The 95,459-nt window shown below is 66.6% G+C and carries 93 protein-coding genes; 29 read left to right on the top strand and 64 right to left on the bottom strand.

Annotated elements, in window-relative coordinates; genetic code table 11:
• Positions 1–313, bottom strand: a 313-nt coding sequence (locus tag QOJ24_RS18610) for a YchJ family metal-binding protein (protein ID WP_526263846.1), incomplete at its 3' end; no start/stop codon positions are given.
• A gap of 52 nt (positions 314–365) precedes the next feature.
• Between QOJ24_RS18610 and QOJ24_RS18615 the strand changes: the two genes are divergently transcribed.
• Positions 366–920 (top strand): DUF4334 domain-containing protein, encoded by a 555-nt coding sequence (locus tag QOJ24_RS18615; RefSeq protein WP_526263848.1) that lies wholly within the window; start codon positions 366–368, stop codon positions 918–920.
• 1 nt (position 921) lies between these two features.
• Here QOJ24_RS18615 and QOJ24_RS18620 read toward each other — a convergent pair whose 3' ends face one another.
• From QOJ24_RS18620 to QOJ24_RS18650, 7 genes are all read right to left on the bottom strand, one after another.
• A complete protein-coding gene (locus tag QOJ24_RS18620; protein WP_526263850.1) occupies positions 922–1,749 on the bottom strand; it encodes a rhomboid family intramembrane serine protease in 828 nt (275 codons plus the stop codon).
• 4 nt (positions 1,750–1,753) lie between these two features.
• Positions 1,754–2,662 carry a class A beta-lactamase gene (gene bla / locus QOJ24_RS18625; protein WP_526263852.1) on the bottom strand — a complete coding sequence of 303 codons (909 nt, stop codon included), beginning with the start codon at positions 2,660–2,662 and terminating at the stop codon, positions 1,754–1,756.
• An 18-nt stretch (positions 2,663–2,680) separates the two neighbouring features.
• A complete protein-coding gene (locus QOJ24_RS18630) occupies positions 2,681–4,033 on the bottom strand; it encodes a M16 family metallopeptidase (protein WP_526263854.1) in 1,353 nt (450 codons plus the stop codon).
• Positions 4,014–6,272 (bottom strand): polyribonucleotide nucleotidyltransferase, encoded by a 2,259-nt coding sequence (locus QOJ24_RS18635; RefSeq protein WP_526263856.1) that lies wholly within the window; start codon positions 6,270–6,272, stop codon positions 4,014–4,016. Before QOJ24_RS18635 ends, QOJ24_RS18630 begins: the two co-directional genes overlap by 20 nt.
• A gap of 267 nt (positions 6,273–6,539) precedes the next feature.
• Entirely contained in the window at positions 6,540–7,361 is an 822-nt protein-coding gene (locus QOJ24_RS18640; RefSeq protein WP_526263858.1) for a class I SAM-dependent methyltransferase, read from the bottom strand.
• A 13-nt stretch (positions 7,362–7,374) separates the two neighbouring features.
• Complete coding sequence (rpsO, locus tag QOJ24_RS18645) at positions 7,375–7,644, bottom strand: 30S ribosomal protein S15 (protein WP_526263860.1); 270 nt, start codon at positions 7,642–7,644, stop codon at positions 7,375–7,377.
• A gap of 166 nt (positions 7,645–7,810) precedes the next feature.
• Positions 7,811–8,785, bottom strand: a complete 975-nt coding sequence (locus QOJ24_RS18650) for a bifunctional riboflavin kinase/FAD synthetase (protein ID WP_526263862.1) — start codon at positions 8,783–8,785, stop codon at positions 7,811–7,813.
• A gap of 81 nt (positions 8,786–8,866) precedes the next feature.
• Here QOJ24_RS18650 and mntR point away from each other — a divergent pair, with 81 nt between their 5' ends.
• The gene (gene mntR, locus QOJ24_RS18655) at positions 8,867–9,571 is read left to right on the top strand and encodes a manganese-binding transcriptional regulator MntR (RefSeq protein ID WP_526263864.1); all 705 of its coding nucleotides are present in this window, start codon (positions 8,867–8,869) and stop codon (positions 9,569–9,571) included.
• Between the two features lie 21 nt (positions 9,572–9,592).
• Here the strand turns inward: mntR and truB are convergent, their stop codons facing one another.
• From truB to pptH, 3 genes are read right to left on the bottom strand one after another with little or no spacing between them, the layout of a single operon-like run.
• The gene (gene truB, locus QOJ24_RS18660) at positions 9,593–10,516 is read right to left on the bottom strand and encodes a tRNA pseudouridine(55) synthase TruB (protein WP_526263865.1); all 924 of its coding nucleotides are present in this window, start codon (positions 10,514–10,516) and stop codon (positions 9,593–9,595) included.
• Positions 10,471–11,139 (bottom strand): 4'-phosphopantetheinyl transferase PptT, encoded by a 669-nt coding sequence (pptT, locus tag QOJ24_RS18665; RefSeq protein ID WP_526263867.1) that lies wholly within the window; start codon positions 11,137–11,139, stop codon positions 10,471–10,473. The genes truB and pptT overlap by 46 nt, the downstream gene beginning before the upstream one ends.
• Positions 11,136–12,080, bottom strand: coding sequence for an ACP phosphodiesterase PptH (gene pptH / locus QOJ24_RS18670; protein WP_526263869.1), 945 nt, complete (start codon positions 12,078–12,080; stop codon positions 11,136–11,138). Before pptH ends, pptT begins: the two co-directional genes overlap by 4 nt.
• A gap of 131 nt (positions 12,081–12,211) precedes the next feature.
• Here pptH and QOJ24_RS18675 point away from each other — a divergent pair, with 131 nt between their 5' ends.
• Together QOJ24_RS18675 and QOJ24_RS18680 are read left to right on the top strand one after the other, a co-directional pair.
• Positions 12,212–12,817 (top strand): DUF3558 domain-containing protein, encoded by a 606-nt coding sequence (locus QOJ24_RS18675; RefSeq protein WP_526263871.1) that lies wholly within the window; start codon positions 12,212–12,214, stop codon positions 12,815–12,817.
• A gap of 37 nt (positions 12,818–12,854) precedes the next feature.
• Positions 12,855–14,492: a CocE/NonD family hydrolase gene (locus QOJ24_RS18680; protein ID WP_526263873.1), complete on the top strand. Its 1,638-nt coding sequence runs from the start codon at positions 12,855–12,857 to the stop codon at positions 14,490–14,492.
• Here QOJ24_RS18680 and QOJ24_RS18685 read toward each other — a convergent pair.
• Entirely contained in the window at positions 14,481–15,044 is a 564-nt protein-coding gene (locus QOJ24_RS18685; protein ID WP_526263875.1) for a DUF1802 family protein, read from the bottom strand. The genes QOJ24_RS18680 and QOJ24_RS18685 overlap by 12 nt on opposite strands.
• On the bottom strand, positions 15,041–15,322 hold the full coding sequence (locus QOJ24_RS18690; RefSeq protein WP_526263877.1) for a DUF2277 domain-containing protein: 282 nt from the start codon (positions 15,320–15,322) through the stop codon (positions 15,041–15,043). The genes QOJ24_RS18685 and QOJ24_RS18690 overlap by 4 nt, the downstream gene beginning before the upstream one ends.
• 22 nt (positions 15,323–15,344) lie before the next feature.
• On the opposite strand from QOJ24_RS18690, the gene QOJ24_RS18695 reads away from it, so the two are divergent.
• Both QOJ24_RS18695 and QOJ24_RS18700 read left to right on the top strand, forming a co-directional pair.
• A complete protein-coding gene (locus tag QOJ24_RS18695) occupies positions 15,345–16,103 on the top strand; it encodes an enoyl-CoA hydratase (RefSeq protein ID WP_526263879.1) in 759 nt (252 codons plus the stop codon).
• A 20-nt stretch (positions 16,104–16,123) separates the two neighbouring features.
• A complete protein-coding gene (locus tag QOJ24_RS18700; protein ID WP_526263881.1) occupies positions 16,124–16,690 on the top strand; it encodes a class I SAM-dependent methyltransferase in 567 nt (188 codons plus the stop codon).
• Here the strand turns inward: QOJ24_RS18700 and QOJ24_RS18705 are convergent.
• Positions 16,687–17,157, bottom strand: a complete 471-nt coding sequence (locus QOJ24_RS18705) for a hypothetical protein (RefSeq protein WP_526263883.1) — start codon at positions 17,155–17,157, stop codon at positions 16,687–16,689. The two genes, QOJ24_RS18700 and QOJ24_RS18705, sit on opposite strands and share 4 nt — an antisense overlap.
• Before the next feature lie 238 nt (positions 17,158–17,395).
• Here QOJ24_RS18705 and QOJ24_RS18710 point away from each other — a divergent pair, with 238 nt between their 5' ends.
• On the top strand, positions 17,396–19,651 hold the full coding sequence (locus QOJ24_RS18710) for an MMPL family transporter (protein WP_526263885.1): 2,256 nt from the start codon (positions 17,396–17,398) through the stop codon (positions 19,649–19,651).
• Here the strand turns inward: QOJ24_RS18710 and QOJ24_RS18715 are convergent.
• The 7 genes from QOJ24_RS18715 to rimP form a co-directional block, all read right to left on the bottom strand.
• Positions 19,648–20,988 (bottom strand): MATE family efflux transporter, encoded by a 1,341-nt coding sequence (locus tag QOJ24_RS18715; RefSeq protein ID WP_526263887.1) that lies wholly within the window; start codon positions 20,986–20,988, stop codon positions 19,648–19,650. The two genes, QOJ24_RS18710 and QOJ24_RS18715, sit on opposite strands and share 4 nt — an antisense overlap.
• A gap of 17 nt (positions 20,989–21,005) precedes the next feature.
• A complete protein-coding gene (locus tag QOJ24_RS18720; RefSeq protein WP_526264010.1) occupies positions 21,006–22,004 on the bottom strand; it encodes a DHH family phosphoesterase in 999 nt (332 codons plus the stop codon).
• Positions 21,991–22,485: a 30S ribosome-binding factor RbfA gene (rbfA, locus tag QOJ24_RS18725; RefSeq protein WP_526263889.1), complete on the bottom strand. Its 495-nt coding sequence runs from the start codon at positions 22,483–22,485 to the stop codon at positions 21,991–21,993. The genes QOJ24_RS18720 and rbfA overlap by 14 nt, the downstream gene beginning before the upstream one ends.
• Positions 22,485–25,205, bottom strand: a complete 2,721-nt coding sequence (gene infB, locus QOJ24_RS18730) for a translation initiation factor IF-2 (protein ID WP_526263891.1) — start codon at positions 25,203–25,205, stop codon at positions 22,485–22,487. The genes rbfA and infB overlap by 1 nt, the downstream gene beginning before the upstream one ends.
• Positions 25,206–25,285: 80 nt before the next feature.
• Positions 25,286–25,645, bottom strand: coding sequence for a DUF448 domain-containing protein (locus QOJ24_RS18735; RefSeq protein WP_526263893.1), 360 nt, complete (start codon positions 25,643–25,645; stop codon positions 25,286–25,288).
• Between the two features lie 49 nt (positions 25,646–25,694).
• Entirely contained in the window at positions 25,695–26,738 is a 1,044-nt protein-coding gene (gene nusA, locus QOJ24_RS18740) for a transcription termination factor NusA (protein WP_526263895.1), read from the bottom strand.
• A complete protein-coding gene (gene rimP, locus QOJ24_RS18745) occupies positions 26,735–27,292 on the bottom strand; it encodes a ribosome maturation factor RimP (protein WP_526263897.1) in 558 nt (185 codons plus the stop codon). Before rimP ends, nusA begins: the two co-directional genes overlap by 4 nt.
• A gap of 164 nt (positions 27,293–27,456) precedes the next feature.
• Here rimP and QOJ24_RS18750 point away from each other — a divergent pair, with 164 nt between their 5' ends.
• Positions 27,457–27,906: a hypothetical protein gene (locus QOJ24_RS18750; RefSeq protein WP_526264012.1), complete on the top strand. Its 450-nt coding sequence runs from the start codon at positions 27,457–27,459 to the stop codon at positions 27,904–27,906.
• Positions 27,903–28,373, top strand: coding sequence for a ferritin-like domain-containing protein (locus QOJ24_RS18755; RefSeq protein WP_526263899.1), 471 nt, complete (start codon positions 27,903–27,905; stop codon positions 28,371–28,373). The genes QOJ24_RS18750 and QOJ24_RS18755 overlap by 4 nt, the downstream gene beginning before the upstream one ends.
• Before the next feature lie 2 nt (positions 28,374–28,375).
• On the opposite strand, the gene QOJ24_RS18760 is transcribed toward QOJ24_RS18755, so the two are convergent.
• The 9 genes from QOJ24_RS18760 to QOJ24_RS18800 form a co-directional block, all read right to left on the bottom strand.
• On the bottom strand, positions 28,376–30,121 hold the full coding sequence (locus tag QOJ24_RS18760; protein WP_526263901.1) for a proline--tRNA ligase: 1,746 nt from the start codon (positions 30,119–30,121) through the stop codon (positions 28,376–28,378).
• A 38-nt stretch (positions 30,122–30,159) separates the two neighbouring features.
• Positions 30,160–31,494 carry an adenylate/guanylate cyclase domain-containing protein gene (locus QOJ24_RS18765; RefSeq protein WP_526263903.1) on the bottom strand — a complete coding sequence of 445 codons (1,335 nt, stop codon included), beginning with the start codon at positions 31,492–31,494 and terminating at the stop codon, positions 30,160–30,162.
• A 45-nt stretch (positions 31,495–31,539) separates the two neighbouring features.
• Positions 31,540–32,979 carry an MFS transporter gene (locus QOJ24_RS18770; protein ID WP_526264014.1) on the bottom strand — a complete coding sequence of 480 codons (1,440 nt, stop codon included), beginning with the start codon at positions 32,977–32,979 and terminating at the stop codon, positions 31,540–31,542.
• Positions 32,980–33,151: 172 nt separating this feature from the next.
• Positions 33,152–34,732 carry an MFS transporter gene (locus QOJ24_RS18775; protein WP_526263905.1) on the bottom strand — a complete coding sequence of 527 codons (1,581 nt, stop codon included), beginning with the start codon at positions 34,730–34,732 and terminating at the stop codon, positions 33,152–33,154.
• Between the two features lie 33 nt (positions 34,733–34,765).
• The gene (cobA, locus tag QOJ24_RS18780) at positions 34,766–35,962 is read right to left on the bottom strand and encodes a uroporphyrinogen-III C-methyltransferase (RefSeq protein WP_526263907.1); all 1,197 of its coding nucleotides are present in this window, start codon (positions 35,960–35,962) and stop codon (positions 34,766–34,768) included.
• Positions 35,959–37,329: a cobyrinic acid a,c-diamide synthase CobB gene (locus QOJ24_RS18785; protein WP_526263909.1), complete on the bottom strand. Its 1,371-nt coding sequence runs from the start codon at positions 37,327–37,329 to the stop codon at positions 35,959–35,961. The genes cobA and QOJ24_RS18785 overlap by 4 nt, the downstream gene beginning before the upstream one ends.
• Positions 37,323–37,937 (bottom strand): cob(I)yrinic acid a,c-diamide adenosyltransferase, encoded by a 615-nt coding sequence (cobO, locus tag QOJ24_RS18790; protein WP_526263911.1) that lies wholly within the window; start codon positions 37,935–37,937, stop codon positions 37,323–37,325. Before cobO ends, QOJ24_RS18785 begins: the two co-directional genes overlap by 7 nt.
• Positions 37,938–37,952: 15 nt before the next feature.
• Positions 37,953–39,788, bottom strand: coding sequence for a magnesium chelatase subunit D family protein (locus tag QOJ24_RS18795; RefSeq protein ID WP_526264016.1), 1,836 nt, complete (start codon positions 39,786–39,788; stop codon positions 37,953–37,955).
• A gap of 5 nt (positions 39,789–39,793) precedes the next feature.
• Complete coding sequence (locus QOJ24_RS18800; RefSeq protein ID WP_526263913.1) at positions 39,794–40,261, bottom strand: GNAT family N-acetyltransferase; 468 nt, start codon at positions 40,259–40,261, stop codon at positions 39,794–39,796.
• A 101-nt stretch (positions 40,262–40,362) separates the two neighbouring features.
• On the opposite strand from QOJ24_RS18800, the gene QOJ24_RS18805 reads away from it, so the two are divergent.
• Positions 40,363–41,379, top strand: a complete 1,017-nt coding sequence (locus QOJ24_RS18805) for an alpha/beta hydrolase (RefSeq protein ID WP_526263915.1) — start codon at positions 40,363–40,365, stop codon at positions 41,377–41,379.
• A gap of 5 nt (positions 41,380–41,384) precedes the next feature.
• Entirely contained in the window at positions 41,385–42,797 is a 1,413-nt protein-coding gene (gene mtr / locus QOJ24_RS18810; protein ID WP_526263917.1) for a mycothione reductase, read from the top strand.
• A 3-nt stretch (positions 42,798–42,800) separates the two neighbouring features.
• Here mtr and nicT read toward each other — a convergent pair whose 3' ends face one another.
• Genes nicT through QOJ24_RS18825 form a run of 3 tightly spaced genes read right to left on the bottom strand, consistent with a single transcriptional unit; the run spans position 42,801 to position 45,192 of the window.
• Entirely contained in the window at positions 42,801–43,898 is a 1,098-nt protein-coding gene (nicT, locus tag QOJ24_RS18815; RefSeq protein ID WP_526263919.1) for a Nickel transporter NicT, read from the bottom strand.
• Between the two features lie 56 nt (positions 43,899–43,954).
• On the bottom strand, positions 43,955–44,305 hold the full coding sequence (locus QOJ24_RS18820; RefSeq protein WP_526263921.1) for an ArsR/SmtB family transcription factor: 351 nt from the start codon (positions 44,303–44,305) through the stop codon (positions 43,955–43,957).
• Between the two features lie 50 nt (positions 44,306–44,355).
• Complete coding sequence (locus QOJ24_RS18825; RefSeq protein WP_526263923.1) at positions 44,356–45,192, bottom strand: methyltransferase domain-containing protein; 837 nt, start codon at positions 45,190–45,192, stop codon at positions 44,356–44,358.
• A 191-nt stretch (positions 45,193–45,383) separates the two neighbouring features.
• Between QOJ24_RS18825 and QOJ24_RS18830 the strand changes: the two genes are divergently transcribed.
• Positions 45,384–45,950 (top strand): rhodanese-like domain-containing protein, encoded by a 567-nt coding sequence (locus QOJ24_RS18830; RefSeq protein WP_526263925.1) that lies wholly within the window; start codon positions 45,384–45,386, stop codon positions 45,948–45,950.
• Here QOJ24_RS18830 and QOJ24_RS18835 read toward each other — a convergent pair.
• From QOJ24_RS18835 to QOJ24_RS18885, 11 genes are all read right to left on the bottom strand, one after another.
• A complete protein-coding gene (locus tag QOJ24_RS18835; RefSeq protein WP_526263927.1) occupies positions 45,947–46,480 on the bottom strand; it encodes a hypothetical protein in 534 nt (177 codons plus the stop codon). The genes QOJ24_RS18830 and QOJ24_RS18835 overlap by 4 nt on opposite strands.
• A gap of 34 nt (positions 46,481–46,514) precedes the next feature.
• Positions 46,515–47,237 carry a FadR/GntR family transcriptional regulator gene (locus QOJ24_RS18840; RefSeq protein WP_526263929.1) on the bottom strand — a complete coding sequence of 241 codons (723 nt, stop codon included), beginning with the start codon at positions 47,235–47,237 and terminating at the stop codon, positions 46,515–46,517.
• Positions 47,238–47,239: 2 nt separating this feature from the next.
• On the bottom strand, positions 47,240–48,016 hold the full coding sequence (locus QOJ24_RS18845; RefSeq protein ID WP_526264018.1) for a 3-oxoacyl-ACP reductase: 777 nt from the start codon (positions 48,014–48,016) through the stop codon (positions 47,240–47,242).
• Positions 48,013–49,377, bottom strand: a complete 1,365-nt coding sequence (locus tag QOJ24_RS18850) for an aldehyde dehydrogenase family protein (protein ID WP_526263931.1) — start codon at positions 49,375–49,377, stop codon at positions 48,013–48,015. Before QOJ24_RS18850 ends, QOJ24_RS18845 begins: the two co-directional genes overlap by 4 nt.
• On the bottom strand, positions 49,374–50,114 hold the full coding sequence (locus QOJ24_RS18855) for a gamma-glutamyl-gamma-aminobutyrate hydrolase family protein (RefSeq protein ID WP_526263933.1): 741 nt from the start codon (positions 50,112–50,114) through the stop codon (positions 49,374–49,376). The genes QOJ24_RS18850 and QOJ24_RS18855 overlap by 4 nt, the downstream gene beginning before the upstream one ends.
• The gene (locus QOJ24_RS18860; RefSeq protein ID WP_526264020.1) at positions 50,101–51,450 is read right to left on the bottom strand and encodes a glutamine synthetase family protein; all 1,350 of its coding nucleotides are present in this window, start codon (positions 51,448–51,450) and stop codon (positions 50,101–50,103) included. Before QOJ24_RS18860 ends, QOJ24_RS18855 begins: the two co-directional genes overlap by 14 nt.
• 42 nt (positions 51,451–51,492) lie before the next feature.
• Complete coding sequence (locus tag QOJ24_RS18865; protein WP_526263935.1) at positions 51,493–52,233, bottom strand: GntR family transcriptional regulator; 741 nt, start codon at positions 52,231–52,233, stop codon at positions 51,493–51,495.
• A 9-nt stretch (positions 52,234–52,242) separates the two neighbouring features.
• Positions 52,243–52,938 (bottom strand): 1-(5-phosphoribosyl)-5-((5-phosphoribosylamino)methylideneamino)imidazole-4-carboxamide isomerase, encoded by a 696-nt coding sequence (locus tag QOJ24_RS18870; protein ID WP_526263936.1) that lies wholly within the window; start codon positions 52,936–52,938, stop codon positions 52,243–52,245.
• Between the two features lie 10 nt (positions 52,939–52,948).
• Positions 52,949–54,292: an iron-containing alcohol dehydrogenase gene (locus tag QOJ24_RS18875; protein WP_526263938.1), complete on the bottom strand. Its 1,344-nt coding sequence runs from the start codon at positions 54,290–54,292 to the stop codon at positions 52,949–52,951.
• A complete protein-coding gene (locus tag QOJ24_RS18880) occupies positions 54,289–55,758 on the bottom strand; it encodes a xylulokinase (protein WP_526263940.1) in 1,470 nt (489 codons plus the stop codon). The genes QOJ24_RS18875 and QOJ24_RS18880 overlap by 4 nt, the downstream gene beginning before the upstream one ends.
• A 99-nt stretch (positions 55,759–55,857) precedes the next feature.
• Positions 55,858–57,432 (bottom strand): amino acid permease, encoded by a 1,575-nt coding sequence (locus QOJ24_RS18885; protein WP_526263942.1) that lies wholly within the window; start codon positions 57,430–57,432, stop codon positions 55,858–55,860.
• Positions 57,433–57,629: 197 nt separating this feature from the next.
• On the opposite strand from QOJ24_RS18885, the gene QOJ24_RS18890 reads away from it, so the two are divergent.
• The 3 genes from QOJ24_RS18890 (at position 57,630) to ngg (ending at position 62,824) form a co-directional block, all read left to right on the top strand.
• Positions 57,630–59,201, top strand: a complete 1,572-nt coding sequence (locus QOJ24_RS18890) for an amino acid permease (protein ID WP_526263944.1) — start codon at positions 57,630–57,632, stop codon at positions 59,199–59,201.
• A gap of 51 nt (positions 59,202–59,252) precedes the next feature.
• A complete protein-coding gene (locus tag QOJ24_RS18895) occupies positions 59,253–61,058 on the top strand; it encodes an N-acetylglutaminylglutamine amidotransferase (RefSeq protein WP_526263946.1) in 1,806 nt (601 codons plus the stop codon).
• Positions 61,059–61,129: 71 nt separating this feature from the next.
• A complete protein-coding gene (gene ngg / locus QOJ24_RS18900; RefSeq protein ID WP_526264022.1) occupies positions 61,130–62,824 on the top strand; it encodes an N-acetylglutaminylglutamine synthetase in 1,695 nt (564 codons plus the stop codon).
• Between the two features lie 6 nt (positions 62,825–62,830).
• On the opposite strand, the gene QOJ24_RS18905 is transcribed toward ngg, so the two are convergent.
• The 11 genes from QOJ24_RS18905 to dxr form a co-directional block, all read right to left on the bottom strand.
• The gene (locus QOJ24_RS18905; protein WP_526263948.1) at positions 62,831–63,394 is read right to left on the bottom strand and encodes an alpha/beta fold hydrolase; all 564 of its coding nucleotides are present in this window, start codon (positions 63,392–63,394) and stop codon (positions 62,831–62,833) included.
• Between the two features lie 63 nt (positions 63,395–63,457).
• Positions 63,458–64,129, bottom strand: a complete 672-nt coding sequence (locus QOJ24_RS18910) for a hypothetical protein (protein WP_526263949.1) — start codon at positions 64,127–64,129, stop codon at positions 63,458–63,460.
• A gap of 9 nt (positions 64,130–64,138) precedes the next feature.
• Positions 64,139–65,626, bottom strand: a complete 1,488-nt coding sequence (locus QOJ24_RS18915; protein ID WP_526263951.1) for a cobyric acid synthase — start codon at positions 65,624–65,626, stop codon at positions 64,139–64,141.
• 4 nt (positions 65,627–65,630) lie between these two features.
• Positions 65,631–66,488 (bottom strand): type I methionyl aminopeptidase, encoded by an 858-nt coding sequence (gene map / locus QOJ24_RS18920; protein WP_526263953.1) that lies wholly within the window; start codon positions 66,486–66,488, stop codon positions 65,631–65,633.
• Between the two features lie 16 nt (positions 66,489–66,504).
• Complete coding sequence (locus QOJ24_RS18925) at positions 66,505–67,089, bottom strand: DUF1707 domain-containing protein (RefSeq protein WP_526263955.1); 585 nt, start codon at positions 67,087–67,089, stop codon at positions 66,505–66,507.
• Between the two features lie 275 nt (positions 67,090–67,364).
• Positions 67,365–69,182 carry a penicillin-binding transpeptidase domain-containing protein gene (locus QOJ24_RS18930; protein ID WP_526263957.1) on the bottom strand — a complete coding sequence of 606 codons (1,818 nt, stop codon included), beginning with the start codon at positions 69,180–69,182 and terminating at the stop codon, positions 67,365–67,367.
• 182 nt (positions 69,183–69,364) lie between these two features.
• Positions 69,365–70,024: a GNAT family N-acetyltransferase gene (locus QOJ24_RS18935; protein WP_526263959.1), complete on the bottom strand. Its 660-nt coding sequence runs from the start codon at positions 70,022–70,024 to the stop codon at positions 69,365–69,367.
• A gap of 36 nt (positions 70,025–70,060) precedes the next feature.
• Complete coding sequence (locus QOJ24_RS18940) at positions 70,061–70,915, bottom strand: GNAT family N-acetyltransferase (RefSeq protein WP_526263961.1); 855 nt, start codon at positions 70,913–70,915, stop codon at positions 70,061–70,063.
• A 54-nt stretch (positions 70,916–70,969) separates the two neighbouring features.
• Positions 70,970–72,145, bottom strand: coding sequence for a flavodoxin-dependent (E)-4-hydroxy-3-methylbut-2-enyl-diphosphate synthase (gene ispG / locus QOJ24_RS18945; RefSeq protein WP_526263963.1), 1,176 nt, complete (start codon positions 72,143–72,145; stop codon positions 70,970–70,972).
• A 10-nt stretch (positions 72,146–72,155) separates the two neighbouring features.
• Positions 72,156–73,382, bottom strand: coding sequence for a M50 family metallopeptidase (locus QOJ24_RS18950; RefSeq protein ID WP_526263964.1), 1,227 nt, complete (start codon positions 73,380–73,382; stop codon positions 72,156–72,158).
• Positions 73,379–74,542, bottom strand: coding sequence for a 1-deoxy-D-xylulose-5-phosphate reductoisomerase (dxr, locus tag QOJ24_RS18955; RefSeq protein ID WP_526264024.1), 1,164 nt, complete (start codon positions 74,540–74,542; stop codon positions 73,379–73,381). Before dxr ends, QOJ24_RS18950 begins: the two co-directional genes overlap by 4 nt.
• Positions 74,543–74,704: 162 nt before the next feature.
• Between dxr and QOJ24_RS18960 the strand changes: the two genes are divergently transcribed.
• The 3 genes from QOJ24_RS18960 (at position 74,705) to QOJ24_RS18970 (ending at position 77,949) form a co-directional block, all read left to right on the top strand.
• Positions 74,705–75,379, top strand: a complete 675-nt coding sequence (locus QOJ24_RS18960; protein WP_526263966.1) for a fasciclin domain-containing protein — start codon at positions 74,705–74,707, stop codon at positions 75,377–75,379.
• Positions 75,380–75,500: 121 nt separating this feature from the next.
• Entirely contained in the window at positions 75,501–77,252 is a 1,752-nt protein-coding gene (locus QOJ24_RS18965) for a cytochrome c biogenesis protein DipZ (protein WP_526263968.1), read from the top strand.
• A 112-nt stretch (positions 77,253–77,364) separates the two neighbouring features.
• Positions 77,365–77,949, top strand: coding sequence for a fasciclin domain-containing protein (locus tag QOJ24_RS18970; protein WP_526263970.1), 585 nt, complete (start codon positions 77,365–77,367; stop codon positions 77,947–77,949).
• Between the two features lie 39 nt (positions 77,950–77,988).
• On the opposite strand, the gene sigI is transcribed toward QOJ24_RS18970, so the two are convergent.
• Positions 77,989–78,846 carry an RNA polymerase sigma factor SigI gene (gene sigI, locus QOJ24_RS18975; RefSeq protein WP_526263972.1) on the bottom strand — a complete coding sequence of 286 codons (858 nt, stop codon included), beginning with the start codon at positions 78,844–78,846 and terminating at the stop codon, positions 77,989–77,991.
• A gap of 81 nt (positions 78,847–78,927) precedes the next feature.
• On the opposite strand from sigI, the gene QOJ24_RS18980 reads away from it, so the two are divergent.
• Positions 78,928–79,770, top strand: coding sequence for an NmrA family NAD(P)-binding protein (locus tag QOJ24_RS18980; protein WP_526263974.1), 843 nt, complete (start codon positions 78,928–78,930; stop codon positions 79,768–79,770).
• Positions 79,771–79,782: 12 nt separating this feature from the next.
• On the top strand, positions 79,783–80,226 hold the full coding sequence (locus tag QOJ24_RS18985; RefSeq protein WP_526263976.1) for a nitroreductase family deazaflavin-dependent oxidoreductase: 444 nt from the start codon (positions 79,783–79,785) through the stop codon (positions 80,224–80,226).
• Here the strand turns inward: QOJ24_RS18985 and QOJ24_RS18990 are convergent.
• Genes QOJ24_RS18990 through QOJ24_RS19000 form a run of 3 tightly spaced genes read right to left on the bottom strand, consistent with a single transcriptional unit; the run spans position 80,223 to position 82,452 of the window.
• Positions 80,223–81,029: a DUF4097 family beta strand repeat-containing protein gene (locus tag QOJ24_RS18990; RefSeq protein WP_526263978.1), complete on the bottom strand. Its 807-nt coding sequence runs from the start codon at positions 81,027–81,029 to the stop codon at positions 80,223–80,225. The two genes, QOJ24_RS18985 and QOJ24_RS18990, sit on opposite strands and share 4 nt — an antisense overlap.
• 24 nt (positions 81,030–81,053) lie before the next feature.
• Positions 81,054–81,527, bottom strand: a complete 474-nt coding sequence (locus QOJ24_RS18995) for a histidine kinase (RefSeq protein ID WP_526263980.1) — start codon at positions 81,525–81,527, stop codon at positions 81,054–81,056.
• A 58-nt stretch (positions 81,528–81,585) separates the two neighbouring features.
• Positions 81,586–82,452 carry a TIGR03619 family F420-dependent LLM class oxidoreductase gene (locus QOJ24_RS19000; RefSeq protein WP_526263982.1) on the bottom strand — a complete coding sequence of 289 codons (867 nt, stop codon included), beginning with the start codon at positions 82,450–82,452 and terminating at the stop codon, positions 81,586–81,588.
• 65 nt (positions 82,453–82,517) lie between these two features.
• On the opposite strand from QOJ24_RS19000, the gene QOJ24_RS19005 reads away from it, so the two are divergent.
• Entirely contained in the window at positions 82,518–83,810 is a 1,293-nt protein-coding gene (locus tag QOJ24_RS19005) for a cryptochrome/photolyase family protein (protein WP_526263984.1), read from the top strand.
• On the opposite strand, the gene QOJ24_RS19010 is transcribed toward QOJ24_RS19005, so the two are convergent.
• The gene (locus QOJ24_RS19010; RefSeq protein WP_526263985.1) at positions 83,803–84,636 is read right to left on the bottom strand and encodes a mycofactocin-coupled SDR family oxidoreductase; all 834 of its coding nucleotides are present in this window, start codon (positions 84,634–84,636) and stop codon (positions 83,803–83,805) included. The genes QOJ24_RS19005 and QOJ24_RS19010 overlap by 8 nt on opposite strands.
• Before the next feature lie 80 nt (positions 84,637–84,716).
• Here QOJ24_RS19010 and QOJ24_RS19015 point away from each other — a divergent pair, with 80 nt between their 5' ends.
• Positions 84,717–84,971, top strand: coding sequence for a DUF2631 domain-containing protein (locus QOJ24_RS19015; protein ID WP_526263987.1), 255 nt, complete (start codon positions 84,717–84,719; stop codon positions 84,969–84,971).
• Position 84,972: 1 nt separating this feature from the next.
• Here QOJ24_RS19015 and QOJ24_RS19020 read toward each other — a convergent pair whose 3' ends face one another.
• Entirely contained in the window at positions 84,973–86,403 is a 1,431-nt protein-coding gene (locus tag QOJ24_RS19020) for a WS/DGAT/MGAT family O-acyltransferase (protein ID WP_526263989.1), read from the bottom strand.
• 132 nt (positions 86,404–86,535) lie between these two features.
• Between QOJ24_RS19020 and QOJ24_RS19025 the strand changes: the two genes are divergently transcribed.
• A complete protein-coding gene (locus tag QOJ24_RS19025) occupies positions 86,536–87,213 on the top strand; it encodes a DUF427 domain-containing protein (RefSeq protein WP_526263991.1) in 678 nt (225 codons plus the stop codon).
• Positions 87,214–87,229: 16 nt separating this feature from the next.
• Here QOJ24_RS19025 and QOJ24_RS19030 read toward each other — a convergent pair whose 3' ends face one another.
• Positions 87,230–88,015 carry a glycoside hydrolase family 16 protein gene (locus tag QOJ24_RS19030; RefSeq protein ID WP_526263993.1) on the bottom strand — a complete coding sequence of 262 codons (786 nt, stop codon included), beginning with the start codon at positions 88,013–88,015 and terminating at the stop codon, positions 87,230–87,232.
• A gap of 57 nt (positions 88,016–88,072) precedes the next feature.
• On the bottom strand, positions 88,073–88,735 hold the full coding sequence (locus QOJ24_RS19035; RefSeq protein ID WP_526263995.1) for a TetR/AcrR family transcriptional regulator: 663 nt from the start codon (positions 88,733–88,735) through the stop codon (positions 88,073–88,075).
• Positions 88,736–88,838: 103 nt separating this feature from the next.
• On the opposite strand from QOJ24_RS19035, the gene QOJ24_RS19040 reads away from it, so the two are divergent.
• From QOJ24_RS19040 to QOJ24_RS19065, 6 genes are read left to right on the top strand one after another with little or no spacing between them, the layout of a single operon-like run.
• Complete coding sequence (locus QOJ24_RS19040; protein ID WP_526263996.1) at positions 88,839–89,969, top strand: VOC family protein; 1,131 nt, start codon at positions 88,839–88,841, stop codon at positions 89,967–89,969.
• Positions 89,966–90,904 carry a fumarylacetoacetate hydrolase family protein gene (locus QOJ24_RS19045; RefSeq protein WP_526263998.1) on the top strand — a complete coding sequence of 313 codons (939 nt, stop codon included), beginning with the start codon at positions 89,966–89,968 and terminating at the stop codon, positions 90,902–90,904. The genes QOJ24_RS19040 and QOJ24_RS19045 overlap by 4 nt, the downstream gene beginning before the upstream one ends.
• The gene (locus QOJ24_RS19050) at positions 90,901–92,436 is read left to right on the top strand and encodes an FAD-dependent oxidoreductase (RefSeq protein WP_526264000.1); all 1,536 of its coding nucleotides are present in this window, start codon (positions 90,901–90,903) and stop codon (positions 92,434–92,436) included. Before QOJ24_RS19045 ends, QOJ24_RS19050 begins: the two co-directional genes overlap by 4 nt.
• Entirely contained in the window at positions 92,436–93,626 is a 1,191-nt protein-coding gene (locus tag QOJ24_RS19055) for a cytochrome P450 (RefSeq protein WP_526264002.1), read from the top strand. The genes QOJ24_RS19050 and QOJ24_RS19055 overlap by 1 nt, the downstream gene beginning before the upstream one ends.
• A gap of 41 nt (positions 93,627–93,667) precedes the next feature.
• The gene (locus QOJ24_RS19060; RefSeq protein WP_526264004.1) at positions 93,668–94,159 is read left to right on the top strand and encodes a nuclear transport factor 2 family protein; all 492 of its coding nucleotides are present in this window, start codon (positions 93,668–93,670) and stop codon (positions 94,157–94,159) included.
• The gene (locus tag QOJ24_RS19065; protein ID WP_526264006.1) at positions 94,156–94,965 is read left to right on the top strand and encodes a PaaI family thioesterase; all 810 of its coding nucleotides are present in this window, start codon (positions 94,156–94,158) and stop codon (positions 94,963–94,965) included. The genes QOJ24_RS19060 and QOJ24_RS19065 overlap by 4 nt, the downstream gene beginning before the upstream one ends.
• 2 nt (positions 94,966–94,967) lie before the next feature.
• Here QOJ24_RS19065 and QOJ24_RS19070 read toward each other — a convergent pair.
• Positions 94,968–95,459, bottom strand: a 492-nt coding sequence (locus QOJ24_RS19070; RefSeq protein WP_526264008.1) for an LLM class flavin-dependent oxidoreductase, incomplete at its 5' end; no start/stop codon positions are given.

Below are 95,459 nucleotides of genomic sequence, written 5' to 3' on the forward strand. Positions count from 1 at the left end.
TCCCACTTCGTCGGTTTCGGCTGTAGTGCGCCCGGAACTCCACCTCGCCGTCCTCGTCGCCGGGCTGTCCCGCCACCGTCTTGAGGATCTCCAGTCCCGTCCACGTCTCACCTGACGGCGACAGCGCTTCTGGGCGGGTGCGCGGATGCCAGGTCCGCCACACGTAGTCCATGTCCCCGACCGCAAAGGCGCTGTACCGCGATCGCATCAACTCCACGGCGGTCGCCGCCATCCGCTCTCCGGCGTGAAGGGGGTGGCAGCAGAGGGCGAACTCTTCGCCGCCGCCGCAGGGGCAGTCATCGGTAACCGGCACGAATCCAGTCTGGTCGATTCCACTCTTGACACCCGTCAAGTATGGTCGTGGCATGGCTCTGGCCGACGTACTTCCCAACGCGCCGACAACGTCCGACGATGCGCTTGCACTCTTCGACGCCAGCTCCGCCGTCGAACCCGAGTTCATGATCGGCACGTGGCACGGCGCAGAGCTTCCGACCGGCCATCCGTTGGACGGCCTTCTGGAAGCCAGCGGATGGTGGGGCAAGCAGTTCGTCGACAGCGAGACCGTGCACCCGCTGCTGTTCCCCACCAGCGACCGCCGAGCGCTGTGGGCGGTCAACCCGACGCTGGCCTTCGGCGGCCTCGGAATTGTCACGAGATTTCCTGCCCTGCGCCGCCACAAATATGCGGGCGCCATCAACGCTGCGAGCCCGCTGCTGCGAACGCGGCGTTCCAAGGCGCGGTTGCGCACAACGCGCTATCGCGGGGTCGACACCGCAACGATGATCTACGACCAATTGCCCATCAACGACGTCTTCCGCAGGTTGGACGACCAAAGCGTGATCGGAGCAATGGATCTGCGCGGATCGAAGAAGCCCTACTTCTTCGTGCTCGCACGCGACGACTCGCTGAAGCTTCGCTGAGTCAACCCGCGAACATCGTCAACAGTTCGGTCGTCCGCCACCAGATCAGCGCGACGAACACCACGAGGATGCCCACCGTCGCACCCGCCTGTACGACGGTGCGCCGCTCGCGTGGCGCATATGCATAGGCGAACGCCACCAGTCCGCCCGTGACCAGCCCGCCAAGATGTCCCTGCCAGCTGATCGAGGGCACCGTGAACGTGATCACCAGGTTGATCACGATCATGATGACGACCCAGCGGATGTCGACGTTGACCTTCTTGGCGACCACGAAAGTGGCCGCGAACAAGCCGAACACCGCGCCCGACGCACCAACCGTCGCCGCATTCAGCGGAGAGAACAGATAGATCACCACTGAACCACCCAGCGCACTGAGCAGATAGAGCGCAATGAAACGCAGTCGGCCAAGCCAGATCTCCAGCGGCGGACCGACCACGAACAGCGCGAACATGTTGAACAGGATGTGGGTGATCCCGTTGTGCAGGAACGCCGACGTGATCATCCGATACAGCTCGCCGTCGGCGACAGCGGGCGACCACATCGTCAGCGCCGCCTCGAACTTGCGCGACGCCTTCTGGCCGATGAACAGCACCACGTTGAGCGCGATCAGGGCGTAGGTGAGAAACGGTGTAGCCGAACCCATTCGGCCGCCGAACTGCGTTCGTGGCTGCCGAACCGTCTTCGCCCCGTCGCTGACACATTCCACGCATTGGTGACCGACCGCGGCGTCGCGCATGCACTCTGGGCAGATGTACCGGTGGCACCGCGTGCACTGGACAAACGTCGGGCGGTCCGGGTGCCGATAGCAGGTCGGGTTCGGTTGTGTCATCGGGTCATCCAAGCAGCCATGGCGTGAGCAGCTTGGTGAGTTCACCGATCAGCGGTCGATTGTTCGTCGCTTTCGGATCGTTTGCCTGCGAGCGCGTCAAGATGGCCAGCAGCAGCCGTTGACCTCGCGGTCCGTACGCCATACCGACGTCGTTGGTGCTGCCGTAGTCGCCGTTGCCCGTCTTGTCCGCGGTGGTCCAGCCGTCGGGCAGGCCTGGCCGCATGCTCGACGTCTCGTTGCCCCGCATCCAATCCTCGAGCTGCTGGCGCTGCGGCGGGGCCAGCACGTCACCGCTGAGCAGGCTGCGGTAGCCGCCGCCGAGCGCGCGTGCAGTGCTGGTGTCGCGTGGGTCGCCCGGGATCGCGGTGTTCAGCTCGATCTCCCAGCGGTCCAAGCGCGTGCGGTCATCGCCGATGCTACGCGCGAAATCAGTGATGGCAGAGGGCCCGCCGATCGTCTGCAGGAGAAGATTGCCCGCGGCGTTGTCGCTGACCTGTACCGCGGCCGCGCACAGATCGGCCAACGTCATCTGACCCCCGGCGTTGGGAGCGGTCCTCGGAGAGTTGGGCAGCGCGGCCTGCTCCGGATCGACGAAGACCTGCCGGTCCAGTGTCAGCTCGCCGTTCTGGACCATCTGCAGAACCCTGGCGGCGGCGTAGCCCTTGAACGTCGAACACATGGCGAACGATTCGCCGTCGAGGTGAGAGACCGTGCGGCCGGACTCCAGATCGACGGCATACACACCGATCTTCACGTTGTGCTGTCGCTGCAGCGCCTCGATGCGGTCATGGACCGGCGCGGCCGGCTCGGCGCGATCGACGGGTTCGGCAAGGACGGGCTTGTGCGGAAGAGCGGCGAGGCCCGCCACTGCCAGGCCGCTCACCAGCATGCTTCGTCGGGAGAAGTGATTCACTGCTCCCACGGTAGGCGATCAGCCCGCGATGGCCCGAAGCGGCTGCGGCAGTGACTTTTTGGTGCGGTACGGCCCCAGGACGGCCGCGCCGTACTGCCTGGTCAGCAGCTTGCGTGCGACGGCGTTGACCTCTTCGAGAGTGACCTCGTTGATCAGCTCCAGGGTCTTGTCGATGCTGCGGTGCTCGCCGAAGTTCAACTCACTGCGGCCGATGCGGTTCATCCGCGAGCCGGAGTCCTCCAGCCCGAGCACCAACCCACCGGACAACGACCCCTTGGCGATCCGGCACTCACCTTCGGTGATCCCGTCTCGGGCCACCGTCTCCAGCACATCGGTTGTCACCCGGGCGACTTCCCCGAAGCGCTCGGGCAGGCATGCGGCGTAGACCGACAGCGCGCCGGTGTCGGAGAACGTGTCGACCGCCGAATACACCGAGTAGGCAAGCCCGCGGGTCTCCCGGATCTGCTGGAACAAGCGCGAACTCAGGCCCCCGCCAAGCGCGGTGTTCAGGACCGACAACGCCCACCGATGCTTCCAGTGCCGTCCAGGTACCCGCACGCCCAGCGACAGGTGCGTCTGCTCGGCATCCCGGTTGACGACCTCCACGGAGGGTTGACCGGTGACCCGACCCGTGCCTTTGCGCGGCGGTATCGCGGTGCGACCACGCGTCAGGTGAGCTCCGAAGTGCTCACGCACCAGCCCGACCACCTCGTCATGGTCGATGTTGCCCGCGACCGCAACCACCATCCGTTCGGGGGTGTAGCGACGAACGTGGAACGAATGCAGCTGCGACCGTGTCATCGCGGAAACCGATGCGGCACTGCCGATCACGGGCCGGCCAACCGGGTGCGCCCCGAACACGGCCGACAGGAAAACGTCGCCGAGAGTGTCCTCCGGATCGTCGTCACGCATGGCGATCTCCTCGAGCACCACAGCGCGTTCCAGTTCGACGTCCTCGACCGCGCACGAACCCCGCAGCACGACGTCGGCGACCAGGTCGATGGCCAGGTCCACGTCGCTGTCGAGCACGTGCGCGTAGTAGCAGGTGTGTTCGCGTGCCGTGAACGCATTCAGCTCACCGCCGACCGCGTCCACCGCCTGGGCGATCTCCACCGCGCTGCGCGTCGGGGTGGACTTGAACAACAGGTGCTCGAGGAAGTGCGCGGCGCCGGCAACGCTGGATCCTTCATCGCGCGAACCGACGCCCACCCACACACCGACCGACGCCGATCGCACCGACGGAATGTATTCGGTGACGACGCGCAGTCCACCGGGCAGGGTGGTGCGCCGCACTGTGGACTCCGTCGCGCCCTCGTTGCCGCCGCGGACCCGTCGCAGGCCCGCCTTCCCGCTAGCTACCTGTCGTGGCATCGACAGGCGTCGACTCGGGCGACGCGGCTGAGTTGGTTTCTTCGTCCTCCGAGACCAGGACGAGCGAGATCTTGCCGCGGTTGTCGATATCGGCAATCTCCACACGCAGCTTGTCGCCGACCTTCACCACATCTTCGACCTTGGCAATGCGCTTGCCCCGGCCGAGCTTGGAGATGTGCACCAGGCCGTCGCGGCCAGGCAACAGCGACACGAAGGCACCGAAATCGGTTGTCTTGACCACGGTTCCGAGGAACCGCTCACCGGTCTTGGGCAGCTGCGGGTTGGCGATCGCGTTGATCATGTCGATTGCGGCCTGTGCCGACAATCCGTCGGTCGCACCGACGAACACCGTGCCGTCATCCTCGATCGAGATAGACGCTCCGGTCTGCTCGGTGATCGAGTTGATCATCTTGCCCTTGGGCCCGATGACCTCGCCGATCTTGTCGACCGGGACCTTGATCGCGGTGACACGCGGCGCGTACGGGCTCATCTCGTCGGGCTCGTCGATCGCCTCGGCCATCACCTCGAGGATCGTGATGCGGGCGTCCTTGGCCTGGGCCAGTGCACCGGCCAGCACCTTCGACGGAATGCCGTCGAGCTTGGTGTCCAGCTGCAGCGCGGTGACGAAATCCTTTGTGCCCGCGCACTTGAAGTCCATGTCACCGAAGGCATCCTCGGCGCCGAGGATGTCGGTCAGGGTGACGAAGCGACGTTCGGTGCTGCCGTCATCCAGTTCGACGTCATCGGACACCAGACCCATCGCGATGCCCGCGACCGGCGCCTTGAGTGGCACGCCCGCGTTCAGCAGCGACAGGGTGGAGGCACAGACCGAGCCCATCGACGTCGAGCCGTTGGAGCTCAACGCCTCCGACACCTGGCGGATCGCATACGGAAACTCCTCGACGCTCGGCAGCACGGGCATGAGTGCCCGCTCGGCCAGTGCGCCGTGCCCGATTTCACGCCGCTTGGGCGAGCCGACGCGACCGGTCTCACCGGTCGAGTACGGCGGGAAGTTGTAGTGATGCATGTAGCGCTTGGACTTCTCCGGCCCCAGCGAGTCGATCTGCTGGGCCATCTTGACCATGTCCAGCGTCGTCACACCCATGATCTGGGTCTCGCCGCGCTCGAACAACGCGCTGCCGTGCGCCCGCGGGATTACGGCGACCTCGGCGGAAAGAGCGCGGATATCGGTGATGCCGCGGCCGTCGATGCGGAAGTGGTCGGTCAGAATACGTTGGCGCACAAGCTTCTTGGTCAGCGACCGGAACGCGGCGCCGACCTCCTTCTCGCGACCCGCGTACGTGTCGGCGAGCCGCGCCAGCACCTCGGCCTTGATCTCGTCGGTGCGGTCGTTGCGCTCTTCCTTGCCTGCGATGGTGAGCGCCTTGGAGAGCTCGTCGGTCGCCACCGAGGACACCGCGTAGAACACGTCGTCCTGGTAGTCCGGGAACACCGGGTATTCGGCGGTCGGCTTGGCGGCCTTGTCGGCCATCTCCTGTTGAGCGGCACACAATGCGGCGATAAACGGCTTGGCCGCTTCAAGGCCCTCGGCCACGACCGACTCGGTCGGGGCGCCTGCCCCGCCTGCGATCAGGTCGATGACATTGTCGGTGGCTTCGGCCTCCACCATCATGATGGCCACGTCGTCAGCCGTCTTGCGGCCCGCGACGACCATGTCGAAGACCGCGTTCTCGAGCTGCTCGACGGTGGGGAACGCCACCCAGGTGCCCTCGATGAGTGCCACGCGAACGCCACCGACGGGACCGGAGAACGGAATCCCCGAGATCTGCGTGGAAGCCGACGCGGCGTTGATCGCCAGCACGTCGTACAGATCCTTGGGATCGAGGCTCAAAATGGTGACGACGACCTGGATCTCGTTACGCAGACCCGAGATGAACGTGGGGCGCAGCGGCCTGTCGATCAGTCGGCAGGTCAGGATCGCGTCGGTGGAGGGGCGACCCTCACGCCGGAAGAACGAGCCGGGAATGCGTCCCGCCGCATACATGCGCTCTTCGACGTCGATCGTCAGCGGGAAGAAGTCGAAATGGTCTTTGGGGGTCTTGCTTGCCGTCGTGGCCGACAGCAGCATGGTCTCGTCGTCGAGGTAGGCGACGACGGCGCCGGCGGCCTGCTTGGCCAGCCGGCCGGTTTCGAAACGGATGGTGCGGGTGCCGAAGCTCCCGTTGTCGATAACGGCGGTCGATTCGAACACGCCTTCTTCAATTTCAACTACAGACATAGACGTCCGTATGGCCTCTCTGGATCACTGTTCAACTGTTTTGCGTCGTCACAGCGTCTGGACCCTGGCCCTGGAAGCGGCCGTCGATCGAAGCTGTCGGGGGTCAGAACCCCGGCAGCCACTACCGAAGACCGCGCGATCAGGCGGATCCCGATATGACGGGCAGGAACGGCGCTCACGGTGTTGCGAAGGCCGTACCCAAGCGTTCGAGCCGAACCGGCTACCGAACTAATCCATCGTACATTGCAGCAGGTACAGGACCGAAATTCAGCCCTCGGGGCGCCGGCCCCAGCCGCCGACCACGGTCGGCACGGTCCATACGGCGTCAGCCGCGCTGATCGCGTCGTAAAGCCGCTGCTCGAGCGTCTCGATGTCCAGCTCCTCCTCGGTCACCACACCCGAGGCGACTATGGCGTCTTTGAGTGCGCGCACCACGCCGACCACGTATCCCGGCGCCTGTCGGTCATCGGGTCCGAAATAGGCCTGTATTCCGAGCGAGCCGACGTCGTGCAGGCCCGCTTTCTCGAAGAGGACAGGAAAACGCATCCCCACGGATGGATCCACGTGAGCGTGTTCGAAGCCTGCCGTCAGCCACCGCAGGACATCGGAGAACAACTCGACCTCCGGACGCGTGCGTGCCCCGGCCATGTCGTAGTCGACGGCGACCAGGCAACCACCTGGCCGCAGATTGCCCACATGGTGGGCCAGGACGTCCTGCGCATCGGGCAGGTGCATGAGCAGCAATCGGCAGACGACGGCGTCGAACGGCTGGTCGTCGACGAACGTGCGGGCATCGCCGCGGCGGAAGACCACGTTTGGAAGACCCAGCTCATCTCGGCGCCGCTCGGCGACCACTATCTGAGCAGGATCCTGCTCGAGACCGACGACGTGTCCGTCTGGTCCAACGATCTGCGCCACCTGGAACGCCACGTCGCCGGGACCGGAGCCGAGGTCGAGGACCCGCATTCCAGCGCGCAGTCCGCCACGCTCGAAGAGCAGAGCTGTCGGTTCGGCGATAATCTGCGCCTGCACCTGCAGACGCGCGATTTCCGCGTCGTCGCTTCCCAGAACGTAGTCGGGGCTGCTCACGTCATGACAGACGTCAGCGGCGAAGGCCGAGGCGGTCGATCAGGGTGCGGTAGCGCGTCACGTCGACCTGGGCGACGTACTTGAGCAGGCGGCGGCGGCGACCGACCAGCAGCAGCAGTCCGCGCCGCGAGTGATGGTCATGCTTGTGCACCTTGAGGTGCTCGGTCAGGTCAGAGATGCGCTTGGTCAGCAGCGCGACCTGTGCCTCCGGCGAACCGGTATCGGTGTCATGCAGGCCGTAGGAGCCCAGGATGTCTTTTTTCTGTTCGGCAGTGAGCGCCACGAAACAATCTCTCCATCAATAGGTCCGCGAGGGTGAGGATAGAGCCCCTGCTGGGGCTCGAAGTAGCGCAGCCACCGCGAACTGCAGCACACGCTTGGTCGGCGTGAAGTTTAGCAGCGCCCAGGCTGAGCAGCGAAATCGCTTCGGCGACCGAGCCGCGCAAAGGTTACTGGGCGGCAAGGATGGAGCGCGCGCGCTCCGTGTCGCCGCCCATGGCCGTGATCAGGTCGTCGACCGAGCCGAAGCGCTCCTGGCCGCGGATGCGGGCGACGAAATCCACCCCGACGTGCTGGCCGTACAGGTCGGCCTCGTTATCGAGGACGAACGCCTCGACCGTGCGTGTCCGCCCGGAGAACGTCGGATTGGTTCCGACGGAAACCGCCGCCTGGTACCGCTCACCAGGCACGACAGTTCCCACAACAGGGCCGTGGCCGAGCACGGTGAACCACGCGGCGTACACCCCGTCGGCCGGGATGGCCGAGTACATCGGCGGCGCGACGTTGGCGGTCGGATAGCCCAGCACTTTGCCGCGGCCGTCGCCGCGAACCACCACACCCTCGACCCGGTGCGGCCGGCCCAGCGCCTCGGCGGCGGCCACGACGTCGCCCGCGTCCACGCAGGACCGGATGTAGGTCGACGAGAAGGTGAATGTTTGGTCTCCTTCATGCTCGGAAACCAGCGACATGCCCTCGACCGCGAAACCGAACCGCTCCCCCGCCCTGCGCAGCAGGGCGACGTTGCCCGCCGCCTTCTTGCCGAAGGTGAAGTTCTCGCCCACCACCACCTCGACGACGTGCAAGTTCTCCACCAGCAGTTCGTGGATGTAGCGCTCGGGTGTGAGCTTCATGAAGTCGGAGGTGAACGGCATCACGAGGAAGACGTCGATGCCCATTTCCTCGACCAGCTCGGCACGCCGGGTCAGGGTGGTCAGCTGGGCGGGATGGCTGCCGGGGAAGACGACCTCCATCGGGTGGGGGTCGAACGTCATCAGCACCGTGGGCACACCGCGGGACCTACCCGCCTTGACGGCGTGATTGATGAGCTCGGCGTGCCCGCGGTGCACCCCGTCGAACACGCCGATCGTCACGACGCATCTACCCCAGTCGGTGGGGATCTCGTCCTGCCCCCGCCAGCGCTGCACGGTGGCAAGCCTACGACGCGCACACCGTCCCGGCTGCGTCACATCCCCAGATCAGATGACCATTGCCTAAACTTCTTCACTGTGAGTCCGAATGGTGATCAGCGCGACCTGACCACGGTCGCCCAGGATTACCTCAAGGTCATCTGGACTGCCCAGGAGTGGTCACGGGAAAAAGTGTCCACAAAGATGCTCGCGGAGCGAATCGGGGTGTCGGCCAGCACGGCGTCGGAATCCATCCGCAAGCTGGCCGATCAGGGCTTGGTCGACCACGAGAAGTACGGCGCGGTGACGCTGACCGACGCGGGCCGCCGAGCGGCGCTGGTGATGGTCCGCAGGCACCGGTTGATGGAGACCTTCCTGGTCCGGGTGCTGGGCTACAGCTGGGACGAGGTGCACGACGAGGCGGAGGTGCTCGAGCACGCCGTCTCGGACCGGATGCTGGACCGCATCGACGCCAAGTTGGGTCATCCCACGCGCGACCCGCACGGCGACCCGATCCCTGCCGCCGACGGCCACGTGCCGACGCCGGATGCGCGGCAGCTCTCGGTGTGCGAGGACGGCGAGACGGGCACGGTGGCCCGCATCTCCGACGCCGACCCGGAAATGCTGCGGTACTTCGACAGCGTGGGCATCACTTTGGATTCGCGGTTGATGGTGCTGGCCCGCCGCGACTTCGCGGGCATGATCTCCGTGGCGATCAAGCCTTCCGACGCCAGGGAGAACGACCCGGGCACCACCGTCGATCTCGGCAGCCCGGCGGCAGAGGCGATCTGGGTGGTCGGCTAGCGGGGCGGACGCGCCGATCCCTCACAGCGTCGCGGGACGAATGACCACTACCGATCGTGCCCGGTCGCCCTGGTCGCGCAGGAGTGAAATGACCTTCTCGTCCGGCGCCACCGCGGCATACACCCCGTCGATCCCCGCCGGGTCCAACGCCCTTCCGTGTCGCGCGGAGTCAGCCTCGTCGGCGGTCAGGTCGCGACGCGGGAAGGCCAGCAGGCAGGCCTCGTCGAGCGAATAGCTCAGGGCCGGTTCATCGGCCAGGGCATCGAGCGTGCGTGCCTCGTCGAGCCCGAACATGCCCACACGGGTGCGTCGCAGCGCGGTGAGATGTCCACCGACGCCAAGGGTGGCGCCGACGTCGCGGGCCAGCGCCCGGATGTAGGTGCCGCTCGAACAGTCCACCTCGACGTCGACGTCGACCAGATCAGTCGTCCGCCGGACGTCGAGCACCTCGAAGCGACCGATGTGTACCGCCCGAGCGGCCAACTCGACGGTTTGGCCTTCACGAACGAGTTGATAAGCGCGTTTGCCGCCGACCTTGACGGCGCTGACCGCCGACGGCACCTGCGAGATGTCGCCGCGAAGCGCCGTAATCGCTGCTGCGATATCGTCATCAGCGACCTCGGCAGCCGAAACCGTTTGCAGCACTTCGCCGTCGGCGTCTTCGGTGCTGGTCGTCTGGCCCAGCCGAATGGTCGCGGCATACGACTTATCGGTCGCGGTCAGCAACCCGAGGATCTTGGTGGCCCGCTCGATGCCGACCACCAGGACACCCGTGGCCATCGGGTCCAACGTGCCCGCATGCCCGACCTTGCGGGTGGAGAAGAAACGCCTGCACCGGGAAACCACGTCGTGGCTCGTCATCCTGGAGGGTTTGTCGACCACCACCAGTCCTCCGAAACTCACAACACGATCGCCGTCAGCGCCAGACCGTCCCGCACCGACCATCGGCCACGCAGCGTGGTCAGCGGCGGACCCGACAGGGCAGCCGGGTCGATGAGGATGGTGGATTCGAATCCGCCTGCGGCGCCACCCTCGTCCACGTCGAACACGATGTGGGCGTCCTCGAAACCCAGCCAGCGCCGGGTGACCGGGTACCACGCCTTGTAGGTGGCTTCTTTGGCGCAGAACAAGATTCGATCCCAGTGCAGTCCCGCGGGCAGCGCGCTGATCTCGGTGCGCTCGACAGGCAGGCTGATCGCATCCAGCACGCCATGGGGCAGCACACCGTGAGGCTCGGCATCGATGCCGACCGACCGCACGGATTCGTGCCTGCCGACCGCGGCGCCGCGGTAGCCGTCGCAGTGCGTGAGGCTGCCGACCACTCCGTCGGGCCAGCACGGTTCGCCCTTCTCACCCTTCAGGATCGGCACCGGAGGCACGCCAATTTCGCCAAGCGCCTGTCGCGCGCAGTAGCGCACGGTGATGAACTCGTTGCGGCGTTTGGCCACCGACTTGGCGATCAGCGGCTCCTCCTCGGGAAGCGGCACCAAATCTGGTGGGTCGTTGTACATTTCGGCCGCGGCGACCGTGCCGGGCAGCACGTCGGAAAGGAGTGTCGCGACAATCATCTGGCCCGCGTCGCCTGCCGGTTGGCGATCCGCTCCTGGATTTTCTGCGCGCTTGTCCGCATCTCATCGGTGATCTCGAAATGGCCGCCGAACTCGTTGAGATATCCGGCGGGATAGTCCGGGTCGGGGAGCACCTGGCGCAGCCAGCGATACGGCTTGCGGCGCCGCCACTCTCGCGGGTAGCCGACCGACACCTCTTCGAAGCGCACGCCGTCATACCACGTCGTTCTGGGTATGTGCAGGTGTCCGTATACCGAGCAGATCGCGTTGTAGCGGGTGTGCCAGTCAACGGTCGCCGTGGTACCGCACCAGAGTGAGAACTCCGGATAGAACAGCGCGTCGCATGGCTCCCGCACCAACGGGAAGTGGTTCACCAGAACCGTCGGCGTCACCCAATCGAGGTCCTCGAGCCGCTTGCGGGTGGCCGCTACCCGGTCGCGGCACCACGCATCCTTGGTTGCGTACGGCTCGTTGGAGAGCACGAACTCGTCTGTGGCGACCACGTTGCGTTCCCTGGCGATGGCCAGCCCCTCGGACTTCGTCGCCGCCCCCTCGGGCAAGAACGTGTAGTCGTATAGCAGAAACATCGGCACGATCGTGGCGGGGCCGCCTGCATCGGTCCACACCGGAAAAGGATGCTCGGGGGTGACCACGCCCATCTCGTCGCACATGTTGACCAGGTAGTCGTAGCGCGCGCGGCCGAACACCTGCATCGGATCTTTGGAGGTGGTCCACAGCTCGTGGTTGCCCGGCACCCAGATGACCTTGGCGAACCGCTTCCGAAGCAGGTCCAGTGCCCACCTGATCTCGTCGGTGCGCTCGGCGACGTCGCCGGCGACGATCAGCCAGTCGTCCGGCGACGACGGATGCAGCGATTCGGTGACCGGCTTATTGCCGGTGTGACCGGTATGCAGGTCGCTGACCGCCCAGAGTGTCGCCACGAATGTCAAGCGTACTTGCGTGCGGCCGTCCGCTCCGACGTGCAACTAGAACATGTTCTCGTTTCCGGTCCGGCGGCTTCGAGGCGACTTGTATAGTCCCCGCAGGGGCCGTCGATGCGCGAGGGGGTGTTATGGCCACCAGGATCCGTCTGTTCGCGGCGTTCGGTGCGCTGGTGACGGCGGTGATTCTGGTCCTGCAGGGCGGACCGCTGACCGTGCAGACGCCAGATCCGGTGCAACTGCGGTCGACCTCCGCACCGCTGCCGATGGCGACGACGACGATCAAGTGGCCGGTGATCGAGACCGTCGATCCCGATCCGTTCGACGCATGCCGCGACATCCCACTGGACGTGATCCAGCGCATCGGCCTCTCGTTCACCCCACCCGAGCTGGAGGACGGCCTGCGCTGCCACTACGACGCCGGGAACTACCAGATGGCGGTCGAGGCGTTCGTGTGGCGCACCTACGAGCAGAGCCTGCCCCCCGACGCGGTCGAGCTGGACATCGACGGGCACCGCGCGGCGCAGTTCTGGGTGATGAAGCCGACCGACTGGAACAACCGCTGGTGGATCACCTGCGCGATCGACTTCAAGACCGACTGGGGCGTGATTCAGCAGTCGCTGTTCTACGCGCCGACCTACACGGCCGACGACGTCGACTGCATGCAGACCAACCTGCAACGCGCCCATGAGCTGGCGCCGTACTACCAGTACAAGAAGCGCGACGGCAGCGAGTGATCCGCCGCTAGCGCACACCTGCGTAGCCTCGGTTGGCGTGCCTGCAGTCACGAACATCTTCGGCCGGACCCTCGGCCGCCTTCTGGGCCTTCCGCCGCAGACCACCGATTACGAGGTCGTCCATCGCGTTCGGATACCCATGCGCGACGGCATCTCGCTGCTCGCCGACCACTATCGTCCCCTGACGCCGAAACCGGCGGGCACACTTCTGGTTCGCACCCCGTACAGCCGCGGGTATCCGGTCTCGGCGCTGTTCGGCAGCGTCTACGCCGCCCGTGGTTACCACGTCATCGTGCAAAGTGTTCGCGGCACCTTCGGGTCCAGTGGCGACTTCAGACCCTTCACCCACGAAATCGCCGACGGCGCCGACACCGCGGCATGGCTACGCGACCAGCCGTGGTTTACCGGATCGTTCGCCACCATGGGTGCGTCCTATCTCGGTTTCACCCAGTGGGCGTTGCTGACCGACCCGCCACCGGAAATGGCGGCGGCCGTCATCACCGTGGGACCGCACGACCTCAGCGGACCGCGCTGGGGCACGGGTTCATTCGGGCTCAACGACTTCCTCGGATGGAATGACGCCATCACCCACCAGGAAGATCCGGGCCGGATACGAGGCGTCGTGCGGATGGTCCAGTCCAGGCGGTTGCTGGCACGAGCGACGGCGGCCCTGCCTGTCGGCGAGGCAGGCCGAGAACTGCTCGGCGAGGGCGCGCCGTGGTACGAGTCGTGGCTCGAACACCCGGAGCACGACGACCCGTTCTGGGCGGGCACTCAATTGCACACCGCGCTGGAGCACGCCGAGGTTCCCGTGCTGTTGCTCACCGGCTGGCAGGACGTGTTCATCGACCAGACGTTGGAGCAGTACGCACAACTGCGCCGCCGAAATGTGCCGGTCGCGGTCACCATCGGCTCGTGGACCCACGGGCACCTGTTGACCAAGGGTGCCCCGACCGTGTTGCGCGAGTCGCTGCGCTGGCTGGACGCGCACCTGGCGGGCGACGGTGGCACCGAGCGCAGCCCGGTACGCATCCACGTCAACCATGACGGCTGGATCGAACTCGACGATTGGCCGCCCACGATGCCCGAGCAGGTGCGGTATCTGCAGCCAGGTGGTCGTCTGGGTGTTGCGGTACCGCCCGACACGGCGCCGACGTCGACCTTCACTTATGACCCCACGGACCCGACGCCGACCCTGGGCGGTCGGCTGCTCTCCCCCGCGGGCGGCTACCGAAACGACACCAAACTTGCCGACCGCTCAGATGTGCTGACGTTCACCGGCGACGCGCTGTCGCAGGACGTCTACGTGGTCGGAAACCCGATCCTGGACCTGTCGCACTCCTGCGACAACCCGCACAACGACCTCTTCGTCCGGGTCAGTGAGGTCGACGCGAAGGGTCGATCTCGTAACGTCAGCGACGGTTACCGCCGCGGCACAAGCGATTCCGGCACGATCACCATCGAACTGGACGCCGTCGCGCACAAATTCCGCGCGGGTTCACGCATCCGGGTGCTCATTGCCGGCGGATCCCATCCGAGGTTCGCGCGCAATCTCGGCACCGGCGAGCCACTGCTCACCGGCAGAGGAATGCGGCCGGCCACCCACACCGTGCACGTCGGGGACGGCGCGTCGCGGCTACGGCTGCCGGCGGGCGCACTGCCGTCACCCCACTGAATCACGAACGCGCGCAGCGATATCACGCAGCGTCGCGTCGTCGTGGACCGGCGTCGACCACATCGGGTTGACCGGCAGCGGCACCCAGCTCGTACACCCGGCATATGCCGGCACGCGGGCCACCCGTTCCGGATCGGCGAGCGGGCTGACCTGAACCACCAGCGCCGTCAACTTGTGTCTGGGCCGGAAATCCAGCCGGTCGGCACGCACCGATTCGGCGGTCCAGATGTGCATCGGTGCGATGTCCTCGAGCCGTTCGGGACGATTGACCTCCACGGCGGCAACGACTTTCGCGCCTGCACGCAAGACGATCTCGGCCTCCGTGCTGTCGGCGGCTGCGGCCTCAAGCAGGTCGCGATGCTCGGGGCGTACCCGCTGCGCGTGGCTGTGGGCGACCGTCGGGAAGAACACGAAGTGGGGCGAGTCGAGGGTGAACCTCTTCTCGTGAATGCCGCCCTTGCGCAGCAACACGGTCTGGCGGCCATCGAGCATCGCATGTACTGCCGCGCTCCATTCCTTCAGCGCGGGTTGGGTGAGGGCTTCCGCGGTCACCCGGCGCCTGCGGCCCTGGCCGCGATGCGGGCCCGAACCTCGGGACGCCGCAACGGCGGTACGGTCTTCGGCGGTTGCCTACGAGGCGGCAGCGAGGCCAGCAGCCGTGTCGTGATCGCGGTGACCTCGGCGACGGCGGTCTCGAAGGCCTCGGCATTGGCCGCGGTCGGCCGTGTCACGCCGCTGACCTTGCGGATGTACTGGCGCGACGCCGCCTCGATCTCCTCGGAGGTCGCGGCCGGTTCCAGACCGCGGAGCTCGGTGATGTTTCGGCACATTCGTCCAGGATAGGTTCAGGCCATGACTTCCGACGATGTGCTGCTGATCGACACCACGGACCGGATCCGCACCCTGACGCTGAACCGGCCGCAGTCACGCAACGCGCTGTCGGCTGCGCTGCGTAGACAGTTCTTCGCCGCGCTGCGCGATGCCGAGGCCGACGAGGCCGTCGACGTGGTCATCCTGACCGGCGCCGACCCGGTGTTCTGCGCCGGGCTCGACCTCAAGGAGCTGGGAGACACCACCGAGCTGCCCGACATCTCGCCGAAGTGGCCTCCGATGAGCAAGCCGGTGATCGGCGCCATCAACGGCGCAGCCGTCACCGGCGGGCTCGAGCTGGCGCTGTACTGCGACATCCTGATCGCCTCCGAACAGGCCCGGTTCGCCGACACCCACGCCAGAGTGGGGCTGCTGCCGACGTGGGGGCTGTCGGTGCGGCTCCCGCAGAAGGTCGGGGTCGGCATGGCCCGCCACATGAGCCTGACCGGCGACTATCTCTCGGCCGAGGATGCTTTGAGGGCCGGTCTGGTCACCCAAGTGGTGCCGCACGACCAGCTGTTGCCGACCGCACGGCGTGTTGCCACATCGATCGTCGGCAACAACCAGAAGGCCGTGCGTGCGCTGCTGGCGTCCTATCACCGCATCGACGACGCCCAGACCGGCGAAGGGCTCTGGATTGAGGCGTCGTCCGCGCGGCAATGGATGAGCAGCGCCAGCGGCGACGACATCGCCGCTAACCGCGACGCTGTGATCCAGAGGGGCCGTACACAAGTGCGCTGACCGCGCCTAGGCTGCCGAGAATGAACAAAGCGCACGAGATGTGCGGCAGCGACGAGTGGCGAAAGGCGATGCGCGAGGTCATCCTGCCGTGGGCACTCAACGACACCGACCTCGGCGATGACGTACTCGAGGTCGGGCCCGGCTACGGCGCCACCACCGACGTGCTCAGCCAGAGGGTGCCGCGGCTCACTTCGGTCGAGATCGACGATGAGCTGGCGGCGATGCTGACCGACCGATTCGCCGGCGTTCCGTCGGTCGAGATCGTCAACGGCGACGCGACGTCCCTGCCTTACGCCGACAACAGGTTTTCCGGTGCAGCGTGTTTCACGATGCTGCACCACGTTCCGACGGTCGCACTGCAGGATCGGCTTTTCGCCGAGGTCGCCCGTGTGCTGCGGCCCGGCGCCCCGCTGGTCGCCAGCGACAGCCTGGGCAGCGAGGAACTCAAGGCCCACCACGAGGACGACACCTACAACCCCGTCGACCCGGACACCTTGCCCGACCGGTTGGCCGCCGCCGGGTTCGCCGACGTGAACGTGCGCATCAACGATTTCGGTTGGGGAGTCATCGCGCGCGTCGCTGACTAACCGGCTGCAGGCGGTTCGATCCCGATGTCGATGTGAACCACCTGCTGGATGCCCGGCTGGTCGGTGACGGGCTCGGCCGGGTTCGGGCCGAACACTGAACTGAGACCGCCGGCGGGGCCGACGAACTGAACGTTGAAGCCGGCCATGACGGGCGCGCTCGTGATGTAGAGCACCTGACACACGCCGTCCTTCAGCCTGGAACGGAAGAACTGGCCGACGGCGACCTTGGGGGCATCGGGCGAAGCCGATTCCTCCGACAGGATCACCGAGGATCCGCGGCGTACAGCCGCAAGGGTCGACGCCCCGACACACTGGTCGGCATCCGCGGTCTGGTCGAACGATTTGTTTATCACCACATTCACGGCGGTGCCGACGGTTCCCGGCTCGGCCGCCGACGGCGCCATCGAGACCGCGCCGGCCAACGCCCATGCGGCGCCGAGTGACACCAGTGCCTTTGGCCGTTTCATCGCGTCGATCCTCGCGTGCATCGTCGACAACCATAACTGGGCTCTCGAAAACTGCCGGCGAAACCTCACCGGAGTACATCGGCCGCCCTGCCACAGCGGTGGAGTAGTCGACTACGCGCGACCGATCGTTGCCGAGAATTTACGTTTCCTTCAATGGAGCCATCACCTCGTCCCCGCCAGATCTCGGAAACAGCGTCGCTGCCCCGCGACGTCGTGGTTGCTTGGGCAGGTCATTGAAATGCTCCGCCAGATAACGCGTTTCGCGATCGCGGCGCCACGAAGAATACTGATTCTCGCACTGCTGCTGATGGCCGGCGCCGGGGTATACGGCGCGCCCGTCATGGACAGCCTCTCGGCGGGCGGATTCCGCAATCCGGCGTCGGAGTCGTGGGACGCGACGCAGATGCTCGCCCACACATTCGAGCAGGGCGATATGAACCTGATCGTTTCGATCACCTCCGACGCGGGCGTGCAGAGCGAAACGGCCCGTGCTGTCGCGCATGACCTTGCGACGCAACTCAATGAGTTCCCGTTCATCACCCAGGTGCACTCCGCATGGACCGCACCGGCGGAGATGGCACGCTCGATGATCAGCGAAGACGGAAAGACCGGCCTGATCGTTGCGGGCGTATCCGGGGGCGAGAACGGTGCGCAGAGGAACGGGCGCACGCTATTGCCCTTACTGCACGACCGCGACGGAGTCGCGGTGAGAGCGGGCGGCGAGGTGATCACCTACATCGAGGCCAACGACCAGAGCAAGCGCGACCTGCTGACCATGGAGGCGATTGCGCTACCGCTCAGCTTCCTTGTCCTGATCTGGGTGTTCGGCGGGGCGCTCGCCGCCGCGGTCCCCCTCGCGGTCGGCGGGTTTGCGATCATCGGCTCGATCGCGATGATGCGGGCACTCGCCTCGTTCACCGAGGTGTCGATCTTCGCGCTGAACCTGATCATCGCCATGGGCTTGGCCCTGGCCATCGACTACACGCTTCTCATCGTCAGCCGGTTCCGCGATGAGATAGCCGACGGCGCGGACCGGGACGACGCGCTGCGGCGCACCATGGCCACCGCGGGTCGCACGGTGCTGTTCTCGGCGCTGACGGTATCGCTCGCGATGGCGACGATGACGATGTTCCCGATGTACTTCCTGAAATCGCTCGGCTATGCGGGCGTCGCCGTCGTTGCGCTGGCCGCGACAGCGGCGATCATCGTCGCACCCGCGGCGATCGCGTTCCTCGGTCCGCGGATCGACTCGCTGGATGCGCGGCGCTTCGGCCGCCGGCTCCTGCGTGTGCCCGAGCCGCTCCCCCGAACCGTCGAGCAGACGTTCTGGTACCGGTGGACGAAAGCGATTCTGCGGCGGTCCATTCGGATCACCACCGCTGTCGTGGTGCTGCTTCTGCTACTCGGCGCGCCGTTCCTGGGCGTCAAATGGGGATATCCGGACGACCGCGTCCTTCCAGAGTCGGCGTCGTCACGTCAGATCGGCGACGACATGCGCGCGAGCTTCGGGGTCAATTCCCTCACCGACCTCGCCGTGGTCATCCCTGACGTCACCGGCGTGGGTCCCCGCGATCTCGACCGTTACGCCGCGGACCTGTCACGGGTTCCCGACGTCGCCGCGGTGTCGGCACCCGGCGGGACCTTCAGCTCCGGTGTTCGCGTCGGTGCTTCGTCCGCCCCCGCGCTCGTCAAGGACGGCAGCGCGTTCTTCACAGTGGCCACCGACGCGCCGCTGTACTCGGCAGCGTCCGAGCGTCAGCTGGATATGCTGCACGCCGTTCCCGCGCCTGCAGGCCAGAACGTCATGCTGACCGGGCGGGCGCAGATCAACCGCGACAGCGCGGCAGGCGTGGCCGACACGATGCCCAAGGTTCTGGTGGTCATTGCGGTGATCACCTTCGTGCTGCTCTTCCTGCTCACCGGGAGTGTGGTACTGCCGCTGAAAGCGCTTGTGCTCAACGTGCTTTCGTTGACGGCGTCATTCGGCGCTCTGGTGTGGGTGTTCCAGCAGGGCCATCTCGGGGCGTTCGGCACGACAGCGACCGGCACGATGATCGCGCACGTGCCTGCACTGCTGTTCTGCCTGGCGTTCGGACTCTCGATGGACTACGAGGTGTTCCTGATCTCCCGCATCCGCGAATACTGGCTCGAATCGGGGGGCGTCGACAACGACGAAGCCGTTGCTCTGGGCATCGCCCGCACGGGCCGGGTGGTGACAGCGGCGGCGCTGTTGATGGCGCTGTCCTTCGCGACGCTGATGGCCGCGCAGGTGTCGGTGATGGTGATGTTCGGTCTCGGCGTCACGCTCGCGGTGCTCGCCGACGCCACCCTGGTGCGGATGTTGTTGTTGCCCGCGCTGATGCATCTGCTCGGCCGGTACAACTGGTGGGCGCCCGCACCGTTGCGCGCCCTGCACCGACGCGTCGGCTTGCGCGAGTCGGGTGCCAGCCCGCCCGAACCTGTTGCACCCGAACCAGAACCGGTGCCTCTCTAACCCGTTCCCGGCACCAGCCACCGACCGGAGAAGGCACGCCACCCGACGAAGATCAGCCGCAGCACCATGAAGGTGCTCAAACCCAACCAGATGCCGACCAGGCCCCAGCCGAAGATCAGCGACAGCCAGATCAGCGGAAGAAACCCGACGAGCGCGCTGATCAGGGTGGCGTTGCGCATGAACTTCGCGTCACCGGCGCCGAGCAGCACGCCGTCGAGTGCGAAAACGATTCCGGCGACGGGTAATTGAGCGACCATGAACCACCACGGCACTCCGATGGCGTCCAGCACCGAGCGGTCGGCGGTGAATACGCTCGGGAAGACGGACGCACCGGCGGCGAAGACACCGGCCAGCACCGCGGAGGCGACGGCGGAGAAGATGGTCACCCGCCACGCCACCGACTTCGCGTGCGCCAACTCGCCGGCACCGAGCGCCGCACCCACCAGCGACTGCGCCGCGATCGCCAGCGAATCCAGAACCAGCGCAAGAAAACTCCACAGCTGCAGCACCACCTGATGCGCAGCGACGGCGGCTGCACCGAACCGGGCGGCGACGGCTCCCGCCGACACGAAGCATGCCTGAAAGGCCAACGTCCGCAACAACAGGTCCCGGCCCATCACCACTTGCGCGCGAAGCACCGTCGGCTGGACCCGCAGCGGTACCCGTTCCACCAGAAGCGCGCGGCAGAACATCAACGCGGCCAGCCACTGGCCGATCAGGTTGGCGACCGCCGACCCTTGCACCTCCATGCGTGGCATGCCCAGCCAGCCGTACACCAGCAGCGGGCACAGCACGGCCGACACCGCGAACCCCCTGACGACGTAGCGCAGCGGCCGTGCGGTGTCCTGCACGCCGCGCATCCAGCCGTTGCCTGCCGCCGAGATCAGGATGGCGGGCACACCGAAGATCGCGATCCGTACCCAGGGCAGCGCCGCCTCGGCGATTCCGCCGCCGGCCGACAGCGCCGATACCAACGGCACCGCGGCAACCTGGACCACCGCCACGATCAGCGTGCCCAGCCCGACCGCGAGCCACGTGGCCTGCACGCCCTCGCCGACCGCCGTCTCACGATCGCCCGCGCCGAAGAAGCGTGCCGAGCGCGCCGTGGTGCCGTAGGACAGGAACGTCATCTGCGAGCTCAGCGTGCTCAGAATCAGCCCGCCAATCGCGAGACCGGCCAGGCTGATCGCGCCGAGCCGACCGACTACGGCAAGGTCGAAGAGCAGGTAGATGGGTTCGGCGGCCAGTACCCCGAGCGCAGGCAGTGCCAGCCCGGCGATACGCCGACCGGTCGCGGGCGCAATCGGAAGATCGGACGCTGGGTCGGACTCAGCCAAGGCGCCGCGGACGTCCGTCAGCCAAGAGCAACGTAGAGCGCCTGGACGACGTCGTCGGCCGATCCGGAGGTCGAATATCCGGCGGCGTGAGGGTGGCCGCCGCCGCCGAAAGCACTTGCGATCATGGCGAGATCCATCGACTTGGCCCGCATCGACACCGACCAGCGCCCAGGTTCGATCTCCTTGAACACCGCGGCCACCTCGGCCTGCTGGGTGGTGCGCACGATGTCGACGATGCTCTCGACTTCCTCGGGTCGCGCATCGGCCCATTCCTGATGTCGCACAACGGCATACACCAGACCGCGGCCCTCGGCTGCGTCGGGCAGCAACTGGGCGGAGGCAAGCACGCGCGACAGCATCGGCAGCCACGCAAACGGATGCGTGTCGAGCAGGGTGCGGCTGATCGCCGCGTTGTCGACGCCCAACTCCACCAGCCGCGCGGCCAGCTTGTGGGCACGCGCGCTGGCCCAGCGGAACGACCCGGTGTCGGTGGTCAACCCGGCGTACAGACAGTGCGCGACGGCGGCTTCGATCGGTTTGTCCCAAGCGTCGAGCAATTCCGCGACCAGCATCGTCGTCGAATCGGCGAAGGGGTCGACGAAGTTGGCGGTGCCGAACAGTTGATTGGAGGCGTGGTGATCGATCACCAGCACCTCGCGACCCGGTTCGGCCAGCTCGGCAAGCGATCCGAGCCGGTTGATGCTCGGGATGTCGACGGTGACCACCAGGTCGGCGTCGCGCCGCATGTCGGTCGGAGGAATCAGCAGGTGACCACCGGGCAGGGACTGCAGGGATTCGGGCAGGCCTGCCGGTTCCGCGAAGCTCACCTCGACGTCCTTGCCCGCGTGGTCGAGTACGAGCGCGAGCGCCAGACCAGCGCCGACGGTATCGGCGTCGGGGTAGACGTGGCAGACGACGCTGACGGAATTCGCTGAACTCAGGAGCTCGACCGCACCGTTGGCATCGACGCGCTGACCTGCCAAGTCTGCGTCGGTCTTCGGATCAATCGCGGTCAACGGTTTCCTCAGCGTCTTGCTCGTCATCCAGCTCCCCGCCGGGCCCCTCCACCCGGTCCTGACGATACGGGTCGGCATCGCCTGCATGCTTGGCACCCTGCCGAACTCTCGCCAAATCCTCATCCGCGGCGCGCGCCTTGGCGAGCAGCTCCTCCATGTGCGCAGAGGTTTCGGGCACCTTGTCGAGAACGAACGCGAGCGTCGGGGTGAAGCGCACGCCTGTCGCAGCTCCGACCCTACTGCGCAGCGTGCCTTTGGCCCGCTCCAGAGCGGCTGCCGCTGCGGCGTAATCGGGTTCTTCCTGCAACGTCGCGCCGCGCACCGTGTAGTACACCGTGGCGTCGTGCAGGTCGCCCGTCACCTTCGTGTCCGTGATGGTCACGAAGGCCAACGGGGGATCCTTGATTTCGAACTCGATCGCCGAGGCGACGATGGTGCCGATGCGTTTGGAGAGCCGACGGGCCCGGCCCACATCAGGCACTAGGTGCGCTCTTTTTCGACGAGCTCGTACGTTTCGATGACGTCGCCCTCCTTGATGTCGGAGTACGTCAACGTCAAACCGCATTCGTAGCCGTCGCGAACCTCGGTGACGTCATCCTTCTCGCGCCGCAGCGAGGACACCGTCATGGTCTCGGCGACCACGACGTTGTCGCGCAGCAGCCGCGCCTTCGAGTTGCGGCGGATCACACCGGAGGTGACAAGGCAGCCGGCGATGTTGCCGACCTTGGACGACCGGAAGATCGCCCGGATCTCCGCCCGGCCGAGTTCCTTCTCCTCGTAGACCGGCTTGAGCATGCCCTTGAGCGCGCTCTCGATCTCGTCGATGGCTTGGTAGATCACCGAGTAGTAGCGAATGTCGACGCCGTCGCGGTTGGCCAGCTCGGTGGCCTTGCCTTCGGCGCGGACGTTGAACCCGATGATCACCGCGTCCGAGGCCGACGCCAGGTTGACGTTCGTCTCGGTGACGCCGCCGACACCGCGATCGATGACGCGCAGTTCCACCTCGTCGTCGATCTCGATGCCGAGGAGGGCCTGCTCCAACGCCTCGACCGTGCCGGCGTTGTCGCCCTTCAGGATCAGGTTGAGCTGGCTGGTTTCCTTCAGCGCGGCGTCCAGATCATCGAGGCTGATGCGTTTGCGCGTGCGCGCCGCCAGGGCGTTGCGCTTGCGGGCGCTGCGACGGTCGGCGATCTGCCGCGCGATCCGGTCCTCGTCGACGACCAGAAGGTTGTCACCGGCACCCGGCACCGACGTGAAGCCGATGACCTGGACGGGACGAGACGGCGACGCCTCCTCGACGTCCTCGCCGTGCTCGTCGACCATGCGGCGGACGCGCCCGTAGGCATCGCCGGCGACGATCGAGTCGCCGACCCGCAGGGTGCCGCGCGAAATGAGCACCGTCGCCACCGGTCCGCGACCGCGGTCCAGGTGCGCCTCGATGGCCACACCCTGAGCCTCCATGTCCGGGTTGGCCCGCAGGTCGAGCGAGGCGTCGGCGGTGAGCAGCACCGCCTCTTCCAGCGCCGCGATGTTGGTGCCCTGCTTCGCCGAGATGTCGACGAACATGGTGTCGCCACCGAATTCCTCTGGTACCAAACCGTATTCGGTCAGCTGCCCGCGGATCTTCGAGGGGTCGGCACCTTCCTTGTCGATCTTGTTGACCGCAACCACGATCGGCACATCGGCCGCCTGCGCGTGGTTGATGGCCTCCACCGTCTGCGGCATGACGCCGTCATCGGCGGCGACCACCAGGATCGCGATATCGGTGGCCTTGGCGCCGCGGGCACGCATGGCGGTGAACGCCTCGTGGCCCGGGGTGTCGATGAAGGTGATGAGCCGCTCGCCACCGTCGAAGGCAACAGCCACCTGGTAGGCACCGATGTGCTGGGTGATGCCGCCTGCCTCTTCCTCGCGGACGTTGGCCTGACGGATGGTGTCCAGCAGTCGGGTCTTGCCGTGGTCGACGTGACCCATGACGGTGACCACGGGCGGACGGAACTCGAGGTCGTCCTCGCCGCCCTCGTCCTCGCCGTAGGTGAGATCGAAGGACTGCAGCAGTTCGCGGTCCTCGTCCTCGGGGGACACGACCTGGATCTTGTAGTTCATCTCGCTGCCGAGCAGCTCCAGTGTGTCATCGCCGACCGACTGGGTGGCCGTGACCATTTCGCCAAGGTTGAACAGCGCCTGCACCAGAGCGGCCGGGTTGGCGTCGATCTTCTCGGCGAAGTCGGACAGCGACGCACCGCGCGCCAGCCGGACGGTCTCGCCGTTGCCGTGCGGCAACCGCACGCCGCCGACGACCGGCGCCTGCATGTTCTCGTACTCGGCGCGTTTCGCGCGCTTCGACTTACGGCCGCGCTTGGGTGCGCCGCCGGGACGACCGAACGCCCCTGCCGCACCGCCCCGCTGACCGGGACGACCGCCGCCGCCGGGACGACCGCGAAAGCCGCCGCCTCCTGCGGGTGCGCCACCGCCGGCGGGTCCACCGCCACCGGGTCCACCGGTGCGGTAATTACCGCCGCCGCCGCCACCGGGACGACCGCCGCCACCGGCGCCGCCGCCCGGGCCGCGACCACCGGCAGCCGGACGCGGGGCGCCGCCCGGACGCGGACGACCTGGTGCTCCGCCGGGAGGACGGGGCGGCATGTTGCCCGGCGATGCGCCGGGTCGGGGGCCACCGCCGGGTCGCGGTGCGCCCGGTCGGGGTGCCTGGGGCCGTGGAATCGCCCGCTCGACCGGCTGCGCCGAGGAGAACGGGTTGTTACCGACGCGCGGTGTGCGCGGCGCCGGCTTGGGACCCGGAGTTGCGGGCCGCGGGCCCGGAGTGGGGCCGGGGCGCGAGGGTGCGGCTGCAGGTGCCGCCTCGGCCACCGGTGCCACCACTGCGGCGGGTGCCTCGGGCTCTAGGGGTGCGGGTGGCTGCTCTACCGGAGCGGCAGGCTTGGGCGCAGGCGCATTCTCCGGCGCGGGTGCCTTGGCGGCCGCCTTCTTGGCGGGCGCGCCGTTACCGTCGGCCGTCGCCTTCTCAGCGGCGGGTTTTGGTCCGCCGAGGGCTTCGCGCAGCCTGCGCGCGACGGGGGCCTCCACGGTGGAGGATGCGGATTTAACGAATTCGCCCTGTTCACTAAGTCGGGCGAGTACTTCCTTGCTGGTGACACCGAGTTCTTTAGCCAACTCGTGTACGCGGGCCTTGCCTGCCACTTCTCTCCTGTCTTAGAGGCGACAGCGGAGGTAGGGCCGCGCCTCGGGTTTAGCTATGACGCATGGTCATCGTCTGAACTTCACGGTGTGCTCATGTTCTTCGCTACCTGTTCTCTTGCCGGGCCCTGGGGCACTTCGAGTGCTTCGAAGTACGCCAGCACCGCGGATGTATCCGGTGAGCCGGTGATGCGCAACGCTCGAGCGAATGCTCGCCGCCGGATTGCTGCGTGCAAACACTGCTGGTCAGGATGCAACCATGCACCCCGCCCAGGCAGGTTACCTGCTGCGTCAACGGTCACGGCACAATCGCCATTCCCGATGTTGCGAGCAACCACCCGAAGCAGTTCGACGGCCAGCTCTCGCTTCCGGCAGCCGACGCACGTCCGTACGGGTCCATCCGTATTTCGATGCGGCGAAGCCGAAGTCTCGCGCTGGATCACGCCTGAGTCTACCGTCTGAGCTCCTGCGGACCGAACCGGCTGCAGACGGCTATCGGTCGTGCACAGCGCCGTGTGTCGCGTCCGGAGCGGGCGGACTGTCCTGTTCGGCCGGTGCGTCGCTGCGGATATCAATGCGCCAGCCGGTCAACCGTGCCGCGAGCCGGGCGTTCTGGCCCTCCTTGCCGATGGCCAGCGACAGCTGGAAATCGGGTACCACCACCCGAGCCGCGCGGGCAGCCTCGTCCATGACCTGCACCGACACCACCTTGGCCGGTGAGAGGGCGTTAGCGACGAACTTGGCCGGGTCCTCGTCGTAGTCGATGATGTCGATCTTCTCGCCGGACAGTTCGCTCATCACGTTGCGCACCCGCTGGCCCATCGGCCCGATGCAGGCACCCTTGGCGTTGAGCCCGGGCACCCGCGAGGTGACCGCGATTTTGGAGCGATGGCCTGCCTCACGGGCCACCGCGACGATCTCGACCGAACCGTCTGCGATCTCGGGCACCTCGAGCGAGAACAGTTTGCGGACCAGGTTGGGGTGTGTCCGCGACAGGGTGATCAGGGGTTCACGGGCACCGCGACTGACGCCGACGACGTAGCAACGCAGCCGGTCGCCGTGTTCGTAGCTCTCACCGGGGACCTGCTCGGCTGCCGGAATGACCCCCTCGGAGCCCTTCGTCTCGCTACCCATCCTGACCACGACGAGGCCACGGGCGTTGGCGCGACTGTCGCGCTGGATGACACCGCCGACGATCTCGCCCTCGCGGGTGGAGAACTCGCCGTAATTCTTCTCGTTTTCGGCGTCGCGCAGCCGCTGGAGGATGACCTGTCGCGCGGTGGTAGCCGCGATACGGCCGAAACCCTCTGGGGTGTCGTCCCATTCGCTGAGCACGTTGCCGTCTTCGTCTGTCTCGCGCGCCAGCACCTGGACCATGCCGGTCTTGCGGTCGATCTCGATGCGCGCGTCGGCCTGGTGGCCCTCGGTGTGGCGGTAGGCGGTGAGCAACGCGGACTTGATGGTGTCGACGACGACATCGACCGTGATGCCCTTGTCGGCCTCGATGGCGTGCAGTGCGGCCATGTCGATATTCATGCTCCAGCCCCCTTCCCCGTATCGCCGGCCAGGTCGAGTTCCCGCTGGTTCGGCGTTGAAAACTCCACCTGGACAACGGCTTTGGTGATCCCTTCCAGCGGCAGCTCGCGGACGGAGTAGTCCCCCCTCGTCCCTTGCGGCACCACAAGGTGCACAGCGCCGTCGCGGGTCTCTCCGAGCCTGCCGGTGAGCAGCGAACCGTCCGACAGCGTCACCTCGACCTTGCGGCCGCGTGCCCGCCGGTAGTGCTTCTCCGCGGTGAGCGGCCGGTCCACACCCCGTGAGGTCACCTCGAGCACATACTCCGAACCGGATGTCGAAGCGTCCACGGTGTCCAGCAATTCGGATGCGGACCGGGAAAGCGCGGCGATCGAATTCAGGTCGAGGCCCTCATCCCCGTCGGCAATCACGGTGATGCGGGGCGGACGCGCGCGTGCGTCGATGGTGACGTCTTCGATTTCGTATCCTGCGCGCGCGAACTCGCCGTCGAGTAGCTCGATCACCTGCTGCTGCGAGGGCAATCTCGCAGACCGCAGCTGCGGATCCGATGCCACGGCGAGCTCCTCATGTTGAATTGTCCCGACGGAGCCACGATACGCCAGTGAACATCTGGCGAACCGCAATCGGCCAGCCGTGCCCAGCGAATACACAGAGCCGGTTTCGGCAATGGCAGGATGGCGTCGTGTCGAGTGCCCTTCCCGCCTTCAGCAGACGGCGCATGCTGCTCGGAACGGTGGCGCTGGCGGCGCTTGGAGCAACCGCCGCCGCGTGCGGCAAGCCACCGCCGCCGCCGGACCTCGACGACCTCATGACACAGCTCGATATGGCGCGCAGCGACAGCCGGCTGGCCAGTGACGCCGCCACCGCAGCCAATCCCGCGGTGCGGCCGGCGCTGGCCGCCGTCTCGTCCGAGCGGTCCAAACACGCCGAAGCGCTGTCCGATGAGATCGCCCGGCTGACCGGTGAGCCGACGACGTCGTCGCCGACCACGACGACGACCAGCATCGAGCAGGCGACCACGCCGACGGCAAAGGACGTCGTCGCAGCGTTGCGAACGTCGGCGGACAGCGCAGCCCAGACGGCTGCCCAGCTGTCCGGCTACCGAGCAGGGTTGCTCGGCTCTATCTCCGCGTCCTGCACGGCGGCCTACACGGTGGCACTCGCGTGACCTCAGTTGAGCCGACCGGCCCGTCTCGGCCACCCGACGCCGACGTCGCAGCTCTTTTCGACGCCGTGGCAACCGAGCACTCGGTCATCTACGGCTACGGGCTGGTGTCGGCGCACTCCACTCCTGAGGAAAACGACTTGGTGGCGGCCGCGATGTCGGAGCATCGCGAACGCCGCGAGGCCGCCATCGAGATGCTCACGGGCCGCGGCGCCGACCCGCCGCTGCCCGCCGCCGGCTATCAGGTGCCGACGCAGCTGGACAACCCGACCGACGCGGCAAACCTCGCGGTGCGCATGGAAGAGGACGCCTCGGTGGCGTGGCGGGCGGTGGTCGAACAGGCCACCACGACGCAGGAGCGCGGCTTCGCGGTGCAGGCGTTGACGCAGACGGCCGTCACGGCTGCGCGCTGGAGCCAGGTGCTCGGCGTTGAGCCGATCACCGTGGCCTTCCCCGGCGGATCTGAGTAGCGCTAGCCCGCGAGCGCCGCGGCGATCTCGGCGGCCGCGCCGTCGACGGCGATTTCGCGCGCCTCACCGCTACGCCGGTTGCGCAGCTCCACCACACCCTCGGCCCAGCCGCGGCCGACCACCACGATCCATGGCATGCCAAGCAGTTCGGCGTCCTTGAACTTCACTCCAGGCGACGCCTTGCGATCGTCGAGCAACACCTCGACCCCGAGCCGGTCCAGTTCGGCGGCCAGCGCGCCCGCGCCCGCGCGGGCGGCCTCGTCCTTGTTGGCGATCACGACGTGCGCGTCGAACGGCGACACCGACGACGGCCAACTCAGCCCGAGGTCGTCGTGATGCTGCTCGGCGATCACCGCGACCAGCCGGGACACCCCGATGCCGTATGAGCCCATGGTCGGCCGGATGGGTTTTCCGTCCTCACCGAGGACGTCGACGGCGAAGGCGTCGGTGTACTTGCGGCCGAGCTGGAAGATGTGGCCGATCTCGATGCCGCGGGCGGACACCAACGGGCCTGCCCCGTCCGGCGACGGATCGCCGTCACGCACCTCGGCCGCCTCGATGGTGCCGTCGGCGGTGAAGTCGCGCCCCATGACCAGGCCCACGACATGTCTGTTGGGTGCGTCGGCGCCGGTTATCCACGACGTACCCGTCACAATCCGGGGATCGACCAGATATCGAACACCGTTGTCCCGCAGCGCTTTCGGACCGACATAACCCTTCACCAGAAACGGGTTTCTTGCGAAGTCCGCATCGTCGAGGAGGGCGTACTCGACGGGATCGAGCGCGGCGCCGAGTCGCTTCTCGTCGACTTCACGGTCACCCGGCACACCGACGGCCAGGAGTTCCCATTCGCCGCCGGGCTGACGGGTCTTGAGCAGGACGTTCTTCAGGGTGTCGGCTGCGGTGATCTCCCGTCCCAGGTCCACGGTGTTGGCCCAGTCGACCAGCGTGGCGATGGTCGGGGTGTCAGGAGTGTCGTGCACCTTGGCCTCGGGCAGCCCGTCGATGGCCGGCGCCTCGGGTGCCGCGGTCACGACGGCCTCGACGTTGGCGGCGTAACCGGACTGCAGGCAGCGCACGAACGTGTCCTCGCCGACCTCGCTCTCGGCGAGGAACTCCTCCGACGCGCTGCCGCCCATCGCGCCCGACACCGCCGAGACAATGACGTAGCGGATATCGAGCGTATTGAAGATGCGCTGGTAGGCGTCGCGATGGCGGTGGTAGACCGCCCGAAGCCCGTCGTCGTCGACATCGAACGAGTAGGAGTCCTTCATGACGAACTCGCGCCCGCGCAGGATGCCCGCCCGCGGCCGCGCCTCGTCACGGTATTTCGTCTGGATCTGGTACAGCAGCACCGGGAAGTCCTTGTAGCTGCTGTACTCCCCCTTCAATGTCAGCGTGAACAGTTCCTCGTGGGTGGGCCCGAGCAGATAGTCGTTGTCGCGGCGGTCCTTCAGCCGGAACACACCGTCGCCGTACTCAGTCCACCTGTTCGTCGTCTCGTACGGGCCGCGTGGCAGAAGTGCCGGAAACAGGATCTCCTGTCCGCCAATCGCATTCATCTCGTTGCGGACGACGCGCTCGACGTTGCGCAGCACCCGCAGCCCCAGTGGCAGCCAGCTGTAGAGCCCGGGACCGACCGGACGGACGTAGCCCGCGCGGATCAGCAGCTTGTGGCTGGGGACTTCGGCGTCGGCTGGGTCGTCGCGCAGCGTTCGCAGGAACAGCTCGGACATGCGGGTGATCACAGCCCGCAAGCTTAGTGAGCGCTTTTGCCGGCGACGATTCAGGCAACCTTGACGCGGAAAACCTCGGTGTCCTCGGGCAGTCCCTTGAGACGGTGCAGTCCGATGCCCTCGAACACCAGGCCCGATCCTGCCGAGAGGTCGCGCACGGTGCGGCTGGTCAGCACCTCGCCCGCACCCGCCATCGCGCCGATGCGGGCACCGACGTGCACGGCCATGCCGCTCCACTCGTCGCCGCGCTTCTCGCACTCGCCGATGTGCACTCCTGCGCGGATCGGGATGCCGTGGGTGGCCAGCGCGGGCACCAGGTCCAGCCCGCAGCGGGCGGCCTTCGTGGGCCCGTCGAACAACGCGAACACCCCGTCGCCGGTGTGCTTGGCGCGGCGGCCGCCGTACCTCGACAGCACGTTGTCCACCAGCCGGTCGTGATCGTCGAGCGCTCGACGCCAGTGCTCGTCACCGCCGGCGGCAAGCAGTTCCGTCGAGCCGACGATGTCGGTGAACAGGACTGTGCTCAGCACCCGGTCGGCGGGCTCCGCATCCGCTTGCTGACCAACGAATTTGAGTACGGCCTCCGAGAACAGGTCGACCAGGTCGCTCGCATAGTGTTCGCCGGGCGCGAATTCCTGTAGTTCGGCGTTGGGGATGCGCTCCGCCAACTCCACGGCACCCTCGAAGGCCGCGATGCGGTCCCCCCGACGCGTCAGCACAAGAGTGGGTGTGCGGACGCTACCCAGCACGCCGCGCACGTCGATCTCGGCCACGGCCTGCCACATGAGTCGCGCCATCAGCGGACTCGCGGAGGCGCGCTGCTCTTTACCCCACATATCCCGCACACCGGGAATGTCGGCCACCGGCCCGAAGAATAGTTCCGCCAAAGCACCTTCGCCCCAATGGTTTTCGACCTCTTCGTAGCCCGCGGCAATTTGTTCCGGGGTGAATCCCCACGGGCGATCCGGCAGGTCCTGGGAGAACCGGGCGGTGGTGCCTGCCAGCACGAGCGAACGGACACGGTCGGGATAGGTCGCAGCGAACACGATGCTCATCGGACCACCCTCGGAGATGCCGAACAGCGCCGGAAAGTCGACGTCGGCGGCGTCGAGAACAGCGCGCAGATCGTCCATCCGCTCGTCGATCGGCGGCACGTGGGTCACGGGGTCCGAGAGCCCGGTGCCACGCTTGTCCCAGACCACCAGCCGGGTGTTTCGACTGAGCCGCTCGGCGATGCCCGAATACACGCTCGTCGGGTCGTCGTAGAGATCGACGTTGCTGACCCAGCCCGGGACCAGCACGATGGGAATGTCTCCTTCTCCCATCACCCGATAGGCGAGCCGGATGTCCCCATTGCGCGCATATCTGACGCGACCGACGCTCACGGAGCAAAGTTTGTCATGGACACCCTGTGGCGACGGGCATTCGGACTACACCTCGTCCGATTCCAACTCGTCGGAATCCAGTTCGCCGGCCTCGAACGCCTCGCGCGTGTGTTGTGCGGCCGCGATCTGCCGTGCGCTGAAACCGATGCCGAGCGCCGCGGCGCCGACAACTATTGCGATTCCGGCGACCCACAGAAGTGAGTAGGTGTAGCCGGCGTCCAGCGCGTCGAGCTGGCTTGGCGTCATGTCGGCGACCGGTCCCGTGGTGCCGCCCAAATACAGCGTCCGCGACGTGATGACGGCCTGAATCACCACCAGCACCAAGGGTCCGCCGAGGTTGTAGACCATCAGCTGGATCGCCGACACCGGCCCGATCTCCCGCGGGCCGACCTCTGCTACCGCGCACAGCGGCAGGACTACCGAGATGACGCCGATTCCGAAGCCACCCACCACGATCAGCACGACGAAGTCGGGAAAGTACGAAATCGATCGGTCCAGCGTCGAGCCGTACAGCATGGCCGCGAGCACCAGCGTCCCGCATCCGATGATCAGCCACCGCGGGGCGATGCGCGGCGCAGCGTGCGTCGCGAGCAGGGTGCCCAACCCGAACGCCCCCGCGAACGGCAGGAAGGCGACCCCCGCGCGCAACGCCGAATAACCCATCACGTCCTGGACGTAGAGCCCGATGATCACGGTCGCGGTCAGCATCACCCCGCCCGCCATGAACAGTGAAACGAACGTCATGACGCGGCTGCGGTTGTCGAACACCGAGAACGGCACGATGGGATGCTCGGCGGTCCGTTCGACGAGCAGGAACGCGGCGAGAAAGACCACGGCCACGACACCTGCACCGATCACCCACGGGTCGATCCAGCCACGGGCCGGTCCCTGGGTGAACACCAGCACCGCCGACGTGCAGGCCAGCGTCGCCAGCGCGGCCCCTGCGACGTCCAGTTTGAGCCGCTCATGGTGTGTCTCGGCGAGCCGGGTGACGGCGATCCAGATGATGACGATCCCGATGGGGATGTTGATCAGGAATGCCAGCCGCCACGAGATGACGGTCAGCGCGCCGCCGAGCACCAGCCCCAGCACGGAGCCCGAGGCCTGCATGGCGGCCGATACCGCGAAGGCGCGGTTGCGGGCATGGCCGACGGCGTAGGTGGTGGCGATCAAGGCCAGCCCGGTCGGCGCCGCGATGGCTGCGCCGGTGCCCTGCACCGCTCGGGCGATGATCAGCGTGACGCCGTCGGTGGCCAGGCCGCACACCAGCGATGCGATCGTGAACACGCCGACGCCCGACAGGAACGCCCGTTTGTGCCCGATCGCATCGCCGACCCGACCGCCGATCAGCAGCAGGCCGCCGAACGTCAGCACGTAGGCGGTGATGACCCAGCTCTTGGCCGCGTCGGACAGGTCGAGATCGGCCTGCAGCCGCGGCAGCGCGACAATCACGATGGTGCCGTCGAGCGTCGCCATCAACTGCATGCCGGTTATCGCGAAGATCGCGATACCGAGAACGTGCGTTGTCAGACGCTGCCGGAAGGGATCTGTGGACTCGTTGGAACCACCGGCCGCAGACATGGATTGCCAGCCTACAGAGAAGCGATTTGGGCGCGCTCATCGACGCTGAGCGCACGCGAGCGCGCCGAAATCGCGACTACAGCTCTCCGTGGTCGATCGCGTCCTTGACTTCCTGCGCGTGCGCCACCTGATCCGCGGTGTAGCCGATGAACAACGCAACGACGCCGACGATCACCGCGACGGCGGCGACCCAGAGCAGACCGTAGGTGTAGCCCTGGTCGAGGGCGTGCAGTTGCACCGAGTCCATGTTCTTCACCGGGCCGGTGGTGCCGCCCAAGTACAGGGTCCGCGACGTGATGACGGCCTGGACGATTGCGAGCACGATCGGGCCGCCGAGGTTCTGCAGCATCAGCGCGATCGCCGAGACCGGGCCGATCTGGTCGAAGCCGACGCCCGCGATGGCCGAGACGGTCAGCGGGACGACGATCATGCCGATACCGAAACCGCCAATGGTGATCGGTAGCACCAGATCGGGGAAGTACGGGATCCCGAGGTGCAGCGTCGACCCGTAGATCATGGCGCCGAGCACCAGGATGCCACCCGCGATCGTCAGCACCCGGGGGCTGAACATCGACACCAACTGTGAGGACACCGCCAGGCCGATGCCGAGCGCGATGACGAACGGGATGAAGCCGATCCCTGCACGTAACGCGCTGTAGCCCAGGATGTCCTGAACGTAGAGGCCGATCAGCACCGTCAGGGTGAACATCACCCCGCCGGCCAGGAACACCGCGGCGAAGGTGGCCACCCGGTTGCGGTCCTTGAACAGGTCGAACGGGACGACGGGGTTTTCCGCGGTGCGCTCGACGATCAGGAATGCGATGAGGAACACCGCAGCGGCGGCCAGCGAACAGATGGTGATCGGCTCCAGCCAGCCGTTCTCAGGGCCCTGGGTGAACCCGAAGACCGCCGCGGTACAGCCCAGCGTCGCGAGGATCGCCCCGGTGGCGTCCAGCTTCAACCGCTCCTTGTGCGTCTCGCGCAGCGTGGTGCGGGCCAGATAGATCATCACCAGGCCGACCGGCACGTTGACCAGGAACGCCAACCGCCACGACACCTCGGTCAACGCTCCACCGAGGATCAGGCCCATGACGGACCCGACGCCGGTCATGGCGGCGAACACAGCGGTGGCCGCATTGCGGGCCGGACCCTTGGGGAAGGTGGTGGCGATCAGTGCCAGACCCGTCGGCGACGCGATCGCCGCGCCGACACCCTGCAGCAGGCGGGCGATGACCAGCGTGGTCTCGTCCCACGCCACACCGCACAGGATCGACGCGATGGTGAACAACGCGACGCCGACGATGAAGGTGCGTTTGCGGCCGATGGTGTCGCCGAGGCGGCCACCGAGCAGCATCAGACCGCCGAAGGTCAGGACATAGGCGGTGATGACCCAGCTGCGGCCCGCATCCGAGAGGCTCAGCTCGTCTTGGATCTTAGGAAGCGCAACGATCGCGACCGTGCTGTCCATGGTTGCCAGCAGCTGCATGCCGCCGATCGCAATGACCGCGGCGATGAAGCGGCGAGAGGGCAGCCACTCGGGGGACCTGCTGGTTCTCGCTACTGCGGAGGGCTTTGCCTGCTCCGGGAGCGCCCGATCAGTGCCGCCTTGAGCGTCACGGCGGATGGCGGCGCGCTCTGAATCATTGAGAGCCGTCATAGGTGGTTACCTTACAGTAATCTTAAGATCCCTTTAACCGCCGAAGGCCGCCACGGGCCCGATAACGATGATTGCGGGAGGTCTGACGCCCTCGGATCGGATGTCCTCTGGCGCGTCGCCGAGGGTCGTGCGCAGCGTTCGTTGGGCCGCCGTGGTGCCGTGCTGGACCACCAGCACGGGTGTATCCGCAGGTCGGCCGCCATGCAGCAGAACTTCGGCGAATTGTTCGATGCGCTCGACGGCCATCAGCAAGACGATCGTGCCCGACATCGCGGCCAGCGCATCCCATTTCACTAACGATTCGGGGTGCCCTGGCGCAACATGACCGCTGACCACCACAAACTCGTGCGTGATGGCTCGATGGGTGACCGGAACGCCTGCCAACGCGGGAACCGCTATGGCACTTGTCACACCCGGCACAACGGTGACCGGAATGCCGGCGTCGGTGCAGGCGATCACCTCTTCGTAGCCGCGCGCGAAGACGAACGGATCCCCGCCCTTGAGCCGGACGACGAACTTGCCCTCTTTCGCCCGCTCGATGAGTACCGCGTTGATCGCGTCCTGCGCCATCGCCCGGCCGTAGGGGATCTTGGCCGCGTCGATCACCTCGACGTGCGGGGGCAGTTCTGCCAGCAGCTCCGGTGGCGCGAGCCGGTCGGCGACCACCACGTCGGCGTTGGCGAGCAGCCGTCGGCCGCGGACGGTGATCAGTTCGGGGTCGCCAGGCCCGCCGCCGACCAAGGCCACTCCGCCGTGCACGACGCCGGGCGCTTCGCCGGTGATCAGGCCCTGCTGGAACGCCTCGTGAATCGCCGACCGGATCGCAGCTGAGCGACGGTGATCACCGCCTGCCAACACACCGACCGCGAGGCCCTCGTAGTCGAATGTCGCAGGTGTGACCGCGGTGCCCTCCCGTCCGGCATCGGCACGGACGCAGAAGATCCGCTGGCGTTCGGCCTCGTCCACAACGGCGGCGTTGACGTCCGGATCGTCGGTGGCGGCGATGACGTACCACGCGCCGTCCAGGTCGCCCTCCTCAAAGGGCCTCAGCGTCAACGTGATTCCGCTCATCGCCTCGACGGCCGGCGTGGCCGACCTGGAGATGACGTGCACGTCCGCGCCGGTGGCTATCAGGAGCGGTATGCGGCGCTGGGCGACGCTGCCACCGCCGACAACGAGGACCTTCTTGCCTGCAAGGCGCAGGCCTACGAGGTACGGGTTATCGGTCACCCGGCGAGCCTAGAGGTTGCCGCGGCGACGAAGCGAGTTGTCGCATGTGGCCGACCCGCCGGGTGGGTGTGCAGATAGCTCGCGTGCACACCGCCGCGCACCGCGCCGTCGCGTATCGCGGCGACGTCGTGGCCCCGGTACACCCAGGCCGGCTGGTAGCTGTCGGCGAACGTCACTGTGGTGCGGTGGAATTCATGGCCGACGACGCGCTCTCCCGCCCCGTACAGCGACGAGTCCGCTGCGGCGGCGGCGTTTCGGTAGGCCAGTGTCAGCCTGTCGGTGAACCGTGCCGTGCCCGCAAGCACACCGCACATCGGATAGCCGTCGAGCTCTTCCACCAGATACGTCAGGCCCGCGCACTCGGCGTGCACGGGCGCACCCGCTGCAGCCAGCGCTGCGATCTGACGCCGAACTCGGTCGTTGGCGGACAATTCGGTGCTGAACTCCTCGGGGAATCCGCCGGGCAGCACAAGCGCTGCGGTGCCGGGCGGCAACTGTTCGGTCAGCGGGTCGAACTCGACGACGTCGGCGCCTGCCGCGCTGAGCAGTTCGGCGTGTTCGGCGTAGCTGAAGCTGAACGCTTTGCCCGCCGCGAGGGCAACGGTGATCCCGTCGGCCGTGCGGCTGCCGACGGCGTTCTCGGGGCTCCACGGTTGCGCCGCGACGTGTCCGCCCGCCGTGGCGACGACGCCCGGCAGGTCGACGTGCGCGGCGACCAGCGACGTCATCGCGTCGACCGCGGCGCGGGCGTCTCGACCGTGCTCCACTGCGGTCACCAGGCCCAGATGCCGTGACGGAATCGCCAATTCAGCGGTTCGCGGCAATGCTCCGAGTACCGGTACGCCCGCGTGCTCGCACGCTTGACGCAGCACCTCCACATGGCGCGATGAGCCGACACGGTTGAGGATCACCCCGGCGATTTGGGTCGAGTCGTGAAACGTCGAGAAGCCCTGCAGCAGCGCGGCCAAGCTGTGGCTCTGGCCCCTGGCGTCGACGACGAGGATCACCGGAGCGCCGAGCAGCGCGGCCACCTGGGCGGTCGACCCGGCTGCGGGGCCGGTCATGGCGTCGTCGATGCGGCCGTCGAACAGCCCCATGACGCCTTCGATCACGGCGATGTCGCAGCCGTCGCTCCCGTGCCGATAGAGCGGTCCGATCAGTTCGTCACCGACCAACACCGAGTCGAGGTTGCGACCGGGTCTGCCCGCCGCCAACGCGTGATAGCCGGGGTCGATGTAGTCGGGACCGACCTTGAAGGGCGCGACCAGATGTCCCGCCTGCCGCAGGGCGCCGATCAAACCTGTTGCGACCGTGGTCTTTCCGGTGCCCGACGCGGGGGCGGCGATCACCACAGCCGGGGTCACCATTCGATGCCCCTCTGGCCCTTGCGGCCCGCGTCCATCGGGTGTTTGACCTTGATCATCTCGGTGACAAGGTCCGCGGCGTCCAGTAGGGGCTGCGGCGCGTCGCGACCGGTGATCACGACGTGCTGGGTGCCCGGTCGCGACGTCAGGGTGGCGATTACGTCGTCGACGGCGACCCAGCCCCATTTCATCGGGTAGGTGAACTCGTCGAGCACATAGAAGTCGTGCCGCTGCGCCGCGAGCCGCGCGGCGATCTCGGCCCAACCGTCGGCCGCGGCCGCGGCATGGTCGACTTCGGTGCCCGCCTTGCGCGACCACGACCAGCCGGACCCCATCTTGTGCCATTCGACGGCTCCGCCGACGCCGTGCTCGTCGTGCAGCCGGCCGAGCTCACGAAAAGCCGCCTCCTCGCCGACTTTCCATTTGGCGCTCTTGACGAACTGGAACACCGCGACGTCGAAACCCTGGTTCCAGGCCCGCAGCGCCATCCCGAACGCGGCTGTCGACTTTCCCTTGCCCGCACCGGTGTGCACGGCCAGCAGCGGCGCATTGCGGCGAGCGCGGGTGGACAGGCCGTCGTCGGGGACGGCGAGCGGACGGCCCTGCGGCATCTGTTGGGTCCTCTCTTATGCGGCGCTGGACTGCGTCCGGACGATCTGCGTCAATGCGTCGGCCCGTAGCTGCGAGAGCCGCACCGAAGGCGCGCCGAGCTGCATCGCCAGCTCCTCGGCCAAACCTAGCCGCACATAGGAAGTTTCGCAGTCGACGACCACGGCAGCGGCGCCCTCGGCGACCAGCCGCGCAGCGGCGACCCGCGCCCGGCCCAGCGGGTCGGGTCCACCGGTGGCCCGTCCGTCGGTGAGGACCACCACAAGGCTGCGCCGCGCGCGATCGCGCGCCTTCTCCCGCACCACCACGTCGCGAGCCGCCAACAGCCCCTGCGCCAGAGGCGTTTTCCCGCCCGTGTCGAACCGCGCCAGCCTGCGGCTCGCGATGTGTACCGACGACGTCGGCGGCAGCAAGACCGAGGCCTGCTGCGCGCGGAACGTGATCACCGCGACCTTGTCGCGACGCTGATAGGCATCGCGCAACAGCGACAGCGCCGCGCCACTGACCGCCGCCATCCGATCACGTGCCGCCATCGAGCCCGACGCGTCGACGACGAAGATCACCAGATTGCCTTCGCGGCCTTCCCGAATGGCCCGGCGGACGTCATCGGCTTCCGGACGCGGACGGCCCGGTCGCTGCTGTCGACGCGCCGCCGCCAGCAGTGTCGCAAAGATGTGCACACCGTGACCTTCTTCGGGCTCCGTTGTCGAGGACACGGTCGTTCCAGTGCGATTGCGCGCACGCGACCGCCGGCCAGGTGCGCCCTCCCCCACGCCGGGCACTACCAGCGTCCGGGTCCGGAAGACGCCGGAGGGAGCCGCGCTGGGGCGTGACTTCGGTGCCGAATTACCTTGCGGCGCGGGCTGTTCGGAATCGGTTTGCGACGTGCCTCCGCCGTTTGGCGGCTCCGGCTCCGGATCGGGACCGTCATCGTCGGGCTGCTGCTGCGTCTGCGCCATCGCGTCATCGAGCTGTTGGGGATCCAGACCGGGATCGTCGAACGGGTCGCGCCTGCGCCGGTGCGGTAGCGCCAGCTCGGCGGCCACCCGGATGTCCTCTTCACCGACGGTGTCGGATCCGCGCCACGCTGCGTGCGCGACCGCGGTGCGCGCCACCACCAGGTCCGCGCGCATCCCGTCGACGTCGAATGCCGCGCAGAGCGCAGCGATGCGGCGCAATTCGTCGTCCGGCAGCACCACACCGCCAACGGATTCGCGGGCCGCGGCGATGCGGCGGGCAAGGTCGGCATCATGCTCGGCGTATGAGGCGACGAAGGCCGCCGGGTCGGCCTCGAACGCCAGCCGGGTGCGGATCACGTCGGCCCGCACGTCGACGTCGCGCGACGCCCGCACGTCCACCGTCAGCCCGAACCGGTCCAGCAGCTGCGGCCGCAGCTCGCCCTCTTCGGGATTCATCGTGCCGATCAACACGAACCGGGCCTCATGGCTATGCGAGACGCCGTCGCGTTCGATGTGCACCCGGCCCATCGCCGCGGCGTCGAGCAGCACGTCGACGAGGTGGTCATGCAGGAGGTTGACCTCGTCGACGTACAGAACACCGCCGTGCGCGCGGGCAAGCAGGCCCGGCGAGAACGCGTGTTCGCCGTCGCGAAGAACGCGTTGCAGGTCCAGCGAGCCGACTACGCGGTCTTCGGTGGCGCCGATGGGCAGCTCGACGAGCGCCGAGTCCTGATCAACCGCAGAAAGCACAGCTGCGAGACCACGGACCGCGGTCGACTTCGCTGTGCCCTTCTCGCCCCGGATCAACACGCCGCCGATCTCCGGCCGCACCGCGCACAGCACCAGCGCCAGCCGCAGCCGATCGTGACCGACGATGGCGCTGAATGGATAGATCGGTGTCACGACTGCTCGATCTCTGTGTGGCTGCGCAGCATCGGCACGTGCGGAATCCCGTCGTCGAGGAACTCGTCGCCGTCGCGGACGAAGCCGAGCTGTTTGTACATGTCTTCGAGGTATGTCTGGGCGTCGATGCGGCAGGGGTCGTCGCCCACCTCGGCCAGCGCCGCCCGCAGCAGTCGATTCGCGTGGCCGTGGCCGCGCGCGGTGCGTTTGGTGCAGACACGCCCGATGCGGAACCCGTTCCCGCCGCCGAAGTGTTCCTCCATCAGCCGCAGGGTGCAGATCACCTCGCCGTCGGCGTCCTCCAGCCAGAAGTGCCGGGTCTCGGCCAGCAGGTCGCGGCCGTCGAGTTCCGGATAGGGCGTCGCCTGCTCGACGACGAACACCTCGACCCGCAGCTTGAGCAGTTCGTAGAGCGTGGCGGTGTCGAGATCCTTGGCCCAGGCGCGGCGCAGCCCAATGCTCATGTACTGCTCATAGCTGAGGCACCGTCGTGGACACGATGCCCAGGTTATCCCGCGGACATCGGCCCCAACCGGGCTGCCAGGTCGCGGTTAAGGTAGCTGACGTGACTGCCTGGGAGCCCGACGTGCTGCCGGGCTACTGGCAGCAGACGCTGGCGCTCGGCCCCGATCCGGACGGCGAGGGCGACCTGGTGGCCACCCTGATTCGCGAAGGCGATCAGGACACCGCCGCCAGGCACGCCGTACTGCTGGTGCACGGGTTCACCGACTACTTCTTCCACACCGAGGTGGCCGACTACTTCATTAAGCGTGGCTTTGCCTTCTATGCGCTCGACCTGCACAAGTGCGGCCGGTCCCGGCGGGAGGGCCAGACTCCGCACTTCACCACCGATCTGTCCCATTACGACGTCGAGTTGGAGCGTGCGATAGACATCGTCGTCTCGGCCACCGGCGGCGCGAAAGTACTGCTGTACGGGCACTCGGCAGGCGGTCTCATCGTGTCGCTGTGGCTGGACCGGTTGCGGCGTCGCGGCGCCACCGCCGGCAGGCACGCCAACGGCCTTGTCCTGAACAGCCCGTGGCTGGACCTGCAGGGCCCGGCGGTCCTGCGCACCGTCGGCACCGCAGCCATCGGCGCGGTATCGCGCTTCCGCAAGAAGCTGGTGGCACGCTCACCGACCGCAGGCGGCTATGGCACCTCACTGCACCGCGACTATCACGGCGAGTTCGATTACGACCTGGACTGGAAGCCGGTCGGCGGCTTTCCGGTGACGTTCGGTTGGATCAACGCGATCAGGCGCGGACAGGCACGGTTGCACCGCGGGCTCGACGTCGGGGTGCCGAACCTGATCCTGCGTTCGGACCACAGCGTGAGCGAAGTGCCCGATCCCGAGCTCATCCAGCGCGGCGACGCCGTCCTCGATGTGGAGCAGATCGCGCGGTGGGCGGGCTGCATCGGCAACCGGACCACGGTCGTGCCCATCGCCGACGCGAAACACGACGTCTTCCTGTCGTTGGCCGAGCCGCGCGCGGCCGCGTTCGGCGAGCTGGGCAACTGGCTGGACTGGTACGCCGAATGGTCGCAGTCGGCGGGCGCGTCAACACAATCCGAACAAGGATGAGCCTGATGGAACATTTCGACATCGCGATCATCGGTACCGGCTCGGGCAACTCGGTTCTCGACGAGCGCTACGCCGAGAAACGCGTTGCCATATGCGAGCAGGGCATTTTCGGTGGAACGTGCCTCAACGTCGGCTGCATCCCGACCAAGATGTTCGTGTATGCAGCCGAGGTGGCGCAGACCATTCGGGAGGCCGGGCGGTTCGGTGTCGACGCGACGCTCGATGGTGTCCGCTGGAGCGACATCGTGTCGCGGGTCTTCGGACGTATCGACCCGATCGCGATGGGCGGTGAGAACTATCGCCGTTCGACTCCCAACATCACGGTGTACGACACCCACACCCGCTTCGGTGAGCCGACGTCTGACGGTCGCTACACGTTGCGCACCGACGCCGGCGAGCAGTTCACCGCGGACCAGGTGGTGATCGCGGCAGGGTCGCGCGTCGCGGTGCCCGACGCCATCAGAAACTGCGGCGTCGACTACTACACCAGCGACACCATCATGCGGATCGGCGACCTGCCGTCGCACCTTGTCATCGTCGGTGGCGGCTTCGTCGCCGCCGAGTTCGCCCACACCTTCTCGGCGCTCGGCACACGCGTGTCGATGGTCATCCGTGGCGGCACGCTGCTGAAGCATTGTGACGACACCGTGTGCGAGCGGTTCACCGACATCGCGGCCAAGAAATGGGAGATCCACAACCACTGCAACGTGGTCGGCGCGAGCAAGAACGGCGAGCATATCGCCCTGATGATGGACAACGGCGCGACATTGCAGGCCGACGCGGTTTTGGTGGCGACCGGCCGAATTCCCAACGGCGATCTGCTCGATGCGGAGTTGGCCGGCGTCGAGGTTCGCGACGGCAGCGTCGTCGTCGACGAGTACCAACGCACCACGGCGCGAGGCATTTACGCGCTCGGCGATGTCAGCTCCGATTACCAGCTCAAGCACGTCGCCAATCACGAGATGCGGGTGGTCAAGGAGAACCTGCTGCTCGACTGGAACGACACGAGCAAGCTCAAGCAGTCCGACCACCGGTTTGTGCCGTCGGCCGTCTTCACCGATCCACAGATCGCGATGGTCGGCCTTACCGAAAACCAAGCCCGCGCACAGGGATACAACGTCAGATCGAAGGTGCAGGACTATGGCGACGTGGCCTACGGATGGGCGATGGAGGACACCACCGGCATCGCGAAGATCATCGTCGAAGCCGATTCCGGAAAGATCCTCGGTGCGCACATCATGGGGCATCAGGCGTCGTCACTGATTCAGCCACTCATCCAGGCGATGACGTTCGGCCTGGCGGGTCAGGACATGGCGCGCGGCCAGTACTGGATCCATCCGGCGCTGCCTGAGCTCATCGAGAACGCCTTGTTGACACTGTGCGGCGAGCCGCCCTGGCCGCCGGCCCGTAGGCACTAGGCCTCACTCGAGCGCGGGCATCCAGCGCTTCTCGACCTGTCCGAACCGCCAAACCGCAAGGGCGATAACCCATGCGGCGACGAAGAGCCCGACGATCATGAACCCGACGAACTCGAGGTTCACCGATCCGATTGCCGCCAGCGGACCCGATTCGACGCCGAGGCGATCGGCAACGAGTCCTGCCAGCACGATGACGCCGATAACCAGCGCGACGACCACCGACAGCACGGTCACCGTCAGGTTGTAGTACACCTTGCGGATCGGCTGGAGGAACGCCCAACCGTACGCCCGCGACATCAGCACCCCGTCGACCGCGTCGAACAGGCTCATCCCGGCGGCGAACAATACGGGGAGCACAAGGATCGCGTACCAGGGCAGCGTGAACGCCGCCGTCCCCGCGGCCAGCACAAGCAGCGCCACCTGGGTGGCCGTGTCGAAGCCGAGTCCCATGAGAAGCCCGACCGCATACAGGTGCCAGGGCTTGCTCACCCGACGCATGACCCTGGCGAACAGACGCGCGAGGAATCCTCGCTGTTCTAGTTGCCGTTCCAACTCCGCTTCGTCGAAGTCACCGCTACGCATCCGGCGGAAGACCTTGGCGATGCCCACCGCCGCGAACAGGTTCGACAGCCCGATCAGGATGAGGAACGTGCCTGCGACGAGGGACCCGACCAGGCCCAGCGTTTGCAGCAGCGGTGAACCCTCGTCCTGCACCGGTCCGACGATGGCGCGCACGCCGATCGCCAGCAGGAACGCCAACCCGAACACCACGCTGGAATGGCCGAGCGAGAACCAGAAGCCTGCGGACGTCGATCGGGTTCGCTCCCCGACCAGCTTGCGGGTGGTGTTGTCGATGACGGCGATGTGGTCGGCGTCGAACGCATGCCGGACGCCAAGCAGGTAGGCCGTCACGCCGATTCCGACCCCGAACACTCCTGCGGATCCCAGGGTGATGTGTTGCGGCGCGACGCCGAAGATGAGCACACCCCAGCCGAAGACATGGAGGGCGAGGATGACGGCGCCCATTGCGGCGATCGTCGCCCAATCGGTTCGGTCGAATCGGTTGGCGACGGTCGTTTCGGTATCCGTGACGGCGCTCACCAGGCCGAGCCTATTGCCGATTGGAACATCTGTCTAGGTGAACAGATGTTCATATTTCAATCGTGTGCGTGCTCTGCGTGCCTGGCACCGATTCGGTGCAACAGCTCGTGCACGATCTCGTCCTCGAGCCGGTAGCTGACCTCGCGGCCGACACGGGTGGAACTCACCCAGCCCTGTTGCCGAAGGACCCGAAGTGCTTGCGAGACCGCATTTTCGGATCGTCCGAGCGCGGCGGCCAAGTCGCCGACGCAGATCCCCGGTGCCCGATGCAGGCACAGCAGGATCCCCAGCCGGTTGGGATCCGACAACAGGTCGAAGCGCAAGGTCCAGCCCGCGGTGTCGACATCGGCCAGCGCCGATGACGCACGCTCCACCAGCTGCTTCACGGGCTTCTCCACTGCTGACAATGTAATCCAGCCGCCGGTGGCCAGCGGCTGGATCGCAACGGTTCCTCGAGCTACCCGCCGCGTTTCGTGCCGGTGACGAGCAGGTATTCAGCGTGGTAAGCCGTTTTGCCCGGCTCTGCCGCCGTGTTCCACTCGGTGAGGAATGCCAGGAAATCCCGGTCCAGGTCGGCCACCCGCTCTGAGTTCTCGGCGTTGAACTTGTACGTCGAAACCGTCGGGCCGTAATTGCGTTTCCAGTACTCCCGAAAGTCCAGGGGACTGGGGCTGTGGTCGATGACGACCTCCTGGCGGCGCATCTCCAGATTGGCAACCCGGTCGCCGAACAGCTCGCGCACATGGTCCTCCTCGCCCCAGAGCGGCGCCGGGCTGGCCCCGGGCGGCGGCGGCGGTGCGTACGGCTTCATCGTCTTGAACAAGTTGCCGACGAAACCCTGCGGTGTCCAGTTGATGAGGCCGATTCGTCCGCCAGGACGGCACACCCGGATCAGCTCGTCTGCTGCCGCCTGATGATGCGGCGCGAACATGACACCCACGGTGGACATCACGACGTCGTAGCTGTCGTCCGCGAATGGCAGGGCCTCCGCGTCGGCCTCCACCCATTCCAGCTCGACACCGCGCGCCGAGGCGATGCGGCGGCCAGCGTCGAACAGCTCGGGTGTGAGGTCGCTTGCGGTGACGACGGCGCCCGCCTCGGCGGCCGGGATGGCCGCGTTGCCCGACCCGGCCGCGATGTCGAGGACACGGTCACCGGCCTGAATTTCGCACGCCCGCACGATCTCGGCGCCGAAGCCGGGGATCAACTCCGCCGCGACCGCAGGGTAGTCCCCGGAGGCCCACAGCGCGCGGTGCTTCGCTTTGAGTTCACGGTCTGCGTCGACAGTGGTCATCTCCGTTGCTCGTTCGAGTCGATGACCGACGCTATAACTAGGAGGCCGTCGCGTTGGGTAACTGTTCGAAACTTCTGAAACAACCTGCTCAGGATGAATTCACAATTCCGGTCCCGAGCGTTTGCACGCGCACTTCCGACCGCGGTGAATAAAACAATGCCGTACCCGGTCGTCCGGGGTAGTCGGATGTCATGAGTACACCCACCGCAGCCATCAGCTCGACCGAGTTGCGAGATCGACTCGACTCACCAACCGCGCCAACCGTTCTCGATGTGCGCACACCCGCCGAGTTTGAGACCGCACACATCACGCGTTCCTACAACGTTCCTCTCGACGTGCTCGGCAAGAACACCTCCGAGGTCGTCGAGAAACTCGACGGCGAGGTTGTTCTCTTCTGTAAGTCGGGCCAGCGCGCGGCTGAAGCAGCGACTCTGCTGCGTGATTCGGGCCGCGATACCGCGCGGATTCTTCAGGGCGGCCTGACGGACTGGGAGCGCAACGGCTTCGCCGTGCAGCGCGGGATACCCCGTTGGGAACTCGAACGTCAGGTGCGGCTGGTCGCCGGATCCATCGTGTTGTCTTCGGTCCTCGGCAGCGTCGCGATACCGAAACTCAAGTGGGTGGCCGCAGCCATCGGCGGCGGGTTGACGTTCGCCGCCGTCACCAACTCCTGCGCGATGGCGACGGCACTGTCCAAGCTTCCGTACAACCGCGGCGAGGCCGCCGATGGGCACGACCTGATCGCGAAGCTGGGCTAGGAACAGCAGCCGTCGCAGGTTCCGGGCACCTCGAAGTTTCGGGTGATCGACTGGGTGACCGCGGGGCGTTCGCCGCCGTCGGCGTCCCGGAAGGTCACGACGGCGTAGACCTCGTCCACGTCGTCATCGGAGCCCGGCTGCTTGTAGTCCTCGTTGAAATTTGGCCTGGGAACGACCATTTCGCGTCGATAGTCGAGACCGCCCGGGATGGGTCGCAGGTAACCCTCGCTCGTCGTCTCGGTGGTCGGGTAGAACCCGTAGCCGATGTTGTGGTCGTTGTTACCTTCGTCGTCGGCCTTGAGCTCGACGATCAAACCACCGGGCTGCCTGCCCTCGTTCATGTGGATCAGGTAGCCGGCGGCGTCGGCCGAATCCATCGGATAGGTGCCCTTGACGGTGATTCGGTAGCTACTCGGATTGCCGACGTCCTGACACATGTAGAGCCTCGCGCCGTCGGTCTGCGACGGTGCCGCCGCGGCCACGCCGATGCCGACGAGATTCAGACTCGATGACCGACGCACCACCGCCATCGGGAGAAATTCCCTATGTTCGGGTCGCCGATGCCTAGTCCAGGAAGCCGTGCAGAAGGGCTTCCGAGCCTGCGACGTGAGCAAGCATCGCGGCGGCGGCACGGTCGCAGTCCCCCGCCAGGATCGCCATCACGATCGTCTCGTGCTGGTCGTCGGAATGCGCGATGTTGCGCGCCAGCAGCGGGATCCGGTCGAGCAGCCCGTTGACGCGCATCCGATTCTCGGCCACCAGGGTCACCAGCGACGGCGAGCCGGCGGCTTCGGCGATGGCCAGATGAAACCGCGAGTCCAACCGCCGGTAGTCGGCCGCGGGCGCTCCGCGCACGTCCGTCATCCGGCCCCACAGCACCTCACGCTCGGCAGCTGTCAGTGTTTGACTTGCCGCCATCCTCGCGGCACCCACCTCGAGCACCTCGCGCAACCGCAACGCGTCGTCGATCTCGGCACGGGTCGCGCCGGAGGTGTCACCGGTATGGGCCGGAAGGCGCTCGGCCAAAAACGTTCCCCCGTAACGGCCGCGCCGCGATACCAGATAACCGGCCTCCGACAGTGACTTGATCGCTTCACGCACGGTGTCACGGCTGACGCCGAGCCGCGTCGCCAATTCCCGCTCGGGCGGCAAGGACTCACCGGGTTGCAGGACTCCGAGCCGGATCGTCTGCAACAGCCGACCGACGGTGTCCTCGAAGGCATTCCCCGGCCGCACCGGGCGAAGCAAGGCTTCGCCTGCGAGCGGAACGTCCGGGTCGACCGACATGACTAGAGGGGGGTCACGTAGGCCGAGCTGATGCCGCCGTCCACCAGGAAAGTGGAACCGGTGATGAACGATGCGTCGTCGCTGGCGAGGAAGGCCACCGCGGCGGCCAGTTCTTCTGGATCGGCGAACCTGCCCATCGGAACGTGTACGAGCCTGCGCGCGGCCCGCTCGGGGTCCTTGGCGAAAAGCTCTTGCAGCAGCGGTGTGTTCACCGGACCGGGGCACAGCGCGTTGACCCGGATGCCCTGCCGCGCGAACTGCACGCCGAGCTCACGCGACATCGCCAGCACTCCGCCCTTCGACGCGGTGTAACTGATCTGCGAGGTCGCCGATCCCATCACCGCAACGAACGACGCGGTGTTGATGATGGAGCCCTTCTGCTGCGGAACCATGTGCCTCAGCGCGGCCTTTGAGCAGAAGAACACCGACTTGAGGTTGATGTCCTGCACCCGGTCCCAGGCGTCGACGCCGGTGTTCTCGATCAGGTCATCCTCTGGCGGGCTGATGCCCGCGTTGTTGAATGCGATGTCCACCGACCCGTGAGTTTGGGCGGCGGTGTCGAACAACGCGTCCACAGCGACCTGGTCGGAGACGTCGACCTGGACGAAGGTGCCATTCAGGTCGTCCGCGACGGTCTTGCCGGTGGCCGGGTCGATGTCGCCGATGACGATTGTGGCGCCCTCGGCCCGCATCCGCTTGGCGGTCGCCAACCCGATACCGCTGGCCCCGCCGGTGATGACGGCGACCTTGTCCTTCAGTCGCTGAGTCAGATCCATCAGCTCTCTCCGATCGCGAAGAAGACGTTCTTGGTTTCGGTGAAGTGCAACGGCGCATCAGGACCGAGCTCACGGCCGAGCCCGGACTGTTTGAATCCGCCGAACGGAGTGTTGAAGCGCACCGATGAGTGCGAGTTGACCGACAGGTTGCCCGCCTCGACCGCCCGGGACACCCGTACCGCCCGCGACAGGTTGTCGGTCCAGATCGATCCGGACAGGCCGTACTGGGTGTCATTGGCCAGCGCGATGGCGTCGGCCTCATCCTCGAACGGCAGCACCGTGACGACCGGTCCGAAGATCTCCTCGGTGACAGTGCGGTCGGTGCGTTGCGGGGTCAACACCGTTGGGGGGAACCAGTATCCGGGTCCGTTCGGCGCGCTGCCGCGGAACGCCACCGGCGCATCGTCGGGCACATAGGCGGCCACCGAATCGCGGTGCGATGCCGAAACCAACGGTCCCATCTCGGTGTCCTTCGACGAAGGGTCTCCGACGACGACGCCTTTCACCGCAGGCTCGAGCATCTCCATGAACTTGTCATAGACGTTGCGCTGCACCAGGATACGGCTGCGTGCGCAGCAGTCCTGGCCTGCATTGTCGAACACGCCGTACGGCGCGGTGGCCGCTGCGCGTTCCAGATCGCAGTCGTCGAACACGATGTTGGCGCTCTTGCCGCCGAGCTCCAGCGTCACCCGTTTGATCTGCTTGGCGGCCCCGGCCATCACGCCGATTCCCACTTCGGTGGAACCGGTGAACACGATCTTGCGCACATCCGGATGGGTGACGAACCGCTCGCCGATCACTGAACCCTTGCCGGGCAACACCTGGAACACGTCTTCTGGCAGCCCGGCCTCGAGCGCGAGCTCGCCGAGCCGGATCGTGGTCAGCGGCGTCCACTCGGCGGGTTTGATGAGCACCGCGTTTCCCGCGGCGAGTGCGGGCGCGAAACCCCACGATGCGATCGGCATCGGGAAGTTCCACGGGGTGATCACCGCGATGACGCCCAGCGGCTCGTTGAAGGTGACGTTGAGTCCGCCCGCCACCGGAATCTGCTTGCCGGACATGCGTTCCGGGGTGGCGGAGTAGAACTGCAGGACGTCGCGGACGTGCCCCGCCTCCCACTCCGCGTTGCCGATGGGGTGGCCGGAGTTGGCAACCTCGAGCGCCGCGAGCTCGTCGACATGCGAATCCACGACAGAGGCGAACGACCGCAGGGCGGCGGCGCGGTCGGCGGGTGGCAGTGCCGCCCACTTCCGTTGTGCGACGGCGGCGCGTGCCACGGCGTCGTCGACGCCGGTCTCGTCAACCCGTTCAACGGTTCGCAACTCCTGCTCCGTAGCGGGGTTGATCAGAGTCGAGGAGCTCACGCGGTCACCTTCCCTGTCGCATACTCGGCCGCAGCCTGCACCACAGCGATGAACAGACGAATGTCGTCGAGGCGTTCTTCGGGATGCCACTGCACCGCCAGCACGAAGTTCTCCCCAGGGATCTCGACGGCCTCGATCACACCGTCGGAGTCCTGCGCACTGATGACAAGCCCTTCACCAAGTCGATCGATGGCCTGGTGGTGGTAGCACTGGGCATCCGACGATTCGCCGATCAGCCCGGCGAGCCGGCTGTTGGGCACCGTGTGCACCGAGGAGGTGGAGAACACCGCGTTACCCAGCTGGTGTCGGGTGTGCCCGATCACGTCGGGCAGGTGCTGATGCAGCGTGCCGCCGAGCGCGACGTTGATCACTTGCGCGCCGCGGCAGATGCCCAGTACCGGCATTCCGCGCAAGATTGCCCCGCGGACCAGCGCGATCTCCCACGCATCGCGCTGCTGATTGGCCGGTATGGGTTCGTCGGTCTCCGGATGGCGCTGCTGACCGTAACCGGCCGGGTCCAGGTCCCGGCCGCCGGTGATGATCAGGCCGTCCAGCCCATCGAGTACCCGGTCGGGCGTATCGACGGGCTGCGGCGGAAGCAGCACAGCGGTCCCGCCGGCGAGGTTGACGCCGTCGGTGTAAATGGCGGGCAGAAACGTCGCGTGCACATCCCAGATGCCCGACTGCGCTTGTTGCAGATAAGTGGTCAGGCCGAGGACCGGTTTAAAGCCGCTCAAAGCCGCGCACCCTTTCCCAATCGGTGACCGCGGAATTGAATGCCTTCAGCTCGATGGCCGCGTTGTTGAGATAGTGCTCGACGACCTCATCACCGAACGCCTCGCGGGCCACCTGCGACTTGCCGAACAGCTCGGCGGCCTCAGTCAGCGTTGTCGGCAGGAAATCCGCGCCGCTGGTGTAGGCGTTGCCCACCATCGCATCCGGTAGTTCGAGGCCCTGCTCGATGCCGTGCAAGCCGCCGGCGATCAACGCCGACACCGCGAGATACTGGTTGACATCCCCACCGGGAGCGCGACATTCAACCCGCATACCGTGGCCGTGGCCGACCACCCGCATCGCGCAGGTGCGGTTGTCCATGCCCCATGCGACCGCGGTCGGCGCGAAGCTACCTTCGACGAATCGCTTGTAGGAGTTGATGTTCGGCGCATAGAACAGCGTCAACTCGCGAAGCGTCGCGAGCTGGCCCGCGATGAAGCTGCGGAACATCGCCGACATGCCGTCCGGCGCGTCCGAATCGGCGAACACCGCACTGCCGTCATCGCCACGCAGCGATATGTGGATGTGGCAGCTGTTTCCTTCGCGCTCATCGAATTTCGCCATGAACGTCAGGCTCTTGCCGTGTTGGTCGGCGATCTCCTTGGCGCCGTTCTTGTAGATCGTGTGGTTGTCACACGTCACCCGGGCGTGGTCGTAGCGGAATGCGATCTCCTGCTGCCCGAAGTTGCACTCGCCCTTGACGCCCTCGCAGTACATGCCCGCACCGTCCATGCCGAGCCGAATGTCGCGCAGCAGCGGCTCCATCCGGGTCGACGCCAGCATCGCGTAGTCGACGTTGTAGTCGGTGGCCGGTGTCAGGCCGCGGTAGCCGGCGGCCCACGCCTCGCGAAAGGAGTCGTCGAAGACGATGAACTCGAGTTCGGTGCCCACATAGGGCACCAGCCCCTTGTCGGCCAACCGGGCGATCTGCTTGTTGAGGATGCTGCGCGGCGCCTGGGTCACCGGGTTGCCGTCGGTCCAGGACAGGTCCGCCATGACCAGCGCGGTCCCCGGCAGCCAGGGCAGCAGCCGCAGCGTGGAGAAATCCGGTGTCATCACCATGTCGCCGTAGCCGGTTTCCCAGCTCGACATCGCATAGCCCTCGACGGTGTTCATGTCGACGTCGACGGCCAGCAGGTAGTTGCAGCATTCGGCCCCGTGGGCGGCGATGTCCTCGACGAACAGCCGCGCCGCGACTCGTTTGCCCGTCAGCCGGCCCTGCATATCGCAGAACCCGACGATCACGGTGTCGATGTCACCAGCGGCGATCAACTTTTCCAGCTCTTTTTGGGACAGCATGTCAGCCACACCCTAAAGGTAGGTCATCAGACCATTAGCCCGCTACCGCATCGTGGAGATCGGAGCCGGCTGGGCCTGCCGGTTGATCCGCATGTCGAATGCCTCGGAGACATGCCACTCACGCGACAGCATGACCGGCGTTCCGTCGCGGTCGTAGTCGGTCTCCTCGATGTAGAGCAGCGGCTTGCCGCGCCGAACCCCCAGCACCTTCGCCGTGAAGCTGGTGCTGGCCACGGCATGCAGGGTCGCCGTCGCATGGTCGGCGGCGTGCCCGGACGATCGCAGAAGCGCGAACAGCGAAGGGTCGAGTCTCAACAGATCGAGGTCGGCCCGCAGAAGCCGCGCGGGGATGCGGTCGCGCGAGTAGATCACCGGCTGCTCGTCGGCGGTTCGCACACGCTCGACCGCCAGCACCTTCTCGCCCCTGTTCAGCTGCAACGGCCCGTCGATCTTGCCGCTCTGCTCGAACACCGCGTCCAGCACCCGCATCCCGGCGTGCGCCCCGGCGCTCTCGATCATCGCGAGATAGCTCAGCGTCGAGTCCAGCCCGTGCGGCATCCGCCTGCGCTCGGCGACATAGCTGCCCGATCCGCGGCGTCTGGTCACGTAGCCCGCCTCGACGAGGCCGCCCACCGCTTCGCGCACCGTCGCCCGCGACACCCCGAATCGCTTCGACAGTTCGCCTTCGGTGGGCAGCTTGGTCCCCGGCTGCAACTGCGAACTGGTTATCTCCTCCAGCAGCTCGTCACGCAGCCGGTCGGCAAGCAAAGTCCGCCCGGGCATTTCATGAGCCTACGTTGTTCCCGGCGCTGCATCGGCCGCCGACGCGGTCTCCTCGACGACCCGTCGGACCTGGTCTGAGATCGACGGAGCCCCTGGCAGCATGCCGTCGAAGATCGCGCTGCCGATCGTGTAGCCCCACGCGCCCGCCTCGCCGACGGCAACCGCCCGATCGATGCTGGCGATGGATCCCGCGACGATCACCGGCCCACTCGAACTCGCCGTCACCGTGCGGATGAGATCGAGGACGTCGGCCGTCGGGTGCCGGTAGGCCAGCAGGTCCAGTCCGCTGACGTGGTCGAGCGCCGTCAACCGCTCGGCGTCCGCGGCGATCTCGTCGATCGAGCCGAGCAGCACGCTCGGGTGGTCGACGACCCGGCCGGGGAACGGGCAGTACTTCACGCCGTCGGGAAGCATGCCCGCCGTCTCGGCACCGTGCGTGCCGCCGAGCACCCAGTCGAATCCCGCCTGTGCCGCGGACCGAAGCGACGACATCTCGGCCTCTTTGCTGGTAGACACCACCTCGAGCATCACCTCGAAGCCTGCGTCGTGGGCCAGCGAGACCAGCTCGCGCTGCTTGGCAAGATCGGCTCCGACGTCCTTGAACCCGACGTAGCGCAGCCCGGTGTCGGCCAGGGTGGGCATTATCTCGGCCGCGTTGTCAACGGTCCTGTCGTCGTGGGTGAGCATGAAAACAAAATGGGCCACCAGTTCTCCTTCATCCCTTTTCGGCGTCGGCCACGATGGACCGCGCCGTGTCGTCTGACCAGACGCCGAGTAGATCGGCGAAATCTACGATCGAAATTCGTTCCCGCAGTAAGTAGGAATTGCGCAGTGCCCAGAACAGCAGGCCGTCGTCGTATCCGGTCCCGAGCTCGGCTGCCCGCGTCGGAAGTCCGCTCGCGTGGCTCACTTCGTCGAACTGCTCCGACGTCGGAAGCGTCACGGTCTGTTTGAACCCGTCCCAATCGGCGACCATCGCTTCGACGACGGCCTGATGGGCGAGCAGCCAGTCGCGCTTGGCGGAGTAACCCGTCCAGCACTCCTCGACGGTCTTCGCGCCCAGATCGGCGAAGGCCGACTCCGTCGCCTGCCGCCGTGAAGACTCGTCGGGGATCTGGATTCGTGCGCCAGAGGAGATGGAGCTGTCCACGAGCTGCCACACCCGCAGCGCGAGTCGCGTCGCCACCGTCACCTGCATGCCGTGTGGTGCCGGAGGTCCCTCCCGCTGGGACAGTGCCATCTCCAGCAGGTGTGACACCGCATGCTCGCTGCCCGACGCGGGTGCGGTCGACCCGACGATTCCCATCGACAGCCCACTTCCCGCGAGCAACCTGGCCAGGTCGGCAAGGCCCGCGGGCTCGGAATTGCGAGCGGCCGCAGCGAGTGCCGGCAGCGCGGGCATCGCGGCGAGAACCTGTTCGACGACAGCGGCGTCATACGCCGGACCGTGGCCGAGGCCCGCCGCGAGCTGCCATTCGGCGACCGCGTTGGGAACCGTGGACAGGTCGCCCACCCCGGCCAGGTTCAGCCCGACGGGTGCCGCGGTGAGGATGTCGGAGTCGGCGATCAGCATGTCGGGCCATCGCGACACCACCGTGCGTTTCGCGCCCGCGATGACCAGGACGCTGCGGTCGGCGATGAAACCGTTGATGCTGCAGGCGGTTTGGACTGCGACGTGGCGGCTCCCGGTGCGCTGCGCGGTGACCTTCGCGATGTCGGTGAGCGTGCCCGCGCCGATGGAGATCAGCAGCCGCTCGCAGCCGACTTCGGTCACCGCGCGCTCGACGGTGTCCTCGTCGGCGCGCACAGTACCGGTGCCCAGCTGGATCACCGGGCAGTCGAGCCGTTCGGCCAGCCGGTCGACGACCGGTCCGGCGGGTGTCCGGTACGGTCCGCCGTCGCTGATGATCAACGGCGCAGGCACGCCGGGCCTCGCGCAGGCATCCGCGATCGCGCCGTCAAGCACCGAGGCGCCGACGCGGATGTCCACGTCGGGCAGGGCGTCATGACCCCGCTCGCGCAGGTCGGCGAGGATGGCGATCGGTTCAGGAATGCTCACGGCGCCAACGCCTTCTCGACCGCGTCGAACGCGGCCAGGTAGCGCCCGTACGCGTCGGCGTACTGCCGCTGCGCCGCGGGCTCGGGATCGATGGAATTCGGATCCAGTTGCACGGCAACCAATGCCGCCGAGAAGTCGGCGAACACCCCTGCCCCGACGCCTGCGATCATCGCCGCGCCGACCGCGGTGGCCTCCTGGGTCAGCACCCGACGTACCGGCCTTCCGAGCACGTCGGCCTTGATCGAGGCCCACAGATCGTCGCGCGCACCACCACCGACGATGCGTACCTCACCGTGGCCGAGACCCAGCGCATCGAGCCGCTCGACGATGTCGCGCAGCGCATATGCGCACCCTTCGAGCACGGCGCGTGCGAGGTGTGCCGAGGTGTGATTCATCGCAAGCCCGAGGAAAGCGCCGCGCATCGCATCGTTCCACCGCGGTGCGGTCGAGCCGGACAATTCGGGAAGGAACAGCACGCCGTCACTGGTCGGCGGCGCTTGCGTTGCGCGCGTGAAGATCTCGCCCTGCGGCACCCCGAGCAGGTTGGCGAGCCACAGCGTGCTGCCGCCGCTGACGAAGCCCGGGTTCTCGATCAGCCAGGAACCCGGTACGGCGTGGCCGTGTGTCTCCACCACGCCGAGAGGATCGCGGACGGGTTCCGCGGCGACCGTCGTCACCGGTTCCGCCGTGCCGGTGACGTCGACGACGACGCCGGATTCGATGGCGCCCGCGCCGACGGACGCCGCGTGCTCGTCTCCGGTACCGACCACCACCGCGCACGTCGACGGCAGCCCGAGATCGGCGGCCACATCATGTCGAAGCGCGCCGACCACATCCGTCGAGGGCCGCACGACGGGCAGCATCGCCGGGTCGAGGCCAGCCGCCTCACACAGCTCGTCGTCGAAGTCGCCTTTGGTCACGTCGTACACCATCGTCGACGACGCGTTGGCGGCATCCTGCGCGTGTGAGCCCGAAAGATAGTGCAGGACATATGAACCCACCGGAACCAGCATTGCCGTGCGTTCCCAGACCTTTGGCTCGTTCTTTCTGATCCACATCATCTTCGGCGCACTGTGCGAGGCGTCGGCCACCAGCCCGGTACGTTCGGCGAGCAGGTCGGAACCGACCGACGAGACCAGCCGGTCGCATTCCTCGGTGGCCCGCTTGTCCAGCCAGATGATCGCCGAGCGCAGCGGCGTGCCGTCGGCGTCGCAGGCCACCACCCCGTCGACCTGGCTACCGAGGCCCATCGCGACGATCCGATCAGCCTGAACGCCCTGGACTGCAGCGCGTACGGCGTCGCGAAGAGCGGTGCAGAATGCGACCGGGTCCTGGTCGGCCCAGCCGTCGTGCTCGTGCACCATCGTCAGCGGCGCCGACCCGGAGGAGACGACGTCCCCACCCTCGTCGATGATCACCGCCTTGATGCTCTGCGAGCCGACGTCGACTCCCAGGACCAGAGACACGACTTCCCCTCACAGTTGACGTTGAATCGACGCCCGAAGGGCCGTGAAAGTCACGGTATGCGGGGAGGATTGGGCGGTGATCCTCCCCGCCGGTCACATCTATGGTGACCGAGTCGGCGGTTCTTCCGCCGAAATCTCGGTGACGGAGACCCTACCGTAACCCTCTTCCTGCAGGTTCGCGCCGCGCTGTCCGTGCGACATCGCGAACTCCTCTTCAGGTGACAGCACCAGCTTGTGCCGACCACGAATTCCGAAGTAGACGATGCCGATCACGAAGTAGACCAGCGTCCCGTAGACGCCGGGCCGGTAATCCTCGTTGAGGAACAGCGACACCAGTGCCACCAGCGCGATCGCCCCTGCGATCGCCGCACCCCAGATGCCCACCGGGCTGCGGTACGGACGCTCGATGTTCGGCAGCTTTCGGCGCAGCACGATGAACGCCAGGGTCTGCATGAAGTACGAGATCACCGCGCCGAACACGGCCATGTACAGCAGCGCGCCGACGATCTTGCCTGCCACAGCGCTCTCGCTCTGGCTGGCGAAATAGATGACGAGCGACAAGATGTATCCGATCACCGCGCCCGCGATGAGCGCCACGTAGGGCGTGTTGCGGGTCGGGTGGGTGATCGACAGGCTCTGCGGGAAATAGCCTGCGCGCGAAAGTGAATAGGTGTTGCGCCCGTATGCGTAGATGATCGTGAAGAAGCTGGCAATCAAGCCGATCAACGCGAGGAGACCAAGCAGAGACGCGCCGACGCCCTCGCCGAAGACGGCCTTGAACCCGTCGAAGAACGGCGTCGCCGACGTCCCGATCGCCGCGGCGCCGCCACCGATGCCCGTGTTCAGGAACAGGATTCCAATGGCGAAGAACATCAGCGTGGTGAGTCCCCAGATCGTCGCGCGGGGAATGTCTTTCTTCGGATCGTGGGATTCCTCGGCGGCCAGCGGAAGTTCCTCGATAGCGAGATAGAACCAGATCGCGAACGGTAGCGCGGGGAAGATACCGGCGATGCCGTGCGGCAGGAAGCTGGTTTGACCCTCGTCCGGTGGGATGTTGGTGAGCAGGCTGGAGTCGAACTTCCCGCTGACCAGAACCGCGACGAAGAAGAACGCAAGGACCGCAAGCGCCGCAACGGTGATGATCACGGTGAACCGCATGGTGATCTCGATGCCGAGGATGTTGATGCCGACGAAGATGATGTAGTAGACGGCCCACCACAGCACCGGGCTGTTCCACCAGCCGTCGGCCCCTGTCAGGTCGAAGACGATGTCGTGCGAGAGGAAGCCCATCGCGCCGACGACCACCGCAGGCGTGATGACGTACTCCATGTTCTCGGCCAGGCCGGTGATGAAGCCGCCCCATGGGCCCATCGCCGAGCGGGAGAACGAGTAGGCGCCGCCGGTGTGCGGCAGGGCAGGTGACATCTCCGCGATGGAGAAGCACAGGCCGTAATACATGATCGTGATGACGATCCCTGCGATCAGCAGTCCGCCGAAGCCGCCTGCGTCGAGGCCCAGATTCCAGCCGTAGAAGTCACCGGAGATGACCGCCCCGACGCCGAGCGCCCAGAGCGACCAGAAGGCGGCATGGCGGCGCAATTTCCGTTTTTCGAAATAGCCTTCGCCGGCTTCGGTGTAGGTGACCGATCCGACTGCCCGTATGTTCTCCGCCATCGCTCCTCCTGAGCTCTGCATCGGCGTCCAAGCAAAAGTTGTCAGACAACTTTGACAATAAACCTGGGCGGATGCGAGGTCAACGCCCTACCGTGAAGATTTACGCAACCGACACCGCCAAAGGTAGGACACCAGACCTTTGGCGCTTTATTGTGCCTATGCGAGTTCTGTCCCCATCCCCGCGAAGGAGAATCGCCGTGCCCGAGGGCCATGAACACCTAGACGATGACGAGAAACATCTCGCCAGCCTCGGCTATGTCCAGGAGTTGTCGCGCTCCTGGTCGGGCTTTTCCAACTTCGCGATCTCGTTCTCGATCATCTCGATCCTGGCGGGCTGCTTCACGTCGTTCGGCCTCGGCTGGAACAACGGCGGCCCTGCGGCGATCGCGTGGGGCTGGCCCCTTGTCTCGATCTTCATCCTGATCATCGGGCTGTGTATGTCCGAACTGGTGTCGGCATTTCCCACGTCCGGCGGAATCTACTGGTGGGCAAGCAGACTGGGCGGCCCGAAGGCGGGCTTTTACACCGGCTGGCTGAACCTGATCGGCCTGATCGCCATCCTTGCTTCGGTGGCCTACGGCTGCGCGACGTTCCTCGACTTGACACTCGGGACGTTCAGCGAGACCTGGCTCAACGGATACAGCCTGACGCGGACGTTCATCCTGTTCGTGGTCATCCTGGCCGCCTCGGCGATCATCAACATCTTCTCCAGCCATCTGCTGGCGGTCATCAACAACATCTCGGTGTGGTGGCACGTGGCGGGCGCCGCAGCGGTGATCCTGATCCTGTTCCTGGTCCCCGAGCAGCACGCCAGTTTCAGCGACGTCTTCGCCAAGACCATCAACAACAGCGGCATGTTCGGCGGTTCGACCTCGAGCATCGGTTTCCTGTTCTTCTGCCTGCCGATCGCGGCGATCCTGACGCAGTACACGATCACCGGTTACGACGCCTCGGCGCACCTGTCCGAGGAGACCAAGAGCGCGGCCGACGGTGCGGCCAAGGGCATCTGGCGGTCGATCTTCTACTCGGCGATCGGCGGCTGGATCCTGCTGTTGGCATTCCTGTTCGCCGTGCAGGACTCCGATGAGGTGTCGGCGGGCGGCGGCGCAGTGGTGACCATCTTCACCCAGGCGATGGACTCCAAGTGGGTCGCGATCGTCCTGTTGATCTCCACCGCAGGACAGTTCTTCTGCACCACGGCGTGCCAGACCAGCGCGTCACGCATGCTGTTCGCGTTCAGCCGCGACCGTGCCGTACCGGGTCACCAGCTGTGGTCGAAGTTGAGTTCGAAACGGATTCCGGCCAACGGCGTCCTGGTCACCGCGGTGCTGGCCGCCGTCATCACCCTGCCCGCGCTCGTCGAGGTGGACATCAACGGCGCACCGGTACCGATCGCGTTCTTCGCGGTGGTCTCCATCGGCGTCGTCGGTCTCTACCTGTGCTTCATGGTCCCCATCTATCTTCGCTGGCGGATGGGTGACGACTTCCCGATCGGCAGATGGAATCTGCGCGGTCACCACAAATGGATGGCGCCCGTCGCGATCATCGAGATCATCGTCACCTCGATCATCGCGATGTTCCCCACCTCGCTGGGCGGCATGCCGTGGGACCCGAGCTTCGAGTGGAAGTTCGTCAACTACACGCCACTGCTGGTGGGCAGCGTGCTGGTGCTGCTCTACATCTACTGGCACGTGTCGGTGAAGAACTGGTTTACCGGCCCGATCAAGCAGGTAGATGAGACCGGTGGAGAACTGGAAGGCGTTTCCTAGCGGGCTTGCCCCGACACGCCGGATCGAGCACCACGCGGTAGGGTCGAACTGATGTGTGGAGCCACCGGAGAGGTGCGACTCGACGGCCGAACGCCTGATCTAGCGGCGGTATCGGCCATGGCCGAGGCGATGGCGCCGCGCGGTCCCGACGGTGCGGGCGCGTGGTCGCAGGGTCGGGTCGCACTCGGCCATCGACGCCTGAAGATCATCGACCTGTCCGAGGCAGGCACGCAGCCAATGGTCGACAGCGACCTCGGCCTGGCCATCGCGTGGAACGGCTGTATCTACAACTACAAGGACCTGCGCCGGGAACTGACCGGGCACGGCTACCGGTTCTTTTCGACCAGCGACACCGAGGTGCTGCTGAAGGCCTACCACCACTGGGGCGACCGCTTCGTCGACCGCATGTACGGCATGTTCGCGTTCGCGATCGTCGAGCGTGACAGCGGTCGGGTATTGCTCGGACGTGACCGCCTCGGCATCAAGCCGCTCTACATCACCGAGGATGCCAACCGGGTGCGGTTCGCTTCGTCGCTGCCCGCGCTTCTGGCAGGCGGTGGCGTCGACACCCGCATCGATCCGGTTGCGCTGCACCACTACCTGACGTTCCACTCCGTTGTGCCGCCGCCGCGGACGATTCTGCGCGGCGTCGCCAAGATCCCACCCGCAACGCTCGTCGCGATCGAGCCGGATGGCCGTCGCACCACCACCACGTACTGGGCGCCCGACTTCAGCCGTCACGATGACCGCAAGGATTGGTCCGAAAAGGACTGGGAGGAAGCGGTTCTCGCCTCGTTGCGGGTCGCGGTCGACCGCCGCATGGTGGCCGATGTGCCGGTGGGCTGCCTGCTTTCGGGCGGCGTCGACTCCAGCTTGATCGTCGGGTTGCTCGCCGAGGCGGGCCAGACCGGGCTGCAGACGTTCTCGATCGGCTTCGAGTCCGTCGGCGACGTGGAAGGCGACGAGTTCAAGTGGTCGGACATCGTCGCCGACCGGTTCGGCACCGACCACCACCAGATCCGCATCGGCACTGACCGGATGTTGCCTGCCCTCGACGGCGCCATCGGCGCGATGAGCGAGCCGATGGTCAGCCATGACTGCGTCGCGTTCTATCTGCTGAGCCAGGAGGTCGCCAAACACGTCAAGGTGGTGCAGTCGGGGCAGGGTGCCGACGAGGTGTTCGCCGGATACCACTGGTATCCCCCGATGGGCGAACCCGATGCCGCCTCCCTCGACGGGTCCGTGGCCGCCTACCGTGCCGCGTTCTTCGACCGCGACACCGCGGGCGTGCAGGCACTGGCCTCAGCCGGCTATGTCGCCGACGACGACCCGAGCGGTCGGTTCGTCGCCGAGCACTTCGCTGGAAAGAGCGCACAGGGCGGTGTGGACCGCGCACTGCGCCTCGACACCACCGTGATGCTGGTGGACGACCCCGTCAAACGGGTGGACAACATGACCATGGCATGGGGTTTAGAGGGTCGAGTGCCGTTCCTCGACCACGAGCTCGTCGAGCTGGCCGCGACCTGCCCGCCCGACCTCAAGACCGCAAGGGGCGGCAAGGGAGTGCTCAAGGAAGCCGCGCGCCGCGTCATCCCGTCGGAGGTGATTGACCGTCCCAAGGGCTACTTCCCGGTTCCTGCGCTCACCCATCTCGAAGGCCCCTATCTCGACATGGTGCGCGACGCGCTCTACGCGCCGGTCGCCAAGGAACGCGGACTGTTCCGGCCCGACGCGGTCGACGCGCTTCTCGGTGACCCCAACGGCAGGCTGACCCCGCTGCGCGGCAACGAGCTGTGGCAGATCGCGCTGCTGGAACTGTGGCTGCAGAAACACGGCATCTCGGGGCCCGCGGCGTGAGCACACCCGGCGCCGCGGAACGTCCAGAAGAGGCGATCACCCTCGGGCTGCACGATGCGTCTCCCCCACACATGGTCGACGCGATGGCCGACGATGTGGTGCTCGAACTCGGTTGGGGCCGATTACTTTTCGGCCAGACGTTCGCCGACGCCGACCACCTCGCGGAGGTCTTGCGCGGCGAGACGCACGGCCGCCGAGACATCTGTATCTACGCCCGCGAGTCACATGTCCTGGTCTCGCTGGCCCCCGCGGAACTCTTCATCGATCCGAGCCACACCTACCGGCTACGGTTCACCGAGGACGACGAACCCGCGCCTGCGCCGTCCGGGTTCAGCGTTCGCCCCCTGGGCAGCCCGGAGGATGCCGACACGATCAACCGGGTTTATGTGCAGTGCGGAATGGTGCCCGCCCCGGTCGACGTCATCTGGGACAATCAGCAGCACAACAATGCGGTCACCTACCTGGTCGCCGCACGCGACGACGACGGCAGCATCGTGGGCACGGTGACGGGCGTCGACCACGAGAAATTGTTCGCCGACCCGGAGAACGGTTCGAGCCTGTGGACGCTGGCCGTCGACCCGACGTCAAGCCTGCCCGGTGTCGGCGCCGCGCTCACCCGCGCGCTGGCCGACGAATTCCGCGCACGCGGTCGCGCATACATGGATCTCTCGGTGGCCCATGACAACGCGGCAGCCATCGCCCTCTATGAGAAGCTCGGCTTTCAACGTGTTCCGGTGCTGGCGGTCAAGCGGAAGAACGCGATCAACGAACCGCTGTTCACCCACCCACCCGAAACGGTCGACGATCTCAATCCGTATGCGCGGATCATCGCCGACGAAGCGATACGGCGCGGTATCTGGGTCGAGGTACTCGACGCCGAAGCCGGCGAAATGCGGCTTTCGCACGGCGGCCGCAGCGTCGTCACCCGAGAGTCGTTGTCGGAGTACACTTCCGCGGTCGCGATGAGCAGGTGCGACGACAAACGGTTGACCAGACGCCTGGTGGCCGAGGCCGGAATCGTCGTGCCGAGAGGCCGGCTGGCGACCTTCGACGAGAACGATCACGCGTTCGTCGCGGAAGTCGGTGACGTCGTGGTGAAGCCGACGAGGGGCGAGCAGGGCAAGGGCATCACGGTCGGGGTGGACGGCCGCGCCGAACTGGAGGCGGCGCTGATTCGCGCGCGCGAGCAACACCCGGAGGTGTTGATTGAACAGCGTGCGCCCGGCGACGATCTGCGGCTGGTGGTGATCGACGGCAAGGTCGTCGCCGCCGCGCTGCGCATTCCCGCCGAAATCGTCGGCACCGGGCATCACACCGTGCGGGAGCTGATCGAGGTGCAGAGTCGGCGGCGCAGCGCGGCGACCGGCGGCGAATCTCAGATTCCCGTCGACGAGGTCACCGAGGGGACCGTCAAGGAGGCGGGCTGGTCTTTCGACGACGTGCTGCCAGAAGGTGAGCGACTGCGGGTGCGCCGAACGGCGAACCTGCACCAGGGTGGCACCATCCACGACGTCACCGCAGAGGTGAACCAGACGCTCTGCGACGTCGCGATTGCGGCCGCCGAAGCGATCGGCATCCCGGTCACCGGCATCGATTTGCTGGTGCCCGACGTCACCGCGGCCGAGTACGCCTTCATCGAAGCCAACGAGCGCCCCGGGCTTGCCAACCACGAGCCGCAGCCGACGGCGAAGGCGTTCGTCGACTACCTGTTCCCCGGCACCCCGGCGGTGCCCCAGGCGTGGACTCCTACCGAGGCGCCCGCCTGAGAACCGTCACCACGTGCTGGTGCGCATCACTATTTCGGCGGCCAGCTGCGCGGTCGACTCCTGCGCGTTGCGCCGGCCGAGCAGATCGACCAGCCGGAAGTCGCCGTAGACGTAGCGTTGGCTGGCGCGCGCGACCGCGCGGGCAGCGGGTGTGCTGACCAGCGCTGTGGTGTTCATCTCGACGGGCGGGCAGTGCTCGTCGCGCACCACGCCGGACTGGTCGGCGACGCGCGGATGACCCCGGTCGATCACCACAAGGCCGATGAAGCGGTCGAGTCGGGTTGCGGCCAGCTCCCACGCCAGCTCACCGCCGATCCGATCGCCCACCAGCAGGCCCCACTGCACCTCGAGCATGTCCATGATGCCGACGACGGATTTGGCGGTCAGCCGCGGATCCGGGCCGACGACGATCGTCCGCAGCGACGCGGTGTGCAGACGGCCGCAGACGGCGTCGTACGCCGATGCCGCCTGCTGTGCGGCGCCGAGCAGCACTACGACGGACCCCTTGTCCGGGCCTGCGACATCGACAGGAACAGGGAAACCGTCGACGGTGACCATCGTCGAAGGCATTTGGTCACGCTACAGCCAGTCAGCAGTCGGCGGGCGGTTTTTGCGCTGGAGTTAACCTGGCAGTCAGCCGTCACGCAGCCGTTCGGCTTGTTTGCCGCTCATCTCCAGAAACGTTTGTGGCAGCGTGGCTTTGACGGTGATGGTCGGGTTCGGTGTCGGAAAGGCAATTCCGAAAACCGCCATCTGGTCGACGTTTTCGAATGAGAAGAACACGCTGCTTTTCGCTCCGCTGAGATCCATCGTCTGCTGATACACCAGCGCGTCGGGGCGGGGAGTCGTCAGCCTGGTGGTAGTCATCGGAATGCCTTCCGACGACGGGTCGAAGAAGGTTTGGTAGCGGGCGCAGCGGTCTGCCGTGGCGGCGAGCTTGTCGAGATCCAGATTCCACGTCAGCACGGTCATCACGATGCGTGCACCGTCGTAGCCGACGACGTATTTCGCGGCGCTGCCCGCACCCCGTTCGGCCGCAGCCGCGATGACCCGTGTCAGCCCGTCGGAACAACCTTCCGGTTGCGACGGCATCGCCGGCGGCCCGCCTTGGCCGTCGGGTTGTCCGGGTTTCTCGATGAGTGGGTCGTATTGCACGCCCGGCGGGAAATCCGCAGCGGTCAGCATCGTCGCGCTCAGCTTGGCGCCGGGCCACGTCGCAATTCCCGTGATCGTGTTGGCGCAACCGGTTAATGCGGCAAGCATGAGAACCGCTAACGCAGACACCCTCGGCCGGCGTCGGATCATGGGCCAAGGCTACCCACGCAGCGTGCTGACGATCGTCGGCCTGCGCGGCGGCCCGGCCTCCAGCAGCCCGAGGATCGCATCGACATCGGTGTGGGCGGCCAGTAGGTCGGCCATCAGGTCCAGTTGGGAATCGCGTCGAGCTGACACGTCCACGTCTTCGGCGACGGTGAATCCGTGCCGCCCCGCGGCCGCGGCGGCGTCGGCGAGCCAGCGACGCCGGACCGCGTCGTTGTCGAACAGGCCGTGCCAGTGTGTGCCGTAGACCGCTCCACGCCGCAGTCCGACGCCGAGCCAGTCGTCATCGACGGAGCGTGACACCTGGCCGTGGTGGATCTCGTAGCCGTGCAACGGAACCTCGTGCCTGCGCAGAATCTTTTCGGGCGCGAATACGATGTCGGCATCGAGCAGGCCGAGGCCGTCAACCCCGCCCGCACCCGACTCGACACGGTCATCGATGTGGCGGCACATCATCTGGAACCCTCCGCAGATGCCCAGCACGGGCAGCCCAGACCGGGCGTGCTCGGCGATGCCGTCGGCCAGGCCGCGTTCGCGCAGCCAGGTCAGGTCGGCCACGGTCGACTTGCTGCCGGGAATGACGACGACGTCGGCGTCGGGCAGGTCGGCGGGGTCGGTCACCCAGCGCACCAACAACCCGGGCTCGCAGGCCAGCGCCTCCACGTCGGTGGAGTTCGAGATGCGGGGCAGCCGGATAGCGGCCACCCGCAGCCACTGCTCGCCGACCGGCTGCTGCGGCTGGCCCACTACGCGATGAGCCACCACCGACACCGAATCCTCGGTGTCGAGCCATAAGCCGTCATCGAAGGGCACGACGCCGTAGGTGGGCCGTCCGGTGAGTTCTCCCAGCTGGGTCAGCCCGGGTGCGAGCAGCGCCGGATCGCCGCGAAACTTGTTGACCAGAAACCCCGTGATGAGTGCCTGGTCCTCGGGCGCGAGGATCGACACCGTGCCGAACAGGTGGGCAAGCAGTCCGCCCCGGTCGATATCGCCGACCAGGACGACGGGCAGGTCTGCCGCACGCGCCAACCCCATATTGGCCAGATCGGTTGCCCGCAGGTTGATCTCGGCAGGTGACCCAGCACCCTCGCAGATGACTGCATCGAAATCGGCTCGCAGTGAGGTCAATTCGTCGGACACCACCTCGGCGAGTGCGTCGCGGTGCTTGAAATAGTCTCCCGCCGCGACAGAGCCCGCCACGTGGCCGCGCACCACCAACTGCGATGTGCGATCGCTGCCCGGCTTCAGAAGGATCGGGTTGAACCGGACGCTTGGCGAAAGTCCCGCCGCGCGCGCCTGCGTCGCCTGCGCCCGGCCGATCTCGCCGCCCTCGACGGTGACAACCGAGTTGTTGGACATGTTCTGCGCCTTGAACGGCGCGACCGTGATGCCTTTGCGTGCCAGCAGCCGGCACAGCCCGGCGACCACCATGGATTTACCGGCGTCCGAACTCGTTCCTGCGATCAGCAGCGCCCCGGCCACGGCGCTACAGCTGGGTCAGGATCTCGGCGCCGTCGTCGGTGACCACCAGCGTGTGCTCGAACTGCGCGGTCCACTTGCCGTCGGTGTTGACGACGGTCCAGTCGTCGTCCCAGATCTCGTAGTCCAGCGCACCGAGGTTGATCATCGGCTCGATGGTGAACGTCATGCCGGGCTCGATGATCGTCTCGACAGCGGGCTGGTCGTAGTGCAGCACCACAAGACCGTTGTGGAACGTGGTGCCGATGCCGTGCCCGGTGAAGTCGCGAACGACGTTGTAGCCGAAGCGGTTTGCATACGATTCGATGACCCGTCCGACCACCGACAGCGCGCGGCCGGGCCGAACGGCCTTGATCGCACGCATCGTCGCCTCGTGCGTGCGCTCGACGAGCAGACGGTGTTCCTCGGACACGTCGCCCGCAAGAAACGTCGCGTTGGTGTCGCCGTGCACTCCGTCGATGTAGGCGGTGACGTCGATGTTGACGATGTCGCCGTCCTCGACGACCGTGGAATCCGGGATTCCGTGGCAGATGACCTCGTTGAGCGACGTGCAGCAGGACTTCGGATAGCCCTTGTAACCCAGCGTCGACGGGTAGGCGCCATGGTCGATCATGTACTCGTGTGCGATCCGGTCGAGTTCGTCGGTCGTGATTCCCGGTGCGACGGCCTTACCGGCCTCGGCGAGTGCGCCCGCCGCGATCCGGCCCGCCACCCGCATCTTCTCGATTACCTCGGGCGTCTGCACCCAGGGCTCGGTGCCCTCCTTAGCAGTCGGCTTCCATGCGTACTCGGGCCGGTCGATCGAATTGGGCACCGGAAGGGTTGGCGACACCACGCCGGGGCGAAGTGCGGTGCGAACAGGCATGAAGCCAGGATACGTGTCAGTGCCGGTCGCGGCCGAACCACGATTTGCGTGGTCCGCGGATGTCGACCGAACCGCAGACCACCTTTCCGGTCAGGATGACGTGCGGCGTTCCGTCCGCCGGTGCGTCCTTGCGGTGGTCATCAGCGCTGCCGACGACGACCTCGACATCGTCGATGGACGCGCTGGCTCCCTCCGGCAGCCGCAAATCGAGCCCGCCGAACTTCATGTCCAGCTCGATGATGACCATCGGACCGGCGAAGCGGGCCCCGGTGAGGTCGAGTTCGACCGATCCCATCCGGCGATACAACGCCAGTCGGGTCGGCACGGTCCACTCCCCCTGACGCTTCAGCGAGCCCATCACGCCTCGCAACTCCACCCGGTCTGTGGCCGAGGTGACGATGGCGCCGGGCCCCGGCAGGTCGCCGACCAGGGTGTCCAGATCCGTGCGCAGCCGGGCCTGCGACACCAGCACCGAGCGCTCCTCGAACTCGTCGATGTCGATCAGGCCAAGGGCGACGGCATTGTGAAGGCGACGTAATGTGCCGTTGCGGTCTGCGTCCGAAATGCGCATCGCTGCTGATTGCTCGTTGATCCCGGTCATGGCCATTCCAAAATACCGCCGCGACGTGGTGGGCGGCCGGATACCTTGACTCAGCGTGACACACGACAGCCCGCATGCTCCCAAGACCGTCGAAGCGTGGGCCTTCGTGCAGAAGATGATCGGCGATATCACCAACATCGTGGCTGCCGACGCCGAGAACGAACGTGAACGCAGCCGGCTGGGCCGACACCGGCCTGGACGCCGAGCAACTGCGCGAGCAGGTCGGCGCCTACCAACAGCGCTACGCCGTTCCGACCGAGCCGCTGAATTAGGCGTCAGGCCAGGTAATCCGGCGGCAGGCCTTCAAGCATTCCTCGCATCATCCGCACCGCGTATTCCGAGCTGCCACCCCCGACGATCAACGCGGCGAACGCCATGTCACCGCGGTAGCCGGCGAACCAGGAGTGCGAGCCGCCCTCGAATTCGGCCTCACCGGTCTTGCCGCGCACGTCGCCCATCCCGTTGATGTCCTTGGCGGTGCCGTTGGTGACCACCAGCTGCATCATCGGCCGCAGCCCGTCGAGCATCTTCGGGCTGATTGGGCTCTGGTCGCCGGTTACGGCGGTCTGACGGCCCTCAATCAGTTGCGGCACAGGGGTTTTGCCTGCAGCGACCGTCGCCGCGGCCATGGCCATACCGAACGGGCTGACCAAGACCTTGCCCTGCCCGAAGCCATCCTCCGTGCGTTCGGCCAGGTTGACCGTCGGCGGCACCGAACCGGTCACCGTGTTGATGCCTTCGATCTGGTAGTCGGGACCGATGCCGTATTGCGCGGCAGCCTGGGTGAGGCCGCGCGGCGGCATCTGGCTGGCGAGTTCGGCGAAGGTGGTGTTGCACGAACTGGCGAAGGCACGCGACATCGGAACCGTGCCCAAATCGAAACCGCCGTAGTTCGGAATGGTCCGATGCCCGATGTCGACCGTGCCCGGGCAGCCCAGAAGTGTATTGGGCGTTGCCATGTCGCGCTCGATGGCCGCGCCCGCCGTGATGATCTTGAACGTCGACCCCGGCGGGTACAGACCCGTCGTCGCGGTGGGGCCGTCGACGTCAGCGTCAGGATTCTGTGCGACGGCGAGGATCTCACCGGTCGAGGGCTTGATCGCGACGATCATCGCCTTCCTGCCCCCGATCCCGTTGACGGCGTTCTGCGCGGCGTCCTGAACGGCACGGTCCAGGCTGATGGTGACGGACGGCGCGGGTGCCCCCGGCACCTCGTTGAGAACGTCGACGTCCGCACCGTTCTGGTTGACGCTCACCACACGCCAACCTGCCTGCCCGTCGAGATCGTTCACCACCGCCTTCTTGACCTCCCCGATGATGGCGGGCGCGAAATGATCGTCTGTGGGCAGCAATTCGGCCTGCGGCGTGATGACCAGACCGGGGCGCTCCCCGAGGACGGCGGCCACCTGGTCGCGGTCGGATTGCCGCAGGGTGATCAGGTTCATCGGCCCTGGGGACGAACTCGCTTCCTCCGCGAGCCGCTGCGGATCCAACGTGTTGTCGAAGGGCTGCAGCGCACCGACGACAGCCGTCGCGGTCTGCATCAGGTAGGCGCCCGCCGCTTTCGCGTCCAGCGCGAACTGGTACAGGTTGCCCGGCACCAGCACATCGGTGCCACTGCGCTCGTTCACCGACGCGCGCCGCGGTGCGTCAGCACGCAACGCAAACGTCTGGTGCTCACCGAGTTTCGGGTGCAGGCCGGTCGCGGTCCAGCGCACCTCCCAATTGCCCTCGTTGCGCACCATGCTCAGCTGACCGTCATAGGACCAGGTGCGATTCTTCGGCAGGTGCCAGGTGTAGCGGTAGGCGACGGTGCCGGTGTCCTCGGCGAACTTGGAGCCGAGCACCTGAGCATCTAGCGAGGTTGCCTGCAGACCGGCCCACGCCTCGTTGAGCGCGGCTCTGGCGTCCTCGGGTCGGTCGGTCAGCTGCGACGCCCCGCCGGTGTCACCCTTGGCCAGCGCCGCGAAGAATTCGTCAGCGGCAGGTGCCGGCCCGTTTGGTTTCGGGGTGCACGCAGCCAGTGATGCAGATGTCGCCAAGACAGCGAGAAGGCTCGTCAGCCGTGTTGCAGATGAGAACAAAGTTGCCATTGGGGCAAATGTTACGAACCTGAGACCAGAAATCGGCGGAGGCGCGACAGACGACATCCACATTTCGCGGAAAGTGCGGTGGGGTCTCCGGCCATAGAACTCCTCGAGACTGCGGGGAGATCGCCATTTCAGCCGACACTGCGATCTCCCAGCAGTTTCGCGGAGTCGCGAAAGCCGGTCAGTCAGCCGCCCGCGGCTGGTGCGCGCACCACCAGTGGCACTGCGGGGAAGTACGCCGCCATCTCCGAGCGCGACTTGCGCAGGGCGGCAGTGCCGTAACCGTGTTTGCGGTAGGTCGGGTGGATCCAGATGCGAACGTTGACCTCTCCTTTGGCCAGCTCGCCGAACACCATGCCGACCTTGTCGGGGCCGTCGAGCGCCACCAGCCACACCGCCTCTTCGGCATGCACTCGTCCCACGGCGGCTCGGATCTCGTCGTCCAGATCGCCCGCCGGAGCGCCCGACCCGTCGCCGGCCGCGCGCACGTCGTCGGTGCGGGCGGCGAAGATGTCCCTGTCGACCTCGGCGGAGAACGGGCGAAGCGCCAGGCTCTCTCCTGGAGCTGCCTGCCGCTTCCCCATGAAGCTCAGCTCCTGGTTGAGGTCGGTGAGTTCGTCGCGAATCCGCCGCCGCGAGACTTTCGTCAGCCGGTCGAATGACAGCCGGAGCACCGCTTCACCGCCCGCGTGCGTCGTCTCCAGCATCGAGGCGATCGCCTCGACGGCCGCGTCGTAGTCCTCCGAATCCACGATCACGTCGAGGAGTTCATGGCGTCGTTCGAGCGCACGGACCAGCGTGTCGGCGATCTGTCTGCGTTCAGCCTTCTGCGCGTCGTCGGTCATGGCGTGAAGCCTAACCAACCGCGGTGTGCGCGCGCTCTAGTCCAAGAGGACGGTGGCGAAGGTGCCGACTTCGGCGAAGCCGATGCGGTGGTAGGTCGCGCGGGCCACGGTGTTGAAGTCGTTGACGTACAGGCTGGCGGTGCGTCCACTGCGCACCACGGCCGCAGCGAGGGTGGCGGTACCGGCCGTGCCCAGCCCGCGGCCGCGGCATTCTGGATGCACCCACACGCCCTGAATCTGCCCGACGGCAGGCGACTGCGACCCGACCTCGGCCTTGAACACCACCCGCCCCCGCTCGAAGCGCGCCCATGCACGTCCCGCAGCGATCAGCCCAGCGACCCGCCGCCGATACCCTCGGCCACCGTCGCCCAGACGCGGATCGATACCCACCTCGCCGATGAACATGTCGACAGCGGCCACCAGATAGGCGTCGAGTTCGTCCATCCGCACGGGACGCACCGTCGGGTCGACGGGGCACTGCGGGGCGGTGGCCAGAGCCATCAGGGGTTGCCGGTCGCGGACGTCGCGGGCGGGACCCCAGGTGTGTTCGAGGCGGCGCCACATCGGCAGCACCAACTCGGCGCGACCGACGAGCGACGAGCAGCGCCTGGCCCCGCTGACCGCCTTATCGGCGAAGGCGTACAGGTCGTTTGCCTCACCCCGCAACGGGATCAGGTTCGCACCGGCGTAGCACAGCGACTCGGTGGCGCTGCCCCGTGACCACAGTTCCCCGCCGATCGCACCCGGGTCGACACCGTGCTCGGCCACCCGGGAGGCCACCATGCAGCTTCCGACCGGATCGGCGTCGAGCACCTGGCGTACCGCGGCGGCGTCGCGCACCACTGAGACCCGTCGCTCGTCGACGAAGCGGAAAAGGGGTGGAGCCGACATCGGGACTCTTTCTGCGGCCTCAGGTCGAGGTGATTCCAGTCACAGGAAACACGTTCAGTTTACGGTGACGACCGGCGAACCGCTGGGATCATCGGATCCCCGCTGCGTTTCCGTTTCGCTGGCGATCCGCATCGCCTCTTCGATGAGCGTTTCGACGATCAGGTGCTCGGGGACCGTCTTGATGACCTCACCCTTGACGAAAATCTGCCCCTTGCCGTTGCCGGACGCGACGCCGAGGTCGGCTTCGCGGGCTTCCCCGGGACCGTTGACGACGCATCCCATCACGGCGACGCGCAGCGGAATCTCCATTCCTTCGAGGCCCGCGGTGACCTCGTTGGCCAGCGTGTACACGTCGACCTGAGCGCGCCCGCACGACGGACACGACACGATCTCCAGGCCGCGGGGACGCAGATTCAGCGACTCCAGGATCTGGTTGCCGACCTTGACCTCTTCGATCGGCGGCGCGGACAGCGACACCCGGATGGTGTCACCGATGCCCTTGGAGAGCAGCGCGCCGAACGCAACGGCGGATTTGATCGTGCCCTGGAAGGCCGGGCCTGCCTCGGTGACGCCGAGGTGCAGCGGGTAGTCGCACCGCTCGGCAAGAAGTTCGTACGCGGCGACCATGACGACCGGGTCGTTGTGCTTGACGCTGATCTTGATGTCGCCGAAGCCGTGCTCCTCGAACAGCGATGCCTCCCACAGCGCGGACTCGACCAACGCCTCTGGCGTCGCCTTGCCGTACTTCTCCATGAAGCGCTTGTCGAGCGAGCCGGCGTTGACCCCGATGCGTATCGGGATGCCCGCCGCACCCGCGGCCTTGGCGACCTCCTTGACCCGGCCGTCGAACTCCTTGATGTTGCCGGGATTGACGCGCACGGCGGCACAGCCCGCGTCGATCGCGGCGAAGATGTACTTCGGCTGGAAGTGGATGTCGGCGATCACCGGGATGTTCGCCTTCTTCGCGATCGCGGGCAGAGCGTCGGCGTCCTCCTGACGCGGGCACGCGACCCGGACTATGTCGCAGCCGGATGCGGTCAGCTCGGCGATCTGCTGCAGCGTGGAATTCACGTCGTGCGTCTTGGTGGTGCACATGGACTGCACTGCGACGGGGTAGTCGCTGCCGACACCGACGTCGCCGACCATCAGCTGACGAGTTTTTCGCCGCGGCGCCAAGGTGGGTGCCGGCGGCGCCGGCATGCCTAAGCCGATTGGAGAGCCGGAGGTCATCGAATGTCTCCTATTGGAAAGGTCTGATCGGGTTGACGAAGTCCGCGGTGACGGTCAGCGCCATGTAGCCGACGACGAAGACCAGGATCACGTAGGTGGCGGGCATCAGCTTGAGATAGTTCACCGGCGCCGCGGCCACCAGACCACGGGAGCGTCGGATCAGGTTGCGGATCTTTTCGAAGAAGGCCACCGCGATGTGACCGCCGTCGAACGGCAGCAGAGGTACCAGGTTGACCGCCCCGAGCACGAAATTCAGCTGCGCCAAGAAGAACCAGAAGGCGAGGTACAGCCCCCGCTCGAAGGCGTCGCCGCCGATGATCGAGGCACCGACGACGCTGATCGGCGTCTCGGGGTCCCGTTCGCCGCCGCCGATCGAGTGCACCAGTGCACCGATCTTCGTCGGGATCTTCGCCAGCGACTTGCCCAGTTCCACCGCAAGGTCGCCGGTGAACGCCACCGTGCCGGGGATCGCGGTGACGGGGTTGTAGTGCGTGTACTCGACCGGCCCGAACTCGGCGGCCGAGACGCCGACCGCGCCGACTGTCGACGGCGCCGTGGCGGTGTCTGACGTGTAGCGCTGGGTCTTCACCACGTCGATGACCGCGGTGATCTGTTTGCCGTCGCGTTCGACGACGAACGGCGTCGGGCCACTGGCCTCGCGGACCGCGGCGACCATCTCGTCGGGGTTGGACACGTCGGTGTTGCCCACCTTGACGATGACGTCGCCCGACTTGATACCTGCGGCGGCCGCAGGACCTTCACCCGCGCACGGGGCGTACTTGTCCTTGCTGATCGCCGGTGCGACACAAGAGGTTTGGCTGACGTAGGCGGCAGGCTCGGGTTTCAGATTGGGAAAGCCCCAGTGCAGCGCGATGCCGTAGAGGATGACGAGGCCGACGATGAAATTCATGCCCGGCCCCGCCAACAGGACCGCAGCGCGCTTCCACGTCTTCTGCTTGTACATGGCGTACTGGCGGTCTTCAGGCGCGATCTCGTCGATCGACGTCATGCCCGCGATGTCGCAGAACCCACCGAGCGGGACCGCCTTGACGCCGTACTCGGTGTAGCCGAGTTTGTTGGGTCGACGCGTCGACCACAGCGTCGGGCCGAAACCGACGAAGTAGCGGCGCACCTTCATCCCGGTGGCGCGCGCCACCCACATGTGCCCGCATTCGTGCAGCGCCACCGACACCAGAATGGCCAGCGCGAACAGCGCCACACCGATGACCCACATCATTTGGTGCTGACTACCTCCCGGGATACCGCGCCCCTTGCCCTGTCCCTGGCCCAGCGTTGCGCGTCGAGTACTTCTTCCACGGTAGCTGGTTCGGCGGCCCACTGGTCTGCGGCGTGCAGCACGTCGGCGATGGTTCGCACGATCGTCGGGAACCGGATCTGGCCGTCGAGGAACGCGGCCGCGGCCTCTTCGTTCGCGGCGTTGTACACCGCGGTCAGGCAGCCGCCACGCCGGCCGGCTTCCCGGGCCAGCTCGACCGCCGGGAAGACCGACGCGTCCAGCGGCTCGAAGTCCCAGGTCGACGCAGTGCTGAAATCGCAGGCCAGCGCGGCGGCCGGCACCCGCGACGGCCAGCCGAGCGCCAGTGCGATCGGCAGCTTCATGTCCGGCGGGCTGGCCTGAGCGATCGTCGAGCCGTCGACGAACGTGACCATCGAGTGCACGACCGACTGCGGGTGGACCACCACCTCGATGGCCTCGTACGGGACGCCGAACAGCAGGTGGGTCTCGATCAGTTCCAGGCCCTTGTTGACCAGCGATGCCGAGTTCAGCGTGTTCATCGGGCCCATCGACCACGTCGGATGCGCGCCGGCCTGCTCGGGGGTGACGTCCTCGAGACGCTCGGCGGTCCAGCCGCGAAACGGGCCGCCTGAGGCGGTCAGCACGATCTTGGCCACCTCATCGGCTGTTCCGCTCCTCAGGCACTGGGCGATCGCCGAGTGCTCGGAGTCGACGGGCACGATCTGCCCCGGTTTGGCGGCTTTGAGCACCAGAGGTCCGCCCGCGATCAGGGATTCCTTGTTGGCAAGTGCCAGTCGCGCGCCGCTGGCCAGCGCGGCGAGCGTCGGCTTAAGGCCCAGCGCGCCGACGAGCGCATTGAGGACGACGTCGGCGTCGGTGTTCTCCACGAGCGAAGTGGCCGCCTCGGAGCCGGCGTAGGTCACGTCACCGACCTTCTCGGCCGCGTCGGGGTCGGCCACCGCGATGTTGGTGACGCCGGTTTCCGAGCGCTGCCGTGTCAGCAGGTCGGGGTTCCCACCGCCCGCGGCCAGGCCGACCACTTCGAAACGGTCGGGGTTGGCCGCAATGACATCGAGCGCCTGAGTACCGATGGACCCGGTACTACCCAGGATCAGCACCCGCAGCCTGCTACTCACCATCCTATTGTGCCGCGCCGAGGCCAGATCCCATCGCGTCGGCGAAATGTGACCCGAATCTGACGGCGGCGCCGCGACGCCATCCGTGACCGCCGTCACGCCGAATGTCGGATGTCATGCCAATGGGCGGCACTACCCGTCCGTCATCAAGGAGTCGAAGCACCAATGAGAAATGTTCACCGCAGCACACTGACGGCGGCCACGATCGCGGCGATGGCCGTCCTCGGCCTGTCGGCGTGTTCCAACGACAGCTCGACCAGCGCTTCCAGCTCATCGGAGGCGACGACGTCCGCAGAAGCGACCTCCTCGGCTCCTGCGATGACTCCCGCGGCAGCCGATCCGGCGGCCAACCTGATCGGCGCGGGCTGTGCGGCCTACGCCAAGCAGGTGCCGGAGGGCCCGGGCTCGGTGGCGGGTATGGCGCAGGACCCGGTGACGGTGGCGGCGTCCAACAACCCGATGCTGAAGACGCTGACCCAGGCGCTGTCGGGCAAGCTCAACCCGAACGTCAACCTGATCGACACCCTCAACGGCGGCGAATTCACCGTGTTCGCGCCGACCGACGACGCATTCGCCAAGATCGACCCCGCGACGATCGAGAAGCTCAAGACGGACTCCGATCTGCTGACGAGCATCCTCACCTACCACGTCGTGCCCGGTCAGGCGAGCCCAGCAAAGGTGGTCGGCACGCACAAGACAGTGCAGGGTGCCGACGTCACCGTCACCGGAGAGGGCAACGCACTCAAGGTGAATGACGCCGGTCTGGTGTGCGGCGGCGTTTCGACCGCCAACGCACAGGTGTACATGATCGACACGGTGCTGATGCCGCCTGCCAGCTAGGTTCTGTTCCTATCGCCAGCAGACGCAAAAGGTCCCCGACACGCCGAGTGTCGGGGCCTTTTACGTCTTCTCGGCAGGAATGGCGACCCATCCAAATGCCTTGTGACTCCGAATGACTGACATGTTCACACTTGTGCTGATCGGCTTTCTCGGCGGCCTCATAACGGGCGTCTCGCCGTGCATTCTGCCGGTGCTGCCGGTGATCTTCTTCTCCGGCGCGCAGAGCACTCGCGCGGAGTCGGTCACCGACTCCGATGGCGGCGGTACCGCCGTCGCCGTCAGCACAGCGCCCACGCTTTCGGAGAGGCTGCGGCCGTATCGGGTGATCGGCGGGCTGGTGCTCAGCTTCAGCCTGGTCACTCTGATCGGGACGTCCTTGCTGTCGCTGCTGCATCTTCCGCAGGACGCGATCAGGTGGGCCGGTCTCATCGCGCTGACTGTCATCGGCCTCGGGTTGATCTTTCCCCGGTTCGAGGAGATCCTCGAGAAGCCCTTCAGCCGGATTCCTGCACTCCAAATGAGCGAAGGCAGAAGCGGTTTCGGGCTCGGTCTTGCGCTGGGCGTGCTGTATGTGCCGTGCGCCGGGCCGGTGCTCGCCGCGATCGTGGTCGCCGGTGCCACGGGATCCATCGGCCTCGGCACCGTTGCGTTGACGATCTCCTTCGCCGTCGGCGCCGCCCTCCCTCTGCTGTTCTTCGCGCTGGCTGGGCAACGAGTCGCCGAGCGCGTCGGCACCTTCCGCCGCCATCAGCGGCGCATTCGCGTCGCCGGCGGCATCGTCATGCTGGTGTTCGCGGTCGCGCTGGTCTTCAACGTGCCCGACAAATTGCAGCGGGCCATCCCCGACTACACGAGCGGTCTGCAAACCAAGGTCGTCGCCTCCGATGAGATCCAGGAGAAGCTCAACCTCGGTGGCCTTGTCAACGAGCAGAACCGCGAGCTGTCGAACTGCAGCAACGGTGCGTCTGCGCTCGAAAGTTGTGGCATGGCACCCGACATCAAGGGCATTGCCGGCTGGCTGAACACCCCCGGCGGCGCTCCGGTCGACCTGAAGTCGTTGCGCGGCAAGGTCGTCTTGATCGATTTCTGGGCATACTCGTGCATCAACTGCCAGCGCGCCATCCCTCACGTGGTCGACTGGTACGACAAATACCAGAGCATGGGCCTCGAGGTCATCGGTGTGCACAGCCCCGAGTACGCATTCGAGAAGGATGCAGCCAACGTCGCCAGTGGCGCCGGCGAGCTGGGCATCACGTACCCGGTTGCCCTCGACAACACGCTGTCGACGTGGACCAACTACCGCAACCGCTACTGGCCCGCCGAGTACCTGATCGATGCGAACGGCACCGTGCGCCACATCAAGTTCGGTGAGGGCGACTACGCCGTGACCGAGAGCCTGATCAGGGAACTGCTGATGGACGCGAATCCCGATGCGCAGTTGCCCGGGCCGAGTGATTCCGCCGACGAGACACCTGCTGCCGGGCAGACGCCCGAGACGTACCTCGGTGTCGGCAAGATGGTCAACTACGGCGGTCCAGACACCTACAGCGAGGGCACCGCCGATTTCACCTACCCGCTGAGGCTCGCCGACGACCGGTTCGGCTACCGCGGCCGGTGGAAGCTGGACTTCCAGGGCGCGACCGCCGAGTCGGACGACTCGCGGATTGCGCTGAAATACAACGCGAAAAACGTCTACATCGTCGTCGGCGGCGTGGGCGATGTGACCGTGACGAGCAACGGGAGGACGACGACGGTGCCGATCAGCGGCGCGCCGACGTCACACCTGCTGGTGTCCGGTGACGCTGTCACGCGCGGAGAGCTCGAAGTGCGGCTGAGCAAGGGACTGCAGGCATTTTCGTTCACATATGGCTGAGGCTTTGTGCTCCGTCACCCATCCGCGGGCCCGCCGGCTCCGAATGACTGGTGAACGCACAAAGAGGTGAGGCGGCTACAGCCGTCTTTTCGTCCAGAGAAGTGGAGAACAGATGAAGAACATCAAGACGACGGTTGCGGTGGCAGGCCTGGCCGCCGCAGCGGCGATGGGTATGTCACTGACCACCGCCAGCACGGCGTCGGCCGAGCTGGTTGGACCCGCGTGCACCGCGTACGCGGAGAAGGTACCGACAGGCCCCGGTTCGGTGGCAGGGATGGCGATGGATCCGGTTGCGGTTGCGGCATCGAACAACCCGATGCTGACCACGTTGACCAAGGCCGTTTCGGGGCAGCTGAACCCCAACGTCAACCTGGTCGACACCCTCAACGGCGGCGAGTTCACCGTCTTCGCACCGACCGATGACGCATTCGCCAAGCTCGACCCCGCGACGATCGAGAAGTTGAAGACCGATTCCGATCTGCTCACGAGCATCCTGACCTACCACGTGGTTTCGGGCCAGACCAGCCCGGCGCAGATAGTGGGCACACACAAGACCGTCCAGGGCGCCGATGTGACGGTCAGTGGTATGGGCGGCAACCTCAAAGTCAACGACTCGTCGGTGGTGTGCGGTGGTGTCTCGACCGCCAACGCACAGGTGTACATGATCGACACCGTGCTGATGCCGCCTATGAATTAGGCTGACTCACAATAGAATACGCCGGAGCAGCCCGACCGATCACGGTCGGGCTGCTGCCGTTGGATCGACACTTGCCTCGATCTTGACCACCCGGTTGTCGTGCATGGTGAGCACGATGACGGCGAACAGTCGCCGGCCGGCGAAGGCCAGCAGAACCGGCTCGCCGACCGGTCCGCCGACAAGCGTTGCGCCATTCCCGAGATAGCGAAGCAGGTTGCGGCCGACGGCACCCGGGCCGTGATTGACCTGCGGCGGCGGCGCCCCATCGCCGACCACGGTGCCAACCCCCCACACCGACGGATCCAGCACGGCGGTCAACCCCTCGAGGTCTCCATTGGCGCACGCGGTGATGAACTTCTCGGTGACGAGCTGATGTTCGGCATCTGCGACGTCGGTGAGCTTGGGCCCAGCGGCGGTGAACTTGCCGCGTGCGCGTCGGGCGAGTTGACGGCAGGTGCCAACCGGCCTGCCAACCGTTGCGGCGATTTCGTCGAACGGAATTCCGAACACATCGTGCAGCACGAACGACACGCGCTCACCCGGCGACAGCCGCCGCAACAGGTCGAGCATCGCTTCGCGGACTTCGTCGTCGAGCGTGACACGGTCGGCAGGGTCCGGTCCCGTTGGCGCAATGCCGTCGTCCGACTCGACGTTCTCGGGGCTTTCGTGGCGGGCACGGGCAGATCGCAGCTGGTCGAGACACAGCCTCCCGGCGACCACGGTGAGCCAGCCGCGGACGTCGTCGATGTCCTCGAGGTCCGTTCGCGAGAGCCGCAGGAACGCCTCCTGCGCGATGTCCTCCGCTTCGCCCACGTCGCCGAGCATCTGGTAGGCGAGGTTCACCAGGTACGCGCGATGGCTGCGCCATGCCGCTTCCACGGCGGCTGATCCGCTCATGTAGATACGACGAAGCAGCCGCGCGAAAAGTTACGACAAGTCGCGCGTAACTTTCTCGATCGTCGCACCGTCCTTGATTGCATGAACGCAATTCTTGTCACGGGCGCAACCGGCAACGTCGGCCGCCCTCTCGTCGAACACCTGGCCCACGCGGGAGTGCAGGTGCGCGCGGTCACCCGTGAGCCCGGTTCAGCGGGATTTCCTGCCGGCGTCGAGGTGGTCGAATCGGCCGCCGCGGGCGTCGACGGCGCCGCCGCAGTGTTTCTCAATTCTCGGGCGCTCGGCGACCAGCTCCCGACGGTCATCGACCTCGCCCGCCGCGCAGGAGTCAGACGGCTTGTCGCACTCTCGGCCATCAATGCCGACGACGACTTCTCGCGGCAGCCGTCACGCTTTCGCGGCGACCGCAACAAGGAAGTCGAGCAGCAGGCCGTCGACTCGGAGCTGGAGTGGGTGAGCCTGCGGCCGACCGTGTTCGCCAGCAATTTCATCGGCATGTGGGCACCGCAGATCAGGGCAGGCGACACGGTCAGCGGCCCTTATGCGTCGGCCTCGACGGCGCCCATCGTCGACGCCGACATCTCAGCGGTGGCCGCGCACGCACTGCTGCGCGACGATCTGCTGGGGCGCAAGGTCGCGCTGACCGGTCCGCAGGCCCTCACCAACACCGAGCTCGTCGGCGTGATCGGCGATGTCCTCGATCGGCCGCTGCGCTATCAGGAGGTGCCACCCGACCTCGTGCGCAGGCGCTTCATCGACATCGGGTTCCCGGCGGAGTTCGCCGACGCGTATATGGCACTGCTCGAAACGACGGTGTCCACGCCCGCGCTGGTGACCAACGAGGTGGAGAAGATCCTCGGCAGGCCGGCACAGACCTTCGGCGACGCAATTCGGCCTCAGCGCGCACAGTTCGGCAAAGAGTAAAGGAGACAACACATGTCAGAGCTTCGGCCTCCCCGGTACCTCAAGTCGATGAACCGCGTCGTCAAGGCGATGCAACGGCTGGGCGTCCACACCGGACCTGCGATGATCCTGACCGTTCCCGGCAGAAAGACCGGCAAGCCTCGCAGCACACCGATGACACCGTTCACCTACCGCGGCGACATGTACACCGTCGCCGGATATCCCGGAGCGGACTGGGCGGCGAACGCTCGGGCCGCGGGTGCGGGCACGCTGACCCGAGGGCGCAAGTCGCAGGAGATCAGGATCGTGGAGCTCAACGCCGACGAGTCACGACCGGTACTGCGCGAGTTCCCGCGCCAGGTTCCCGTGGGCGTCGGCTTCGCCAAACGCTCGGGGCTGGTACGTGAAGGGACGTCGGACGAGTTCGAGGCGCTCGCAGGCCAATTGGCGGTCTTCCGGTTCGACCCGGCGGATTAACCGGCAACGACTGCCGCCGAGCGTTGCACGGAAACATCACCGGAGCCGGTCCTCACGTGCACGGTCAGCGTTTCGTCGCCGTCTGCAGGTCCGTCGGCATGCCGCAGCTCGTTGCGCACGGTGCCCGAATGCGTCCTCAGGTCGAGCCGGGCGGCGGTGCCCTCCTCGACCCCGATTTCGATGTCGCCACTACCGGTCTGCACCGATACTCCGCCGGTGACGGCGGCGGCCACCGCAACGTCGCCGGATGCCGTCTGCGCGTTGACCGTGCCATGCAGCCGCCTGACCGAAAGCGATCCGCTGGCGGCGCGGAACTTGACGTCGCCGGTGAGATCGCCCACCGTTCCGTCGCCCGACGCCGTCGACATGACCGCCGCACCGACCACCGTCTCGATGGCGACTCCGCCGGAAGCGCTGTCCGCCTTGATATTCCCGGTAACGGACTCCACGTTGGCATCCCCGCTCACGGTGGAGAACCGGCAATCGCCGAAGGCGCCTTCGGCGCGCACCCGCGCGGACACAGATGACACCTCGAGGCGTGAGCGCGACGGCAGTTCGATGTCGACGACAACGGAGCCGCCGCGGCCCAGTGCAATGAACCGCTTACCCGCGGACACCGTGAGGGTGCCGTTCGCGAAGTCGACGCGCGCGGCGTCGGCGATCCGGACATCCGATGCCCGGCTCGGGTCCTGCGGGCTGACGGTGACCACGGTGTCGTCGCGCTCTGTTGCGACGACATGGACTGCACCGCTGACGGTCTCGACCAAGGCGGTGATCGGATTCGGTGTCGCGAATGTCGGCATCGTGTTCTCCTTTTCGTTGTGTGGTCAGCGGACCCAGCCGCTGAAGTGTTTGTCGGTGTTGGCTCGCGAATGCCGTCTGCCACCCAGTGCGGACGCGACGGCGCGGACCAGCCACGCGTTCACCGACAGCCCTTCGGCGCGCGCCGCCGCATCGACGGGCGACCTCAAGCTCTCGGGCACCCGCAGCGTCACCCGCCAGGTACCCCCGTCGTCGTCGGCTTCGGGCACCGGCGCGATCGGTTCGGGCTCGTCCCGAACTGCCGGGCTGACGGTGAACTCGGGGTCGCGGCCACGCAATCGGACATCGACCGACCCGGGCGCCATTTCGCGGGTGATCTCCTGCGCCGCATCGGACAGCGCCTCCAGTAACGCAAGGCGGATGGCTGAGTCCAGCGGCGCGGTCAGTCTGTCTGCGAGTGATTCCGCGTCCGGGCCGCCCGCGGCGGCCGCTACCTCGAGTTCGTGACGAACCCGGTCGACGTAGGGCTGCAAGTCCATGGCACCATGGTGACACCATAGTGGTGTCACTGCAAGTGTCACATCAGTGCACGACCCTCTACCTGCACTTTTCGATGAAGTCCTCGGCGAACCGTTCGATGGGCTCGCGGTAGCTTTCGACACCCGCACCGGGCTGGAGGCCCAGCCACGGCCTGCACATCACCGTGGTGATGCCTGCCTCTTCGGCGCGTCGGTACATGTCGACCGAAGGAGGCTCCAGGAGTGCCAAGACGATCTCGAACGGCTCCTGCTCACGTCCGTACTCCCGGCGCAACTCGGTCAACCGCGTCGCGTACCCGACGGACTCGTCCCACCCGTAGGCGTAGCCGACCCAGCCATCGCAGAGGCGTGCCGCACGACGCAGTGCCACTTCGGACTCCCCGCCGCACAGAATCGGCACGCGCGAAGGCGGATGCGGCTCGACCATCATCTCGGGCACTTGGTAGTACTCGCCCTGCCAGGACACCCAGCCGCCTCGCCACAGCTCTCGCAAGGCGGGGATCATCTCGTCGAGCCGCCTGCCGCGGTTGGCGAAGTCCTGACCCATCTGCTCGTATTCCTCGCGCATCCAACCGATGCCCGCCGCAAGGGAAACCCGCCCATGCGACAGCACGGAGGCGGTCGCCACCAGCTTGGCCACTTCGAGCAGCGGTCGGGCGGGAGCGACGTAGATCGCGTTGGAAAACCGGAGCCGATTCGTCACCGCGGCCATCGCGCCGATGAGAACCCAAGGATCGGGCCACGCGGTGTCGGGTTCCCATCCCGGCTTGCCGTCCGCGGAGTCGGGGTAGGGCGACGACAGCTCACGCGGATAGATCATGTGGTCGGAACACAGGATGCCGTCGTATCCGGCTTCGTCGAGCATCCTGGCAACCGGCACCGCCTCCAGCGGGTCCATGAACGCGGTCCCCGACCAAAACTGCATACGTCATCCTTCCGTCAGCGACGCCCCCTGTTTCTTTAGCCGGAAATTCGGGCAGCATCAATGGCATGCCCACTTTGTTGTGGTTCAGGCGGGATTTGCGGCTGCGTGACTTGCCTGCCCTGCTGGACGCGGCGGAGTCGGACGGTGAGGTGCTGGCTTGCTACGTGCTGGACCCACGGCTGAAGGCGTCATCAGGGCCTCGACGGCTGCAATACCTCTACGACGCGCTGCGTGAACTGCGCGATGGACTGGACGGCAGGCTGATGGTGACTCCTGGTCAGCCGCACACGCGAATTCCCGCGCTTGCCAAATCCGTCGGCGCGACAGCCGTGCATGTGTCGGCCGACTTCACCCCGTTCGGCCGCCGACGCGACGACGCCGTTCGCGACGCCCTCGGCGGCATACCGCTGGAAGCGTCGGGATCGCCATATCTGGTCTCGCCGGGCCGGGTCGTCAAGGACAGCGGCGAACCCTACAAGGTGTTCACCCCATTCTTCGACGCATGGCGCAAACACGGCTGGCGGTCGCCGGCGAAGTCGGGCCCGACGTCGGCGAAGTGGATCGATCCGGCCGGCCTCATGGACCGCGTCGAAATACCGGACCTGGGAGTCGAACTCGATCTGCCCGCGGGTGAGAAGGCCGCACTGCAGCAGTGGAAGTCGTTCGTGAGCGACGATCTCGCGGGCTATGCCGACGACCGCAATCGGCCCGATCTGCCTGCCACCAGCCGGATGTCGGCACACCTGAAGTTCGGCACCATTCACCCCCGCACCATGGTCACCGACCTGGGCAGCGGCAAGGGCGCGCAGGCGTACCTGCGCGAGTTGGCTTTTCGCGACTTCTATGCCGCGGTGGTCAACGAGTGGCCCGACAGCGTGTGGTGGAACTGGAACAAGAATTTCGACACGATGAAGGTCAACGAAGACGCCGAGGCGAAAAAGTCCTTCGAGGCTTGGAAAGCGGGCAGGACGGGCTACCCCATCGTGGACGCGGGCATGCGCCAACTCTCCGAGACCGGCTGGATGCACAACCGGGTGCGGATGATCGTGGCGTCGTTTCTGGTCAAGGATCTGCACCTGCCGTGGCAGTGGGGCGCGCGCTGGTTCCTCGAGCAACTGGTTGACGGCGACATGGCCAACAACCAGCACGGCTGGCAGTGGGCGGCGGGCACGGGGACCGATGCCGCCCCGTACTTCCGGGTGTTCAACCCGACGACGCAGGGCGAAAAGTTCGATCCCGAGGGCGTTTACGTGCGGCGCTGGATTCCCGAGTTGGGCACCGATGACTATCCCGACCCGATCGTCGACCACAAGGCCGAGCGGGCCGAGGCGTTACGCCGCTACAGCGCGATCACTTGAGCGTGAGGCCGCCGTCCAGCGGCAGGGCGACTCCGGTGAGGTGTCGACCGGAGTGGCTGCAGAAGTAGACGATCGCGTCGGTGACCTCAGCCGGATCCATCGGCGGCATCGACAGTTTCGGCTGCTGCGCTTTGCCGAACTCGGGTTGGTCGCCAATCAGTAGCCCCATCGCCTCGTTGATGATCATCGGCGTCGCGACACCACCAGGATGTACCGAGTTGACGCGAATGTTCTTCTCCGCCAACGATGTCGCGTAGTGACGCATCACGCCGATGGCCCCGTGCTTGGAGGCGGTGTATCCCGCAGCGCCGTGACTCATGGTGTCGAATGTCGTGCTGACGGACTTGAACCCCGCCGCGGAACTCGTGATGATGACAGCGCCGCCGTCGCCGTGGCGCAGCAGTTCGGGAAGCGCCGCCTCGATCGAGTAGTAGACGCCTTTCAGGTTCACATCGACGGCGTCGACGAAGGCCGCGATATCCAGCCGCTGCTGACCCGCCGCCGGGAAGATGCCTGCGTTGGCGATGACGAAGTCCAGCCTGCCGAGTTCGGCGACGCCGTGGGCAACGACCGTTTTCACCCGTTCGAAGTCTCGGACATCGGCCTGCTCGGCGACGATGCGCCTGCCCGTCTTCTCGACCAGGTTGATCGTCTCGTCCAGATCTTCGCGGCTCGACATCGGATAGGCGACGCTGTCGATCTGTTCGCACAGATCGAGCGCGATGATGTCGGCGCCCTCCTCGGCGAACCGAACCGCGTGGCAGCGGCCCTGGCCGCGCGCCGCGCCCGTGATGAAAGCGACCTTGCCCTCGAACTGTCCTGCCATGCCGCACCACACTACGGTGGCGCGTAGTAGACCCTGTGTCAGAATGTCGGGAGCGCTAGGCCCGACCGTGAGGAGCAGCCGTGGTGAGCACCGAGTTGGACAAGACAGACGGTGTCGACGTCGAAGATGTGCCATCGGCGGCATGGGGCTGGTCGAAAGAGAACCACAAGTGGATCCAGATCGGCGGCATCGTATCCGCCCTGTTCATACTGGCGATGCTGCGCGGCAACCACGTCGGGAAGGTCGAAGACATCTTCCTGGTCGCCTTTGCGCTCGTGATCCTCGGCGTCGTGGCGCGCGACTGGTGGCTGCGCCGCCGCGGCTGGACCCGCTAGCTCAGATCGCCGCGGCCACCGGCAGTGCCGAACCGACCGGTCTCAGATCGCCGGTGATGCCGGCCGCCGTCCTGATCTCGTTGAACGCCTCGAGCATTGCGTCGGTCGCCTCGTGCGGATCGTCGAGCGTGCGGTCGTCGGTGAGGACCGAGATGGCCAACTGGTCGACATAGCTCCAGACGGTGATGTTCATCCCGCTGCCACTGACCACCGGCCCGACCGAATAGATCTCGCTGACCGTCGCGCCTTCGATGTTGCCGCGCTCACGCGGTCCGGGGACGTTGGAAACGGTCAGATTGAAGACGCTCGCCGACTGGAGCAGCCTGGCCTGCGCGCGGAAGAAAGACGGCGCAAGCGACGGCGGAAGATAGGACATCCACGCGGGCAGCACCGCCGGCCCCAGCAGCTGGTTGTTCTCTTTGGCGATACCGGACGCCGCCGACGCCAGCCTGACCCGCTCCAGCGGGTCGTCGATGTGGACGGCCAGCGAAGGCGTCATGTAGGTGAACTCGTTGCCCGCCAGCCGGTCCCGCGACGGGTTGGTGCTGACCGGCACGCCGGCGATCAGCGGCGCGTCGGCGGCGCCGTCGTACCGCAGCAGCAGCGTGCGCAGCGCTCCGGCCGCCATCGCCAACACCATGTCGTTGATCGTGACGCCGAGCTGCTTGCCGGTCTCCCTGACGTCGGTTAGTGACAGCGGCGCCGTCGCGAACCGGCGCCCCGGGGTGACCTTGTGGTTGATGAAGCAGTCCGGCGGCGCGAAGTTGCGGGCGAGGTCGGGATGCGCGCCGCGCTCCTTGGACCGCCGGCGGACCCGGGACACCCCGGTCGCGGTTTCATTCACCAGCCGCGGCAGCTTGCGGACCAACCCGACATGGTCGCGTGCGGCCGCCTTCAGAAGCGCAGGCCCGGTCCGTGCGATGTCGGGCTCCTCGAACATTCCGACCACCCCGGTCGGTCCGTCCGTCGCCATCGCCATCGCCATCTGGTTGGCCGACGCCACACCGTCGGCCAGCACGTGGTGCACCTTGTGGATGATCGCGATGCGGTTGTCGGCCAGCCCTTCAGCGACGTACATCTCCCAGAGGGGACGACTGCGGTCAAGTGGGGTGCTGGCGATCTCGCCGATCAGCTGATCCAGCTCGCGGCGGCCACCCGGCGCCGGCACACGAGCCTGGCGCACGTGGTAGTCGAAGTCGATGTGGTCGTTGAGCACCCACATCGGGTGATGCAGCTTCAACGGGATGTCGACGAGTTGATAGCGAAGCGGCGCCATCGCCTGCAGCCGAGGGAACGCCACGGCACGAAACAGGTCGAAGTCGTACCCGCCGACATCGGACACATCCAGCACGCCGATCTTCAGCGTGTGCATGTGTATTGCCGGCGTCTCCGTGTACAGCATCAACGCGTCCACACCATTGAGTCGCTTCACGCCCACCCCACTTCGTCGACGACCCGACTTGAGTACCCGCCATTGCACCCCTTCTGTCGTCGCGGCAGGCGACTTCGGGGAAAGTCCACCCCGAGGCGTGGCGGTCGGCTCCGGCTTTGTCAAGCTGTGACGATGAGCCTCGTGACCGGACGCGGTCCACTCGGAAAGGACCCGGCGGGCTGGTTTTCGCCCCCGTTGCCCGACGGCGTGGTGTTGGTCGAACCGCACCCGCGACGTGTCCAGGCATTGCGCGACGGTGTCGTGGTCATCGACACCGAGCAGGCGCTGCTGGTGCATCGCGCTGGTCGACCTCTGAACTTCGCATTTCCCGCCGCTGAGGTGGGCGAGCTGCCACACGATCCGGTAGCGGAGGCGCCGGGCTACGTCCAGGTGCCGTGGGACGCGGTGGACACGTGGATCGAGGAGGGCCGCAGGCTTGTCCACTACCCGCCGAACCCGTACCACCGGGTCGATTGCCGCCCGACACACCGTGCACTCCGGATCGTCGTGGCGGGCGCCACTCTGGTCGACACCTCCGACACCATCGTGGTTTTCGAAACTGCGCTGGCACCCGTGCTCTATGTCGACCCGGCGCATGTGCGCACCGACCTGCTTCGTCGTTCGGCCACGACGAGCTATTGCAACTACAAGGGCTACGCCACGTACTGGTCGGCAGTCATCGGCGACACCGTCGTCGATGACGTTGCGTGGAGCTACGACGACCCGTTGCCCGAAACCTCGCCGATCACGGGATGTTTCAGCTTCGACGCGGCCCGCGCGGACGTCGTCGCCGAGCTGCCGGGAGTATGACGCGGCGTCGCCGCGACTACCAGACGCGAATCCAGTCGACGAGCATCTGCACGGGGTACGTTCCCCCGGTCGGATCACCGCCGCCGGAACCGGCCACCGCGAGGTTGAAGATCGGATACACCTTGTAGCCGGGATTGTTGAACGGCCAATCCGCCAGCGAGTTGGCCGGAACAGTCAAGTACGGCGCCGCCCCGTCCGTGTAGTCCTGCCAGAAGCTCATGCCCGCGTCGTCCCACTTGACGCGCCAGGTGTGCCACGCGCTGTCCACTGCGACGTTCTGGGTCGCGAACTCCGAACCATTGGCCAGGGCGTGCACGGTGGTTCCCGACGCCCACTTGCCATTGCCGTACCACTCGATGACGTCGATCTCACCGTTGGCGTCGCTGGACAGCCAGAAGGCGGGCCACGCTCCGGGCGTCAGGCAGTCGAACTTCATCCGGGCTTCCCAGGTGTACCCGATGCCGCCCTCCCACCGAGTGTTGATCTTGCCGCCGTAGAAGGTGTCGCCGTCCTTGAACGCCTTGATCACCAGATTGGACTTGCCGTCGAGGAACACGTTGCGACGGTCGTCGCGATACTGGCCGACGTTCTCGGGCAACTCCCAGAACGTCGGGTCCTTCATCGTCTCGCGGGCCTTGGAAATCATCCATTTCGACGAATCGGGCGCCGACCCCGCAGGGCCGTCGAAGTTGTCCTCGAAGACGTAGGAGGGCGCTGCCCCGGCTTTCGGGAGTGGCATCACCGCTGAAAGCAGTCCGATCCCACTCATCACCATCATGCTGCGACGATCTAATTCAGGCACAGATAGACATGAAAGCCGCAACATTGGACGGTATGCAAATTGAGCGGGCGGCCCCGCTCAGGCCGCGGAGTCGGGAACCTGGGAACTGCCCAGGTCAGGCAGCGGTCGGCGGCAAATTTCCCGGGCCTCATCTGCGGGGAGCCCGAACAGCCGCAGAACGTCCTCGGTGACGGTATCCGCGGCGGCGGCGTCGTCGCGATCGGGTTGACTGCGCAGAAGGTTGCCAAGGCCGAGCAGCGCGCCGCCAGCCACCGAAAGTGCGAGTTCGGGGTCGTCGACCGTGAAGCGACCTGCGCTGACGGCCGCCTCGATATCGCGAAGTGCGCGCGGCGCGAGGCCCAGATCCGACGACAGCAGCGCCATACCGTTGGCGAGCAGGATCCGGCTCTCCTGCGGGCGCCTGCGGAACAGCCGGCCGGTGAGCCGGAAGCTGCATGCGAACGTTTCGGCCGGATCGTCGATCGACGAGGTCAGGTGGTCCAACAAGGCGCCGTGGTATTCCAGCACCTCGGCGACGGCAGCCTCGAAAAGCTGCTCCTTGCTCTCGAAGTGGTTGTAGAACGAGCCCATCCCGACGTCGGCCGCCTGGGTGATCTCCAGCACCGGCACGTTGACCTTGCCCTCGGCGATGAACGCCTGTGCCGCCCTGATCAGCGCGGCGCGGGTGCGCTGTTTGCGCCGTTCCAGCCGGTTGACAGGGGCGTCTGACAGATCGGTCACGCCCTCACGGTAGCAGAGAGTCTCAGTGTTGAGGATTTCGTCAGAAGTATTGACTGATTGTGTCGTCGCATGTGACGATTTCGTCAACTAACAGGAGGTCCTGATGAGCAACACGGTCGGCGCCCATAACGAACTGCACAGCGAGCAGGGTGCATTGCCCGGGGAGCACTCCGGACGGGCGCGCAACCCGGTCATCAAGGTGGCCGATATTGCGTGGCTCGAGTTCGAGAAGCCGGATCTGGACCGGGCCGAGGCGTTCGCCCGCGCGTTCGGCTTCACGACGGTCACGCGCACACCCGACGAGCTCCACCTACGCGGCGCCGACCCCGGAGCGCCGTGCGTGTTGCTGCGCCGCGGCGACCGGTCGCGGTTCGTCGGCACCGCGTTTCGGGCCGTCGACGAGGTCGACGTGCTGCGGCTGGCCGATGCCACCGGCGCATCGACGAAACCGCTGCCGGAATCCGTGGGAGGAATCTGCGTCGAACTCGCCGACCCGAGCGGCCTGCCCGTACGCGTCGTCGCAGGCATGCACGAGCTGCCTGAGCTCGTGCATCAGCAGCCGCACATCATCAATGTCGGACACGAACTCAACCGCACCAATGCGGCGCAACGTCCGCCGCGGGTGGCGGCGGTCGTCCAACGGCTCGGGCACGTCGTGCTGCAGACCACCAGGTACACCGAGGCGCTGAATTTCTACCTCGACAACCTCGGGATGATCGTCAGCGATTTCCTCTTCTATCCGGGCCAGCGCGCCCGCGGGCCGGTGATGAGCTTCATCCGCTGTGACCGCGGCTCGGTGCCTGCCGACCACCACAGTCTCGCGCTGGCCCTGGGACCGTCCAGCCGCTATGTGCACTCCGCCTATCAGGTGTGCGATCTGGATGCGCTCGCCGCGGGTGGTGAATACCTCAGCAAGCAGGGCTATTTCCGGTCCTGGGGCATCGGCCGTCACATTCAGGGCAGCCAGATCTTCGACTACTGGCGTGATCCGGACGGCTTCCTCGTCGAGCACTTCGCCGACGGAGACATGTTCGACAACACATTGGAACCGGGATGGGCACAGTTCACGGCTTCCGGCCTGGCGCAGTGGGGCCCTCCGGTCACCAAGGACTTCCTCGGTATCAATCCCGGTGCGCTACCGCATGAAGCGCTCTCGGTCGTCAATGCACTTCGCCATCGGAACGAATTCACCCTCCCCCGCCTGCGCGGCCTTCTGAAAGTAGCCAATTCATGACCACGTCCGTCCTCCGCACGGCCGACGCGTGGTGGGTCCAAACCCCCACTGGCGCAGCTAAAATCGCGACCACCGCGACGACAACCGGCGAGCTGCTCGCCGACCGCGCCGCCATCGACGCCCCCGGACACGGAAGCGATACGGTGCCCGTCGAAAGCCTGACGCTGGTGGCGCCCGTCACGGCGCCGTGCCGCGTCGTCGCGCAGATGACCAACTACGCGTCGCATGTCAGCGATGCCGGGATGAACCCGGCATCGATCCCGTTGACGTTCTTCCGCAAGACATCCGGGTCGATCAGCGGACCCGTCGACGACATCGTCAAGCCCGCTCACGTCCGCTTCTTGGACTACGAAGTGGAGATCGGTCTGGTCATCGGACGCAACATCGCGGTCGGCACCACCATCACAGAGGACAACCTGGCCGACTACATCGCCGGTCTCGTCGTCACCAACGACGTCTCCGCCCGCGACATTCAACTCCCCCAGACCCAGTTCTACGAGGCCAAGTCCTACCCCACCTTCACACCCGTCGGTCCCGCCCTGGTGCTGCTTGACGCTGACGAACTCAAGCGATTCGGTGATCTGAGACTGCAACTGAGGGTCAACGGTGAAATCCGGCAGAACATGGTCGTCGAGAGCGACATGATCTACGGCCCCCTGCGAGCGCTGCAAGCACTTTCGCGCTTTCAGCGGCTGGACGCGGGCGATCTCGTGATGACCGGCACCCCCGCAGGCACCGCGCTCAGCGCCCCGCCGAAGCCGGTCGAAATGATCGGCAACCTGCTTCCGCCCGCCGTGAAGTGGAAGGTCTTCTTCAAGCGGCAGGCCGGCAACCCCAAGTACCTTCGGGCCGGCGACGTGGTGGAACTCGGCGTCGCCACCGACGACGGTGCGATCGATCTCGGATCCCAACGCACGGTCGTGAGGTACGAGTGACGCACGACGTCTCCCAGGTGCCGGTCGTGATCGTCGGTGCCGGGCCGACGGGCGTCACCGCCGCCACGCTGCTGGCACAGTATGGAGTCGACAGCCTCGTGCTCGACCGGTGGCCCGACGTGTACCCGCAGCCCCGCGCCGTGCATCTCGACGACGAGATCTACCGGATCATCGCCCGGCTGGGCATCGCCGACGAGTTCGCCGCGATCTCGCGACCCGCACACGGACTTCGGCTGCTGGACAACAGGATGCGCGTACTGGCCGAGTTCCGGCGCGACACCGCATGCGGCGTCAACGGGTTCCCGCAGGCCAACATGTTCGACCAACCCGAGTTCGAGGTGCTGTTGCGCAACAACCTCAAGCGTTACCGCCATGCGACGCTTCGCGGCGACACCGAGGTCGTCGGCGTCACCGACCAAGGTGATGGCCACCTCCGCGTCGCGTTCACCGACCGTACCGGCGGCCGCGAGCACGCCGTGGAGACCGACTATGTGCTCGGCTGCGACGGCGCCAACAGCGTTGTGCGCGCCGCGGTCGGCTCCACCATGCGTGATCTGAATTTCGAGCAGCGCTGGCTGGTTGTCGATGTCGCCACCGACGTCGACCTCGACCAGTGGGAAGGCGTGCACCAGGTGTGCGATCCGCAACGCGCGGGCACCTACATGCGGATCGGTGATGCCCGCTACCGCTGGGAGTTTCGGTTGTTGCCCGGTGAGACCGCCGAGGACTACACGAGCCTGGCGGCGCTCGAACCTCTCATCGCACCGTGGACCGCGCAGGCCGCAGACGACGAGCTTGAGCTGATCCGCGTCGCGGAGTACACGTTTCGGGCGCAGATTGCCGACACGTGGCGGCGCCGCAACGTCTTTCTGCTCGGCGACGCCGCCCATCTCACCCCGCCGTTCATCGGACAGGGCATGGGTGCGGGGATACGGGATGCGGTGAACCTGTCGTGGAAACTGGCGGCGGTCCTGGCTGGCGACCTCCCGCACGCTGTTCTTGACAGCTATGAGCAGGAGCGCAAACCACACACCCGCGCCCTGATCCGGCTCGCGCTCACCGTCGGACGGTCGATGACGTCGGGCGGCGAGCTCGGAAACCTGGCTCGCCGCATCATCGTTCCGCAGCTGCACCACATCCCCGGCCTGCGGGCCAAGGTCGTCGACAGCACCACGCCCGCCCTGCGTCACTCCATGCTGGTGCACCGGTCGCACAGACAGCGGCGGATAACGGGAACGCTGTGCCCGAACCCTGTTCTCGCCGACGGCCGACGCCTGGACCAGGCCCTCGGAATCGGGTTCGCACTCGTTTCGGCGGTACCCGTGAGCGCCGAGCAACGAACCCGCCTCGAGCAGCGCAGTGCAGCCGTCCATATCGCCGGGGCCGGCACCGATCTCGCCGAGTGGCTGCGGCACGGGCGAGCGGCCGCAGCGGTGGTTCGCCCGGACCGAACGGTGATGCGGGCGGGCAGCCAGGTCGACAAGCTGTGCGACGCGGTACCACGCTTTCACGCCGGCGAAGGGGAAAAGTAATGCGCACCAAGGTATCCCGCGATACCCCCACGTACCCGGCGGACATCTACACCACCGGCGCGATCATCGACCCATATCCGCACTATGCGCGGCTGCGCGAACAGGGCCCCGTGGTGTGGCTGTCGCGGCACCGGTTGTATGCGCTTCCCCGATATGCCGAGTGCAAGGCCGTGTTGCGAGACGACAAAACCTTCGTCTCCGGCAAGGGAGTCGCGCTCAACCCCTTCACCAACCGCCTTTCCCGCGGCACCACCCTCACCAGCGACGGCGCCGAACACGACCAACGTCGCAAGCTGGTCGCCCACCGAATGCTCCCCCGGGCTCTGCGGGCGGTCAGCGACAACGTCGACCGGCTGGCGGTCGACGTCGTCGAGGCTGCGCTGAAGCGAGGCGAGGTCGACGGCGTCGGCGATCTGGCCTCGGCGTTGCCCCACGCGGTGGTGCCCGACCTCGTCGGCTGGCCGCGCGACGACCGTGGCAAGTTACTCGCTTGGGGCGCAGCGACCTTCGACGTCCTCGGCCCACTCAACAAGCAGTGCGTCAGGTCGGCTGCCGCGTCGCTGCAGATGCTGTGGTTCGCCCGACGGGTGGTGCGCAACCGAAGCGTCATCGAGGGCAGCATGACCCACGAACTGCTGGCCGCGGCGGACGCAGGCAAGCTCTCTCACGCCGAGTGCGCGCCGCTGATGATCGACTACATCGCGCCGTCGCTCGACACCACCATCAGCGCCATCTCCAGTGCGCTGCACCTTTTTGCGACGCACCAGGAGCAGTGGCAGATCCTCAAGAGCGACCCGTCGCTGATCCCCAACGCGGTCAACGAGGTCATCCGGTTCGAATCACCACTGCGCGCATTCGCTCGCCACACTCGCGTCGAGACCGACGTGGCGGGTGTCGCGATCCCCGAAGGCGCGCGTGTGCTGGTCATCTACGCGTCGGCCAACCGCGACGAACGCGAATGGGAGAACCCCGACACATTCGACATCCGCCGCGACGCCAACCGCCATCTCGGTTTTGGCCAGGGCGCGCATGCGTGCGCAGGCCAGAGCCTGGCGCGGCTGGAGACCTCGGCCATGCTGCGGGCACTGGTGGACCGCGTTGACCGCATCGAGCCGACGGCCGAGCCGACATGGGCGATCAACAACATCATCCGGCGGCACGAACACCTGCCGCTCAAGCTCATCCCCTAGCCAGCTTTACAAAGCAAGCCCGCACTGTCACCCTCATCGCCATGGACGACAGCGCCACCCTGCTCGAGATCGAGGCGATCAAGCAGCTCAAGGCCCGCTACTGCAGGCTGCTCGATACCAAGGACTGGCAGGGATGGCGCGAGCTGTTCGCCGACGACTTCCTCAGCGACACGTCATCCGCGGGCGGCAAGGTCATCCGCGGCGCCGACGAATTCGTCGCCTTCACCCGCAAGGGTCTGCGCAACCAGGCGACCGTCCACCAGGTTCACGCACCCGAGATCGAGCTGACGTCCGCCACCACCGCGCGCGGTGTGTGGGCACTCGAAGACGTGGTCCGCTTCGGGCCCGGAGTGAATCTGCGCGGCTACGGGCACTACACCGAAACCTACGAGAAGGTCGATGGACGGTGGCTCTTCACCAGCTCGACGCTCACCCGGCTGCGCGAAGACGTGTTCAACGGCCTTGTCGCGGTGTATATCTCGGACCGAATGCGACGAGTCATCGGCCGAGTGTCGCGGCGGGTGATGAAATGACCGAAGCACCCGTCGCCTATCCAACAAGCACCGCACTCGGCCGATTCGGGATCGCGCCGATCGTGGACAGTCCCGATCCATTCGTCAGCTCGATGCCGCTGGCCGGACTAGTCAATCCGGTGACCGGAGCGCCGACCATCGGCCCGCTGGCCGTGCTGGTCGACCATGCTGCAGGCCTGGTCAATCACTACCGCAAGACCGCCGACGAGTGGACGCTGACAAGCGAGCTGACGCTTGAACTCACCCCCGACGCCCTTGCCGTCGTCGCCGACCATCCGGATGTAGTGGCGGTCGCGACCGCGCGGCCTACGGGCGGTCGCGGCTCGGCCACCGCGCTCGGCTGGTGCGAGATCACCGTCGGCGACGCAGTGATCGGCACGGGCACGGTCCGGTCCGTGTACATCAAGCGCTCGGGCGAACACCCCACCGGATGGCCACCTGCCGTCGACGGTGCGCGGCCGACCGAATTGGCCGACATCATGGCGCTCGACATCGACGATGCGAATGTCTTCCGTCAGCGGAAGAACTCCGCGTTGAACAACACGCTCGGCATCATCCATGGCGGGGTCTCGGCGGCGGGACTCGAACTGGCGGCCTCGGCGGTGCTCAACGTCGGCCGGACACACGAACTGCTGCACTCGGCGTCGCTGCGGGTGAACTATCTGCGTCCGCTGTTCAGCGGAGGCGAGGCCCGCTACGTGGCCACCGCTTTACGCGTCGGCAGGCGCAGCGGCGTTGCCGAGGCGCAGGCTGTCGGCGCCGACGATGAGGTCGCACTCGTCGGGCGCGTCACCGCTTATGCCTGACATCACGCGGAAGCGATGACGGAGCTGCCGAACAGCCCGATCGCGTCCACCGCATGCTGCAGGCTGTCGCCGGGCACCTGAACCTGGACCCATGTGACGCCAACCGCCGCAAGCTTTTCCAGCGCGGACAGGTACGCATCGGCGTTGAAGTCGTCGTCACCGGGCGATCCTCCGCCGAGATTGCTGAAGGTGATGTCGATACCGGTCCAGTCCCTGTCCGCCGCATCGCAGCGCCGCTGAAGGTCGGCGATGCCCTCGGCCAGCCCATCGATCGAGTCAAGCGCCGCGGTGCGGGCCGTCTGAGCAAGCACAGCGGGCGCGGGGAACGGGCACCAGCCGTCACCGAATCGTGCGACCCGTTGCCGCGCGGCGGCCGTGTTGCCGCCGATCCAGATCGGTGGATGCGGCTTGCTCACCGGACGCGGGTGGGCGGTGATGCCCTTGGCGGAGAAGTGACGGCCCTCGAAGGAGTAGTCGTCGGTGGTCCAGATGCC

This window comes from Mycobacterium sp., assembly GCF_032159775.1.
Taxonomy (GTDB): Bacteria; Actinomycetota; Actinomycetes; order Mycobacteriales; family Mycobacteriaceae; genus Mycobacterium.

Bases quoted from the DNA above. Each gene is read 5' to 3' on its own strand.
- QOJ24_RS18800 (WP_526263913.1), bottom strand. From the start codon at position 40,261: ATGAGCATTGGGCTGCGCCGCGCCTGGGCCAAGGATCTCGACACCGCC.
- QOJ24_RS18860 (WP_526264020.1), bottom strand. From the start codon at position 51,450: ATGCTGTCCCAAAAAGAGCTGGAAAAGTTGATCGCCGCTGGTGACATC.
- QOJ24_RS18960 (WP_526263966.1), top strand. From the start codon at position 74,705: ATGAGAAATGTTCACCGCAGCACACTGACGGCGGCCACGATCGCGGCG.
- QOJ24_RS18995 (WP_526263980.1), bottom strand. From the start codon at position 81,527: ATGGACTTGCAGCCCTACGTCGACCGGGTTCGTCACGAACTCGAGGTA.
- QOJ24_RS18830 (WP_526263925.1), top strand. From the start codon at position 45,384: ATGAGTACACCCACCGCAGCCATCAGCTCGACCGAGTTGCGAGATCGA.
- QOJ24_RS18895 (WP_526263946.1), top strand. From the start codon at position 59,253: ATGTGTGGAGCCACCGGAGAGGTGCGACTCGACGGCCGAACGCCTGAT.
- QOJ24_RS18910 (WP_526263949.1), bottom strand. From the start codon at position 64,129: ATGATCCGACGCCGGCCGAGGGTGTCTGCGTTAGCGGTTCTCATGCTT.
- QOJ24_RS18930 (WP_526263957.1), bottom strand. From the start codon at position 69,182: ATGGCAACTTTGTTCTCATCTGCAACACGGCTGACGAGCCTTCTCGCT.
- QOJ24_RS18925 (WP_526263955.1), bottom strand. From the start codon at position 67,089: ATGACCGGGATCAACGAGCAATCAGCAGCGATGCGCATTTCGGACGCA.
- QOJ24_RS18675 (WP_526263871.1), top strand. From the start codon at position 12,212: ATGGCCACCAGGATCCGTCTGTTCGCGGCGTTCGGTGCGCTGGTGACG.
- QOJ24_RS19025 (WP_526263991.1), top strand. From the start codon at position 86,536: ATGAGCCTCGTGACCGGACGCGGTCCACTCGGAAAGGACCCGGCGGGC.
- ngg (WP_526264022.1), top strand. From the start codon at position 61,130: ATGGTCGACGCGATGGCCGACGATGTGGTGCTCGAACTCGGTTGGGGC.
- QOJ24_RS18990 (WP_526263978.1), bottom strand. From the start codon at position 81,029: ATGCCGACATTCGCGACACCGAATCCGATCACCGCCTTGGTCGAGACC.
- QOJ24_RS18695 (WP_526263879.1), top strand. From the start codon at position 15,345: ATGACTTCCGACGATGTGCTGCTGATCGACACCACGGACCGGATCCGC.
- QOJ24_RS19005 (WP_526263984.1), top strand. From the start codon at position 82,518: ATGCCCACTTTGTTGTGGTTCAGGCGGGATTTGCGGCTGCGTGACTTG.
- QOJ24_RS18630 (WP_526263854.1), bottom strand. From the start codon at position 4,033: ATGCCACGACAGGTAGCTAGCGGGAAGGCGGGCCTGCGACGGGTCCGC.
- cobO (WP_526263911.1), bottom strand. From the start codon at position 37,937: ATGCCGCAGGGCCGTCCGCTCGCCGTCCCCGACGACGGCCTGTCCACC.
- QOJ24_RS18965 (WP_526263968.1), top strand. From the start codon at position 75,501: ATGTTCACACTTGTGCTGATCGGCTTTCTCGGCGGCCTCATAACGGGC.
- pptT (WP_526263867.1), bottom strand. From the start codon at position 11,139: ATGATTGTCGCGACACTCCTTTCCGACGTGCTGCCCGGCACGGTCGCC.
- dxr (WP_526264024.1), bottom strand. From the start codon at position 74,542: ATGGTGAGTAGCAGGCTGCGGGTGCTGATCCTGGGTAGTACCGGGTCC.
- QOJ24_RS18750 (WP_526264012.1), top strand. From the start codon at position 27,457: ATGCTGCTCGGAACGGTGGCGCTGGCGGCGCTTGGAGCAACCGCCGCC.
- QOJ24_RS19065 (WP_526264006.1), top strand. From the start codon at position 94,156: ATGACCGAAGCACCCGTCGCCTATCCAACAAGCACCGCACTCGGCCGA.
- QOJ24_RS18635 (WP_526263856.1), bottom strand. From the start codon at position 6,272: ATGTCTGTAGTTGAAATTGAAGAAGGCGTGTTCGAATCGACCGCCGTT.
- QOJ24_RS18970 (WP_526263970.1), top strand. From the start codon at position 77,365: ATGAAGAACATCAAGACGACGGTTGCGGTGGCAGGCCTGGCCGCCGCA.
- QOJ24_RS18690 (WP_526263877.1), bottom strand. From the start codon at position 15,322: ATGTGCCGAAACATCACCGAGCTCCGCGGTCTGGAACCGGCCGCGACC.
- mtr (WP_526263917.1), top strand. From the start codon at position 41,385: ATGGAACATTTCGACATCGCGATCATCGGTACCGGCTCGGGCAACTCG.
- QOJ24_RS18620 (WP_526263850.1), bottom strand. From the start codon at position 1,749: ATGACACAACCGAACCCGACCTGCTATCGGCACCCGGACCGCCCGACG.
- QOJ24_RS18825 (WP_526263923.1), bottom strand. From the start codon at position 45,192: ATGACCACTGTCGACGCAGACCGTGAACTCAAAGCGAAGCACCGCGCG.
- QOJ24_RS18710 (WP_526263885.1), top strand. From the start codon at position 17,396: ATGCTCCGCCAGATAACGCGTTTCGCGATCGCGGCGCCACGAAGAATA.
- QOJ24_RS18840 (WP_526263929.1), bottom strand. From the start codon at position 47,237: ATGTCGGTCGACCCGGACGTTCCGCTCGCAGGCGAAGCCTTGCTTCGC.
- QOJ24_RS18615 (WP_526263848.1), top strand. From the start codon at position 366: ATGGCTCTGGCCGACGTACTTCCCAACGCGCCGACAACGTCCGACGAT.
- QOJ24_RS18775 (WP_526263905.1), bottom strand. From the start codon at position 34,732: ATGACGGCTCTCAATGATTCAGAGCGCGCCGCCATCCGCCGTGACGCT.
- QOJ24_RS18835 (WP_526263927.1), bottom strand. From the start codon at position 46,480: ATGGCGGTGGTGCGTCGGTCATCGAGTCTGAATCTCGTCGGCATCGGC.
- QOJ24_RS18785 (WP_526263909.1), bottom strand. From the start codon at position 37,329: ATGGTGACCCCGGCTGTGGTGATCGCCGCCCCCGCGTCGGGCACCGGA.
- QOJ24_RS18885 (WP_526263942.1), bottom strand. From the start codon at position 57,432: ATGGCGGAGAACATACGGGCAGTCGGATCGGTCACCTACACCGAAGCC.
- QOJ24_RS19040 (WP_526263996.1), top strand. From the start codon at position 88,839: ATGAGCAACACGGTCGGCGCCCATAACGAACTGCACAGCGAGCAGGGT.
- QOJ24_RS18985 (WP_526263976.1), top strand. From the start codon at position 79,783: ATGTCAGAGCTTCGGCCTCCCCGGTACCTCAAGTCGATGAACCGCGTC.
- QOJ24_RS18700 (WP_526263881.1), top strand. From the start codon at position 16,124: ATGAACAAAGCGCACGAGATGTGCGGCAGCGACGAGTGGCGAAAGGCG.
- QOJ24_RS18705 (WP_526263883.1), bottom strand. From the start codon at position 17,157: ATGAAACGGCCAAAGGCACTGGTGTCACTCGGCGCCGCATGGGCGTTG.
- QOJ24_RS19055 (WP_526264002.1), top strand. From the start codon at position 92,436: ATGCGCACCAAGGTATCCCGCGATACCCCCACGTACCCGGCGGACATC.
- QOJ24_RS19060 (WP_526264004.1), top strand. From the start codon at position 93,668: ATGGACGACAGCGCCACCCTGCTCGAGATCGAGGCGATCAAGCAGCTC.
- QOJ24_RS18935 (WP_526263959.1), bottom strand. From the start codon at position 70,024: ATGACCGACGACGCGCAGAAGGCTGAACGCAGACAGATCGCCGACACG.
- QOJ24_RS19010 (WP_526263985.1), bottom strand. From the start codon at position 84,636: ATGGCAGGACAGTTCGAGGGCAAGGTCGCTTTCATCACGGGCGCGGCG.
- QOJ24_RS18905 (WP_526263948.1), bottom strand. From the start codon at position 63,394: ATGCCTTCGACGATGGTCACCGTCGACGGTTTCCCTGTTCCTGTCGAT.
- QOJ24_RS18865 (WP_526263935.1), bottom strand. From the start codon at position 52,233: ATGCCCGGGCGGACTTTGCTTGCCGACCGGCTGCGTGACGAGCTGCTG.
- QOJ24_RS18980 (WP_526263974.1), top strand. From the start codon at position 78,928: ATGAACGCAATTCTTGTCACGGGCGCAACCGGCAACGTCGGCCGCCCT.
- QOJ24_RS18770 (WP_526264014.1), bottom strand. From the start codon at position 32,979: ATGCAGTTGATGGCGACGCTCGACGGCACCATCGTGATTGTCGCGCTG.
- map (WP_526263953.1), bottom strand. From the start codon at position 66,488: ATGCCTGTTCGCACCGCACTTCGCCCCGGCGTGGTGTCGCCAACCCTT.
- QOJ24_RS18950 (WP_526263964.1), bottom strand. From the start codon at position 73,382: ATGATGTGGGTCATCGGTGTGGCGCTGTTCGCGCTGGCCATTCTGGTG.
- nusA (WP_526263895.1), bottom strand. From the start codon at position 26,738: ATGAATATCGACATGGCCGCACTGCACGCCATCGAGGCCGACAAGGGC.
- truB (WP_526263865.1), bottom strand. From the start codon at position 10,516: ATGGTCGGTGCGGGACGGTCTGGCGCTGACGGCGATCGTGTTGTGAGT.
- QOJ24_RS19000 (WP_526263982.1), bottom strand. From the start codon at position 82,452: ATGCAGTTTTGGTCGGGGACCGCGTTCATGGACCCGCTGGAGGCGGTG.
- sigI (WP_526263972.1), bottom strand. From the start codon at position 78,846: ATGAGCGGATCAGCCGCCGTGGAAGCGGCATGGCGCAGCCATCGCGCG.
- ispG (WP_526263963.1), bottom strand. From the start codon at position 72,145: ATGACCTCCGGCTCTCCAATCGGCTTAGGCATGCCGGCGCCGCCGGCA.
- QOJ24_RS18940 (WP_526263961.1), bottom strand. From the start codon at position 70,915: ATGTCGGCTCCACCCCTTTTCCGCTTCGTCGACGAGCGACGGGTCTCA.
- QOJ24_RS19045 (WP_526263998.1), top strand. From the start codon at position 89,966: ATGACCACGTCCGTCCTCCGCACGGCCGACGCGTGGTGGGTCCAAACC.